General features: G+C 30.7%; 114 protein-coding genes, 14 tRNA genes, 1 other RNA gene and 1 riboswitch (1 of these 130 running past the window's edge). Of the genes, 122 read left to right on the forward strand and 7 right to left on the reverse strand.

The genetic code is table 11. The annotated features are described in order from the left end of the window. Window positions 1-4 precede the first annotated feature (4 nt). The 11 genes from E4100_RS05600 (at window position 5) to E4100_RS05650 (ending at window position 998) form a co-directional block, all read left to right on the forward strand. Window positions 5-90: transfer RNA gene (locus tag E4100_RS05600), tRNA-Tyr, on the forward strand. Between the two features lie 25 nt (window positions 91-115). Continuing rightward, window positions 116-189, forward strand: a tRNA-Gly gene (locus tag E4100_RS05605). Window positions 190-206: 17 nt separating this feature from the next. Then, window positions 207-283 (forward strand) — tRNA-Arg (locus E4100_RS05610). 6 nt (window positions 284-289) lie between these two features. Continuing rightward, window positions 290-367 (forward strand) — tRNA-Gln (locus tag E4100_RS05615). 11 nt (window positions 368-378) lie between these two features. Then, a tRNA-Lys gene (locus tag E4100_RS05620) sits at window positions 379-454 on the forward strand. A 2-nt stretch (window positions 455-456) separates the two neighbouring features. Further along, window positions 457-547, forward strand: a tRNA-Ser gene (locus E4100_RS05625). Window positions 548-550: 3 nt separating this feature from the next. Further along, a tRNA-Ser gene (locus E4100_RS05630) sits at window positions 551-642 on the forward strand. 10 nt (window positions 643-652) lie between these two features. Continuing rightward, window positions 653-729, forward strand: a tRNA-Ile gene (locus tag E4100_RS05635). An 18-nt stretch (window positions 730-747) separates the two neighbouring features. After that, a tRNA-Phe gene (locus E4100_RS05640) sits at window positions 748-823 on the forward strand. A gap of 13 nt (window positions 824-836) precedes the next feature. Then, window positions 837-911, forward strand: a tRNA-Trp gene (locus tag E4100_RS05645). A 10-nt stretch (window positions 912-921) separates the two neighbouring features. Next, window positions 922-998 (forward strand) — tRNA-Ile (locus E4100_RS05650). Between the two features lie 46 nt (window positions 999-1,044). Here E4100_RS05650 and E4100_RS05655 read toward each other — a convergent pair. Both E4100_RS05655 and E4100_RS05660 read right to left on the reverse strand, forming a co-directional pair. After that, a complete protein-coding gene (locus tag E4100_RS05655; protein ID WP_135271062.1) occupies window positions 1,045-2,055 on the reverse strand; it encodes a ribonuclease H-like domain-containing protein in 1,011 nt (336 codons plus the stop codon). A gap of 30 nt (window positions 2,056-2,085) precedes the next feature. Then, window positions 2,086-3,069, reverse strand: a complete 984-nt coding sequence (locus E4100_RS05660) for an asparaginase (RefSeq protein WP_135271063.1) — start codon at window positions 3,067-3,069, stop codon at window positions 2,086-2,088. A 146-nt stretch (window positions 3,070-3,215) separates the two neighbouring features. Between E4100_RS05660 and E4100_RS05665 the strand changes: the two genes are divergently transcribed. From E4100_RS05665 to mltG, 10 genes are all read left to right on the forward strand, one after another. Beyond that, on the forward strand, window positions 3,216-4,370 hold the full coding sequence (locus E4100_RS05665) for a cysteine desulfurase family protein (protein ID WP_135271064.1): 1,155 nt from the start codon (window positions 3,216-3,218) through the stop codon (window positions 4,368-4,370). Between the two features lie 4 nt (window positions 4,371-4,374). After that, complete coding sequence (thiI, locus tag E4100_RS05670) at window positions 4,375-5,541, forward strand: tRNA uracil 4-sulfurtransferase ThiI (RefSeq protein WP_135271065.1); 1,167 nt, start codon at window positions 4,375-4,377, stop codon at window positions 5,539-5,541. A gap of 147 nt (window positions 5,542-5,688) precedes the next feature. Next, window positions 5,689-6,228, forward strand: a complete 540-nt coding sequence (locus E4100_RS05675) for a helix-turn-helix domain-containing protein (protein WP_135271066.1) — start codon at window positions 5,689-5,691, stop codon at window positions 6,226-6,228. Window positions 6,229-6,241: 13 nt separating this feature from the next. Next, complete coding sequence (gene potA / locus E4100_RS05680; protein ID WP_135271067.1) at window positions 6,242-7,285, forward strand: spermidine/putrescine ABC transporter ATP-binding protein; 1,044 nt, start codon at window positions 6,242-6,244, stop codon at window positions 7,283-7,285. After that, window positions 7,286-8,125: an ABC transporter permease gene (locus tag E4100_RS05685; RefSeq protein ID WP_135271068.1), complete on the forward strand. Its 840-nt coding sequence runs from the start codon at window positions 7,286-7,288 to the stop codon at window positions 8,123-8,125. Further along, window positions 8,122-8,907, forward strand: a complete 786-nt coding sequence (locus E4100_RS05690; RefSeq protein ID WP_425596612.1) for an ABC transporter permease — start codon at window positions 8,122-8,124, stop codon at window positions 8,905-8,907. The genes E4100_RS05685 and E4100_RS05690 overlap by 4 nt, the downstream gene beginning before the upstream one ends. A gap of 4 nt (window positions 8,908-8,911) precedes the next feature. Continuing rightward, a complete protein-coding gene (locus tag E4100_RS05695; protein WP_209315293.1) occupies window positions 8,912-9,946 on the forward strand; it encodes an ABC transporter substrate-binding protein in 1,035 nt (344 codons plus the stop codon). A gap of 118 nt (window positions 9,947-10,064) precedes the next feature. Continuing rightward, complete coding sequence (locus tag E4100_RS05700) at window positions 10,065-11,693, forward strand: MBL fold metallo-hydrolase RNA specificity domain-containing protein (RefSeq protein WP_135271071.1); 1,629 nt, start codon at window positions 10,065-10,067, stop codon at window positions 11,691-11,693. A 9-nt stretch (window positions 11,694-11,702) separates the two neighbouring features. Then, window positions 11,703-12,704, forward strand: coding sequence for a lipoate--protein ligase (lplA, locus tag E4100_RS05705; RefSeq protein ID WP_135271072.1), 1,002 nt, complete (start codon window positions 11,703-11,705; stop codon window positions 12,702-12,704). A gap of 2 nt (window positions 12,705-12,706) precedes the next feature. Continuing rightward, complete coding sequence (gene mltG / locus E4100_RS05710) at window positions 12,707-13,711, forward strand: endolytic transglycosylase MltG (RefSeq protein WP_135271073.1); 1,005 nt, start codon at window positions 12,707-12,709, stop codon at window positions 13,709-13,711. A 52-nt stretch (window positions 13,712-13,763) separates the two neighbouring features. On the opposite strand, the gene E4100_RS05715 is transcribed toward mltG, so the two are convergent. Further along, window positions 13,764-13,850, reverse strand: a tRNA-Leu gene (locus E4100_RS05715). Between the two features lie 142 nt (window positions 13,851-13,992). Between E4100_RS05715 and polA the strand changes: the two genes are divergently transcribed. The 34 genes from polA (at window position 13,993) to E4100_RS05885 (ending at window position 43,518) form a co-directional block, all read left to right on the forward strand. Then, window positions 13,993-16,653: a DNA polymerase I gene (gene polA / locus E4100_RS05720; RefSeq protein ID WP_135271074.1), complete on the forward strand. Its 2,661-nt coding sequence runs from the start codon at window positions 13,993-13,995 to the stop codon at window positions 16,651-16,653. Continuing rightward, window positions 16,640-17,263, forward strand: a complete 624-nt coding sequence (gene coaE / locus E4100_RS05725) for a dephospho-CoA kinase (RefSeq protein WP_135271075.1) — start codon at window positions 16,640-16,642, stop codon at window positions 17,261-17,263. Before polA ends, coaE begins: the two co-directional genes overlap by 14 nt. Window position 17,264: 1 nt before the next feature. Beyond that, window positions 17,265-17,888 (forward strand): lytic transglycosylase domain-containing protein, encoded by a 624-nt coding sequence (locus E4100_RS05730; RefSeq protein WP_135271076.1) that lies wholly within the window; start codon window positions 17,265-17,267, stop codon window positions 17,886-17,888. Beyond that, window positions 17,889-19,535: an ABC transporter substrate-binding protein gene (locus tag E4100_RS05735; protein WP_135271077.1), complete on the forward strand. Its 1,647-nt coding sequence runs from the start codon at window positions 17,889-17,891 to the stop codon at window positions 19,533-19,535. It abuts the gene before it with no gap. A 96-nt stretch (window positions 19,536-19,631) separates the two neighbouring features. Next, window positions 19,632-19,718, forward strand: a tRNA-Leu gene (locus E4100_RS05740). 119 nt (window positions 19,719-19,837) lie between these two features. After that, window positions 19,838-21,160, forward strand: coding sequence for an electron transport complex subunit RsxC (rsxC, locus tag E4100_RS05745; RefSeq protein ID WP_135271078.1), 1,323 nt, complete (start codon window positions 19,838-19,840; stop codon window positions 21,158-21,160). 17 nt (window positions 21,161-21,177) lie between these two features. Then, a complete protein-coding gene (locus E4100_RS05750; RefSeq protein WP_135271079.1) occupies window positions 21,178-22,146 on the forward strand; it encodes an RnfABCDGE type electron transport complex subunit D in 969 nt (322 codons plus the stop codon). Further along, window positions 22,147-22,725, forward strand: coding sequence for an RnfABCDGE type electron transport complex subunit G (locus tag E4100_RS05755; protein WP_135271080.1), 579 nt, complete (start codon window positions 22,147-22,149; stop codon window positions 22,723-22,725). A 12-nt stretch (window positions 22,726-22,737) separates the two neighbouring features. Then, window positions 22,738-23,340, forward strand: a complete 603-nt coding sequence (gene rsxE, locus E4100_RS05760; protein ID WP_135271081.1) for an electron transport complex subunit RsxE — start codon at window positions 22,738-22,740, stop codon at window positions 23,338-23,340. A gap of 13 nt (window positions 23,341-23,353) precedes the next feature. Then, window positions 23,354-23,926, forward strand: a complete 573-nt coding sequence (locus E4100_RS05765) for an electron transport complex protein RnfA (RefSeq protein WP_135271082.1) — start codon at window positions 23,354-23,356, stop codon at window positions 23,924-23,926. A gap of 11 nt (window positions 23,927-23,937) precedes the next feature. Further along, window positions 23,938-24,771 carry an RnfABCDGE type electron transport complex subunit B gene (locus tag E4100_RS05770; RefSeq protein ID WP_245196367.1) on the forward strand — a complete coding sequence of 278 codons (834 nt, stop codon included), beginning with the start codon at window positions 23,938-23,940 and terminating at the stop codon, window positions 24,769-24,771. Window positions 24,772-24,908: 137 nt separating this feature from the next. Continuing rightward, window positions 24,909-25,439, forward strand: a complete 531-nt coding sequence (locus E4100_RS05775; RefSeq protein ID WP_135271083.1) for a Gx transporter family protein — start codon at window positions 24,909-24,911, stop codon at window positions 25,437-25,439. Then, window positions 25,436-26,014, forward strand: a complete 579-nt coding sequence (locus E4100_RS05780; protein ID WP_135271084.1) for a Maf family protein — start codon at window positions 25,436-25,438, stop codon at window positions 26,012-26,014. Before E4100_RS05775 ends, E4100_RS05780 begins: the two co-directional genes overlap by 4 nt. Window positions 26,015-26,034: 20 nt before the next feature. Continuing rightward, window positions 26,035-26,742 carry a RadC family protein gene (gene radC, locus E4100_RS05785; RefSeq protein WP_135271085.1) on the forward strand — a complete coding sequence of 236 codons (708 nt, stop codon included), beginning with the start codon at window positions 26,035-26,037 and terminating at the stop codon, window positions 26,740-26,742. 26 nt (window positions 26,743-26,768) lie between these two features. After that, window positions 26,769-27,800, forward strand: a complete 1,032-nt coding sequence (locus E4100_RS05790; protein WP_135271086.1) for a rod shape-determining protein — start codon at window positions 26,769-26,771, stop codon at window positions 27,798-27,800. 8 nt (window positions 27,801-27,808) lie between these two features. Next, on the forward strand, window positions 27,809-28,642 hold the full coding sequence (mreC, locus tag E4100_RS05795) for a rod shape-determining protein MreC (protein ID WP_135271087.1): 834 nt from the start codon (window positions 27,809-27,811) through the stop codon (window positions 28,640-28,642). 9 nt (window positions 28,643-28,651) lie between these two features. Next, window positions 28,652-29,146 (forward strand): rod shape-determining protein MreD, encoded by a 495-nt coding sequence (gene mreD, locus E4100_RS05800; RefSeq protein ID WP_135271088.1) that lies wholly within the window; start codon window positions 28,652-28,654, stop codon window positions 29,144-29,146. Between the two features lie 14 nt (window positions 29,147-29,160). Further along, on the forward strand, window positions 29,161-32,415 hold the full coding sequence (locus tag E4100_RS05805) for a penicillin-binding transpeptidase domain-containing protein (protein ID WP_167792088.1): 3,255 nt from the start codon (window positions 29,161-29,163) through the stop codon (window positions 32,413-32,415). 33 nt (window positions 32,416-32,448) lie between these two features. Continuing rightward, window positions 32,449-33,090: a septum site-determining protein MinC gene (locus tag E4100_RS05810; protein ID WP_135271090.1), complete on the forward strand. Its 642-nt coding sequence runs from the start codon at window positions 32,449-32,451 to the stop codon at window positions 33,088-33,090. A 15-nt stretch (window positions 33,091-33,105) separates the two neighbouring features. Further along, window positions 33,106-33,918: a septum site-determining protein MinD gene (minD, locus tag E4100_RS05815; protein WP_135271091.1), complete on the forward strand. Its 813-nt coding sequence runs from the start codon at window positions 33,106-33,108 to the stop codon at window positions 33,916-33,918. A gap of 11 nt (window positions 33,919-33,929) precedes the next feature. Next, window positions 33,930-34,214, forward strand: coding sequence for a cell division topological specificity factor MinE (gene minE / locus E4100_RS05820; RefSeq protein WP_135271092.1), 285 nt, complete (start codon window positions 33,930-33,932; stop codon window positions 34,212-34,214). 48 nt (window positions 34,215-34,262) lie between these two features. Next, entirely contained in the window at window positions 34,263-36,110 is a 1,848-nt protein-coding gene (locus tag E4100_RS05825) for a TIGR03960 family B12-binding radical SAM protein (RefSeq protein WP_135271093.1), read from the forward strand. Then, entirely contained in the window at window positions 36,107-36,793 is a 687-nt protein-coding gene (locus E4100_RS05830) for a TIGR03936 family radical SAM-associated protein (protein WP_135271094.1), read from the forward strand. Before E4100_RS05825 ends, E4100_RS05830 begins: the two co-directional genes overlap by 4 nt. Before the next feature lies 1 nt (window position 36,794). Further along, window positions 36,795-37,970, forward strand: a complete 1,176-nt coding sequence (locus E4100_RS05835; protein WP_135271095.1) for a ribonuclease E/G — start codon at window positions 36,795-36,797, stop codon at window positions 37,968-37,970. A gap of 155 nt (window positions 37,971-38,125) precedes the next feature. Further along, the gene (gene rplU / locus E4100_RS05840; RefSeq protein WP_135271096.1) at window positions 38,126-38,437 is read left to right on the forward strand and encodes a 50S ribosomal protein L21; all 312 of its coding nucleotides are present in this window, start codon (window positions 38,126-38,128) and stop codon (window positions 38,435-38,437) included. Between the two features lies 1 nt (window position 38,438). Then, complete coding sequence (locus tag E4100_RS05845) at window positions 38,439-38,786, forward strand: ribosomal-processing cysteine protease Prp (protein WP_135271097.1); 348 nt, start codon at window positions 38,439-38,441, stop codon at window positions 38,784-38,786. Then, complete coding sequence (gene rpmA / locus E4100_RS05850) at window positions 38,787-39,077, forward strand: 50S ribosomal protein L27 (RefSeq protein WP_135271098.1); 291 nt, start codon at window positions 38,787-38,789, stop codon at window positions 39,075-39,077. Between the two features lie 63 nt (window positions 39,078-39,140). After that, window positions 39,141-40,412, forward strand: coding sequence for a GTPase ObgE (gene obgE / locus E4100_RS05855; protein WP_135271099.1), 1,272 nt, complete (start codon window positions 39,141-39,143; stop codon window positions 40,410-40,412). Window positions 40,413-40,423: 11 nt separating this feature from the next. Beyond that, a complete protein-coding gene (gene yhbY, locus E4100_RS05860) occupies window positions 40,424-40,714 on the forward strand; it encodes a ribosome assembly RNA-binding protein YhbY (RefSeq protein ID WP_135271100.1) in 291 nt (96 codons plus the stop codon). A gap of 19 nt (window positions 40,715-40,733) precedes the next feature. Then, the gene (gene nadD / locus E4100_RS05865) at window positions 40,734-41,345 is read left to right on the forward strand and encodes a nicotinate-nucleotide adenylyltransferase (RefSeq protein ID WP_167792089.1); all 612 of its coding nucleotides are present in this window, start codon (window positions 40,734-40,736) and stop codon (window positions 41,343-41,345) included. Then, window positions 41,335-41,901 carry a bis(5'-nucleosyl)-tetraphosphatase (symmetrical) YqeK gene (yqeK, locus tag E4100_RS05870; RefSeq protein ID WP_135271102.1) on the forward strand — a complete coding sequence of 189 codons (567 nt, stop codon included), beginning with the start codon at window positions 41,335-41,337 and terminating at the stop codon, window positions 41,899-41,901. The genes nadD and yqeK overlap by 11 nt, the downstream gene beginning before the upstream one ends. After that, window positions 41,901-42,752, forward strand: a complete 852-nt coding sequence (locus tag E4100_RS05875) for an LCP family protein (protein WP_135271103.1) — start codon at window positions 41,901-41,903, stop codon at window positions 42,750-42,752. The genes yqeK and E4100_RS05875 overlap by 1 nt, the downstream gene beginning before the upstream one ends. Window positions 42,753-42,779: 27 nt before the next feature. Continuing rightward, window positions 42,780-43,124, forward strand: coding sequence for a ribosome silencing factor (rsfS, locus tag E4100_RS05880; RefSeq protein ID WP_135271104.1), 345 nt, complete (start codon window positions 42,780-42,782; stop codon window positions 43,122-43,124). Window positions 43,125-43,137: 13 nt separating this feature from the next. Beyond that, window positions 43,138-43,518 carry a RidA family protein gene (locus E4100_RS05885; protein WP_135271105.1) on the forward strand — a complete coding sequence of 127 codons (381 nt, stop codon included), beginning with the start codon at window positions 43,138-43,140 and terminating at the stop codon, window positions 43,516-43,518. A 22-nt stretch (window positions 43,519-43,540) separates the two neighbouring features. Here E4100_RS05885 and E4100_RS05890 read toward each other — a convergent pair whose 3' ends face one another. Then, entirely contained in the window at window positions 43,541-44,860 is a 1,320-nt protein-coding gene (locus E4100_RS05890; protein ID WP_135271106.1) for a D-alanyl-D-alanine carboxypeptidase family protein, read from the reverse strand. A gap of 138 nt (window positions 44,861-44,998) precedes the next feature. Here E4100_RS05890 and E4100_RS05895 point away from each other — a divergent pair, with 138 nt between their 5' ends. From E4100_RS05895 to E4100_RS05920, 6 genes are all read left to right on the forward strand, one after another. Then, window positions 44,999-45,640 carry a helix-hairpin-helix domain-containing protein gene (locus E4100_RS05895; protein WP_135271107.1) on the forward strand — a complete coding sequence of 214 codons (642 nt, stop codon included), beginning with the start codon at window positions 44,999-45,001 and terminating at the stop codon, window positions 45,638-45,640. A gap of 11 nt (window positions 45,641-45,651) precedes the next feature. Continuing rightward, complete coding sequence (selD, locus tag E4100_RS05900; protein ID WP_135271108.1) at window positions 45,652-46,686, forward strand: selenide, water dikinase SelD; 1,035 nt, start codon at window positions 45,652-45,654, stop codon at window positions 46,684-46,686. A 16-nt stretch (window positions 46,687-46,702) separates the two neighbouring features. After that, entirely contained in the window at window positions 46,703-48,109 is a 1,407-nt protein-coding gene (gene selA / locus E4100_RS05905) for an L-seryl-tRNA(Sec) selenium transferase (protein ID WP_245196368.1), read from the forward strand. Window positions 48,110-48,121: 12 nt separating this feature from the next. Continuing rightward, window positions 48,122-50,035 carry a selenocysteine-specific translation elongation factor gene (gene selB / locus E4100_RS05910; protein WP_135271109.1) on the forward strand — a complete coding sequence of 638 codons (1,914 nt, stop codon included), beginning with the start codon at window positions 48,122-48,124 and terminating at the stop codon, window positions 50,033-50,035. 14 nt (window positions 50,036-50,049) lie between these two features. Beyond that, entirely contained in the window at window positions 50,050-50,760 is a 711-nt protein-coding gene (locus E4100_RS05915; RefSeq protein ID WP_135271110.1) for a response regulator transcription factor, read from the forward strand. 104 nt (window positions 50,761-50,864) lie between these two features. Next, window positions 50,865-50,961: transfer RNA gene (locus tag E4100_RS05920), tRNA-Sec, on the forward strand. 46 nt (window positions 50,962-51,007) lie between these two features. Here E4100_RS05920 and E4100_RS05925 read toward each other — a convergent pair. Then, a complete protein-coding gene (locus E4100_RS05925; protein ID WP_135271111.1) occupies window positions 51,008-52,219 on the reverse strand; it encodes an alanyl-tRNA editing protein in 1,212 nt (403 codons plus the stop codon). Between the two features lie 89 nt (window positions 52,220-52,308). Between E4100_RS05925 and E4100_RS05930 the strand changes: the two genes are divergently transcribed. Further along, on the forward strand, window positions 52,309-54,702 hold the full coding sequence (locus E4100_RS05930) for a DNA internalization-related competence protein ComEC/Rec2 (protein ID WP_135271112.1): 2,394 nt from the start codon (window positions 52,309-52,311) through the stop codon (window positions 54,700-54,702). After that, entirely contained in the window at window positions 54,689-55,714 is a 1,026-nt protein-coding gene (gene holA / locus E4100_RS05935) for a DNA polymerase III subunit delta (protein ID WP_135271113.1), read from the forward strand. The genes E4100_RS05930 and holA overlap by 14 nt, the downstream gene beginning before the upstream one ends. A gap of 27 nt (window positions 55,715-55,741) precedes the next feature. Here holA and rpsT read toward each other — a convergent pair whose 3' ends face one another. Beyond that, the gene (rpsT, locus tag E4100_RS05940) at window positions 55,742-56,005 is read right to left on the reverse strand and encodes a 30S ribosomal protein S20 (RefSeq protein WP_135271114.1); all 264 of its coding nucleotides are present in this window, start codon (window positions 56,003-56,005) and stop codon (window positions 55,742-55,744) included. A gap of 223 nt (window positions 56,006-56,228) precedes the next feature. Between rpsT and lepB the strand changes: the two genes are divergently transcribed. The 34 genes from lepB to E4100_RS06110 all read left to right on the forward strand — a co-directional run bounded on the left by lepB (window position 56,229) and on the right by E4100_RS06110 (window position 89,626). Then, on the forward strand, window positions 56,229-56,780 hold the full coding sequence (lepB, locus tag E4100_RS05945) for a signal peptidase I (protein WP_135271115.1): 552 nt from the start codon (window positions 56,229-56,231) through the stop codon (window positions 56,778-56,780). A gap of 46 nt (window positions 56,781-56,826) precedes the next feature. Further along, a complete protein-coding gene (gene lepA, locus E4100_RS05950; RefSeq protein WP_135271116.1) occupies window positions 56,827-58,638 on the forward strand; it encodes a translation elongation factor 4 in 1,812 nt (603 codons plus the stop codon). A 6-nt stretch (window positions 58,639-58,644) separates the two neighbouring features. Continuing rightward, window positions 58,645-59,781, forward strand: coding sequence for a radical SAM family heme chaperone HemW (gene hemW / locus E4100_RS05955; protein WP_135271117.1), 1,137 nt, complete (start codon window positions 58,645-58,647; stop codon window positions 59,779-59,781). Between the two features lie 105 nt (window positions 59,782-59,886). After that, entirely contained in the window at window positions 59,887-60,933 is a 1,047-nt protein-coding gene (gene hrcA, locus E4100_RS05960; protein WP_135271118.1) for a heat-inducible transcriptional repressor HrcA, read from the forward strand. Window positions 60,934-60,935: 2 nt separating this feature from the next. Further along, window positions 60,936-61,502 (forward strand): nucleotide exchange factor GrpE, encoded by a 567-nt coding sequence (gene grpE / locus E4100_RS05965; protein WP_245196369.1) that lies wholly within the window; start codon window positions 60,936-60,938, stop codon window positions 61,500-61,502. A 13-nt stretch (window positions 61,503-61,515) separates the two neighbouring features. Then, a complete protein-coding gene (gene dnaK, locus E4100_RS05970; protein WP_135271119.1) occupies window positions 61,516-63,333 on the forward strand; it encodes a molecular chaperone DnaK in 1,818 nt (605 codons plus the stop codon). Window positions 63,334-63,404: 71 nt separating this feature from the next. Beyond that, window positions 63,405-64,523 (forward strand): molecular chaperone DnaJ, encoded by a 1,119-nt coding sequence (gene dnaJ, locus E4100_RS05975; protein WP_135271120.1) that lies wholly within the window; start codon window positions 63,405-63,407, stop codon window positions 64,521-64,523. Window positions 64,524-64,616: 93 nt separating this feature from the next. After that, window positions 64,617-65,543: a 50S ribosomal protein L11 methyltransferase gene (prmA, locus tag E4100_RS05980; protein ID WP_135271121.1), complete on the forward strand. Its 927-nt coding sequence runs from the start codon at window positions 64,617-64,619 to the stop codon at window positions 65,541-65,543. Then, complete coding sequence (locus E4100_RS05985; protein ID WP_135271122.1) at window positions 65,536-66,288, forward strand: RsmE family RNA methyltransferase; 753 nt, start codon at window positions 65,536-65,538, stop codon at window positions 66,286-66,288. The genes prmA and E4100_RS05985 overlap by 8 nt, the downstream gene beginning before the upstream one ends. After that, window positions 66,276-67,565, forward strand: coding sequence for a tRNA (N(6)-L-threonylcarbamoyladenosine(37)-C(2))-methylthiotransferase MtaB (mtaB, locus tag E4100_RS05990; protein ID WP_135271123.1), 1,290 nt, complete (start codon window positions 66,276-66,278; stop codon window positions 67,563-67,565). The genes E4100_RS05985 and mtaB overlap by 13 nt, the downstream gene beginning before the upstream one ends. Before the next feature lie 20 nt (window positions 67,566-67,585). Continuing rightward, entirely contained in the window at window positions 67,586-67,924 is a 339-nt protein-coding gene (locus tag E4100_RS05995) for a histidine triad nucleotide-binding protein (RefSeq protein WP_135271124.1), read from the forward strand. A 104-nt stretch (window positions 67,925-68,028) separates the two neighbouring features. Continuing rightward, window positions 68,029-68,211, forward strand: coding sequence for a 30S ribosomal protein S21 (rpsU, locus tag E4100_RS06000; protein WP_135271125.1), 183 nt, complete (start codon window positions 68,029-68,031; stop codon window positions 68,209-68,211). Window positions 68,212-68,227: 16 nt separating this feature from the next. Further along, a complete protein-coding gene (locus E4100_RS06005) occupies window positions 68,228-68,671 on the forward strand; it encodes a GatB/YqeY domain-containing protein (RefSeq protein ID WP_135271126.1) in 444 nt (147 codons plus the stop codon). 83 nt (window positions 68,672-68,754) lie between these two features. Beyond that, complete coding sequence (locus tag E4100_RS06010; protein ID WP_135271127.1) at window positions 68,755-70,047, forward strand: NfeD family protein; 1,293 nt, start codon at window positions 68,755-68,757, stop codon at window positions 70,045-70,047. 1 nt (window position 70,048) lies between these two features. Next, window positions 70,049-71,032, forward strand: coding sequence for a flotillin-like protein FloA (gene floA / locus E4100_RS06015; protein WP_135271128.1), 984 nt, complete (start codon window positions 70,049-70,051; stop codon window positions 71,030-71,032). An 11-nt stretch (window positions 71,033-71,043) separates the two neighbouring features. After that, window positions 71,044-71,490 carry a hypothetical protein gene (locus tag E4100_RS06020; RefSeq protein ID WP_135271129.1) on the forward strand — a complete coding sequence of 149 codons (447 nt, stop codon included), beginning with the start codon at window positions 71,044-71,046 and terminating at the stop codon, window positions 71,488-71,490. A 94-nt stretch (window positions 71,491-71,584) separates the two neighbouring features. Beyond that, window positions 71,585-72,553, forward strand: a complete 969-nt coding sequence (locus E4100_RS06025; protein WP_135271130.1) for a PhoH family protein — start codon at window positions 71,585-71,587, stop codon at window positions 72,551-72,553. An 11-nt stretch (window positions 72,554-72,564) separates the two neighbouring features. Beyond that, window positions 72,565-73,989 carry an HD family phosphohydrolase gene (locus tag E4100_RS06030; protein WP_135271131.1) on the forward strand — a complete coding sequence of 475 codons (1,425 nt, stop codon included), beginning with the start codon at window positions 72,565-72,567 and terminating at the stop codon, window positions 73,987-73,989. A gap of 2 nt (window positions 73,990-73,991) precedes the next feature. Further along, window positions 73,992-74,444 (forward strand): rRNA maturation RNase YbeY, encoded by a 453-nt coding sequence (gene ybeY / locus E4100_RS06035; RefSeq protein ID WP_135271132.1) that lies wholly within the window; start codon window positions 73,992-73,994, stop codon window positions 74,442-74,444. Between the two features lie 13 nt (window positions 74,445-74,457). Next, entirely contained in the window at window positions 74,458-75,165 is a 708-nt protein-coding gene (locus E4100_RS06040; protein WP_135271133.1) for a diacylglycerol kinase, read from the forward strand. Between the two features lie 15 nt (window positions 75,166-75,180). Continuing rightward, entirely contained in the window at window positions 75,181-75,591 is a 411-nt protein-coding gene (locus tag E4100_RS06045; protein ID WP_135271134.1) for a cytidine deaminase, read from the forward strand. Beyond that, complete coding sequence (gene era, locus E4100_RS06050) at window positions 75,584-76,474, forward strand: GTPase Era (RefSeq protein ID WP_135271176.1); 891 nt, start codon at window positions 75,584-75,586, stop codon at window positions 76,472-76,474. Before E4100_RS06045 ends, era begins: the two co-directional genes overlap by 8 nt. Window positions 76,475-76,487: 13 nt before the next feature. Then, entirely contained in the window at window positions 76,488-77,246 is a 759-nt protein-coding gene (gene recO / locus E4100_RS06055; protein ID WP_135271135.1) for a DNA repair protein RecO, read from the forward strand. A gap of 266 nt (window positions 77,247-77,512) precedes the next feature. Beyond that, complete coding sequence (glyQ, locus tag E4100_RS06060; RefSeq protein WP_135271136.1) at window positions 77,513-78,400, forward strand: glycine--tRNA ligase subunit alpha; 888 nt, start codon at window positions 77,513-77,515, stop codon at window positions 78,398-78,400. Further along, the gene (glyS, locus tag E4100_RS06065; RefSeq protein WP_135271137.1) at window positions 78,393-80,468 is read left to right on the forward strand and encodes a glycine--tRNA ligase subunit beta; all 2,076 of its coding nucleotides are present in this window, start codon (window positions 78,393-78,395) and stop codon (window positions 80,466-80,468) included. The genes glyQ and glyS overlap by 8 nt, the downstream gene beginning before the upstream one ends. Window positions 80,469-80,596: 128 nt before the next feature. Next, window positions 80,597-81,613 (forward strand): deoxyguanosinetriphosphate triphosphohydrolase, encoded by a 1,017-nt coding sequence (locus E4100_RS06070; RefSeq protein ID WP_135271138.1) that lies wholly within the window; start codon window positions 80,597-80,599, stop codon window positions 81,611-81,613. Window positions 81,614-81,628: 15 nt separating this feature from the next. Beyond that, window positions 81,629-83,422, forward strand: a complete 1,794-nt coding sequence (dnaG, locus tag E4100_RS06075) for a DNA primase (RefSeq protein ID WP_135271139.1) — start codon at window positions 81,629-81,631, stop codon at window positions 83,420-83,422. Next, window positions 83,407-84,561: an RNA polymerase sigma factor RpoD gene (gene rpoD / locus E4100_RS06080; protein WP_135271140.1), complete on the forward strand. Its 1,155-nt coding sequence runs from the start codon at window positions 83,407-83,409 to the stop codon at window positions 84,559-84,561. Before dnaG ends, rpoD begins: the two co-directional genes overlap by 16 nt. Window positions 84,562-84,599: 38 nt before the next feature. After that, entirely contained in the window at window positions 84,600-85,295 is a 696-nt protein-coding gene (locus E4100_RS06085; RefSeq protein WP_135271141.1) for a tRNA (adenine(22)-N(1))-methyltransferase, read from the forward strand. After that, the gene (locus E4100_RS06090; protein ID WP_135271142.1) at window positions 85,286-86,386 is read left to right on the forward strand and encodes a Nif3-like dinuclear metal center hexameric protein; all 1,101 of its coding nucleotides are present in this window, start codon (window positions 85,286-85,288) and stop codon (window positions 86,384-86,386) included. Before E4100_RS06085 ends, E4100_RS06090 begins: the two co-directional genes overlap by 10 nt. Window positions 86,387-86,397: 11 nt before the next feature. Next, window positions 86,398-87,111, forward strand: a complete 714-nt coding sequence (locus E4100_RS06095; RefSeq protein WP_135271143.1) for a zinc ribbon domain-containing protein — start codon at window positions 86,398-86,400, stop codon at window positions 87,109-87,111. A gap of 72 nt (window positions 87,112-87,183) precedes the next feature. Continuing rightward, window positions 87,184-87,517: RNase P RNA component class A (gene rnpB / locus E4100_RS06100), an RNA gene on the forward strand. A gap of 164 nt (window positions 87,518-87,681) precedes the next feature. Further along, complete coding sequence (locus E4100_RS06105; protein WP_135271144.1) at window positions 87,682-88,719, forward strand: C40 family peptidase; 1,038 nt, start codon at window positions 87,682-87,684, stop codon at window positions 88,717-88,719. 49 nt (window positions 88,720-88,768) lie between these two features. Beyond that, window positions 88,769-89,626 (forward strand): bifunctional 5,10-methylenetetrahydrofolate dehydrogenase/5,10-methenyltetrahydrofolate cyclohydrolase, encoded by an 858-nt coding sequence (locus E4100_RS06110; RefSeq protein WP_135271145.1) that lies wholly within the window; start codon window positions 88,769-88,771, stop codon window positions 89,624-89,626. 18 nt (window positions 89,627-89,644) lie between these two features. Here the strand turns inward: E4100_RS06110 and E4100_RS06115 are convergent, their stop codons facing one another. Next, window positions 89,645-92,527 (reverse strand): penicillin-binding protein 1A, encoded by a 2,883-nt coding sequence (locus E4100_RS06115; protein WP_245196370.1) that lies wholly within the window; start codon window positions 92,525-92,527, stop codon window positions 89,645-89,647. 168 nt (window positions 92,528-92,695) lie between these two features. Here E4100_RS06115 and hflX point away from each other — a divergent pair, with 168 nt between their 5' ends. The 25 genes from hflX to E4100_RS06240 form a co-directional block, all read left to right on the forward strand. Then, window positions 92,696-93,796, forward strand: a complete 1,101-nt coding sequence (hflX, locus tag E4100_RS06120; protein WP_135271146.1) for a GTPase HflX — start codon at window positions 92,696-92,698, stop codon at window positions 93,794-93,796. Window positions 93,797-93,829: 33 nt separating this feature from the next. Continuing rightward, on the forward strand, window positions 93,830-94,468 hold the full coding sequence (locus E4100_RS06125) for a YigZ family protein (protein ID WP_135271147.1): 639 nt from the start codon (window positions 93,830-93,832) through the stop codon (window positions 94,466-94,468). A 40-nt stretch (window positions 94,469-94,508) separates the two neighbouring features. After that, the gene (locus E4100_RS06130; RefSeq protein ID WP_135271148.1) at window positions 94,509-94,913 is read left to right on the forward strand and encodes a CoA-binding protein; all 405 of its coding nucleotides are present in this window, start codon (window positions 94,509-94,511) and stop codon (window positions 94,911-94,913) included. A gap of 26 nt (window positions 94,914-94,939) precedes the next feature. After that, window positions 94,940-95,671 carry an NAD(+) synthase gene (gene nadE, locus E4100_RS06135; protein WP_135271149.1) on the forward strand — a complete coding sequence of 244 codons (732 nt, stop codon included), beginning with the start codon at window positions 94,940-94,942 and terminating at the stop codon, window positions 95,669-95,671. A gap of 51 nt (window positions 95,672-95,722) precedes the next feature. Beyond that, window positions 95,723-96,460 (forward strand): YebC/PmpR family DNA-binding transcriptional regulator, encoded by a 738-nt coding sequence (locus E4100_RS06140; RefSeq protein WP_135271150.1) that lies wholly within the window; start codon window positions 95,723-95,725, stop codon window positions 96,458-96,460. 13 nt (window positions 96,461-96,473) lie between these two features. After that, window positions 96,474-97,157, forward strand: a complete 684-nt coding sequence (locus tag E4100_RS06145; protein ID WP_167792090.1) for a TIGR01906 family membrane protein — start codon at window positions 96,474-96,476, stop codon at window positions 97,155-97,157. 15 nt (window positions 97,158-97,172) lie between these two features. Continuing rightward, a riboswitch (THF riboswitch) is annotated at window positions 97,173-97,264 on the forward strand. Window positions 97,265-97,319: 55 nt separating this feature from the next. Then, the gene (locus E4100_RS06150; RefSeq protein ID WP_135271152.1) at window positions 97,320-97,868 is read left to right on the forward strand and encodes a folate family ECF transporter S component; all 549 of its coding nucleotides are present in this window, start codon (window positions 97,320-97,322) and stop codon (window positions 97,866-97,868) included. 60 nt (window positions 97,869-97,928) lie between these two features. Next, entirely contained in the window at window positions 97,929-99,056 is a 1,128-nt protein-coding gene (gene aroC, locus E4100_RS06155; RefSeq protein ID WP_135271153.1) for a chorismate synthase, read from the forward strand. Between the two features lie 4 nt (window positions 99,057-99,060). Then, on the forward strand, window positions 99,061-100,338 hold the full coding sequence (gene aroA / locus E4100_RS06160; protein ID WP_209315292.1) for a 3-phosphoshikimate 1-carboxyvinyltransferase: 1,278 nt from the start codon (window positions 99,061-99,063) through the stop codon (window positions 100,336-100,338). 65 nt (window positions 100,339-100,403) lie between these two features. Continuing rightward, complete coding sequence (gene pduL, locus E4100_RS06165; RefSeq protein WP_135271155.1) at window positions 100,404-100,976, forward strand: phosphate propanoyltransferase; 573 nt, start codon at window positions 100,404-100,406, stop codon at window positions 100,974-100,976. 11 nt (window positions 100,977-100,987) lie between these two features. Continuing rightward, window positions 100,988-101,641, forward strand: coding sequence for a deoxyribose-phosphate aldolase (gene deoC / locus E4100_RS06170; protein ID WP_135271156.1), 654 nt, complete (start codon window positions 100,988-100,990; stop codon window positions 101,639-101,641). A 106-nt stretch (window positions 101,642-101,747) separates the two neighbouring features. Next, window positions 101,748-103,049: an EF-P 5-aminopentanol modification-associated protein YfmF gene (gene yfmF, locus E4100_RS06175; RefSeq protein ID WP_135271157.1), complete on the forward strand. Its 1,302-nt coding sequence runs from the start codon at window positions 101,748-101,750 to the stop codon at window positions 103,047-103,049. Continuing rightward, the gene (gene yfmH / locus E4100_RS06180) at window positions 103,036-104,313 is read left to right on the forward strand and encodes an EF-P 5-aminopentanol modification-associated protein YfmH (protein WP_135271158.1); all 1,278 of its coding nucleotides are present in this window, start codon (window positions 103,036-103,038) and stop codon (window positions 104,311-104,313) included. Before yfmF ends, yfmH begins: the two co-directional genes overlap by 14 nt. A gap of 19 nt (window positions 104,314-104,332) precedes the next feature. Continuing rightward, window positions 104,333-105,064 (forward strand): prolipoprotein diacylglyceryl transferase, encoded by a 732-nt coding sequence (gene lgt, locus E4100_RS06185; RefSeq protein WP_135271159.1) that lies wholly within the window; start codon window positions 104,333-104,335, stop codon window positions 105,062-105,064. Window positions 105,065-105,234: 170 nt separating this feature from the next. Next, window positions 105,235-105,666 (forward strand): division/cell wall cluster transcriptional repressor MraZ, encoded by a 432-nt coding sequence (gene mraZ, locus E4100_RS06190; protein ID WP_135271160.1) that lies wholly within the window; start codon window positions 105,235-105,237, stop codon window positions 105,664-105,666. Window positions 105,667-105,675: 9 nt separating this feature from the next. Further along, a complete protein-coding gene (gene rsmH / locus E4100_RS06195) occupies window positions 105,676-106,608 on the forward strand; it encodes a 16S rRNA (cytosine(1402)-N(4))-methyltransferase RsmH (RefSeq protein ID WP_135271161.1) in 933 nt (310 codons plus the stop codon). A 23-nt stretch (window positions 106,609-106,631) separates the two neighbouring features. Continuing rightward, a complete protein-coding gene (locus tag E4100_RS06200; protein ID WP_167792091.1) occupies window positions 106,632-107,057 on the forward strand; it encodes an FtsB family cell division protein in 426 nt (141 codons plus the stop codon). 12 nt (window positions 107,058-107,069) lie between these two features. Next, window positions 107,070-109,049: a penicillin-binding transpeptidase domain-containing protein gene (locus tag E4100_RS06205; RefSeq protein WP_135271163.1), complete on the forward strand. Its 1,980-nt coding sequence runs from the start codon at window positions 107,070-107,072 to the stop codon at window positions 109,047-109,049. A 91-nt stretch (window positions 109,050-109,140) separates the two neighbouring features. Beyond that, window positions 109,141-110,103 (forward strand): phospho-N-acetylmuramoyl-pentapeptide-transferase, encoded by a 963-nt coding sequence (gene mraY / locus E4100_RS06210; protein ID WP_135271164.1) that lies wholly within the window; start codon window positions 109,141-109,143, stop codon window positions 110,101-110,103. 12 nt (window positions 110,104-110,115) lie between these two features. Next, complete coding sequence (gene murD / locus E4100_RS06215) at window positions 110,116-111,471, forward strand: UDP-N-acetylmuramoyl-L-alanine--D-glutamate ligase (RefSeq protein ID WP_135271165.1); 1,356 nt, start codon at window positions 110,116-110,118, stop codon at window positions 111,469-111,471. A gap of 5 nt (window positions 111,472-111,476) precedes the next feature. Beyond that, a complete protein-coding gene (ftsW, locus tag E4100_RS06220; RefSeq protein WP_135271166.1) occupies window positions 111,477-112,616 on the forward strand; it encodes a putative lipid II flippase FtsW in 1,140 nt (379 codons plus the stop codon). Beyond that, the gene (murG, locus tag E4100_RS06225) at window positions 112,600-113,706 is read left to right on the forward strand and encodes an undecaprenyldiphospho-muramoylpentapeptide beta-N-acetylglucosaminyltransferase (protein ID WP_135271167.1); all 1,107 of its coding nucleotides are present in this window, start codon (window positions 112,600-112,602) and stop codon (window positions 113,704-113,706) included. The genes ftsW and murG overlap by 17 nt, the downstream gene beginning before the upstream one ends. Window positions 113,707-113,716: 10 nt before the next feature. Then, the gene (locus E4100_RS06230; protein ID WP_135271168.1) at window positions 113,717-114,460 is read left to right on the forward strand and encodes a cell division protein FtsQ/DivIB; all 744 of its coding nucleotides are present in this window, start codon (window positions 113,717-113,719) and stop codon (window positions 114,458-114,460) included. A 13-nt stretch (window positions 114,461-114,473) separates the two neighbouring features. Continuing rightward, window positions 114,474-115,196 carry a DUF881 domain-containing protein gene (locus tag E4100_RS06235; RefSeq protein ID WP_135271169.1) on the forward strand — a complete coding sequence of 241 codons (723 nt, stop codon included), beginning with the start codon at window positions 114,474-114,476 and terminating at the stop codon, window positions 115,194-115,196. Between the two features lie 16 nt (window positions 115,197-115,212). Next, a protein-coding gene (locus tag E4100_RS06240) for a DUF881 domain-containing protein (RefSeq protein ID WP_135271170.1) crosses the window boundary here: on the forward strand, window positions 115,213-115,343 show its start. Its footprint extends 586 nt past the window's final position; the window shows 131 of its 717 coding nt (coding positions 1-131); its start codon is at window positions 115,213-115,215; the stop codon falls past the right edge of the window.

The following is a 115,343-nucleotide window of genomic DNA, read 5'->3' on the forward strand; positions in this document are numbered from 1 at the left end:
ATCAGGAGGAGTTCCCGAGTTGGCCAAAGGGGACGGACTGTAAATCCGTTAGCTCAGCTTTCACTGGTTCGAATCCAGTCTCCTCCACCAATAAAAGTAAGTAAATTAATAATATGCGGGTGTAGCTCAGTGGTAGAGCCCCAGCCTTCCAAGCTGGTTGCGAGGGTTCGATTCCCTTCACCCGCTCCATAGAAAATTAATAACGTGCACCTATAGCTCAGTAGGATAGAGCAACGGACTTCTAATCCGTGTGCCGGGGGTTCGAATCCTCCTAGGTGCACCATTATGTTGGGGTGTAGCCAAGCCGGTAAGGCACTAGACTTTGACTCTAGCATTTTCGCAGGTTCGAGTCCTGCCACCCCAGCCACTTTTATATTTGATCCATTAGCTCAGTCGGCAGAGCACCTGACTTTTAATCAGGGTGTCCCGCGTTCGAGTCGCGGATGGATCACCAATGGAGAGGTACCGAAGTGGTCATAACGGGGCGGTCTTGAAAACCGTTTGGGCTTTGCGGCCCACGTGGGTTCGAATCCCACTCTCTCCGCCAAAAGGAGAAGTACTCAAGTGGCTGAAGAGGCTCCCCTGCTAAGGGAGTAGGTCCCGATAAGGGGCGCGAGGGTTCAAATCCCTCCTTCTCCGCCACATTCTTTAAGGGCCTTTAGCTCAGTTGGTTAGAGCGTCCGGCTCATAACCGGCAGGTCCGGGGTTCGAGTCCCTGAAGGCCCACCAATTACATATTTAAATTTTGCCCAGATAGCTCAGTCGGTAGAGCAGTGGACTGAAAATCCACGTGTCGCTGGTTCGATTCCGGCTCTGGGCACCATTTTTATTTAGCTAGGGGTGTAGTTCAGCGGCAGAACGTCGGTCTCCAAAACCGAATGTCGTGGGTTCAAATCCTGCCACCCCTGCCAAATGTTGTTAGGGCCTTTAGCTCAGTTGGTTAGAGCGTCCGGCTCATAACCGGCAGGTCCGGGGTTCGAGTCCCTGAAGGCCCACCATTAGAATAATAAAAAAGAGAATTGTTAATCACAATTCTCTTTTTTATTATTCTAAATCCTTACTTGAGCTGTTACTAAAAACTTTACTTATTGCATAATAGATTATATTTTTAAGTACAATTTTTATGTTTTTTATTATCAATTTTTTATTAATTGATATAACAATGATATTATTACTAGTGAATGAAAGTTTTTCAAAATCTTTATTTTTTAAATATACATCTTCAACATAAAGAAATGTAATGACCTGATTGTTACTATCTAAAGCATTATTAATATAGAAATCAACCTCAAACTTTCCATTCTTATTTAATAGGATAGTGCAGCTTGGCAAATAGAGATTTATTTCTATTTGTATTGCTGGGTTATAATTACCACTAACAACTATTTTATTTTCATAATTATCTATATTTTCCATAACAAATTTATATGCTATTTCATCATAATCAATATCTATCCTTTTTCTATCTTCTAATACGTCGTATATACGCAATATTTGAGGTAAATAATATATATCATCATAGTTATGTTTAAGAATTTTACCTAATAAATCATCAGATTTAGTTATAAGATACTCTTTATAAAATTCTATGCATTCTAATCCAGTGTAAGCATCAGCTCTATTTATACTAAGAAATGTTTCTATTGTTTTGAGCTTATAATTGTCTAAATTTAAGTACATTTTATTCTTTAATATATCCTTATAAATGTCTTTGGTAACTTTAAATTCGAAAGTTATATTATACCTTTGCAACCTTGCTTTTAAAAATGGAATATCAAAAGTATCACCATTGTATGTTATAATGAGAGAATCAGGATCATAGTCATAAACAAATGTTTTTAAAATTTGAATCTCTTCATTTTTACTTTCTGCAAAATATTGAATTAGTTTATAACTGTTGGCTTTGTAATCATAATTTAAAATGCCAATTAAATATACGTACGAATATTTGCTGTTTAATCCTGTTGTTTCAATATCCAAAAAAGATATGTTATTATTAATAGGTTTATCAGCATTAACTTTTGGATAAGAAATATTCTCTTTTATTATTTTCATATATGCTCACCTGATAATCAATCAATTAAATTATAAGTTTATTTCAAATAAATTCTTTATTTCCTCTTTGTCTTGTGTATATCCAAGAATTGCACATAATTTTATCCTCGCTTTTTGGCCAGGTAAATTTCCACCAAAAATTACCCCTAGATTTCTCAAATGCTTTCCGCCACCTTCATACCCATAAGTATAAAGGACTCTACCCGTATTACATCTTGAGACTAAACCAACAATCATGTTATTTGATAGAGCACGTTTTATTCCTGGTACTAGGTTTGGAGGTACATTACCTCTACCCAAGGCTTCTATTATGAGCCCTTTGTAATTGTTATTTATGTAATAGTCCATAATATCTGCATCCATCCCAGCACAACATTTCAATAATCCAACTCTTTTTTCAATTTTATTCGTTTCTATATGCTGTCTTTGAATGATATTTCTGTAATAAAGAGCTTCATCATTGTCAACTATTCCTAAAGGCCCAAATTCCGGAGATTTGAATGTATCCAATGAAAGCGTATTAGTTTTTGTTACTTCACTTGCAGCATTTATTTCATTGTTCATGACAACTAGAACACCTTTGTCTATTGAGTTAGGTGAAAGAGCAGTACATATAGCAGCTGATAGATTGCTTGAACCATCATAGCCTAATTCTGAGAAATTTCTCATAGCACCAACTAGTATAACTGGCTTTTTTGTATTCAACAATAAATCAAGTAAATATGCTGTTTCTTCTAAGGTATCAGTACCATGTGTTATTATTACAGCATCTGTTTTATCGTCTTCAATTTCAGCTTTTACTAATGAATATAGATCCATTAGTATATCAAGATCGATATGTGGACTAGGTAAATTTGAAAAATTGACAACTTTTATTTCTGCCATATCTTGTATATTTTTTACTGTTCCTATAATCTCTTCAGCATTTAAAGCGGGTATTGCTGCATGAATGCTTGGATCAATTTTCATCGCAATGGTTCCACCAGTAAAAATAATTGCAATCCTTTTTTTCATTTAAATACCTCCATTTTGTGATAATGAAATCGTATCACAGTATTTTCTTAAACACAATATCTCATCAAGCAAATATATAAAATGGTTTATAAGTATTCACCACTAAGGTATAATATACTTATGATTTAAATACAAGAGGTGCAGATATGATATATTTAGATAATTGTTCAACAACAAAACCAAGAAAAGAAGTTATTGAAACCATTAGCAATTGTATGTTATATGATTTTGGAAATCCTTCTTCATTGCATAAAATTGGATTAAATGCTGAAAAAATCTTAAACAATGCTAGAGAAAATATTGCAAGTTTTCTTTATTGTAAAGATAATGAAATCTATTTTACATCAGGTGGAACAGAAAGCAATAATATTGCCATCCAGGGAGCGATAAAGGCAAAAAAAAGAAATGGCAAACACATAATAACTACTAAATTAGAACATCCATCAGTAATAAATGTCATAAAAGAATATGAGAAAGAAGGGTATGAAGTAACCTATTTATCAAATGATGAATATGGTAGAATTGATATATCAGAACTTGAAGAGAGTATTAAGGAAGACACAATACTCATAGCCATAATTCATATTAATAATGAGATAGGAGTGATTCAAGATATTAAAAAAATAAGTCAAATTATTAAATCCAAGAATCCTAACATTCACTTTCATGTTGACGGTGTCCAATCATTTGGGAAACTAAATATATCGGTAAATGAACTTGGTGTGGATAGCTTTTCTTTTAGTGCACATAAAATTCATGGGCCAAAAGGTATAGGTGGACTTTATTTAAGAGGAAAGTCAAGAATTGAACCCATTATTTTTGGAGGGAATCAAGAAAAATCACTTAGATCTGGGACTGAAAATATCCCAGCTATTGCTGGATTTTGTAAAGCAGTAGATATAACTAAGGATAATTTATTAAAAGAAAAATCAGAAGTAGAGGCTATAAAAACAAAATTTGCAGATTACTTTATAGAAAATATAAGTGATATAAAAATAAATTCTCCACTTGATGAAACGGGGTCAAGTTATATACTTAGCGTTTCTTTTAAAGATGTAAGAGGAGAAGTTTTACTCCATATGCTAGAAGACAAAGACATATATGTGTCTACTGGGTCAGCTTGCTCTTCAAAATCAAATAAAAAGAGTCATGTTTTAAAAGCCATAGGAATTAATGATAATTTAATAGAAGGTACTATAAGATTTTGTTTTTCTTATGAAAACATAAATGATGATATTGATTTTGTGTTGAATGAAATAAATAAATTTGTAAGCGACATACGAAAAATAACAAGGAGATGAGGCTTTGGATAAAGTAATAAGCATTAGTTTAGGAGAAATTGTTTTAAAGGGTTTGAATAGAAAATACTTCGAAAACAAATTGATAGACAATATTAAAAGAGCTTTAAAGGGATTAGGAGATTATAAAATATATAAGGAACAAGGTAAAATATATATAGAAGGACTTGAAAATGCAGAACAAACAGCGATTAACAGATTAACTAAGATATTTGGAATAATTTATGTAAGCCCTTGTATCAGAACTTCTACTGACTTAGAAGACATAAAAAAAGCAAGTATAACTTTACTAAATGAGAAGATAAAGGAAGAAGGAATAATTACTTTTAAAGTCAATACAACAAGGTCTGATAAGAGATATCCACTGATATCACCTGAAGTTTCCAGAATAGTAGGAGGAGCAATTTTAGATAAAATTGATAACGTAAAAGTAGATGTTATTTCGCCCAAGATAAATCTATATATTGATATAAAGGAGAACGCTTATGTTTATATTGACAAATTTAAATCAAGAGGAGGGCTTCCTATTGGGACAAATGGTAAGGGCTTATTACTCTTGTCTGGTGGAATAGATAGCCCTGTAGCAGGATATATGATGGCAAAACGCGGAGTTGAGATTGACTGTTTACATTTTCACTCATATCCTTTTACTTCTCAAAGAGCAGAGGAAAAAGTTCTTAAATTAGCAGAAGAATTATCTATATACACAGGCCCATTAAAAGTATATAGCATAAATTTATTAAACATTCAAAAGGCAATAAATGAGAATTGCCCTGAAGACCAAATGACTATTCTTTCGAGACGATTTATGATGAGAATAGGAGAAAGAATTGCACAAGATATCAAGTATGATTGTTTGATAACAGGCGAGAACCTAGGACAAGTAGCGAGCCAGACTATCGAAAGCATTAACGTTATAGAAAAAGCAGTGAATATGACAATTCTTAGGCCTTTAATAGGATTTGATAAAACAGATATTGTAAAAATGGCAATTGATATAGAAACTTACGAAACTTCGATTTTACCATTTGAAGATTGCTGTACAGTTTTCTTGCCTAAGCATCCGTTGACAAGACCAAAATTAAAAGAAATTTTGAAGGCTGAAGAAAGTCTAGAAATAGAAAATCTCATAGATGACGCACTTAAAAATAAAATAGTACGCCAAATAAAATAGAACACTTAAGTGTTCTATTTTATTTTAGTTTTAGCAAAAAAATATATAATATATATTGACATGATTGATTTTGTGGCTTATACTGAACTAGTACGTGTTTAGTAAATATAAACTTTTTGTTTAATGCTATAGAATATGGAGGGACTCATGAAGATTGGAGAAAAAATAAAAGAACTCAGAGTTAGGAATAATTTAACACAGGAAGAGCTTGCTGACAGATGTGAACTTACAAAGGGCTTTATTTCACAATTAGAAAGAGATTTAACTTCACCTTCAATATCAACATTAATAGACATACTAGAATCTCTCGGGACTAATTTAAAGGATTTTTTTAGTGATGAAATAGAAGAAAAGATAGTTTTTCATAAAGAAGATGTTTTTGAAACTGAAAACGAAGAACTTAGGTATGTATTAAGCTGGATAGTTCCAAATTCACAAAAAAATCTCATGGAACCAATTAAAGTTGATTTACTCCCAGGCGGAAAAACTAAAGAGGATTATCCTCATGAAGGCGAAGAATTTGGTTATGTTTTGAAAGGAAATATTATTTTATACATTGGCAATGAAAAATATAAAGTAAAGAAAGGCGAAAGCTTTTATTACAAGGCAAATAGATATCATTATATTTCTAATGAGTGTAATAATAGTGCTTCATTTTTGTGGATAAGTACTCCACCTAATTTCTAAGTGAGGTGAAAAAATGGCAAAAGTTCATACAATTGATTTAATTAATTTATCTAAGAAATTTGGAGAAGATTTAGTATTAGATAATATGAATTTATATATAAGACAAAATGAATTCTTAACCCTGCTTGGTCCTAGTGGGTGTGGCAAAACAACTACATTGAGGATAATTGGAGGATTTGAAAATCCCACTGAAGGAAAGGTAGTTTTTGAAGGAAATGACATTACAGGGCTTCCACCATACTTAAGACAGATAAATACTGTTTTTCAGAGATATGCTTTATTTCCACATCTAAATGTATTTGAGAATATTGCTTTTGGCTTAAAAATAAAGAAAAAAAGTAATGAAGAAATTAAAAAAAAAGTAACTCAGATGTTAGAACTTGTTAATCTAGCTGGTTTTGAAAAACGAAATATTGAGTCATTAAGTGGAGGACAGCAACAGAGAATTGCGATTGCAAGGGCTTTGGTTAATGAACCTAAAGTGTTGCTTTTAGATGAACCTTTAGGAGCATTGGATTTAAAACTCAGAAAAGAAATGCAAATTGAATTAAAGAAGATGCAACAAAGCGTAGGGATAACTTTTATATATGTGACTCATGACCAAGAAGAAGCTTTAACAATGTCTGATACAGTTGTTGTAATGGATAAAGGAAAAATTCAACAAATAGGCACACCAATAGATATCTACAATGAACCTCAAAACAGGTTTGTAGCTCAATTTATAGGTGAAAGCAATATATTAGATGGAATAATGGAAAAAGACTTTAAAGTTTGGTTTTTAAGTAAAGAATTTATATGTGTCGATAAAGGTTTTGATAAAGATGAAAAAGTTGATGTAGTAATAAGACCTGAAGATGTAGAAATAGTTGAAGAAGATAAAGCACAATTAATGGGAATTGTTAAAAACGTTTTATTCAAAGGAGTCCACTACGAGATGGAAGTACAAACAAATGATTATACCTGGAAAATACATTCAACAATAATGAAAGATGCTGGTAGCTATGTTGGCTTGAGAATAGTCCCTGATAACATACATGTCATGAGAAAGGAGAAATAAATGAAATTAAGTAAACATGGTTATTTCTATCTAATATGGATGGCTATTTTCATTGCTATTCCGCTGTTTATGGTAGCTTATTTAGCCTTTACTTCTGGAGATAGTCAAAGTATTTCTCTAGCTAATTTTAGTCTAGAGAATTTTAAGAGATTTTTTACCCCGATGTATTTAGAGGTTCTCAAAAAATCTATACAATTAGCATTTATATCAACTATTATTTGTTTCTTACTTGGTTATCCAGTTGCTTACATAATAAGCAAAGCAAAGTTAAAAAATAGAAATATTTTAATATTATTATTTGTTATTCCGATGTGGATGAATTTCCTATTAAGAACTTATGCATGGCTAACACTATTAGGGAAAAACGGTATAATAAATCTACTTATAACTAAATTAGGATTCCAGCCTTTAGATTTGCTTTATAACGATACAGCCGTTTTACTAGGCATGGTTTATAATTTCTTGCCATTCATGGTATTACCTATATTTTCAGTTTTGACTAAAATGGATAATAGCTTAATTGAAGCATCATGGGATTTAGGAGCTAATAAGCTAAAAACTTTCTTAAAAGTTATATTTCCTCTAAGCTTACCTGGAGTTTTATCAGGAGTTACAATGGTTTTTATACCAGCAGTTAGTACATTTGTCATATCAAGTTTATTAGGGGGCAACAAAACTTATTTAATAGGAAATCTCATAGAACAACAATTTAGATATACTGGAGATTGGCATTTTGGGTCAGCAATGTCAATAATATTGATGGTATTTATATTGATATCTATGGCATTGACATCTAAATTTGATAAAGACAAAGAAGGAGATGTTAGCGGATTATGGTGACAAAACATCTAAGTAGAATTTACACAGCGTTAATTTTTGTGTTTTTATATGCTCCCATAGTTGTTTTGATTATTTTCTCCTTCAATGATTCTAAATCTAGAGGAAATTGGAATGGATTTACAATAAAATGGTACATTGAATTATTCAAAAACAAAGAGATATTAAGATCTTTGTATTATACATTAATCATAGCAATTACTTCATCATTGGTTTCAACAATAATGGGAACTTTTGCAGCTATTGGAATATATGACATGAAAGGATTTACGAAAAAATTTGCTTTAAATCTAAACTATTTGCCAGTATTAAATCCTGACATTGTAACAGCTGTATCCTTTATGGTTTTGTTCAAAATGGCAAAGTTAGAACTAGGGATAATTACAATTATATTAGCACATATAACATTCTGTACCCCATATGTAATACTATCAGTATTACCTAAATTAAAGCAAATGAATAAACATCTAGCAGAAGCTGCTCTTGACCTAGGTGCTACTCCTTTTTATGCAATAAGAAAAGTTATAATTCCTCAGATAATGCCAGGGATTGTAACAGGAGCTTTGTTAGCTTTTACTCTATCTATTGATGACTTTGTGATTAGCTTTTTTACCGCAGGAAAAGGAGTTTCAAACTTAAGCATAATGATTTACTCAATGGCTAGAAGAGGAATTAATCCAGTTATTAATGCGTTATCAACGCTTATGTTTTTAACACTAATGGGTTTATTATTAATTATTTATAAAAGAAGTGAAAAAGAGGAGGAAAAGGCAATTGAAAAATAAATGGATAAAAAGAATTTGTTTATTGCTACTTGGGGTACTATCTGTCAGTATAATATCTGGTTGCTCTGATGACAGACCCACTTTAAACATATACAATTGGGGAGATTATATAGATCCAGAGGTTTTGAATATATTTGAAGAGGAATACAATGTTAGAGTAGTATATGATACTTTTGCTACTAATGAAGATTTATATGTTAAAATCAAACAAGGTGGGAGTAGTTACGACGTTATATTCCCATCAGATTATATGATTGAAAGAATGATAAGAGAAGATCTAATACAGAAAATAGATACTACTAAAATAGCAAATATAAACAATGTAGATGAAAAATTCATGAATTTAGATTATGATCCTAACAATCAATATTCTATACCATATATGTGGGGTACTGTTGGAATAATATACAACAAAAATCTAGTCAATAGACCTTTGACAAAATGGGCTGATTTATGGGATGAAGAATTCAGTGGAGAGATAATAATGCTTAATAGCCAAAGAGATACTCTAGCTGTGGCTTTGAAAAAGCTTCACTATTCAATGAATACCAGAAACATCAATGAGCTTGAAGAAGCTAAAAATGAATTAATTAAGCAACGACCTCTAGTCTATGCTTATCAAGGAGATGAAATAAAGGATTCAATTATCAGTGAGGAAGCTGCTATTGGAGTTGTATGGTCTGGAGATGCTGTTGCAATGATGAGAGAGAATCCAAACTTAGTATACGTTTTGCCTGAAGAAGGCACAAATCTGTGGTTTGATGCGATGGTTATACCAAAAGATGCCCAAAATGTTGAGTTAGCACATAAATTTATCGATTTTATGCTTAGACCAGACATAGCTGCTAAAAATGCAGAATATATAGGATATTCTTCGCCTATACCTAAAGCAATTGAATTACTCAGTGATGAATTAAAGAACAATAAAGTGGCATATCCTGACTTTAGTGAATTGGAAAACACTGAAATATTTAAAGACCCTTCGGACTTATTAAAAGAATATGATAGAATATGGACGGAGATTTTTAGCTCTATGTAAAGATTACATTAAATACTTCCTAAACAAAGGTTATATCAGATGACCTGCATTTAGGAAGTATTTTTATGAGTATATTTGGGTATATAATAGAAAACTATTTACATGGGGGTGTGGGATTGTGGAAATAAAATTCTTTGGAGCTACAAAAATAGTGACTGGTTCAAATATATTGATATCAACTGCTAAATATAAGTTGTTGTTAGATTGTGGGATGTTTCAAGGGAATAAAGAGATTGAAAACCTTAATTACTCACCATTTCCTTATGATCCTAAACAGATAGATTATTTAATATTAACTCATGCTCATATAGATCATAGTGGTAGGATACCAAAATTAATTAATGAAGGGTTTAGAGGAAGAATAATTTCTACTAAACCAACTATGCAATTAAGTGAAATAATGCTAAAAGATAGTGCACATATACAGCAATCAGATATTGAATGGGAAAACAATAGAAGGCGTAGAGCAGGGGAAGAATTGAAGAAACCGCTATACACGATAGAAGAAGCACAACATTCTATTTCTTATTTTAATGTATATAACTATGATCAAGAAATAAATCTAAATGATGATATAAAATTGACATTTAGAGATGCAGGACACATATTAGGATCAGCTATTGTTGAACTTTGGATTAGAGAATATAATAATACCATAAAGATTGTATATACAGGCGATTTGGGAATGTCAAAAAGACCTATACTTAGAGATCCCGAATACATCAAAGAGGCAGATTATTTAATAATAGAATCAACTTATGGGAATAGAATACATGAAAACTATTTTGATAGTATGAATGAATTGATTGAGATAATCGAAAATACAGCAAATAGAGGAGGAACTGTACTGATCCCATCTTTTGCTGTTGGTAGAACTCAGGAACTAATTTATCAACTTAATAAGTACTATGAGTATATAAATACTGAAGAATACAAAAAAATACCTATATATATAGATAGTCCAATGGCAATAGAAGCAACCAAGGTATTTCAAGAAAATGCCATTTTCTTTGATGATGAGGCTAAAAAACTGATTTTATCAGGCGATAATCCTTTTGAATTTGAAAATTTAAGATATGTACAGAGTAAGGAAGAATCTATGAATTTAAATAAAGCCCAGTATCCTAAGGTCATTATTTCAGCAAGTGGTATGGCAAATGCAGGAAGAATAAGACACCACTTAAAACATAACTTGTGGAATTCACAAAACAGTTTAGTATTTGTTGGGTACCAGGCTGAAGGAACCTTAGGAAGATTATTACTTGATGGTGTTAAAAAAGTTAAATTATTAGGCGAAGAAATAATCGTTGGGTTGGAAATATATAATTTACAAGGCTTTTCTGCCCATGCAGATATTCTCCATCTTAGGGATTGGCTATCTCATTTTGAGAAAAAGCCGAAAAAAGTTTTCGTAGTCCATGGAGAAGTTGATGCTGCAAATAGTTTGTCAAGAGAACTTCTATATGATTTTGGGATTGAATCTATTATACCAAATTTTGGGGACGGTTTTATAATAAAAGATGGTTTTACTTCTCAAATTAGTGATTTGGGAATAAATATTTTGAATGAAAGAATAGATATTTTGAGCGAAATTAATGTGCTGGAAGATGAAATTAAGAATTTAAAATTTTTATTAGAAGAAGATAAAAATGATAAAATATTAAGAAATAATTATGATATACTTAGAAATAAAGTGTCAGAAATAAGGAACGCTTTATTAGAAATTAATTTACTATTAGGAAAATAAGGAGGAAATATGAAATTTGTAACGAATCTTTCAAACAATCCATATTATAATTTAGCTTTTGAGGAGTATTTATTTAAGAATTTACCAGATGATGAGGAATATGTTTTTTTGTGGATAAATAGTCCAGCAATTATTGTTGGGAAAAACCAAAACACAATTGAAGAAATAAATCAACAGTTTGTTAATGACAAAGACATTAAAGTGGTTAGGAGAGTTACAGGAGGTGGTGCAGTATATCATGATTTTGGAAATTTGAATTTTTCAATAATAAAAAATATAGAAGGCAAAGAGAAAATAGATTTTTCTGTAATTAACATACCTATTTTAAAAGCTTTAGAGAAATTTGGTATAAACGCAGAACTATCAGGCAGGAATGACCTCACAGTAGATGGAAAGAAAATATCGGGAATTGCTCAATCATTGCACAAGAGAAAAGTATTAAACCATGGAACAATACTTTATGACACTGATTTGAGTGTTTTATCCCAAGCTTTAAATGTCAAACAAGATAAAATAGAGTCAAAAGGAGTAAAATCTGTCAAATCAAGAGTCACTAACATCAGACCTTATATGAAAGAAGACATTGATATCATTGAATTCAAAGAAATATTATTAAAGTATATTTTTGAATATCTTGATCAGCCTTTAGAAGAATATAAACTTTCAGATGAACACTTAGAGAATATAGATAAACTGTGTAAGACTAAGTATAACACTTGGGAATGGAATTATGGGCAGTCACCAGATTTTAACTGGAAAAATTATAAGAGATTTCCTTCTGGTTCAATAGACGTTAGACTAGAAATAAAATCTGGAATAATTGATAATATTAAAATATATGGTGATTTTTTTGGGACAAAAGATGTTTCAGAATTAGAAGAATTACTAAAAAATACAAAATATGAAAAAAATGAAATCCTTAATAAGATATCAAAAATTGATATTGTTAATTATCTTGGAAATATAACTCAAGATGACTTTTTGGAACTATTATTCAGTTATGAGGAGTGAATATGAGAAAAAGCATATTAATATTAATTTTAATCGCGTTTATTATATTAATTAGTATTATAACCCTACCGAGATATTTATCAAATACGATTAATAATGAAGAAGTAATAATAGTAGTCGAGCAAGGTGATAATCTTAGAGACATAGCAAATAAATTATATGAATTAAAAGCTATTAGGAGTAAAAATTATTTTTACTACAAGGGAAAATCATTTGGGAAAGATATAAAAACCGGAGAGTATAAAGTGGCTCCGAATACGTCATTTGAGGATATTTATAAAATGTTAACTATAGGTAATGAGAGTGATACCATAAAAGTAACTTTCCCTGAGGGCTTTACATTATATCAGTTTGCTACAAAACTAGAAGATAATGAATTGGTGGATAAAGATGAATTTATAGCTGCAACTGAAAACTATTTTGATGAGAATCTATCTGACAAAGTCGATAATAAAGATATGTATTTTAGTTTGGAAGGCTATCTTTTCCCTGATACTTATTTTTTTAGTAAAAATCAGGATGAAGCAGATATTGTTGCACTATTGGTGCGAACTTTAAATGATAAGTGGACGCAAGAAATGGAAGATCAACTAATAAAAATGAATAGAACTAAACATGAGATATTGACTATAGCATCTTTAATTGAAAGAGAAGCATATAATGATGATGAGAGAGCGACTATAGCTGGAGTTATTTACAATAGACTTGAGGTAGGAATGCCTCTTCAAATTGATGCATCTGTGATATATGGAAAAGGTAAAGGTAAAGAGCACTTAAGCGTACTCACTAAAAATGATTTAATTGAACCAAATCCATATAATACTTATGTAAACAAAGAGCTTCCACCTGGGCCAATTGCTTCTCCTAGTTTAAATTCTATTATTGCAGCGCTTTATCCAGAAGAACATGATTATTTTTATTATGTAATGGGAGAAAACGGGCATGTGTTTGCAAAAACTTATGAAGAACACCTGAAAAATGTAGAAAATTATAGAAACATGAAATAAAAAAATAACCCACGGTCATAAACCACAATTGGTAAATGAGAGTGGGTTTTTTTGGTGCCGAAGGCGGGAGTCGAACCCGCACGGTGTTGCCACCGCTGGATTTTGAGTCCAGTACGTCTGCCAATTCCATCACTTCGGCATGTTTAGCACAAAATTAATAATAGCACATACTAAAATAAAAATCAACTAATATTTTTTTACATCTCATTGGTTTGATATATTGTTTACCTCCATGTATAAATAATGATATACTATAATTATTTGAAAGAGGAGTGATATTGATGCAAGCGAAAACATTAATGGTGATTGATGGTAGCTCATTAGTTCATAGAGCATTCTATGCATTACCTCTATTAAGCAACAAGAGTGGAGTTTATACTAATGGAGTTTACGGATTTTTAACTATGCTCTATAAAGTATTAGATCATTACAAACCTGATTATATATGTGTTGCGTTTGATAGAAAAGGAAAAACATTCAGGCATGAAGCATACGAAAGCTATAAAGGAACGAGAGATAAGACTCCAAATGAGCTTTCAATGCAATTTCCTATATTGAAAGAAATATTGAAGAATATGGGGATAAAGACAATTGACCTAGATATGTACGAAGCTGATGACATTGCAGGGACATTGGCAGAAAAAGCTGAGGATAAAGGACTAAATGTATATTTAGTGACAGGTGATAGAGATTATCTGCAACTTGCTACTGATAAAATTAAAATTATTATGACAAAAAAAGGGATTACAGAAATTGAAGAATATGACAGAAAGAGAATTAATGAAGAATATGGAATTGAACCTAAACAATTTATAGAAGTAAAAGCATTAATGGGTGATAAGTCAGATAACATACCAGGAATTGACGGAATAGGTGAGAAAACTGCCTTAAAACTGGTACAGCAGTATGGTAGTATAGAAAATGTATTTAATAATATTAACGAGATTAAAGGTAAACTCAGAGAAAAGCTATCAGAGGGTAAAAATATAGCTATTGTTAGCAGAAGACTTTCTGAGATAATAACACAAGTACCACTTGACTTTGAAATAGAAGATTTGACATTTGGCAAACAAAACACTACGGAACTTAAAAATTTATTTGAAGATCTAGAATTTAAGAGTTTATTGAATAAACTAGATAGCGGATTTGAGGAAACAAAGCCAATAGAGATATTTCAAATAAATGAAATTAAAAATGATAATGAATTTAATTACTTAATCAATAGAATAAATGAAGCAAAAGAAATCACATTTAAATTTGTTGTAGACGATTATTTACATGATAATGTCATTGGTTTAGGAATAAAAGTTAAAGGAGAAAATGCGTCTTACATTGATTTTACGACTATTGAATCAGAAAGAGCAAAAGCATTAAAGGACATATTTAATAATAAAGATATAATAAAAAACAGCTGGGATTGCAAATCTGATATTGTTAGCATGTTCAAAAAAGGTTGGGATATTTTTGGCTTAGAGTTCGATTCAGCAATAGCTCAGTATCTGATAAATCCAGATCAAATTGATTATGCTATTGATAAGATTGCTAAAGAATATCTTGAAATCAATGGTAATAATATTGATGATTTATTGGGTAAAGGAAAGTCAAAAAAGAATTTCAAGGAAATAGAGAAAAAGGAAATAATGGAATACATAGCTTTTGCATTAAATACTGTTGAGCTATCAAAACCTAAAATGATGGAAATAATTGAGCAAAGGCAGATGGAAGAACTTTTTTTAAATGTTGAAATTCCTTTAGTAGAAGTTCTTGCCAGCATGGAATATTTTGGGATTTTAGTGAATGAGAAAGAACTTGAAGATATTGGAAAGAGCTTTGACGTCGAGGTTGATAATTTGATTAATGACATATATCAATTGGCAGGAGAAGAATTCAATATAAATTCGCCAAAACAATTGGGATATATACTATTTGAAAAATTGAAATTACCAACAATAAAAAAAATAAAAACTGGTTATTCCACTGACATTGAAGTTCTTGAGGAGCTCAAAGATGTTCATCCAATAGCAGAAAAGTTAATAAGATATCGCCAAATAATTAAATTAAAATCAACTTATATTGAAGGCTTGAAGCAGATGATAAACAAAAACACTGGAAGAATTAATTCAAAGTTTAATCAAACTGTTACAAGTACTGGTAGGATCTCAAGCACTGAACCAAATTTACAAAATATACCTATACGATCAGAAGATGGTAAAAAGATTAGAAGAGCATTCGTTGCTCAACAACCAGACTATATATTTTTAGATGCAGACTATTCACAAATAGAACTTAGAATTTTGGCACATCTGTCTGATGATGAAAAGATGATAGAAGCATTTATAAATGATGAGGATATCCATATAAAAACTGCTAGTGAAATATTTGGGGTGGAGTTAAGTGATGTAACTCCTGAATTAAGAGCAAAAGCAAAAACAATAAATTTTAGTATAATATATGGGATATCTGATTACAGTTTATCTAAGGATTTAGAAATAAGCAGAAAAGAAGCACGTAAATATATAGATGAGTATTTTGAAAACTATAGTGGTGTAAAGCGATACATGGAGAACTCAATAAGTAAAGCAAAAGAGCAAGGATATGTAGAAACAATATTAAATAGAAGACGATACATTCCTGATATAAACTCAAATAATTATAACATAAGATCTTTTGGAGAGAGAGTTGCTATGAATATGCCTATACAGGGAAGTGCAGCAGATATTATAAAAATGGCAATGGTTGAAATTTACAAAGACTTAAAACAAAAAAATCTGAAGTCTCATTTAGTTTTAACAATACATGATGAATTGATTATTGAAACATATATTAAAGAAAAGGAATATATTAAGAGTTTGATGAAAGAAAAAATGGAAAATGTGGTAAAGCTAAAAGTTCCATTAAAGGTTGAAATTGCAGAAGGAGTAAGTTGGTATGATACGAAATAGAGCTAAAATAATTGGAATAACTGGGGGTATAGCCACTGGGAAATCCACTGTAGTAGAAATCATAAAATCTAAAGGTTATTTTGTTGTAGATGCAGACGAAATTGCTAAAGATGTAGTAATAAAAGGGTCATTAGGATTAGAAAAGATTAAAGAAAAATTTGGATGTGATATCTTACTAGAAAATGGAGAATTAAACAGAGAAAAATTGGCAGAAATTATATTCAACAATAAAGATAAGAGGGAAGAGTTAAATGAAATTTTGCATCCAGTAATTATTGAAAATATAATGCGGGTAGTTGATAAGCATATTTTGCATGAAGAAGTTATATTCATAGACATACCCCTTCTGTTTGAAACCAGAGAGAGGCTTATTGAACAAGGACTTATATTTGATCAAATATGGCTTGTGTATTGTGAAGAACAAACTCAAGTAGATAGGCTTATGAAAAGAGATAAAATAAGTTACACTTATGCTTTGAATAAAATTAAATCACAATTGGATTTAAATTACAAAAAAGATAATAGCGATGTTATTATATATAATAATGGTAGTTTAAAACAATTAGAAGAGACTGTTGAAGTTTTATTAAGGGATTTAAATCGTGATTAGAATGAGGAAAATTATTAAAATATTAACCATATTTATTATTTTAGTATTTTTAATTAATAGCGTTATATCGATAGTTTATCCAATTAAATATAAAGACATTGTTTACAAGTATTCAAAAGAATATGGTCAAGATCCTTTTTTGGTATTTTCAATAATTAAAGCTGAAAGCAATTTTAATCAAAACGCAATTTCTTCAAAAAATGCTAGAGGGTTAATGCAAATTAGTGAAGTAACAGCAAGATGGGCTGTGGATGAATTGAATATTGAAAATTTTAAATTAGATGATTTATATGATGCTGATTTAAATATCAAGATCGGTACTTGGTATATAAGTAAACTAATTGGTCAGTTTGAAAACCTAGAAGTCGCTTTAGCAGCATATAATGCTGGAAGTGGAAATGTAACAAATTGGCTAAATGATGTGGAATATAGTAACGATTCTACTTCTTTATATAAAATTCCTTTTAAAGAGACTGAGAACTACGTTAATAAAGTATTAAATAGTTTAAAAATTTATACCTTTTTATATGACGAACAAATATTTATTGAGGATAGTTCTGCATTTGAAATTGTATCAGATAAAATTCATTCTTTTATTTTAGATTTAAGAAAGGAGGCTGATTAATTGAAGAAATCTCATAAATTTATAATTTTAGCTATACTATTATCTTTCCTCACAGGATGCGGGGAAATAGATGAAAATAAATCAGATGAAGTCATTAACTCTAGTTTACAGCAAATAATTGTTGAAAATGGGGAGATAGTGTTACCATTAACAAGTTTTAAAACATTAAACCCTATATATACAGATAATCTCTATTACTTTTACTTTAGCAAATTGATTTACGAAGGACTATTTGATTATGACGAAAATCTTCAGTTGGTACCAAAACTTGTGGAGAGTTATACCGTCAGCGGTGATGGGATGAACTTAGAGATTAAACTAAAGGAAAATGTTCTATTCCATGATGGGACAGAACTTACATCAGAGGATGTCGTTTTTACTATTAACATTCTTAAAAATGCAGGAACTGATAGTATTTACAATATTTTGCTCAAAAATGCTTATGGAGAAAACAATAATGGGAGCATTAGTGTAAGTTCAATATCTAAATACTCATTAAGAATTCAACTCAGCAAGCCAACAACATCTTATTTAGACATATTGACATTTCCAATAATTCCAAGTTCCACTGGTGAGTTAGGGATTTCGAAAGATAATTTTACACCAATTGGGACAGGGCCTTATAAGTTTATTGAATATGTGAATAATAAAGAAATTCGCCTTAAAGCAAATGAAGATTATTGGGGTGAAACACCTAAAATCACGAATATCACTGGCAAAGTATTTGAAAATGAACAATTAATATTGACTGCGTTTGAAGCTGGCAAAGTAAATATTGCAAAGAGTCTAGAATATGATTGGGAAAAGTATTCAAGCAATAATAGAGTTTCAATAAAAGAATTTGTATCAGGAGAATACATAGGTATAGCTGTAAATCATGAAAACAAAATTTTTAATAGTCCAATTGGAAGTGATATAAAAAAGAGCATATTGTATGCCTTAAATAGACAAGATATAATCAAAAAAATATACTTATCACATGCTACAGCTGTTGATACGGTAATACATCCTAATTTTTACTTAATGCCAGAATCAGCTTATTACTATGGATATAATGTTGAGAAGGCAAATATGTTATTGGACATGACTGAATATAATATTTTTAATTCTAATAATATTCGTAGAAACGAAAATGGTGAAGTTTTAAACTTTAAACTTTTAGTTGACGGAAACGATAAGACTTCATTAGCCTTAGCAGATACAATAAAATCATATTTGTTAGAAGTAGGAATCAATGTAGAGATTTCAGCAGTCACTGGTTCGGAAAATGACACTAACACATATTATATGAATGATTTAATGAACGGAAATTTTGATTTAGCTATATTTAAATATCAGATTGGGACTTTTCAACGCTATGAATCTCTACTTAAATCTGATTTAATAGGCAATGATAATTATTCAAGGTACAAAAACCCTATTATGGATGTTGCACTTGAAAATATTGACAAATCAATCAACGAAGAAGATAAGAAAAACTCATATGAAGAATTCTCAAAACTATTCATAGATGAATTGCCATATATTTGTTTAATGTATACTAATGATAGTTTAATCATAGATTCTTCTATCAAAGGCGAATTAAAGCCAAATTATTTCAATATATATAATGGACTACAAGACTGCTATTTAGCTTTAGATAAGTAAACGAATATTGTTAAGATATGATATATTTTAGTTGAAATTAGATAAATTTGATTATATAATAATTATAGTGCATTGATTTATGTATCATATCTAATTGCGAGTGTGCTGGAATTGGCAGACAGGCATGTTTGAGGGGCATGTGCTAGCTATAGCGTATGGGTTCAAATCCCATCACTCGCACCATTCTTTTTTTTTTTTTGCAATAAATCCCCATTTTAGTATACATAGATATGTTTTAATGTTATAATATGTTTTGATAGTTTATTTAAAAACTTAATAAATATGCAAAGAGGTGTAGAGTGATGGACTTTGGTAAATTAACATTTAAAGGTGGAGTTACAGTTCCTGAACATAAGGAATTGACATGCAACAATCCTATTGAAGTATTTAAAAGTCCCAAGATAGTTTACATACCCCTACATCAACATACAGGAGCTCCTTGTGAGCCAACAGTAGCTGTTGGTGATGTAGTGAAAATAGGGCAAAAGATAGGAAGTTCAGATGCTTTTGTTTCTGCTTCAATTCATTCAAGTGTATCCGGAATCGTTAAAGAATTATCTACAATTTACGCTCCTAATGGCATTAAAACTAAATGTGTAGTGATTGAAAACGATGGCAAGGATGAAATGCTTGAGGATATAAAAGAAAGAAAACTTGAGAATTTGAATCAAGAAACAATAATTACTCTTTTAAAAGAAATGGGAATTGTAGGAATGGGTGGAGCTTCTTTTCCAACTCATGTAAAATATTCACCACCTAAAGATAAGAAAATTGACGTATTAATTGTCAATGGTGCAGAATGTGAGCCATATATAACAGCTGATCACAGGTTAATGTTGGAATACACTAGTGATATTATTTCCGGGATAAAAGTGGCAATGAAATCATTGAATGTAGAGAAAGCTTATATTGGTATAGAGGACAATAAACAAGACGCAATAGAAGCTTTGAAAAGAGAACTTGGTTCGGAGACTAAAATTGTTGTTGCTTCATTGAAAACTAAGTACCCTCAAGGTGATGAGAAAAGAATAATAAACGCTATAACAGGAAGAAAAGTACCACTTGGTGGACTTCCTATGGATGTCGGATGTGTCGTATCCAATGTAGCTACTATAAAAGCTATAAGTGATGCTGTATTAAAGGGCAAACCATTATATGAGCGAGTAGTTACAGTAACTGGAGCGGTGAACAATCCTAAAAACTTATTAGTTAAAATAGGAACACCAATTGAAAATTTGATTGAAGCTTGTGGAGGATTTAAAGATAAACCTGGCAAGATAATAGTTGGTGGACCAATGATGGGGATTGCACAATTCAGTTTAAAAGCACCTATTGCTAAAGGTTCCAATGCAATAATAGTTAAATCAATAGATGAAATAAAAAATGAAGAAGTTTATCCTTGTATAAAATGTGGTAAATGCATTGATGTATGTCCTTCAAGATTAGAGCCTTTATATTTGTCTAGTTATTCTTTAAAAAATAATTATGGGAAATGTGATGAGCTAAATGCTCTAGCTTGCGTGGAGTGTGGAGCATGTTCATATATTTGTCCAGCAAAACGACCTTTGGCAGAATCCATTAAAAAAGCTAAACGTGAGATAACTGCAAAAAGGAAGAAATCATAAATACGGAGGGTGGAAGAATGGTTGAGAAAACATTAGAAAAAACTAAAGATGGTTCTTATTCTTTAGATGACAAACTCATTGTGTCACAATCTCCACATATGAGATCAGATGAGTCTGTTAGAGGAATTATGGCTGATGTAATAATTGCTTTAATACCTGCTATGATAGCAAGCGTCTATTTTTTCGGTTTAAATGCGATGAAATTGATTCTTATTTCTGTTATTTCTGCTATATGTGCGGAAGCATTTATACAAAAGTTATTTAAAAAACCAATTAGAATCAAAGATTTAAGTGCAGTGGTCACAGGAATTCTATTAGCATTAAACTTACCAGCAGGAGCACCATGGTGGATTGCAGTATTTGGCTCATTTTTTGGCATAATTATAGTGAAAGAATTCTTTGGAGGAATAGGTTCTAATTTTATGAATCCAGCTCTAGGAGCGAGGGCAGCTCTTATGGCATCATGGCCAAATATCATGGCTACATATACTTTTCCTGATGCAGTTAGTACCGCTACACCACTTCAGATACTAAAAGAAGGAAGCGGAAATTTACCTTCAATTCAACAAATGTTTATTGGAAATATCGGAGGAGTTATAGGGGAAACATCTGCAGTTTTACTTTTACTTGGGGGCTTATACCTAGTTATTAGAAAAGTAATAGATTGGAAAGTTCCAACAATATATGTTTTAACTACCGCTATTATGCTGCTGATATTAGGTGTAGATAAAACTGATCTAATTTATCATGTACTTGGTGGGGGACTTCTATTAGGTGCAATTTTTATGGCGACTGATTATTCATCTTCTCCAGTCACTCAAATGGGGAAAATAATATTTGCTGTAGGATGTGGTTTGTTAACGGCTTTATTTAGAGTTCAAGGCAATCTTCCTGAAGGAGTAACATATGCAATTCTAATCATGAATGTAGCATCTCCTTTGATTGAAAGATTCACTAAACCAAAAGTGTTTGGGGAGGTAAAATAGATGAAAGAAACAATAAAACTCGGGTTAATATTGTTTTTAGTTGCAGCAATTTCAGCAGGAGTTTTAGCTTTTGCAAACGAGGTAACTGCACCTATAATTGCTGAAATAGAGAGGCAAGGTAGTTTTGGCGCTATTGCAGAGATGTTCCCTGAAGCTGATGATTTTCAGCCTTTAGAAGAGGACGTATTGAATGAGATAATAGCCAATAACAATTTTGTTCAGGAAGTAACTAAGGCTTTAAAAGGTGAGGAAGTAATAGGGTATGGATTGAAAGTTAAATCAGTTGGTTATGGAGGAGATATAATATCTCTTATTGGTATAAATACTGAAGGAAGAATAGTTGGATTCAATGTATTGCAAATGAGTGAGACAGCTGGACTTGGATCTAGGATTGTAGATGATCCTACATTTGCGGAATCTTTTATTGGTAAATCTGCTACTGAGAAATTAGTACCTGTTGAAGCTCCGTCTGCAGACAACGAATTTCTTGCTTTAAGTGGTGCAACTGTTTCCACAACTGCGGTACAAGCAGCTGTCAATGGGGCGGTAGATGCATATGTAAATTATCTTTCTAAATAGCGGGGTGATTAGATGAAAATCTCAGATATATTTAAAAATGGTATAATAAAACAAAATCCAATTTTTGTACAATTGATAGGTATGTGTTCGGTATTAGCAGTATCGAGTTCTCTAAAAAATAGCGTTACCATGGCGATAGCAGTAATAGGAGTTTTAGTTTTATCAAATATTGTAATTTCTATGATTAGAAAAGTTACACCTGAGAAAATAAGAATTCCAATTTTTATAGTTGTTATTGCAACTTTTGTAACTTTAGTTGAAATGTTAATGAAAGCATTTATGCAATCTATGTATCAAGCTTTGGGGATATTCATTCCTCTTATTGTAGTAAATTGTATTATTTTAGCAAGAGCTGAAGCTTTTGCTTCTAAGAATGGTGTTTTTAAATCAGCAATTGATGGAGTTGCAATGGGATTGGGTTATGGAATTGCTATAACAATTTTAGGGACAATTAGAGAGATAATAGGCTCAGGTAGCATTTGGGGTATTCAGTTATTTGGTGAAGGGTTTAAACCTGCGGCATTGTTTGTTGCACCACCAGGAGCCTTCATTTTATTAGGGATATTAATTGCTATATTTAGGACTGTAGTAGTAAAGAGATTTTCCGAAGAATAAGGAGGGAATATAAATGAATATCGTAAATATAATAATCGCCAATGTTTTTATAAACAATTATGTTTTCTCTAGATTTCTAGGGACATGCCCATTTTTAGGAGTATCAAATAAAATGGAGACAGCTACTGGAATGGGAGTAGCAGTTACTTTTGTAACAACTTTAGCTTCAGTCATAACATTTATAATACAAAAATTAATTTTGGAAACTGCACATATTGAATATTTACAGACCATTGTATTCATATTAGTAATTGCATCTTTAGTTCAATTTGTTGAGTTAGTTTTAAAAAAGACATCACCAGCACTTTATAATGCTATGGGAGTTTATTTACCACTGATTACAACAAATTGCATCGTATTGGGAGTAGCAATATTAAATATCCAAGAAGGATACAACATATTAGAAACTGCTGCAAGCGCATTTAGTGCTGCACTAGGATTTACATTAGCTCTAGTCTTAATGGCTTCTGTTAGAGAAAAGTTAGAAATAGCAGAAATTCATGAATCACTTGAAGGATTTCCTCTAACTTTAATAGCAGCTGGATTGATGTCTATAGCTTTTGCTGGTTTCTCTGGACTTATGTAGGAGGCGATTAGATGGAAATAATGAATATTATAAAACCTGTACTTATTTTAGGTGGGATTGGGCTTTTGTTTGGATCTTTACTTTCAATTGCTTCAAAAATATTTGCTGTTGAACTAAATCAAAATGTGGAAAAACTATTAAGAGTACTTCCGGGAGCAAACTGTGGGGCATGTGGTTATCCTGGATGTGAAGGCTTAGCAAAAGCTCTATCAGAAGGTAAAGCTGAACCAAACTCATGTGTAGTAGGAGGGCAAAAGGTAGCAAATGCTGTTTCAGAAATACTCGGTGTAAATGCAGGAGAGTTTGAAAAAAAAGTGGCAGTTGTTTTATGTCAAGGAGATTGTGAAAAAGCAAAGGAAAAATATATTTATCAAGGGCTAGAAGATTGTCGAGTTCAGACTACTTTAGCAGATGGGAAAAAAGAATGCTCCTTTGGATGTTTAGGGTGTGGTACTTGTTTTGATGTTTGTGCTTTTGATGCCATAACTATTGTAAATGGAATTGCCATTATAGATAGGGAAAAATGTACAGCATGTAAAAAATGTGTTGAAGTTTGTCCAAAACATATTATTGAGTTAGTTCCATACGATAACAAAGCAATAGTTAAGTGCAAGAGCGAAGATCCTGGTAAATTAGTAAGAAGTTATTGCCAAATAGGGTGTATTGGTTGTAAAATATGCGTCAAGAATTGCCCAGAGGATGCATTTACTTTTGAAAATAACTTAGCTAAAATTGATTACGATAAATGCACTAATTGTATGGTATGCGTTGAAAAATGTCCTACTAAATCTATAGTGGATGCTACAAAACAAGATTTAATAGAAAGCAATATAATTGCTAGTTAATAGAGCTTATTACAAGCTCTATTTTTTTATTTAATCTAACTTGTAAATAAAAATTATTAATGATAAACTATAAAGTGTTTATGGTTGTTTTATTAGTGCTTATTTACTTAATAATTTTATGACGAAGAGGGTTTTAGATGAGAAAAACCAATAAACTAATTTTTATTTCCTTGCTAGTTTCAGTAGGTCTTGCCTTAAGCGTTCTTGAATCATCTATACCTATACCAATACCTGTGCCTGGTGCGAAATTAGGACTGTCGAATATAGTTATATTAGTTACTCTAGTAGTCTTTGGATTTAAAGAAGGTATTATCGTATCGATGTTAAAAAGCATTTTACTTATGCTTATTACAGGGAGTGTAACATCTTTTATATATAGTTTTACTGGTGCAGTATTAAGTTGTATAGCAATGTATATATCCCATAGATATTTTTCTAAATTCTTTAGTACGATAGGCACTAGTGTAATTGGTGCAGTATTTCACAATATAGGACAAGTAACAATCGCAGCGATAATATTAAATAATATAATGATTTATACTTATTTACCCTTTTTATTGCTCATGAGCTTATTCACAGGGTTTTTTGTAGGACTGACAGCACATTATATTGTTAAAAACCTAAAAATAAACTTCAACTCCATATTTGAAAGTAGGAATAAGAAATGAAGAATTTTATTTTAGCTTCAGCTTCACCAAGAAGAAAAGAGATTTTTAAGCAAATCGGGATTGACATAAAGGTTGTAGAGAGTTCTATAAATGAGAGCATAAGGACAGATGAAAGGCCAGAACAAATTGCAATGAGTTTAGCTTTTCAAAAAGCAATAGATGTATCAAACAAAGTCGATAATTCAATTATCATCGCTGCAGATACAATTGTTGTCAAAGAAAATGAAATAATTGGAAAACCAAAGAATAAACTCGACGCAAGAAAGACTTTACAATCACTTAGTGGGCAGAAACATAGTGTGATAACTGGATTTGCTTTAATTGACAATAATAGGCTTACAAAGATTGTAGATTATGAGTTGACAGAGGTGTATTTTAAAGATTTAGATACAATTGAAATAGAGGCATATCTAGAAACTTATGAGTATTTAGATAAAGCTGGATCATATGCTATACAAGGTAAAGGTTCTTTGCTAGTTGAGAAAATCAATGGATGTTATTTTAATGTGGTTGGGCTTCCTATTTCTAAAATCAATGATTCACTTAAAAAATATTTTGATATTTCGCTAATATAATGAAGATAATAGGAGATAATATGGGAAAATATTTGTTAGAGGATAAAAAATACACTATTAAGGAAATGCCAATAAACGAAAGACCTAGGGAAAAATTAATCGCATACGGCCCAGAGTCATTATCTAATGCTGAACTCATAGCTGTGATAATAAGAACTGGGCAGGGAAATGCAACAGCGATTGATTTAGCTAACAAAGTTATTGGAATGGATAAAAGAGGAATTGTGCATCTTGCAGATGCTAGTATAGATGATTTAAAACAAATAAATGGCATAGGTGAATGTAAAGCTGCACAGATAATTGCTGCATTAGAATTGGCTAAGAGAATAAAGAAAGTAAATCCATACGAAAACATAAGAATTTCAGAACCCTATCAAATAGCACGAATTTTGATTGATGAGATGAAATTCTTAACTAAAGAGCATTTTAATATTGTTCTATTAGACACTAAAAATCAAGTTATTTCGATTGAAAATATATCTATAGGTAGCCTTAACTCATCAATAGTACACCCTAGAGAAGTATTTAAAGAGGCTATAAAGAAAAGTTCAAACTCAATCATACTTGCACATAATCACCCAAGCGGTGATGTCATACCAAGTGATGAAGATATCTCAATTACGCGTAGATTAATTGAATCTGGCGATATAATTGGCATAAAAGTGATAGATCATATCATAGTTGGAAATGAAAATTACTTAAGTATGAAAGAAAAAAATTATATTTAAAAATCATATTTATATGGAGGAATATTATGGCATTATTTGGAAATGGATCTCGTGATATGGGAATAGATTTAGGTACAGCAAATACTTTAGTATTTATGAAAGGGAAAGGAATCATATTAAGAGAGCCTTCAGTAGTTGCAATTGAAAAAATGAGCAGAAAAGTATTGGCAGTAGGAGAAGAAGCAAAAAAAATGATTGGTAGAACACCTGGAAATATTGTAGCAATCAGACCATTGAAAGATGGTGTAATTGCTGATTTTGATATTACTCAAGAAATGTTAAAGTATTTCATACAAAGAGCAACACAAAAAAAATCAATATTTCAACCAAGGGTAGTTGTATGTATACCTAGTGGAGTCACAGAAGTTGAGAAGAGAGCGGTTGAAGAAGCTACAATACAAGCAGGTGCGAAAGAAGCTTACTTGATAGAAGAACCTATGGCTGCAGCAATAGGCGCAGGGCTACCAGTGCATGAACCAACTGGAAGCATGGTAGTCGATATTGGCGGAGGCACATCTGAAGTAGCTGTGATCTCATTAGGTGGTATTGTTGCTAGCATCTCTATAAGAGTTGGTGGAGATGAACTTGATAATTATATAATAAACTATGTAAAAAAAGAATATAATCTTATGATAGGTGAAAGAACAGCTGAGGAAGTAAAAATCACAATTGGTTCTGCAGTAAAAGATAAGACTTTAGGATCGATGGATATAAGAGGGCGAGATCTTCTCAGTGGACTACCCAGAACAATAAACATCTCATCTGAAGAAATCTATGAGGCTTTAAAAGAACCAGTGACTAGCATAATCGATGCAATCAAAGCCACTTTAGAAAAAACACCCCCTGAGCTAGCCGCAGATGTCATGGAATATGGCATAATGCTGACTGGCGGTGGAGCATTACTTCATGGATTAGACGTATTGACGAACAGAGAAACAGGAATTTTAACAAGAGTTGCAGAAACACCTCTTGATTGTGTAGCTTTGGGAACAGGGAAAGCTTTGGAAAGCATTGAATTACTAAAAAGAACAACTTCAAAATACAATAGAATTGGGTAGTGATGACTATGTATTTTTTTAAAAAATACAAAGAGATGATTTTTGTTATTGTGATTGCTGTTATACTGATAGTTACAATTGGATTGACAAGTAGAAGAAGCGAGCCCATGTCAAAATTTGAAAATTTATTAGGTGGAGTACTAACTCCACTTAATAAAGTCACAAACAGTATAATGCATGGCATAAGTGGAATAATTACTTCTGTTAGTGATACTATAAATGCTAAAGAAGAAAATATAATATTGAAAAAAGAAATAGAAAAACTAGAAAGTGAGAATAGGGATTTAAGAAATATCATAGGCAAATCTGATTATTTGCTTAAAGAACAAAAATTATTAGAAACTACTAAATATAATATAGTAAAAGCAGAAGTTATTGGAAGAGAGCCAGAAAATTGGTTCGATGTATTTACCTTAGATAAAGGTGAAAATGACGGGTTAGAAATCGGTGACACTGTTATTGATGCAGTTGAAATTGATAATAATGTATATCAAGAAGGTTTAGTGGGCAGAATTGTTGACATTGGAGACAACTGGTCAAAAGTAGTATCAATAACAAATGAAAAGAATTCAGTTGCATTTAAGATAATAAGGACACAAGATGGTGGTATTATAGCTGGCAGCAGTGATAATATCATTGAGGGACTTTTGTTCGATTATGAAGCAGATGTTATAATCGGGGATTTGGTATATACTTCTGGTCTTGGGGAGGTATACCAAAAAGATATTTTCATTGGAGAGGTTTCAGACATAATTGATAATCAAGAAGAGCTTACAAAAAAAATAATTATTAAACCTGCTGTAAATTTTAAAAAATTATATAATGTGTATGTTATAAAATAAGAGGTTGAGATGAATATTTTAATTTTATTTTCCGCAGCAATTATTAATTTGATTCTACAAAGCGCTGTATTTTCAAGTATTGAAATATTGGGTGTAGTTCCGAATACGGCATTAGTATTAGTTATTGTAGTAAGCCTTCTTAAGGGAAGGTTTACTGGTTCTATATATGGCGTTTTTGTTGGGCTATTGGCAGATATTTTATATTCGTCAATTATTGGGATAAATTCTTTGATACTGTTTTTTGTGGGCTATTTTATAGGGTTTGCAAAAGATTCTTTTGCCAGAGATAATTTGCTAACCCCTGTAATTTTTACTGGATTGTCAACTATATTTTATCATGCTATATATGTATTGATAATTTATTTTCTGACTGCTGACATTAGTTTAAAGTCTACTCTACAAAATATATTTTCCTTCGAAATAGTTTATAATGCAATATTTGCTATTATGTACTATAAGATTTTTTCCAAAATATTTACACGCCCAAGAATTAAATTCAATTAGAGTAGGTGGTAATTTTGAGCAATAAAAAGAGAGAATTTGATAGATTTGATTTTATAAGATATTCTTTGATTGTTCTTGTAGTAGTCTTATTATTCAAGCTGGCAAGCTTGACTATTGCCTATGGCGATTATTATAGAGATTTAGCAGATAATAAGAGAATAAAAGAAATTTATACATCAGCTCCAAGAGGTGAAATTAGAGATAGATATGGTAGGCTTTTAGCGGGCAATACACCCAGTTTTACTGTACAGCTGTTAAAAGATGAATTAAATAATTTAGATAAAGCAGAAAGAAATGAACATTTATTACAATTAGTTCGCTTTTTAGAAGAAGATGGAGTTTATTATTCTAATGATTATCAAATAGAGTTAAATTCCATTAAATTTAGAGATAACTATGATTATGTTACTAGTGACTTCGAACCGATTGAAGTTTTAATAAATATTCTAATTGAAAACAATTTAATCGATGACCTTCTGAATGCTCAATTTGAACTTCCATATGAAAATCATTATAGATATGATATTTTGAATAATACAAAAGAGATATTATCCAAGACAAATGATGTAAGAGATATTTCAGATAATGAAACAAGACAATCTTATGCTCTGTATTTGTCTCAACTTATAGAAAACAATAAAAGTGATATTAGAAAAATATTAGAACACCCAATAGCAAGACTTATGGCATACGAACTATTAGAAAGTAAAGGATTGCAGCAGAATTTAATTTTAGATGAATTTTCTTCAGTCTATCTTGATGATTATATTCAGAATAAAGCTAGTTTAATGAAAAAATTTGATTATATTACTTTCAGTACAACTGCTGAAGAAGATTTCATTAATTTATTTGTTGAAAACTCATTGAATTCATTTTTGACTAATGTAATCAATGTAAATGATAACGAGAAAATTATCCCAGGCGAAGTCTTGATATCAATGATAAAAGATAGAGGATTAACGAGTCCGGTTGAGATTGTAATAGATGAAGAACAGAACGCAGTTATATATAAATTATCTAACGGGAATGAAACTAAAGATACAGATCCTTTAGAATTACTGATTGAGTTTGCGGTTGAAAATGATATTATTGATGAGTTTATTAAAAGCGACGAGATAAAGTATCACGCTCAATCTAAGCTAATAAGCGATGGAGTAAATCCTAAAATAACAGTTTCAAAGGGAATAGAATATACTTTTACAAATGAACTTAAAACTTGGGAAAAAAAGAACAAACTTAAATTAGGCATGACAGTAGAAGAAGCATTTGAAATGATTAAAGAAAATAATGGAATTAATAAAGAGATTAGCAAGTATGAAGTAAGATCTATTCTAGGACTCTTAAATCAAATAAATTCACAAGGGTATATGGCTTATCAACCAATAAACATTGCATATGGAATAAAGGATAAAACAGTTGCCAAAATCGAAGAAAATTTGTCTTATGTTCCTGGAATATCCATTTCGATAGAACCTGTAAGGTACTATCCAGAAGGCAAGACAGCTGCCCATATACTTGGATATATAGGTAAGATAAGTCAAGATAATGAAATTGAGAAATACATCAATCAAAACGGATACTCACCAAATGCTTTGATAGGGAAAACCGGGATTGAAGAAAGCTATGAATTAGAGTTAAGCGGAACAAATGGCGTCAAAAAGGTTGAAGTTGATGCAGTGGGTAATACAGCTAATATAATTGATGAAAAAAAACCTATTCCAGGTAACAATGTGTACTTGACAATAGATTTAAAACTTCAAAAAGTTGCAGAGCAAGCTTTAGAACAGACATTGAACGAACTCAGCAAAGGTGGGACATTTGAAAGCAAATGGGGAAATTTCAAATACGGTATTAACAGGAGAAAGGGAAGACCATATATTTATGCTAATTCTGGGGCTGTAGTTGTCCTAGATGTAAACACTGGAGAGGTATTAGCTATGGCAAGCTACCCATCTTATGATGTTAACTTATTTGCAACTGGAATTTCAAGTTCTGATTGGGCTAGTTTATTTCCAGAAGATATAGATAATCCGCTTGCTGCTAGACCACTTTACAATATAGCAACACAAACAGCAGTACAACCTGGTTCAACGTATAAGATGGTTACTGCTTTAACTGCTCTTGAAAAAGGCTTAGATCCATTGCTAAAAATTCGAGATATGGGGTATGTACAAGTTGGGGATAAGAAGTTTCATTGTTTAATATACACTAATACTGGCGGAACACATGGATATGAAAATTTATACGACGCAATTGCTGATTCTTGTAACTATTATTTTTACACTTTAGCGTTGGGAAGAAACCAAAGAACTGGAGAAGACATTGGGGTAAAAGTTGAAATTGAGGATCTTGTAGAAATGTCTAAGAAATTGGGACTTAATGATAAAACTGGAATAGAAATCAATGTTCCTGCAGAAGTGTCTGGAGGAGTTCCAGACCCACAAAAGAAAATCATAACTACTAAAGTCTTGTTAAGGAATATGTTAGAAGAGAACTTGAGAAACTATATTTCTGATGGCAAGAGTCTCACTGATGATCAGATAGATGCTGCTATAGAAGAGATAGTAAGTTGGACTGAGCTAGATATGCCGCTTTCAAGGGGAGAAGTTGTAAGCAGACTCACAGAAATGGGATTTGACCCAGAAAAAAGAATAAATTCTGAAAGAGAAGGATTAGCTGACAAGATAAAATACACATATTTAAACCAAGCAGGTTGGACTATAACAGATACTCTAAATGTTGTAATTGGTCAAGGACAAAATGCTTATACGCCTATACAAATGGCAAATTATATATCAACCATCGCAAATGGTGGAAATAAAAATAAAGTAACACTAATCGATAGTATAATGGATTATAATAATTCTAGTGTGCTTTATAAAAGGGAAGTAGAAACTCAAAAAATTGAATTAAATAACTATGAAAATCTTGAACATGTTAAGCAAGGGATGTTAAGAGTAGCTGATGATGGTTCAGCAAGAGCAACATTTCAAAATTTTCCAGTAAAAGTGGGTGTAAAAACAGGTACTGCTGAGAGAAGTGGTAGAAATCCTTACACAAACGAAACCTTTGATGATTTTGCTTGGTTTGTAGGATTTGCACCATATGACAACCCTGAGATAGCGGTTGCTGCCGTGCTTTTTCAAGGAGGATCAGGAGGATATGCAGCACCAATGGTAAGAGAAATAATTGCTGAATATATGGGCTTAAATTCTGAAGGTGTAGAAAACTCTTTACCCTTAGAAAACACAATTTTAAACAATCAATAATGATATTTTACTTTGCCATTATGGAGGTATATAATGAGTAATTCGATGATTTCAATAAAAGGGATAGCAGATGGCGTTTATATAAATGTTGAAGGAAATGATTACAATAAAATAAAAGAATCCTTAGAGATGAAAATAAATGAAAACATAGAGTTTTTCAAAGGAAGTAAACTAATAGATGTTGTAGGAGAAGAATTAACACTTGATATTAAGACTGAAATTATGTTATTGTTGAAATACAAATATGATTTCGTATTAAAAAATGAATATATGATATTAGATAGAGAGATAGAAAAGGAAGATTTAATTAAAAATAATAAAATACCAAATATAGTGGAAGAGGGAATGACTAAATTTGTTCATGGGACATTAAGATCAGGACAAGAAGTGAGCTACAATGGTAATATTGTCGTTATAGGCGATGTTAATCCAGGAGCAGTATTAAGAGCTAAAGGGAATATCATTGTACTCGGATTGTTACGTGGAGTTGCACATGCAGGCATTGGAGGTAATAAAAATGCCATTGTTGCAGCGTATAGTTTATTGCCAACTCAACTAAGGATAGATGACATTATAGTAAGACCTCCTGAAGGGGATTCTTACTATAAGTATCCAGAAATCGCTAGAATTATCGAAGATAAAGTCATAATAGAACCATATCTACCAAACAAATAAAGGGGAGACTTCTGTATGGAAAATGAAAAAAAAGGAACATCAATTGTTGTCACTTCAGGTAAAGGAGGAGTAGGGAAAACTACCACTAGTGCAAATATAGGCACAGGTTTAGCAATGCTAGGGTATTCGGTAGTTGTACTAGATGCTGACATAGGTTTAAGAAATTTAGACGTAGTAATGGGATTAGAGAATAGAATAGTTTATGATATAGTTGATGTAGTTGAAAAAAACTGCAAATTAAAACAAGCGCTCATTAAAGATAAAAGGCATGAAAACTTATATTTACTACCTGCAGCACAAACAAAAGATAAAACGGCTGTTAGCAGTTCTCAAATGGTTGAATTAGTAAATGAACTTAAGGAAAATTATGATTACATAATTATTGATTCACCTGCAGGGATAGAGCAAGGTTTTCAATATTCGATAGCCGGTGCTGATGAAGCAATCATAGTAACTACTCCAGAAGTGTCGGCTGTAAGAGATGCTGATAGAGTCATTGGAATTTTAGAGGCTAATGAAATATATCAACCTAAATTGATTGTAAATAGGATTAGACAAGACATGGTAAAAAGAGGAGACATGATGAATATAGAAGATATATTAGACATTTTAGCCGTAAAATTATTGGGTGTGGTGCCTGATGATGAAAATGTCGTTATTTCAACAAACAGAGGCGAACCTGTGATAATGGATGAGAAAGCATTATCAGGAAAAGCTTATAGGAATATTGTAAGGAGAATAATAGGAGAAGAAGTAGATTTTTTAAATTTAGAAAATACTAATCAAGGGAAACTAAGTAAAATGATGAAGATACTATTTGGCAGATAGGAGGCCTTGGAATGGGAATATTAGAGATTTTTTCTAGGAGACAAGAAAAGAGCAAAGACGTGGCAAAGGAAAGATTAAAGTTAGTATTAGTTCATGATCGTGCAGACCTATCGCCAAGACTATTAGAGCTAATAAAAAACGATATGATAAATGTTATTTCTAATTATGCTGAAATTGATATTTCAGAAATAGATATTAAAATGACAAAAACTACAAAAGATGGGGATAGCAAACCAGTATCGGCTTTGATTGCCAATATACCAATTAAAAAACTTAAAATAAGGGATGACATATAACTCTAACAATCAGTTAGAGTTATTGCAATTAAAAGAAGGGTGAATTGATTGATAAACATAAAAAATTTAGACAAAGCATTAAAAAAAGTTGAAAAACCAGCAAGATATATTGGCTTAGAAGAAAACTCTCACAATAAAGATATTAATCATGCAAAGGTTAAGTTTGCATTTGCATTTCCAGATGTATATGAAGTCGGGATGTCGCATTTAGGATTGCATATATTGTATAATTTAATAAATGATCAACAAGATTTTGTCTGTGAAAGAACTTTTGCACCATGGTTTGACATGGAATATCAGATGAGAGATAAAAACATTGAATTATACACATTAGAAAGCAAAGAAGAAGTAAGAAATTTCGATATAGTGGGCTTTACATTGCAATACGAATTGAGTTATACAAATTTACTGAATATGCTAGACTTAGCAAAAATTCCAATTCTTTCAAAAGACAGAGATGAGACCTTTCCGATAGTAATAGCTGGTGGACCGTGTGCTTTTAATCCTGAACCTTTGGCTGATTTTATTGATCTATTTCTGATTGGGGAAGGAGAAGAGGCAACTCTTGAATTGTTAGAGTTATATAAAAAACACAAAGAAGGAGATTTTAATAAGAAAGAGTTTTTATATGATGCTGCAACAAAAATTGAAGGTATATATGTTCCATCATTTTATGAGATTTTCTATAACAAAGACAATACAATCTCTAAAAGGGTTGTACTGGAATCTAAAGTTCCAGAAATTATAAAAAAGAGAAGAGTAAGAGATTTAGATAAGATGTACTGTCCTGAGAGAATGCTAGTACCTTATATTGAGACTGTGCATGATAGGATATCATTAGAGTTATTCAGAGGCTGTACTCATGGTTGCAGATTTTGTGAAGCTGGATTTATATATAGACCAATTAGAGAAAAATCGGTTGATACTTTATTATGCCAAGCAGAAAAATTAGTGGATTCTACTGGTTATGATACTATTTCTTTATCTTCACTGAGTTCTTGTGATTACACACAATTGGATTTATTAATTCATAGTTTATTAGATAAATTTGAAGATAAAAAGGTAGGGGTATCTTTACCTTCGCTGAGACTTGATTCTATTAGCATCGATATATTAAAAGAGATAGAGAGGGTAAGAAAGACTAGTCTTACTTTTGCTCCAGAGGCAGGTAGTCAAAGATTAAGGGACGTGATAAACAAAGGTGTAAATGAGAGCGATTTAGAAATGGCAGTGAGTTATGCATTCAAAGAAGGATACTCTAAAATTAAATTGTATTTTATGATGGGTCTTCCTACTGAAACCGAGGATGACTTGATTGGAATAAGGGATTTATCGTATAAGGTAAAGGATATGTTTTTCAATAGGCCTAAAGAAGAAAAAGTTGGGAATTTTCAATTGACAACAAGTGTTTCTTGTTTTGTACCAAAACCATTTACTCCTTTCCAATGGCATGGACAAGATAGCATAGAAAAATTTTACGATAAAATAGATTTATTGAAAAAGACTTTTAAGGATCCTAAAATCAAATTCAATTATCACGATCCTAGGGTTAGCTATATGGAAGCTATTATTTCAAGAGGAGATAGAAGAATTTCGAATTTATTATTAAAAGCTTGGGAATATGGATGCAAATTTGATGGATGGAGTAGTGCATTTAATTTCGATATTTGGCAAAAAGCAATTAATGATTCAGGAATAGATCCACATTTTTATGCTAATAGAACCAGAGACTTCGATGAAATTCTCCCTTGGGATTTTATCAATGCAGGGCCAACAAAAAAGACTCTAATAAGAGAATATAATAAAGCACTGGATGGGAATATAACACCTGATTGTAGAGAAGTATGCAATGGGTGTGGTATTGACAATTGCGAAATGAGAGGAGTATTTAATTGAAAATAAGAGCTAAATATACGAAATTAGGATATTTAAAATACTTATCTCACCTTGATTTAGTAAGATTATTCAATCGAAGTTTTATAAGAGCTGATATTCCAGTTAGATATTCTGAAGGGTTCAACCCTCATCCAAAATTATCTTTAGGAAATCCGTTACCTCTTGGAATTGAGAGTGTTTGTGAGTATTTTGATGTAGAGCTAACTGAAAACATAGAACTCAATGAATTTAACAATAGATTAAATGAAGTTTTACCTAAATGGATTAAAATAATCGAATCCAAAGAAATAGATGAGCTTACGCCCTCTATTTCATCTACCATGTGCATTACTGAATATGAAATATCAGCAGATTTAACAAATCCAGAAGAAGAGATCGACTATAGTTGTGAAATTAATAGATTATTAGACTTCAGCAATATTGATATCGAAAAAAAGAAGAAAAAAGGGAAAAACAAAGTGACCATTAAAGTAAACATTAGACCATTTATATTAAAATTGTCTATAAATGGTGTTTATGACGGTTCGATAAAGTTTAAATCAATTGTATTGACGGGTGAAAAAGGAAACGTAAAGCCAAGTGAATTACTTGAAGTAATCAATAAAAATACTAAAATAAAGCTAGATTTAGATAGCATGAATGCAAGGAAAATAGCAAGCTACACAAACGAATTTGAGGAATAAAATGAATAGAATTTATTTTGACATCACATCTGAAAAAAAAACAATATCAATAGTTGAGAATAATAGATTGGTTGAGTATTATGAAGAGAAAAATTTAAGCCAATCTAAAATAGGCAATATTTATCGCGCTAGAGTTGATAGAGTATTACCTAGCTTGAATGCAGCTTTTGTTGACATTGGTGACGAAAAAAATGCATATTTGAGTTTTGAAGAAATACCAAATACGCATATGATTCTTAAAACAAACCCAATAAAATCAGGAGATATTGTTTTAGTACAGGTGGTTAAAGATCAAATGGGGTCAAAAGGGGCTAAAGTTACTATGAAATTGACTTTAGCTGGCAAATACATAATATATAGCCCATATAAAACAGGCATAAAAATGTCTAAAAAGTTGAATGATAATGATAAGCAATATTTAAGAGAGATTGCAGAACAATCATTTTCAGCAAATGATGGCATAATTTTTAGAACTAATGCATCTAATGCAAAAAAAGAATATATTTTGAATGAATATTACGCATTAAAGGGCATATATGATAAGATTTTAAAAGAAGTTAATTATTTGCCAACTCCTAAATTAATTTATCAAGCATCTAGCGTTATAGACAAGATATTAAGAGATTATTTTAAACCAAATGAGAATTTCATAATTGTAAATGATAAAGATTTTTATTATAGTATCATAAATAAACTAGATGATGATAATAATTTAAAAGAAAATATCATCTTAGACTTAGAATTTAGTTCAAGGCTAGATACTTTAATAACTCATGATTTGAGACAGGCCATGTCTAATAAAGTGCCACTTAAGAGTGGAGGATATATTGTTATAGATGAATTAGAAGCATTAACTGCAATAGATGTGAATACAGGTAGCCTAGTAACAGGGAGAAGTTATCAAGAAATTGTGTTAAAAACAAATATAGAAGCTGCAAAAGAAATAGCTATCCAATTAAGGCTTAGAAATATCGGAGGGATAATTATTGTTGACTTTATTGACATGATTTCTTTGGATGATGTAGATATCTTAAAGAAAACCCTAGAGGAAGAATTCAAAAAAGACAAAAATAATCCTACATTAGTAGATATAACAAAGCTAAATTTATATGAAATAGTTAGAGAAAAAAATGTTATTTCTCTAAAGAACAGGGTAATTTCTAAAAATTGCCCATAGAAAATATGATATAATAATTTAGACTGAATCAGTTTAAAATCAAACTTGACATTTAATTCATTTTTTGCTAAACTGACAAAGTGGTAAGCCGCTCAATGTGGGTTTAAAGCATAGTCACCTGACATTGGCGAGTCTGGGTAATAGGAGGTGCACATATGTACGCAATAATAGAAACTGGTGGTAAACAATATAAAGTTGAAGAAGGAGATATTGTTTATGTAGAAAAACTTCATGCAGATGAGGGAGAAACAGTTAGCTTTGATAAAGTTTTGTTGCTATCAAACGAAACAGGTATAACTGCAGGTAAACCTTTTGTAGAAGGAGCTAAAGTTGAAGGAAAGATATTAGATCATGGTAAGCAAAAGAAGATAATTGTTTACAAATACAAAGCTAAAAAGAATGAAAGAAGAAAACATGGTCATAGACAACCATTTACGAAAGTACAAATAGAAAAGATAGTAGGATAATATGACATATGTTACATTATTTAAAAAAAATGATATTATCAGTGGTTATGAAATAAAAGGACATGCAGGATATAGACCTCATGGGGAAGATATTGTGTGTGCAGCTATATCTATTCTAGGATATACTGCGCTAAATTCTCTTATCGAAGTTGCTAATATTGATAAATCATCATTAGTGTATAAAATTATTGATGATGAAGGTTATATGAAGGTTAATTTGAAAGAGGATATTGGGTATGCACAGTCGCAATCTACACAAATCATATTTCAAACACTTATAATTGGGTTAAGACTATTAAACGAAGAATATAAAGAATATATATCCATTGATTTCGAGGAGGTGGATTAAGTGATTAAATTAAATTTACAGTTATTTTCATCAAAAAAAGGTGTTGGTAGTTCAAAAAACGGTAGAGATAGCGAATCTAAAAGACTTGGCGTTAAAAGAGCCGATGGCCAGTTCGTATTAGCAGGAAATATTCTTGTTAGACAAAGAGGTACTAAGATACACCCAGGAAACAATGTTGGAAAAGGTGGAGATGACACTTTATTTGCAACAATAGATGGTGTTGTTAGATTTGAAAGAAAAGGCAGAGATAAGAAACAAGTTAGTGTATATCCTCGTGAAGAACTAGCCTAATTTTAAGCTTACCAGATGGTAAGCTTAAATTTTTAATAAAAATATTTTATGAGGATGATGTGTATGTTTATAGATGTAGCAAAAATATATGTAAAAGCAGGTAAAGGTGGAAACGGAGCAGTTGCGTGGAGAAGAGAGAAATATGAACCTTCTGGCGGCCCATATGGAGGAGATGGAGGAAAAGGCGGATCAGTGATATTAGTTGCTGATGAAGGGATAAGAACATTGATGGATTATCGCTACAAAAGATCTTATTACGGGCAAAATGGAGAAGACGGAAGAACCAAAAAACAATATGGGAAAGATGGAGAAGATATTGTTTTAAAAGTACCAGTAGGTACAATTGTAAAGGATGAAAAAACTGGCAAAGCAATAGCCGACTTAAAAAAACCAGGAGAGAGCTTTGTCATAGCAAAGGGTGGTAGAGGAGGAAGAGGCAATGCGAAATTTGCTACTTCTACAAGACAAGCACCTGGCTTTGCAGAACCGGGAACTCCTGGGGAGGAAAGAAATATTATTTTAGAACTCAAACTATTAGCTGATGTTGGCTTGATAGGCTATCCAAATGTAGGAAAATCAACTTTGTTATCTGTTATATCTCAAGCAAAGCCTAAAATAGCAAATTATCATTTTACTACTTTAAAACCAAATCTTGGGGTAGTTAGAATAGGAGAAGATAAAAGCTTTGTCGTTGCTGATATACCAGGTCTAATTGAGGGAGCTTCGGCAGGCGTTGGATTAGGACATGATTTTTTAAGACATGTTGAAAGGACTCGAGTACTTGTGCATGTTCTTGATGCTTCCGGAAGTGAAGGAAGAAATCCAATAGAAGATTATTATAAGATTAATGAAGAATTATTTCAGTACAGTGATAAACTGAGAGAAAAAGTTCAAATAATTGCAGCTAATAAAACTGATATACCTTCTTCCACAAAATGGATAGAGCAAATAAAAGCTGAATTTGAGCCTCAAGGCATTGAAGTATATGAAATATCTGCTGTGACAAGTAAAGGCATAGATAGATTATTATATGCTATTTGGAATACTCTAAGTATAATACCTGTTAACTACGATACTTTTGATGAAGAGTTCATTGAAGATGAATTAGTTGAAGAGGATAAAGAATTAGTGTACAAAGAAAATGGAAAATTTATAGTAGAAGGTAAGAACATCGAAAGATTAATGCAGTCGACTTATATGGATGACTATGATTCACTCAGATATTTTCAAGACACATTAAAGAAAAAAGGTATTGTAGATAGATTAATAGAATTAGGCATAAAAGAAGGCGACTCTGTATTTATCTGCGGATATGAATTTGAATTTTTTAATTAGGAGTTGATAGTGTGATAACTGGCAAACAAAGAAGCTATCTAAAAAAAATAGCAAATACCACAGAAGCTATTTTTCAAATTGGCAAAAACGGCCTTACTGAAAATTTTATTAAACAAGTTGATGATGCACTTAATGCAAGAGAAATTGTAAAAATAAATGTGTTAAGAAATTCAGAACTAGATATTGATGAAATAGTTGAAACCTTAATAACTCAACTAAATGCTGAGTTTGTACAAAATATTGGAAGAAAGATAACAATATATAGAAAATCTAAAGATAAGATAATCAAATTACCAGACTAAGACATTGGAGATGAGATTTATGCCTATTGGTATTATGGGAGGGACTTTTAATCCTATTCATATAGGACATTTAATAATAGCAGAGTATGTTAGAGAAGAATTTAAACTTGATAGCATAATTTTTATTCCAAATGGCAACCCTCCTCATAAAAGCTATGAAAACCTAATAGATGCTAAATTACGCTTATCACTGATGGAAAAAGCAATTGCAGATAATTGTTTTTTCATTTCAAGCGATATCGAATTAAGATCTGATAAAATAAATTACACAATTGATACATTGCGAAAATTAAAATCTCAATATATTGATGATGAGCTATTCTTTATAGTAGGTGCGGATACTTTATTTGAATTAGATTCATGGAAAGATTTTGCTAATGTTTCGAAATTGACAAATTTTATAGTTTATAAAAGAGCAACATATGTTAGTGAAACAATTGATTTGAAAATCAAAAAACTAAAAAGCACTTACAGTGCGAAAGTATTTGAAAGCAGAGGCCCTTTTATTGATATTTCATCAACACTAATTAGAGATAGGATAGCTAAAGGTCTTTCCATAAAATATCTCGTTCCCGACTCAATAAGACAAGATGTGACAAAAATATATGGAGGCAATTGGTATGAACTATGATGAAATAATTAAAAATACACTCGATGAAAAAAGATATTTGCATACTAAAGGTGTTGTAAATACAGCAATTCAATTGGCAGATAAATACGGTGCGGATAAAGAAAAAGCATCGATAGCAGCCTATTTACATGATTATGCAAAACCGCTCAAATACGACGAGTCATTGATGCTAATTGATAAATTTGGTATAATTCTAGATGAAGAAACTTTAGAAAACAAAGAATTATTACATGCTCCACTTGGAATGATTATTGCCAAATATGAATTTGGCATAAGTGACGAAGAAATATTGGACGCCATCAGATATCATACTACTGGTAAAGAAAATATGCCATTGTTGACAAAAATAATTTATTTAGCTGATTTAATTGAACCTAGTCGAAACTTTGATGGTGTAGATAAGATAAGGGAACTGGCATTCAAAGATCTAGATCAAGCGTTAATTGTTTCTATGAATAATACTATTGTGTACTTAATACAGAAAAATAGTGTAATACATTCTGATACTTATAAAGCCAGAAATTACATCATTAGAAATTGGAACAGGGGGAAATAATGAAATCATTTTTCAAGATTTTTTTTAAATGGCTCATAATTTTTTTTGTTTTATTTTTTGTTATAAATATATTTATTGGGATGTCATTTGATGATTCAGATTTGACTTTTTTACTTATGGGCATAGATGCAAGCAATGTGAAAGAGGCCAAAGGGGTCAGATCTGATACTATAATGCTTTTTAATTTAGATAAAAAAAATGACAAACTATCTATAGTATCCATGCCTAGAGACACAAGAACTTCAATAGACGGTAGAAAATACAAAGAAAAAGTAAATCACTCTTTCGCATATGGAGGAGCAGAGCTTACAACTAGTACTGTATCAAATTTATTAGGAATAGATATTGACTATTATGCAGTAGTTGATTATGATTTAGTTAAAAACTTTATAGATTTAATAGGTGGCATTGAAATTTATGTTCCTGTTGACATGAAATATGAAGATCCAACAGCCAATCCACCATTGCACATTGATTTAAAAGAAGGACAACAAACACTAGATGGTGATAAGGCGCTTCAATATTTGAGATTCAGAAAAGGATATGCAAATGCAGATTTAGGAAGAATAGATGCTCAACAAGAGTTTTTGAAAGTGGTAATCAATGATACTTTAAGTCTTAGAAATATACCTAAGATTCCAAAAATGATTCAACTTTATAAATCAAATGTAGACACTAATATTCCACTTACAATGGTTATGAGATATGGGTTTAGCGCAATAATTAATTCATTAGATATAGAGACATATGTGCTTCCTGGGAGTCCTAAAATGCTTAATGGAGTATCTTATTATATTCATGACGAAGAAGCTACTAAAGAGATAATAAATCAAATATTTTATATTAACTAGTTTTTAGAGGAGGTAAAGAAAGAAAGAATGAATTTAATTGAGGATAAGTTGAACATAATTAGAAAAGCAATTGAAGACAAGAAAGGATTTGACATAGAGGTTCTTGATATCAAAAAAATTAGCTCTATTGCTGATTATTTTGTGATCGCAAGTGGAAATTCAACGTCTCAAGTGTTGTCAATTGTTGACGAAATTGAATATAAGATGACTTCAAACGGATATGAAACAATTGCAGGCAAAGAAGGATATTCTTCTGCTAAATGGATAATTTTAGATTATGACGATGTAGTCGTGCATATATTTAAAAAAGAAGATAGAGAATATTACAATCTTGAAAGATTGTGGAAAGAATATGAGAATATTTTAAAATAGGGGGTATTATTTTATGGAAATAAGCTATATTAGTACAAAAAAAGCACCAGCAGCTATAGGACCATATTCACAAGGGATTGTTGCTGGGAATTTAGTTTTCACATCAGGTCAATTGCCAATAGATCCATCTTCTGGAGATTTAGTTAATGATGATATAAAACTTGCAACTAAGACTTCACTGGAAAATGTCAAATCAATATTAGAAGAAGCTGGTTCAAGCATTGAGAAAGTAATTAAAGTAACAGTATACGTAACCAATATGGATGATTTTTCTAAAATAAACGAGGTATATTCTGAGTATTTTGCAGAACACAAACCTGCAAGAAGTTTAGTTGAGGTATCGAAATTGCCAAAAGGCGGGCTTATAGAAATTGAAGCTGTAGCAACTCTATAAAAAAGGGCTTTTAAGCCCTTTTTTATTTTGATCCATAACTCATATCTAACAATGCTTTTCTTCTTTCTCTTTTCTTTTTTCTCTGATGCTTTTTATATAAGCTATTTATAAAATAGAATATTATGACAAACCAATACCAATTGTGAAGAATATTCGTAGGGAATTTTTTGTTTGGGTTAATACTAACATCTGTAGAAGAAATAATATTAGCTTTTCCTAAAAGCTCTCCATTTAATAAATATTGAATTTCTCCTATAACCTGTCCTTTTGTAATCGGGGCAGTTATATCTTCGTTGAAAATAGTTTTTCTTTCGACATTTTGAACATCTAGCTTTGAAATAAGAAAAGAAATATTATTATCGATGATGCCAGCGACATATGGAACAGATCCATCTTTAATAGGTATGTTGTCGATAAATTGATCTTTATATCCAAACACTACATTTTCAAAATTATCAAAACCATAATTAAGAAGTTCAATTGTATCTTGATAGACTTCATTTCCATTAGCTTTTAAAACTACAGCTAATAACTTTTGATCACCTTTTTCAGCATAAGAAACTAGACAGTTTTTTGCCTCGCTTGTATATCCGGTTTTAACACCTAAAGCATAAGGATATTTAATTGGAATTAATTTGCCATCTATTTCAACTTTTTCTTGACTATATAACAATTTATTTGTCAACTTAAGATACCTTGTTTCGTTTTTAACATTTGTAGGAGGAATTTCATAACTGACCTTAGTTACTATTTCTCTAAATTTATCAAATTGCATTGCGTATTTTCCAATTAAAGCCAAATCATATGCTGAGGATACATGATAATCATCGTGAAGACCGTTTGGATTGACAAAATTAGTATCAATAGCCCCTAACTCTTTCGCTTTTTCGTTCATCATTTTTACAAAATTATCGATGCTACCACCAATATGTTTGGCGATTGCAAGAGCACAATCATTTGCTGAAGCTATAAGCATCGCATTTAATAATTGTTCCAACGTCAATTTTTCACCAAAATCAAGAGCTATATGACTTCCGTAAGTCAATTTAATAATTTCTTCATCTATAGTTACATAATCACTTAAATTTCCATTTTCCAAGGCAAGTATTGCTGTCATCATCTTTGTAGTACTAGCAGGATATAGTTTTTCGTGCATATTTTTTTGATATAGGATATGACCAGTATCATAATCAATCAGTATAGCAGCTTCAGCACCAATATGTAATAGATTGGAATTATTATTCTCTATAATTGTAGATAATGAAGAAGCCGAGGAGAAACTATACTGAGAGAATATTATAATAATCACCAATACACTACTTAAGAGTTTAAATTTTTTCAAATTACCACCACCATTTTTATGTTATTTATATTATATCAAAAAATTAAACTTATACATATATTCTACAGATATAATTATTATTTAATTATATCCTTTTAAATAGTATAATATTAATATAACTTTAGGAGGTTGTATAATATGTATTACTTTAGTAAAAGAGAAAAGATATTAATAGCGATTATTGGAATATTGTTAGTAGTGTCTATAGTTTCTTTAAACTCAGCAAATAGTAGTACTGATGAGAATGAATTAGTGATTACAAATGTTAATGATGTTAATGATGTTAATGACAAAATTGATGTAGAGGAAGATTTAGATTTACCTATGGATATAATGGTTCATATAAGTGGCCAAGTATATCAGCCCGGTATATACAAATTAGTTACTGGAGATAGAGTAATAGATGCAGTTAACTTAGCAGGTGGCTTAACTAAGGACGCTGATATAGATAGAATTAATTTAGCTAAGAAGATAGTTGATGAAGAAAAGATATATATACCTAAAGTTGGAGAAAATTTAGATTCAGGCAATGTAGAAGGCGATATGGCTAACGTGGATATAAATGGAGCTAGTGAAAACTCAAATTCAAATAAAATAAACATAAATACATGTACAAAAGAAGAGTTGATGTCATTGCCAGGCATAGGAGATGTATTATCAGATAGAATTATTGAGTATAGAAAGACGACAAAATTTAATACAATTGAAGATATCAAAAATGTAAGTGGAATTGGAGAAGCAAAATTCAACGATATCAAAGAGTTGATAATTACGAATTAAGAGGTGATATAATGGATAAGAGACTTACAAAATTGACAAAAAGTTCAGGGTGAGCTGCTAAAATCGGACCAGATATATTAGCTCAGGTTCTGAGCAATTTACCAAAGATTTATGATGAAAGATTGTTAGTTGGCATAGATACATCTGATGATGCTGCAGTTTATAAAGTGAATGATGAATTGGCAATAATTCAAACTTTAGATTTTTTTACACCTGTGGTAGACGATCCATATACTTTTGGACAGATCGCTGCGACAAATTCTTTAAGTGATGTTTATGCGATGGGAGGAGAGCCCACATTAGCAATGAATATCGTATGTTTTCCTGATTGCTTAGATCCCCAAATACTCTCAGAGATATTAAGAGGGGGATATGACAAAGTAAAAGAAGCTGGCGCGATATTAGTAGGAGGACATAGTGTTTCAGATGATGAGCCAAAATATGGTTTGTCTGTGACAGGTTTTGTGCACCCTGATAAAGTTAAATCAAATAGCAACGCTAAAGTAGGGGATTATTTGGTGCTTACAAAACCATTGGGTATCGGGATAATTAACACAGCAATAAAAGGTGAAATTGCTAGCGAAAATGCTTATAAGAAATGTGTTGATGTAATGACCAAGTTGAATAAACATGCAAAGAATGCTTGTGAAGACATTGATGGAATCAATAGCATAACTGACATAACTGGATTTGGTTTATTAGGACATGCCCTTGAAATGGCAGAAGCTAGCAATGTGAGCGTTTTTATTTACAGTAGTAATGTATATTATATTGAAGAAGCTAGAGAATATGCTAATATGGGCATAATCCCAGCTGGTGCATATAAAAATCAAAAGCATATTGGGGATAAAGTGGTATTTGAAAAAGAAGTTGATCAATATTTAAAAGATATTATGTATGACCCTCAAACGTCAGGAGGCTTATTAATCTCTGTAAATGAAGAAGATCTAACAAAATTAGAAAATAATTTAAAGTCTCTTAATGTCGATTATAGAGTAATAGGAGAAGTAAAGAATCAAGATGACCACATATTGCATGTTATTTAAAAGAAGGAGTGTTTAAGTGAGCAATAAAAAATATTATCAAATGATTCCAAAAGTAGATGAAATTTTAGCAGACGATAGAATTTTAGATATTTTAAAGACGAGTCCAAGAAAAATTGTGATTGAAGCTATTAATGAAGAAATCGATAAAATTAGATCGTTGATACAAGAAAATGAGGACGAAAACAGGATAATTACTGAGTTAAATGAATTAATTTTAAATATAATTAACAACTGTATTGCAAAGAACAAATTTAGTTTAAGAAGAGTTGTAAATGCAACTGGCGTAATAATTCATACCAATTTAGGCAGATCGCTACTTAATCCTGATATAATTGACAACATAATGCAAATTAGTACAAACTACTCTAATTTAGAATTCGATATAGAAAAAGGTAAGAGAGGTTCAAGATATTCACATTTAGAAAAGATTATCTCTCAAATAACGGGAGGAGAGGCAGCTCTTGTTGTAAATAACAATGCTGCAGCAGTATTATTGGTATTGAGCACTGTTGCTAAAGATAAAAATGTTATAGTTTCAAGGGGAGAATTAATAGAAATTGGTGGTTCTTTTAGAATTCCAGAAGTTATGGAGCAAAGTGGTGCTATTTTAAAGGAAGTAGGCACTACAAATAAAACTCATTTTGAGGATTACCTAAATGCAATAGATGACGAAACTTCATGTATTATGAAAGTTCACACTTCGAACTACAAAATACTTGGATTTACGAGTGATGTGCCAGTTTCTGAACTCAAAAAATTAAAAAGCGACAAAATATTGCTTATTGAAGACTTAGGAAGCGGAGTTCTGATAGATTTGTCTAAATACGGGATAAGTTATGAACCAACCGTATCAGACAGCATTAAAAATGGAGCTGATATAGTAACATTTAGTGGGGATAAATTATTGGGTGGACCACAAGCAGGTATAATTGTAGGAAAGAAAGAATTAATAGATAAGATGAAGAAGAACCCATTGACTAGAGCATTAAGAGTGGATAAATTCACTATATCAGCATTGGAGGCCACTTTTAGGTATTATTTAGATGAAGCCACAGCTTTATCGAATGTTCCAACGTTGAGTATGATTGTAAAGAGTATAGATGATATAGAAAAACAAGTTTTAAGAGTAATAGATATTTTAAAACCAAAGATAAATTCTGAAGAAATTATCTTTGATATAGTTGATGATTTCTCAGAAGTTGGTGGGGGTTCTTTACCATTAGAAAAGATAAATACGAAATGTTTAGCAATAGAGCTACTTAGAGGAAATATTGTAGATTTTGAAAGAAATTTGAGAAATTACGAGATACCAGTTATATCAAGAATCTTTAAGGATAGAGTTCTGTTTGATTTTAGGACGATAAGAGAAGATGAAGAGGAAATAGTTATTGAAGCTATACTTAATGCTTGTAAATATATTTAAGGGGAGTAAAAAATGAATCATATCATTATTGGTACAGCTGGGCATATAGATCATGGTAAGACAACTTTAATAAAAGCACTAACAGGCAGAGAAACAGATAGATTAAAGGAAGAAAAGGAAAGAGGAATTTCTATTGAATTAGGATTCACTTATTTTGATCTTCCAAGTGGACAGAGAGCAGGAATAATAGATGTGCCTGGACATGAAAAATTTATCAGAAACATGTTAGCTGGAGTTGTTGGGATAGACATAATTTTATTTGTAGTAGCTGCTGATGAAGGAGTTATGCCACAAACTATTGAACATTTGGCTATTTTGGATTTAATAGGTGTGAAAAATGGCTTTATTGTAATAACTAAATCAGACTTAGTAGATCAAGATTGGTTAGAATTAGTTAAAGAAGAGATAAAGGAGAGTGTAAAAGGCACTTTCCTTGAAAATTCAAAGATGATTCCGGTTTCTAGCGTAAAGAAAACTGGCATAAATGAAGTAGTAGAAGAAATAGATAGATTATCTACTTTAATTGAGCCAAAAGATACTAATGATCTTCCAAGATTGCCCATTGACAGAGTATTTACTATTCAAGGTTTTGGAACCGTCGTAACTGGAACATTATTGAGTGGGATACTTAAAATAGGTGATGAGATTGAAATATATCCTAAATCAATTATTACAAAGGTTAGAAATTTACAAGTTCATGATAAAGATGTAAAAGAAGCATATGCTGGACAAAGAGTTGCTATAAATCTAGCTAATGTAAAAAAAGATGAGATTAATCGAGGAGATTATATTGCTCCTAAAGGCTCAATGAAAGAGACTATGATGCTAGATGTAAAAGTTAAACTATTAAAAAACTTAGAAAAACCAATTGAAAACAGAACTAGATTAAAACTTTATTTAGGCACTGATGAAATAATGTGCAGGATTATTTTATTAGATAGGGATTTTTTAGAGCCCGGAGAGGAAGCATTTGCACAACTTAGACTTGAAGAAAAAACTGTTGCAAAAGCAAAAGATAGATTTATTTTAAGATTTTATTCACCTATGTTTACAATTGGTGGTGGAGAGGTATTGGTTGCAAATCCTAGTAAAAGAAAAAGATATGATGAAGATATAATAGAAGAATTAGCTTTAAAAGAAGAAGGTTCAATTATTGACCATATTGAAAACATATTAATTAATGAGAATAATATATTCTACAATACAAAAGAAATAGCTATTGAGCTATCTTTATTAGAGACAAGTATAATAAATGAGATTAAAAGATTAGAAGATGACGGAAAGGTTGTCGTCTTTGAATTAAACAAAGAAATATATCCATTACATGTAAAAAAAATAGATGATTTGATAGATTCTATAAAAACTGAATTAGAAGTTTTTCATAAAAAACAGCCTTTGAGATATGGAATTCCTAAAGAGGAAATAAGAACTAAATATCTGGGGAAAAACAAACAGAAGCTAGGTGACATAATTATAGATTATCTTATAAACAGGCAAATAATAAAGCAATCTAGAGATTTACTTTCTCTACCTGACTATGAACCTAGTTTATCCAACTCGGATAATGCTATTAAAGAAAAAATTATTGAGATTTTGGATAAAGAAGGTTTTAATTTAACAAAGACTAATGATATATTAAATCTAGACATTAACTATGATAAAAAGACAATTGAAAACTTGGTTTTTTTTATGATTAGTAAAGGTGATATAATAAAACTAGGTGAAGAATATTTAATAAGCTCTAGTAAATATGAAGCAGCAAAAAACATCTTACGAGATTATTTTAAGACAAATGAGTTTATAACGGCTCCAATTTATAGAGATCTGTTGAAAACAAATAGAAAATTTGCTATAGCATTACTTGAGCATTTTGACCAAATCAAATTAACCAAGAGAGATGATGACAAAAGATATTTAATAGAATAAATTGAGGTGTAAAAATGGGCGATAGAATCTTAGTACTAGATCCTGATACGAATTTTACTAAAACATTAAAATATAGTTTTGAACAGGACAGTTTCCAAATAGATGTTTTTTCTGATTGCGAAAATATAATTGAATTGATAGAAAAGAAACATTATGATATATTGGTAACTGAACTTCAATTATTGAAATCAAATGGTTTAACTATATGTCAAAATGTTCGTAGCTTTTCTAATATTCCAATAATCTTTATTTCTAGGGTTGATGATGATATCAAAAAAATTTTAGCTTTTGAATATGGGGCTGATGACTATCTTGTAAAACCATTTAATATATTAGAATTAAAAGCTCGGATAAAAGCTATACTTAGAAGAACATCTGACATAAAATTTGAATATAATAATGATGTTATAGAAATATCTGACATAAAAATATATACAATTGGTAGAAAAATAACGAAATCAGGACAAGAAATATCATTAACAGGTAAAGAATTTGATTTGATATATGTATTGGCATCTAATCCAGGAAAGATATTTACACGTGAAGAGTTATTAGAGCGTGTCTGGGGTTATGCGTATTATGGTGATTTGAGGACAGTTGATGTACACATTCGAAGAATAAGAGAGAAGATTGAAGATAATTCCAAAGATTCTCAATATATTATGACTAAATGGGGAGTGGGATATTATTTTAAAGAAAATAGTATTTCTAACAATTCATTTTGATTTTATATCTTAAATAATATATCAGATAACTATCTCAAAACAAGATATGAAACACTTGACAAGTAAACGCAATATGTTATACTTATTAAGGTTTTAAAATGCTTGGGAGTAGATGGGTGCTGGTGTGCCCTCTGGTCTTCAAAACCAGCGCGAGGGGTTAGGAGCCTCTTGGGTGGGTTCGATTCCCACATACTCCCGCCATTATATAAGTCACTTATGTGGCTTTTTTATTATTTAAAGCTCAATTCTAATTTTTCTTAGTTAACATGTCAATTATAACTAAAATAGCACTATTCAAAAAATCATCTAAGAATCCACCATCTAAATTTCCTTGGATGATGTCGTTACTGCCACCACCTTTTATCTCATATATTTGTGACAACTCATCAAACACATTTTTCATGTCGATTTTTAGTAGTTTAGGCTTAGAAATTGTAAACAACATGCCATTTGGTGATTCCAATGTATAAATTTGGAAAATGTCGTCATGACTATTGCTTATATTGCGTCTTATACTATCAACGTATATTGAGTCTTCATCACTGAATGATTCAATAATAAATTTATAATTATTTATTTTTTTGACTTTAGAAATCAATTCAAAAGTTTTGAGTTCAACTATTTTATTTTTTAATTTTCTATTATGTTTTTCTAGTGATTTATTATATTCTAGCACCTCATTTACTTTATTTGTTAAATTATATTCATTAGTTGAAAAATTTTTTCTAATATTATTTATTATTGAGTACATCTTTAAATAATGATTTAAAGCTCTTTGGCCAGCAATGAACTTAATTCTAATCATAGATTTATTTTTTTCAAAACCAATTATTTTTACTAATCCTATTTCTCCAGTAGAAGATACATGTGTGCCTGCGCATATTGAATAATCAAGTCCTTCTATCTCAACTATTCTAATATTTTTTTCTATAGGCACATTTTTTCTAATAAGCATATTTTTTACACCATCTTTATCAACTAAATAAAATGAAACTTTAAAATTTGACTGTATTATCTTATTTGCAAGAATCTCAGCTTTTTGAATTTCATTTTCATTTATATCTTTTGCAGATAGATCAATGGTACTATATTCATTGCCCATATGGAAACTTTCTGTCTGCCAGTTGAAGATCTTATAGAAAGCTGCTGAAAGGATATGCTGAGAAGTATGCTGTTGCATATGGTCAAATCTTCTCTCAAAATCAATTGATAATTTTACATCTAAATTGTCTATATTTCTATTTAGGACATGAACTATATCGGTATCATCTTCATACACATCTATTACCTCTATATCGTTTATGTACCCATAATCTCTAGGCTGACCGCCTGAGAAATTTGGATAAAAAATAGTTTTATCTAATTTCAAATAGCACTTCCCATCTTTGAGATATTTTTCAGTAACAGAAGCATCTATATTAGTTAAATAGGGATTTTCCCAATAGATTTTATTTGACATATCATTCAACTCCTTTGTTTAATAATACCATAAATATACTTCTATGATATAATTATACTATTAATTTGATAATTATTGAGGAGAATAAAATGAAAAGACCCTCTTTCTTATTGATATTTGGATTAATATGTGGGATATTGTTTTCTTATTATTTTGAATTGAATTATTCATTAATTGTAGGGTCCATTTTTATTGGTTTATTAATTATGTTTCTTATTGATTACAAAAGAAAACATATATTTGCTTTATTTTTTTCGTTTTTTTTAATTGGGATATTTATTTGTAATATCAATCTAATGAGCAAATTAAATAATTATATCAATGATGCTCACCAGTACATTGGCATTATAGATAAAATCCAAATTGAAGAGAAAAAAATTAAAATGCAAATTGAAATAGTTTCGGTTGACAATGTTACTTGTAGTGAGAGAATATTGCTCACAACGGATAAAGAGAAAGAATTTAGTTTAGGTCAAAAAATTAAGTTTACAGGCATTTTAAAACAAGCTAAAGAGAATACCAACCCCAAAATGTTTAACTATAAAAAATATCTTCTTAGTGAGAAAATCCACTATACTACTTATCAGGATAGTAGAAATATTTATATTTATGATGAAGAGATTCCGTTTAGATATATTGTAAGAACAAAATTTCAAAATTATGTAATTGCGAATTTTAGCAATTTGTCAAAGGATAATCAAAATTTAATGATTAGCACAATACTTGGAGACAGCAGTTATTTAGAAAACAACCAATATGACACATATAAAAATATAGGACTGTTACACTTATTAGCAGTATCGGGATTACATATAAATCTACTTGCTACGTTTATGTCTATGACTTTAGCATATCTTGGAGTAAATAGGAAGATTAATATAGTAATTTCAATTACATTAATATTTATCTACGGTTATTTTATTGGGTTTCCTCCATCGAGTGTTAGAGCTATAATTATGTTCTCGCTTAGTTTATTTGCATCATTACTTCACAAACCATATGATTCATTAAATTCATTGTATATTGCTGCTGTGATAAGTCTACTGTTAAATCCATTTTGGATTTTTAGCATAGGCTTTATATTATCGTACACTGCTAGTTTTTCAATAATTGTATTTTTTAATAAGGTTAAGGGATTATTCTATCCTTTCAAAGGATTTTTAATAGATAATCTATCTCTTATTTTATCTGTAAATCTATGTCTTATTCCATTACAAATTTTCTATTTTAATTCATTTAATTTTATATCAATACTATCAAATTTAATCATTGTTCCTATAGCAAGTATAAATTTGATAATTGGGTTTTTATCCTTATTATTTAGTAAATTAACTTATATTTTAAATATATCTATGGATTTACAAAACATTTTGACAGATGTATTTCAAAAATATACAGCACTTAATTTTAAGTTTAAAACACCTACAATTTTAGATATGACATTTTATTTTCTAATTCTATTGATCATCTATAATAGAGATATTTTATTAAATTTGAAAAAAGAAATAAAGAAAGTTATTTTCTGCTTTATTGTTTTATCTATAGCAGTATATTCTATGGATATGTATAGAAATATAGATGACATAATAGTTGACTTTATAGATGTAGGGCAGGGAGACAGTGCATTACTAAGATACAGAGGAAATAACATTTTAATAGATGCTGGAGGTTCAGCTTTCTCTGATTTTGATGTAGGTGAAAATATAACATTACCTTATCTTATAAAATCAGGAGTAAACAAACTAGATGCTTTGATTATATCGCATTTTCATGATGATCACTACAAAGGGAGTATGGCAATTATGGAGAATTTACGAGTGGATAAAATAATTTCTAATAAATATCCAACAGAAGATGAATTTTTAAAAATTATTGATAAAAACAATATTCCATTATATATAGTAAATAGCAGTAACGATATTTTTTTAGGAGGCATTAACATTGATATTTTGTGGCCGACAAATAACATTGTGTTAGATGACAATGAAAACAACAATTCCCTAGTTTGCTTAGTAAATGCTAATGGTTTTAGATTACTTTTTACAGGGGATATAGAGAAAGAAGTTGAAAAACAATTATTAAAAACAAATTTTGGGAAAGTAGACATATTAAAAGTTGCACACCATGGTAGTAACACATCATCGCTACCTGAATTCATAGATGAATTGGCTCCAAAGATAAGTATAATATCTGTTGGAGAGAATAATTTCTATGGACATCCGTCAAAACAAACTATTCAAACTCTAATAGATGCAAATAGTAGTATTTACAGAACTGATGAAATGGGACTTATTAGTGTTATAATAAAAAAAGATAGAGTTGTAATCAAGCCATATCAAGGACCTTTTTATCAGGAAGATTTAATTAAATTTTTAAATACTAGGCGAAATTATTTTTTAACGTTTATCATTTTCCTATATGTATCTAACATCACTGTCAGAATTTATCTAAATATGGAGGACAAATTACATGAATTACAATGAATTCAAACTTGCAATCAAAAAAAACAACTTTAAAGAAAAATATATATTCATCGGAGAAGAAGTCTATTTAATGGAAGAAGCACTAGAAAAGATTATAAAGGCAAATATACCGAAAGGAACAGAGGGTATGAACCTAACTAAAATAGATTTTAAAGATGCAAATATAGAAGATTTAAGAGATAGCATAGTAACTTTACCTTTTTTAGCACAGAGGAAAATAACCGTTGTTTATAGCCCTGAGGTATTAATTGAAAATTATAGTAATGATATTTATATGGATTTACTGAGTGATTTAGGAGATCACCAAGTACTTATACTGATTGATAATGGCAGAAAGATTAAAACTAACTCAAAATTGATTAAATTTTTTAAAAGCGATGAAATTATTTTGTTTGAGAAATTAAAAGGAAAAGATTTAGTAGCTTGGATTGAAGAAAAATTAAAAGCATTCAATAAAAAGATTGATTCAAAAAATCTAAGTTATTTTATTCAACAAAGTGGTTATTTGAGCAAAAATTTAGAATTGACTCTCAATGATCTAGAAAACGAGATTCTAAAAGTAGTGGCTTATTCTGAGAAAGAAATAATTGACAGGAATACAATTGATAATTCTATGATAAAATTATTAGATAAGAATATATTTGACTTATTAACATCAATAGGTGAGCAAAATGTTGATAGTTCTTTAAAAATATTTTCTGCAATATATTTAATGGATGAGCCTGTGATAAAAATAATTTATATGATAAACAGACAATTGAGATTGCAGCTAGCATATAAGAGCTATAAAAAAGCAAATTACAGTGATGAAGATATTATCGCTAAATTGGAAATAAAACCATACGAATACAATAAAATATCAGCAATAAGCAATAGATACACAATAAATAGATTGACAAAGAGTATTCAAACAGTTATTGAAACTGAAAAAACATTGAAGAGTAAAGCTACAAATGAAAAATATGAGTTGGAAAATTTAATTGTTAGGCTTGTAAGTGCAAATTATAAATAAAGAACTTCGGATTTTCCGAAGTTTTTATTACATTGCTTGATTTAATTTTTTTGTAAGTCTACTAATTTTTCTAGAAGCTTGATTCATGTGAATAACATTTTTATGAGCTGCTCTTTTTAACTTTTTATCTATAGTTTTTAGTAAAGCTCTAGCTTCATCAACTTGGTTTGCTTGCAAAGCAGATTCAAATTTTTTAATGTAAGTTTTTATTTCTGATTTTCTAGCTCTATTTAATGCAGTCTTTTTTTGAGTGACCAATATTCTTTTTTCAGCGGATTTTATATTTGCCATCGTTTCACCTCCTCATAATCTAACAAAAATTATTTTATCATCATTGCTATTATATTGCAAGGAAAATTAACAATTTAGATTAAGTAAAAAAGCTTAGAATATGAATTAATCATTATAAGGTGATTTTAATATTATTGATATATTACTTATTATAATTGATTTGTAGCTACATAGTGGTATAATATCAATAGGTTATTTGAAATGAGAGTAGGAGGAAAATTGATTGGAGCAAAACGATAATAAAAAGAACGCAAAAAGCGAGTTGGTAGAGTGGTTAAAAAGCATAGCAATTGCAATACTTATTGCAGTATTAATAAAGACTTTCGTTTTCAATACGACGTACGTAGTTGGGAATTCAATGTATCCCACATTGTATGAAAGTGATAGATTAGTAGCTTTTAAATTACCGTTGTATTTTACAGATCCAAAACCTGGAGACATAGTAATACTAAATGCACCAGATGTAGAAAATAAAGATTATATTAAGAGAGTGATTGCGGTCGAAGGCGATACTGTACAAATATTAGATGGCAAAGTTTATGTAAATGGCGAACAAATAGAAGAAAGTTATTTAATTGGGGATGAATACACTCATATTTATAGCGAGAACTATTGGATTATACCGGAAGGGGAAGTTTTTGTGTTAGGAGATAACAGAGCTGAAGGAGCCAGTAAAGACAGTAGATACTTTGGCACTGTAAAAATTGAAGAAATAAAAGGTATAGCTAAATTTAGATACTATCCTTTTGATTCAAGATTTGGTAAACTTAATTAGCCTCCCATTTAGGGAGGATTTTCGTATATAGTTTGGAGGTAAATTAATGCACGTTGATAGAGAAAACATAAGAAATTTTTCAATAATAGCCCATATTGATCATGGAAAATCAACTTTAGCAGACAGGCTTATTGAAAAGACAGGGATGATAACACAAAGGGAAATGCAAGATCAAGTTTTAGACAAAATGGATTTAGAAAGAGAGAGAGGAATCACAATTAAATTAAAAGCAGTAAGGCTTAATTATAAGGCTAATAATGGTAAAGATTATGTCTTCAACTTAATAGATACACCTGGACATGTAGATTTTAATTATGAGGTATCTAGATCTTTAGCCGCTTGTGAAGGCGCTATTCTGGTTGTTGATGCAACTCAAGGAGTAGAAGCTCAAACGCTAGCAAATGTTTATTTAGCTATTGATCAAGATTTAGAGATATTTCCAGTAATAAATAAAGTGGATTTACCAAGCGCAAGACCAGAAGAAGTTGCTCAAGAGATAGAGGATATTATTGGAATTGATGCTTCCTATGCACCACATATATCCGCTAAGGAAGGCTTAAATATAGATCAAGTTTTAGAAGGAATAGTTGAGAGAATTCCTGCACCTGTTGGTGATGAAAACAAACCATTAAAAGCTTTGATATTTGACTCTTACTATGATCCATATAAAGGAGTAACTTGCTACATAAGAGTTTTTGATGGCAAAATTTATCCTGGCATGAAAATAAAACTTATGTCAACGGGGAAAGAATTTGAAGTAACAGAGGTTGGAATAAGTACTTCAAAACAAATTCCAGTAGATTTTTTAAGTGCAGGCGAAGTTGGATATGTAGCCGCGAGTATTAAAAATGTTAAAGAAGCTAGGGTTGGCGATACTATAACAGATGCGTATAATTCGACAGATAAACCGTTTCCTGGTTATAAAAAAGTTACTTCTATGGTCTATTGTGGAATTTATCCTGCTGAAGGCGAAGATTTTAATAGTGTGAGAGATGCTTTAGAAAAATTGCAAGTAAATGACGCTAGTTTAGTATTTGAACCAGAAACATCACAAGCATTAGGTTTTGGGTTTAGATGTGGGTTTTTAGGATTACTTCATATGGAAATTATTCAAGAAAGACTTGAAAGAGAGTTTGATTTAAATATAATAACAACAGCACCAAGCGTAATTTACAAAGTTCATAAGACTGATGGTGAAATCATTGATATTCAGAACCCTTCAAATTTACCAAAACCTTCTGAAATTGATTATATAGAAGAGCCAATAGTATCTGCTTCTATTATGACTCCTTCAGAGTATGTAGGTGCAATAATGGAACTTTGTCAGAACAAAAGAGGCACATTTCTAAACATGGAATATTTGGATCAAAAAAGAGTTACTCTGAAATATGAGTTACCGTTAAATGAAGTAATATATGATTTTTTTGATGCATTAAAATCAAAAACCAGAGGATATGCTTCTTTTGATTATGAATTAAAAGGATACAACAGAAGTGAACTAGTAAAATTAGATATATTAATAAATGGAGAATTAGTAGATGCTTTTTCTATGATTGTTCATGAGGAAAAAGCCTATGAAAGGGGTAGAATTATAGCTGAAAAGCTTGTAGATGTAATTCCAAGGCATCAATTTGCAATACCAATTCAGGCGGCAATTGGGTCGAAAATAATTGCAAGAGAAACAATCAGAGCATTGAGAAAAGATGTTTTGGCTAAATGCTATGGTGGCGATATTTCTAGGAAGAAAAAGCTATTAGAAAAGCAAAAAGAGGGCAAGAAGAGAATGAGACAAATAGGTTCAGTTGAAGTCCCACAAGAAGCCTTTTTAAGCGTTTTAAAATATGATGAAAAGAAGTAGATAAGAATGAATGAACTAGGAATTTATATTCATATTCCATTTTGTATCAAAAAATGTGATTATTGCGATTTTATTTCAGTAAAACTAAATGATGGACTAATTGAGGAATACATTAATGATCTTATAAAAGAGATAGAAATTTATAGTAAGCTCATTAGTAAATATGTGATTGATTCAATATTTATTGGTGGTGGTACTCCTTCTAGTATTGACTCAAAATTCATCGGGAAAATATTCGAAAAATTATATAGTTCTTTCAATATTGATTCAAAAGCAGAAATAACAATAGAAGTTAATCCTGGCACTATTAATAAGAAAAAATTGGAGGCGTATAAGGATTTTGGAATCAATAGAATTAGTTTGGGAGCACAATCGCTGAATGATAAAATTCTACAAAATATTGGGAGAATTCACAATGAACAAGATATATTAAATACGATTAAGTTAATAAAATTAGAAGGTTTTGACAATATAAATTCTGATTTAATGATAGGATTACCTGAGCAAACATTACATGATGTCATAAGTAGTTTAGAAAAAATTATTGAGTTAAATTTAACACACATATCTTTATATAGTTTGATAATTGAAGAAGGAACTAAATTATATAAGCTTGAACAAAATGGAAAACTAAATTTACCAAATGAAGATGAAGAGAGGTTAATGTATCATGAAGCAAAGAGATTATTAGAAAAAAATGGTTATAGACAATATGAAATTTCCAATTTTTCTAAACCGGATTTCGAATGCAAACATAATCTGAAATATTGGACATTAAAACCATATGTTGGAATTGGGCTAAATAGCCATTCCAATATATGGGATTATCGATATTGGAATTATTCAAATTTTAAAGAATATCATAATTATTTAATGAAAGGGAAATTACCAATAGAGAATAAAGAATATATAAATACAATTTCAAAAATTACTGAATTTATGATACTTGGGATTAGACTTAATTCAGGTATAAATAGAGAAGAATTTAAAAGAGTATTCGGTACTGACATGGATTATTATTACAAAGATGCCATACAAAAGAATATAAATAACGGTTTAATTTTTGATGATGGGAAGAATATCAAACTAACAAGTAAAGGGCTTGACTTAAGCAATATTGTAGAATTGGATTTCTATATTTAACATAAAAATACTTGACAAAATATGAATTAGATGTTAGTTTATATATAGAATTAGCACTCAATAAGACAGAGTGCTAACAACCATCCAAGGGGTAGAGGTGATCATATGTTGGATGAAAGGAAATTAAAAGTCCTATTAGCAGTTATAGATAGCTATATAGTTACAGGAGAGCCTATTGGATCTAGAACTATTACTAAATTTTATGATTTAGGGGTAAGTTCTGCAACAATAAGAAATGAGATGTCAGATTTAGAAGATCTGGGGTATCTAAACAAGACTCATACTTCTTCTGGAAGAATCCCTTCTGATAAAGCGTATAGGTTTTATGTTGATAATTTTTTTAATAACAGCATAATAGAAATAGATAGGAACAGAAAAGAACAGATAAAGCGATATATAAAGCAAGAGTACAAAGAAATAGATCAGCTTTTAGAAGATTTGGCTAAAATCCTTGCTCATTTAACTAAATATACTGCTGTGGCACTATCACCTCAAATAAAAGAAACCAAGATAAAACATATACAATTGTTACCAATGGAACAAAATCAGATACTCTCAATCATGGTTAATGAAGCAGGACTAATTAAAAAGTCGATAATAAACTTAGAAAATAAAATATCTGAAGATAATCTTATTTATATAAGCAATTATCTTACTAGAAAATTAAAAAACAAGACATTTTCAGAACTAGTAAATGAGATTAGCAATGGGATATTAGACGATTATTTTGAGTATAAAAATGACTTGAAGAGATTAATACCTATACTTTCTGGTTTTATAGAGGACGCAGAAGACATGAAAGTCTATGCCGATGGAATAACAAATATATTGGAATTTCCAGAATATAGGGATATCGATAAAGCAAAAGAGGTCCTTTCAGTTTTGGAAGATAAGGATAAGCTTATTTTTGCACTAACTAACAATAAATTAGAAGAGATAGATGTAAAAATTGGGGAAGAAAATAGTCATGATTGTATGAAAGACTTAAGTATTATTACAGCAACCTATAATTCTGAAGGAGAGATTATTGGCAAAATTGGGATAATAGGTCCTAAAAGGATGAATTATATAGAATTAATTAAGACGATTTGGGTATTTTCAGAAAGTATTACTGACATTTTAAATGATTATTTCAATTGTAATGAGAGGTGAGAATGATGGTTGATGAGGATAAAACAATAAATAATGAAGATCAGAAAACTGACGGAGATAATGTTATCTCTGATAATGAACAAAAAAACGAAGATGATGCTAAGGAGGTAGATGACATTAATCATACAAAAAAGTTATTGGCTGAAAAAGAAGAAGTGATAGAAGATCTAAACAATAAAATAGCTAGATTACAAGCAGATTTTTTGAATTATAAAAAAAGATCAGAGAAAGAAAAAGAAGAATCAGTTAATTTTGGAATACAAGCTGTTATAACCGATTTACTTCCCATAATAGATAACTTCGAAAGGGCACTTGAAGCTGCATCAAATAAAGAAGATAGTTTTTATAAGGGAGTAGATATGATAAAAGATCAGCTTTATAGTTTATTAGAAAAATATAATATTAAAGAAATAAAGGCTTTAGGAGAAAAATTTGATCCGAATATTCATCATGCAATTTCAACGGTGGATACTCAAGAAGAAGCAGGTACTGTTGTAGAAGTATATCAAAAAGGGTATTTGATGGAAGATAAAGTAGTTAGACCATCTATGGTAATCGTATCAAAATAAAGGAGGAGATATTATGAGTAAGATAATAGGAATTGACTTAGGTACAACTAACTCTGCCGTAGCGGTAATGGAAGGTGGAGAACCAATAATAATCCCTAATTCAGAAGGGAACAGGACTACACCATCTGTAGTGGCATTTACAAAAGATGGAGAAAGATTAGTAGGAGAAACTGCTAAAAGACAAGCAATTACAAATCCAGATAGGACAATACAGTCAATAAAAAGACATATGGGAACTGATTATAAAGTTAAGATAGATGCAAAAGAATACACTCCTGAAGAAATTTCAGCTATGATATTACAAAAATTAAAAACTGATGCTGAAAATTATCTTGGAGAAACTATAACAGAAGCAGTTATAACAGTTCCAGCATATTTTACAGATAGTCAAAGGCAAGCAACAAAAGATGCAGGTAAAATAGCTGGATTGAATGTAAAGAGAATAATAAATGAACCTACTGCTGCAGCATTAGCATATGGATTAGATAAGGAACATGGGCAACATAAAATAATGGTATATGACTTAGGTGGAGGAACTTTTGACATATCGATACTTGAAGTAGGCGATGGTGTATTTGAAGTACTAGCTACTAGAGGTAATAATAGATTAGGTGGAGATGATTTTGACAATAGATTAGTAGACTATATTGCTGAGCAATTCAAAAAAGAACATGGTATAGATTTAAGAAAAGACAAGATGGCCTTACAAAGGCTAAAGGAAGCTGCAGAAAAAGCTAAGAAGGAATTGTCTACAACTAAATCAACAAATATAAATCTACCATTCATTACAGCAACTAGTGAAGGGCCACTGCATTTGAACATGGATATTACAAGAGCAAAATTTGAAGAATTAATTGCTGATTTAGTAGAAATGACTATAGGACCTGTACAACAAGCACTTAAAGATGCTGGATTGGAAGCTAGTGAGATAGAAAAAGTTCTTTTGGTTGGTGGTTCGACAAGAGTTCCTGCTGTTCAAGAGGCTGTTAAAAAGATAATTGGAAGAGAACCACAAAAGGATATAAATCCCGATGAATGTGTTGCAATAGGTGCTGCTATTCAGGGTGGTATATTAAGTGGAGAAGTTAAAGATTTACTATTGCTAGATGTTACACCATTGTCATTGGGAATTGAAACATTAGGTGGAGTAACCACAAAATTAATTGAGAGAAATACTACTATACCAACTAGAAAATCTCAAATATTCACAACTGCTTCAGATAATCAAACCTCAGTAGATATTCACGTAGTACAAGGGGAAAGACAAATGGCCAGTGACAATACAACTTTGGGTAGATTTCAATTAACAGGAATCCCACCTGCTCCTAGAGGAGTACCTCAGATAGAAGTTACTTTTGATATAGATGCAAACGGGATAGTAAATGTGAGCGCAAAAGACTTAGGAACAGGCAAAGAACAAAAGATAACAATCACTTCCTCTACAAATTTAAGTGAAGAAGAAATACAAAAGAAAATAAAAGAAGCAGAGAGATTTGCTGAAGAGGATAAAAAGAAAAAAGAGAGAATAGAGATAAGAAATAATGCAGACTCAATGGTTTATCAAACTGAAAAGACATTAAAAGATCTTGAAGGCAAGATATCAGATGATGAAAAGAAAAAAGTATTAGATAAATTGGATTCATTAAAAAAAGCTTTAGAGGGTGATGACATAGAAGATATTAAGAATAAGACAGAAGAATTAACTAATGAATTCCAAGCAATTTCACAAAAATTATATGAAAATGTTCAATATCAACAAAGTGGAAAAAATGAATCTAACAAGTCCGATGATGTTGAAGATGCAGATTATGAAGTCGTTGATGAAGACTAATTAAAATAGAAGAGTCAAAGCTAATACATAAGCTTTGACTCAAAATTTTAAGATTGAATGGGAGCTGGTGTATGACCGTGAGAGATTACTATGAAATATTAGAAGTTACGAAAGAAGCCTCACTGGAAGAAATTAAAAGATCATATAGAAAACTTGCTAAGAAATATCATCCGGATTTAAATCCAAATAATAGCGAGGCCGAAAAAAAATTCAAAGAAATAAATGAAGCTTATGAAGTATTAAGTGATGAAGAGAAAAGGGCTAGATATGATAGATATGGTCATGATGGTGTAAATCAGCAGGGAACAGATTTTGGTGGATTTGGAGATATATTTGACGACTTATTTGATATCTTTGGTGGTGGATTTTCTAGAGGTTTTAATAACAAACAAAGAGGTCCAGAGAGAGGTACAGACTTAAGATACGATTTAAAATTAGAATTTAGAGAAGCTGTTTTTGGTGTACAAAAAGAAATTTCAGTGAAGAGAATGGAAGAATGTAGTGAATGCAAAGGTACTGGCGCAAAGCCAGGGACAAGTAAAACTACATGTAAAAAATGTAAAGGGACAGGTGAATTGAGGTATAATCAACAAACACCATTTGGAAGGTTCGTAAGAGTCATGCCGTGTGACGAATGTAATGGAAGCGGAGAAATAATCGAAGAAAAATGTGAACATTGTCATGGAACTGGGAAAGAGTTAAAGTCAAAGAAGATAAAAATAGACATACCTGCTGGTGTAGATAATGGGAATGTAATTACACTAAGGGGAGAAGGAAATATTGGTGAAAAAGGAGCTCCTAGAGGAGATTTATATATTTATATTTCCGTAAAAGAGGATCCTTTGTTCAAAAGAGAAGGCAATGATTTATTCGTGACGATACCAATTACATTTACAGAAGCTACTTTGGGGGCTGAGATAGAGGTACCTACATTAGATGGCAATGAAAATTATAGTTTACCTGAAGGAACTAAATCTCATTCTATATTTAAATTAAAAAATAAAGGGGTACCTAATGTGAGAGGTACAGGAAGAGGGGATCTTTATTTTACGGTTGAGATTGTAATCCCTACTAACTTAAATGAAAAGCAGAAGAAAATGTTGCTTGAATTATCGAAGGAGTTAGGTGAAAAATACAGTACTCCCACTAAAAAGAAATTTTTTGATAAAGTTAAAGATGCTTTCCATTAACAACCACAAAAGTGGTTGTTGTTTCATATGTAGAAAATTGTAGTTTTTTAGGGTATAATGTATTTAAATAAATAGCTTAGTAGGAGTGTTAGCATGAAGTGGTTTGAATTGTTAGTTGAGACAAATAAAAATAATGAAGATTTAGTTACATATATTTTATATGATATTGGAGCAAAAGGTCTTGAAATTGTAGATGAAAGGGTAATCAATGAAATTATTGAACAAAAAGACAAATGGGATTTTATTGATGAAACTTTACAGGGGATCAACAGTGAAGATATAACTATTAAAGCATATTTTTCAGAGGCAGATGATATAGATTGTATAATAAACACTTTGAATGATAGAGTAGTAAATGAGAAAATTGGCTTATTATCGATTAATGTTGTAGATGAAAGTGAATGGCAAGATAACTGGAAGGCATTTTTTAATACAATGAAAATCGGGGAAAATATTATAATAAAACCAACATGGGAGGATTATTTACCAGAGGTTGATGATATTGTTATAGAGCTAGATCCAGGGATGGCTTTTGGGACAGGTACCCATGAAACAACATATATGTGTGCACAAGCTCTTGAAAAATTTGATGTAAAAGGGAAGAGAGTCTTTGACATAGGTTGTGGCAGTGGAATTTTGAGCATAATTGCAGCAAAACTTGGAGCAGAAGAAGTGATTGGTATAGATTTGGATATGACTAGCGTAGAAGTTGCTAAAAATAATGTATTAAACAACAATGTAGACAATATTGTAGAAATAAGGCATGGTGACTTATTATCGCAGATATCTGACAAAGCTGATGTCATAGTAATGAATATCGTTGCTGAAATAGTAGCGGATATATTAAATGACTTGGACGATTATTTAGTCGATAATGGAACATTTATTTGCTCAGGAATAATTGATAAAAAGAAGGATATTGTAATCGATGCACTGAAAAGAAATCACTTTGACATATTGGAAATTAATAATACTAATGATTGGATTTGCATAGTGGCAAAGAGGAGATATGATGCATAGATTTTTTATTGAAGAGAAACCAGAAGATAATCTTATAACAATAATTGGTAAGGACGCTAAACATATTAGAGATGTATTACGAATGAATTTTGGTGATATGATTGAGATTGTCTATGAAAATATTAAATATATATGTAAAATTAATAGTTTTGATACAAATTCTGTAATACTCGAAATAGTTCAATTTGATAGTATAAGCAATGAGCCAAAATTAAAAATTAATTTATATCAATCGATTCCAAAATCAACTAAAATGGAAGTGATTTTACAAAAATGCACAGAAATTGGGGTGACATCATTTACTCCAGTTATTACTGCTAGAACTATAGTGAAAATAGATGATTTAAATAAGGAACTAAAAAAAATCACACGTTGGCAAAGTATTGTATATGAAGCTTCAAAGCAATCCAAAAGAGATATAGTACCAAAAGTAAATTCGATAATTAGTTTTAAAGATGCCATAAATCAGTTTATGAATCAAACAACTATCGTTCCATATGAAAATGAGCATTATCAAGATTTACATTCTACTAGGGAAAAGTACATTAATTCAGATCAAGTAAATATTTTTATAGGGCCTGAAGGTGGATTCAGTGAGCAGGAAATAGAAGAACTTAGAGAGATTGATTCTATAGTGGTTTCATTAGGCCCAAGAATATTAAGAACAGAAACAGCTGGTATAGTAATTTCGTCTATTATATTACATGAAGCATGTGATTTAGGAGTGATTAAATGGAAAGAGTAACATTTCATACATTGGGATGTAAAGTTAACCAGTATGAAACCGAAGCAATGATAGAATTATTTAAAAACAAAGGATATAAAATTGTAAGTGAAGAAGACTTTGCAGACATCTATGTAATAAATACTTGTACTGTTACAAACATGTCTGATAGAAAATCTAGACAATTTATAAGAAAAGCAAAAAAAATCAACCCTGAATGTTTAGTGGCAGTAGTTGGATGCTATTCTCAAGTATCGCCTGAAGAAGTAGAAAACATTGAAGGCGTAGATGTAATAATAGGTACAAATAACAGAAATATGATAGTTGAACTTTGTGAAGAATCAAGAAACACTGGAGAAAGAATAAATAAAGTTGTCCAATCGAATCAACTAAAATCATTTGAGGAAATAAAAATAAATACAATTGAATCAAAAACAAGAGCTTATTTAAAAGTTCAAGATGGATGTAATCAATATTGTAGTTACTGTATAATACCTTATGCAAGGGGACCGATAAAAAGTAGAGAATACATTGAAATAGAAAATGAAGTAAAGAAGCTTGCTGAAAATGGTTTTAAAGAAATTGTATTAACAGGCATACACATCGCATCATATGGGAAAGATTTAGCAGATATAGACTTAAAAAAACTTATTTATAAATTGAGTTTTATAGATGGCATCAAGAGGATTAGGCTAAGTTCAATTGAACCTAGTATAATAGATGAAGAATTTATGAAAATATCACTTAATACTAAAAAAGTATGTGATCATTTTCATTTATCCCTTCAAAGTGGAAGCGATACTGTATTAAGTAGAATGAATAGAAAATATAATACAAAAGAATATTACGAAAAAGTTAATTTAATAAGAAAGTATTTTCCATATGCTGGAATAACAACTGATGTCATAGTAGGATTTCCAGGAGAAACAGATGAAGAATTTAAAGAGACAGTAGATTTCGTCCAGAAGATTGGTTTTTCGAAAATCCATGTATTTAAATTCTCTCCAAGGAAAGGTACAAAAGCTTACAGCATGAAAGACCAAATACCAAGCAAAATAAAAGAAGAGAGAAGTAAAGTGTTAATTGAAGTAAGTGATAATATGATGTATGATTATCACAAGAAATTGATAGGTAAACAAGCAGATGTATTATTTGAATCTAAATATCAAGAAGATTTCTATGAAGGATATACAACCAACTACATTAGAGTGATTAAACAATTTGAGACAGATATGGTAGGGCAAATTAAGAGAGTAACTCTTAAAGAAATTTTAGATGATAAAATATTAGCTATTTAATTGCGAGGAGGTGAGATAGAGTGGATTGCTTATTTTGTAGTATCATAAATAAAGAAATACCTAGTGATATAATTTATGAAGATGAATTTGTGATAGCAATAAACGATATAAATCCTCAAGCTCCTGTACATTTCCTGATAATACCAAAGAAACACATCAAGTCATTAAATCAATTAGAAGATTCTGATTTAAGATTCATAACACATATTGCTAAACTAATTCCTAAATTAGCTAAAGAATTCGATTTAAATGAAGGTTATAGAGTTGTTAACAATTGTGGGGACTTGGGAGGACAAACTGTTGATCATATTCACTTTCACGTTCTAGGAAAAAGACAAATGTTATGGCCACCAGGTTAAAAACAGTTGAAAATAAGTTATTTATGATGTATAATGAGTTAGTGTGAAATCATAGTTAAATGGTGTTATATCACTCTTGTAGTTAAGAGGGGAGGGAAGGGTCTATGACAGAAATCAAAGTTGGAGAAAATGAATCTCTTGATAATGCTCTTAAAAGATTTAAGAGGCAATGTGCTAGATCAGGCGTCATTGGAGAAGTAAGGAAAAGAGAACATTATGAAAAACCAAGTGTAAAAAGAAAGAAAAAATCTGAAGCAGCAAGAAGAAAGAAAAGCGCTAGATATTAATGAGAAGGTGTAAAGAATGTCTCTAAAAGATAAACTTATGGATGATATGAAAAATTCCATGAAAAATAAAGACACTATCAGGAAAAACACTATTACTATGATTAGAGCTGCAATAAAACAAAAAGAAGTAGACGAAAGAAAAGAACTTAACGATGAAGAGATTTTAGACATTATTTCTAAACAATTAAAAGAAAAGAAAATTGTAATAGAAGATTTTAAAAAAGGGAATAGAGAAGATTTGGTAGAGCTTACAGAAGCAGAAATGAATATCCTTTTGGAATATTTACCAAAGCAATTGTCCTACGAAGAAGTTAAAAATATCGTTAAGGATACTATCGACAATATGGGTGAAGTTACGTCAAAAGACATTGGCAGAATCATGAAAGAAGTTATGCCAAAAGTAAAAGGAAAAGCTGATGGTAGCTTAGTTAATAAAGCTGTGAAAGAGCTATTAGAATAACCTGAGGAAACTCAGGTTATTTTTGTGTAGATAGGAAAATAATGGGTATATTTAAATCAGTTAGTTTAAAAGGAGGTGCTACAATGAGGAAATACAGTAGAATCATTTTGATATTTATTTTAGTGTTAGCAATTGCCCAAACTACATATTCGGAGAATATCAACAGTAAAGGAAATGTTTATGTTGTGCCGATTAAAGGAGAAATCAACAACGCTACATTTAATTTTGTTGATGATCAAATAAAAAAATTGAATGAGGAGAATGCGGCGGCTATAATATTTGAAATTGACACTTATGGAGGACTAGTAGATGCAGCAATAAAGATAAAAGATGCAATAATTGAATCAAATATACCAACTATATCTTTTGTAAAAAACAAGGCTATTTCTGCTGGAGTGCTAGTGACGATAGCTTCTGATCATGTTGTAATGTCTGAATCATCAGTAATTGGGGCTGCAGAAACTATACCTAATGATGAAAAAACTTTATCAATGTGGAGATCTGTATTGAGAGATACTGCACAATTACGTGGAATCGATCCTATAATTATCGAAGCTATGGCAGATAAAGATATTGAAATTCCAGATGTAATAGATAAGGGTAAATTATTAAGTTTAACAGCTACTGAAGCTTATGATTTAAATATTGCTGAATTGATTTCATCTGATTATAATGAGATTTTAGATAAATTTGAGATTAATTACTCAAATGTAACGATGGTTGATGAAAATTTACAGATTCGGTTTTCAAAGATAATATCAAGTCCAATAGTTAGTTCAATTCTACTTACTTTAGGGTTTCTTGGCTTAGTAATTGAAATATTTACTCCTGGTTTTGGTATAGGTGCTGCAATATCATTAATTGGATTTGGATTATATTTTGGAGGAAACATATTGGCTGGAAATTCAGGCTGGACCGAAATAGTTTTATTTATAATAGGACTAATATTATTAGGAATTGAAGCTTTAGCACCAGGTTTTGGATTACCTGGCATATCAGGTATAATAATTATATTAGTTGGCATAGTTTTAGCAATGGATAATATACAATATGCTATAATGTCTTTAAGCATAGCAATTATAGTATCAACATTTTTAGGTATTATACTTGTTAGGAAAGGATATAATACCAAATTGTTTAAAAAAGTAATTTTAAGTAGTAAGTTAATGTCTAATAAAGGCTATATAAGCAGTTCTGATAAATCTAATTTAATTGGGAAAGAGGGGAGGACAGTAACGGATCATAGGCCATCAGGCTTTAGCATAATAGAAAATGAAAAAGTTGATACTATATCAGATGAAGGATTTATATCAAAAGATACAGAAGTAATCGTCAGTAAAGTGGAGGGTTCAAAAATAATTATTAGGAGGAGATAGAATGATAGGGACAATATTATTGGCTGTTGTTATAATAATTTTACTAATTTTGTTTTTTACATTTGTGCCTGTAGGTTTATGGATAACAGCTTTTTTCTCGGGAGTAAAAGTAAGGATAACAACATTAATTGGGATGAGACTTAGAAGGGTTGTACCTAATAGAATAGTAAACCCAATGATAAAAGCTACTAAAGGAGGACTAAATTTAGACATAGATGAGCTAGAAGCTCACTACTTGGCAGGCGGAAATGTCAATACATTGGTAGATGCTTTAATCGCAGCACAAAGAGCTAACATACCATTAGATTTTGAAAGAGCAGCAGCCATTGATTTAGCTGGAAGAAATGTTCTAGAAGCTGTACAAGTAAGCGTTAATCCTAAAGTTATAGAAACCCCTAAAATTGCAGCGGTTGCAAAAGACGGTATTGAAGTTATAGTTATCGCTAGAGTAACAGTAAGAGCAAATATTGAAAGATTGGTTGGTGGCGCTGGAGAAGAAACTATAATAGCAAGAGTCGGAGAAGGTATTGTAACAACCGTAGGTAGTTCAGATACTCATAAAGCAGTGCTCGAAAATCCTGATAGTATATCTTATACAGTTCTACAAAAGGGGTTAGATGCAGGAACTGCATATGAGATACTTTCTATCGATATTGCAGATGTTGATGTAGGTAGAAATATTGGAGCAAAACTTCAAATGGATCAAGCTGAGGCTGATAAGAAAATTGCACAAGCTAAAGCTGAAGAGAGAAGGGCAATGGCTGTAGCTAGAGAGCAAGAAATGAAAGCAGAAGTACAAGCGATGAATGCAAAATTAGTTGAAGCAGAAGCACAAGTTCCTTTAGCAATAGCCCAAGCATTGAGAGAAGGAAATCTTGGAGTAATGGATTATTACAATATGAAAAACTTATTAGCTGATACAGATATGAGATCTTCTATTTCCAAATTAACAGAAGAAAACGAACCTAAGAAAGACAACAAATAGGAAGTGATGATTTGAATTCTTTAATTGAATTAATTATTGTAATAATGATTTTTGTATTTAGCAAAAGTTTATCTGAAAAGAAGAAAATAGAATCAAATAAGAAGAATGCTACTCAGAAATTGGATAAGAGATATTTTGAAAAAGAAAAAAAAGATGCTCCAAAGGATTACAACAAAAATAAAGCTCCTAATTACAAATCAATATCGAGTTTAGAAAATAAAGTTGAGTATGAAGAAGTTGACGATTCCCTTGAAAAAAAATTAATTGAATGGGAGAGTAATCTTTATTCTGAGAGTGAGTACGAAAAAGATGCATATGAAAAAGAAGCTTTTAATTATGATGAAAACAAAAAACCAAAAATTTATTCTGAATTAGATAAAGATATATTAAAAGGAGTTATTTTCTCTGAAATAATAAGCAAACCAAAATGTAAGAAGAACAATAAGAGCTTCATATGAAGCTCTTATTGTTCTATATTCTAAAATAAAATAGAAAACAGCTAATTAATGTGCTATTATGATTATATATACGTAATATATAGGAGGTAAAATATTGTCAAGCAATAAAGAAACACTAAGAATTACAGTAGAAGATGAAAATATTATAAAGAACTTATTTGGTAATTTAGATAAAAACATTGAGCTTGTGCAAAATAAGTTAGATGTTAATATTCATTTATTAAATGATGATATAGTTGTAGAAGGAAATCAAGAAAATGTTATTTTAGCTTATAATTTATTAAATTCTTTAATTGACGTGATAAAAAAACAAAAATATCTATCTTATCAAGACATTGTTTATTCTATTAACATATTAAAAAACACGAATGATTCAAAAAATCTAGATATAATGAATGATGTTATAACTATTAGTGCTCAAGGGAAAAGCATAATGCCAAAAACTATTGGGCAAAAAAGATATGTTGATGCTTTAAGGAAAAATGACATTGTATTTGGAATAGGACCAGCTGGAACGGGGAAAACATATTTAGCAATGGCAATGGCTGTTCAAGCATTTAAAAACAAAGAAGTCAATAAAATTATACTTACAAGACCTGCGGTTGAAGCAGGAGAAAGTCTTGGATTTTTGCCTGGAGATTTACAAGAAAAGGTTGATCCATATTTAAGACCAATATATGATGCACTTTTTGACATTTTGGGTTCGGATAATTTCTTTAAGTTCTTTGAAAAAGGATTAATTGAAGTTGCACCTTTAGCGTATATGAGGGGAAGAACACTGAACTCTTCTTATGTCATATTAGATGAAGCACAAAACACAACTAATGAGCAAATGAAAATGTTTTTAACTCGCCTTGGATTTGGATCAAAAGCTATTATAACGGGAGATGTGACTCAGATAGATTTGGTTAGGGGGAAACAATCTGGTCTAGTTACAGTGTCCAAAATATTAAAGGGCATTTCAGGAATAGAATTCATAAATTTAACTAGCGCAGATATTGTAAGACATCCATTAGTACAAAAGATAATTGAAGCATATGAAAAAGCAGATAATCAAAAATAAAGGTAGATTATATGAACAGAAAAAGGTTAAAATCAAATTCATTGATAAATTATATATACAACAATAAATTAAATACGGTTTTCATACTATTGTTTTTAGTTTCAATGATTGCACTTACTATTAGATATCATAATGTCCAAACAATTAATGAGTTAGATAATATTTTTAAAAATAACATTGTAAATAGAATCGGAATAAGTTTATTGATTTTAATATTAACATTTGTATTCATATATTATTTATATAATCATTCCAAAGAAATAATTTTAAAGAGAAATAATTTAGCATTATTATTTATAATTATTAGTATAAATGTAATTACTAGTTTCTTCCTTAGAGACTATATTTTGTTTGTTGCGACTTTCTCATTTGGTTCGATTTTAATATCTCAATTGTTAGATTATAAAATTGCTGTAGTTACAAACTTTTTTATGTATTTAATATTAGCTGTTTTATTACATGGAAATACTGTAAATTTAATAATATCACTAATTAGTGTTAGTACTGCAATATTGCTAACAAGAGAAACAGTACAACGTAATAAAATAATTTTATGCGGGATACAAATTGGGATATTTAGCATAATTTTGTACACATCATTTATATTAGCTGGTTATTATAGTAAATTAGACTATAGAATCGCTATTATTGAGTTATTTATTGGAGGGTTAGTTTCTTCAATAATAGCTTTAGGTACTTTACCAATGTGGGAGAAATTATTTGGAATTTTAACCTCCTTTAGGTTGATAGAACTTTCAAATCCTAATCAGCCACTACTTAAGAAACTTGCTATCGAAGCCCCAGGAACTTATCAGCATAGTATTTTAGTAGGGAATCTAGCAGAAGCAGCATGCGAAGCAATTGGAGCTAATTCATTGCTTGCAAGAGTTGGATCGTATTATCATGATATAGGTAAAATAAAAAGACCATTAATGTTTAAAGAGAATCAATTTGGAATTGAAAATCCGCATGATAAGCTTGATGTACTGCAGAGCTTAGATATTATTATATCTCATAGGGAGGACGGCATTTACTTAGCTCATGAATATAAATTACCTGATGAATTGATCGACTTTATAGACCAACATCATGGCTCAACTTTAGTGGCTTTTTTTTATAATAAAGCAAAAGAAAATGATTTAGATCTTCCACAAGATAGATTTAGGTACAAGGGGAAAATACCTCAAAGCAAAGAAACTGCTATTGTAATGCTTGCCGATTCTTCTGAAGCAGCTGTTAGAAGTTTAAATGAGTTAGATGAAGAACGAATTACTAAAACAATTAAAAATATCGTTAAATCAAAGCTAGAGGATGAGCAATTGAATGAATCTCATCTTACTATTAGTGACTTGTTTATAATAGAAGAAGTTTTCATTAATTATCTAAAAGGAGTCTACCATCAAAGAATACAGTATCAAACAACATTGGAGGGATAGATGTGAGAGTTTTAATAGATAATAGACAATTAAAAATAAATATTGACGATAAAATTGAATCAGCAATTAATGAAAGCATTAAGATATGCCTTCAAGAAGAAAATAGAGATTTAAATTATGAAGTAAGTGTGTCGTTTGTAGATAATGAGGAGATAAGACAGTTAAATAAAGATTACAGAAATGTTGACAGGCCAACAGATGTGCTTTCATTCCCTTTAGATGAGTATGATTATAATTCTAATTATCATATATTAGGAGATATAATAATTTCAACTGACAAAGTAATTGAACAAGCTACAGAATTTGGGCATAGCATATTAAGGGAGATTATTTATCTCACAGTTCATAGCATGTTTCATTTATTGGGGTATGATCATATGAATGATGATGATAAAAAAATAATGAGAGAAAAAGAGAAATTTGTGCTAAAAGAAATAGGGATATTTAAAACTTAAGAAGGTGGTTAATTTGAATTTAAAAAGGCTTATAAATAGTTTTAACTATGCTGTTAATGGAATTATTTCTACAGTTAAAATGGAACGAAATATGAAATTACATTATGTAATAGCCATCATAGTATTGATTTTGAGTTTAATGTTAAATTTTACTAAGATGGAGTTTTTAATTTTAATTTTTGCCATAACATTAGTTTTAGTATCTGAATTGTTTAATACTGCTATTGAAAAGACTGTTGATATAATAACACCTGAATATCATCCATATGCTAGAGTTATCAAAGACATATCAGCAGGAGCAGTACTCATTGCTAGCATTAATTCAGTAATCGTAGGATACCTCTTATTTTTCAACAGATTAAATCCTTTTAAAGATATTGTGTTGGAGAAAATAAAGAATTCTTCTGTTTATTTAACTTTTATAGCTTTAATCATAGTCGTCTTAATTGTGATTGGGTTAAAGAGTAAATTTTATAAAAAAAAGGGTACTCACTTTCAAGGGGGTGTAGTAAGTGGACATAGCGCCATTGCTTTTCTTATTGCCACAATACTATCAACCCTTATAGATAATTTACTTACCATTACATTATCCTATGGATTGGCTTTTTTAGTAGCAGAAAGTAGAGTTGAAGGGGAGATACATTCTACAAGAGAGGTAGTATTTGGAGCTTTGATAGGGATTTTAGTAGGGATAATAATTTTTCAATTTATATATAAATAATAAGGAGAGAGCAGAATGAACGATATAGAATTAATAAAATTGGCGATAAAAGCTAAAGAAAATGCTTATGTACCATATTCAAAATTTAAGGTTGGTGCAGCTTTAATAACTGAAGATGGTAGTGTATATACTGGCTGCAATATAGAAAATGCATCTTATTCACCTACTATATGTGCTGAGAGAACAGCTATTGCAAAAGCTATCTCTGAAGGGCATAGAAAGATAATTAAGATAGCTATTGTTGGAGATTCAAAATATACATATCCGTGTGGAGTATGTAGACAAGTTATCAGAGAATTTGGGAAGGATTCTCAAGTGATAATTGCTAATTCCGAAGAAGACTTTAAAAAATACAATCTAGCTGAATTGTTGCCTAATAGTTTTGGGCCTGAGGATTTAATTAAAGAGGTAAAAGATGATGTATAAGTCAGGATTTGTAACAGTTATCGGGAGACCAAATGTTGGAAAATCAACATTGCTAAATCAAATCATTGGAGAAAAGATATCTATAATTTCTGATAAACCTCAAACAACTAGAAATAAAATACAATTGGTATACACTGAAGAAAATATTCAAATTGTTTTCCTAGATACTCCTGGGATACAGACGCCCAAAAATGTTCTAGGAGAATACATGCTAAAAGTCTCAAAATCAACATTAAATGAAGTTGATGTTATTACATTTATGGTTGACAATAGCTTGGAAATAGGGAAACAAGACAAAGGAATTATTGAACAATTAATGGAAGTTAAAACTCCAAAAATTTTATTGATTAATAAGATAGATCAGCTGACAAAAGAAGAGATTGATTATTTAATCAATAAATATAAAGCTATGAACATGTTTGAATATATTATACCAATTTCTGCTATACAAAATAAAAATATAGATTTATTTATAAGTGCATTGAAAAAGATGTTACCAGAAGGGCCTCAATATTATCCGGACGATATGATTACTGATCAACCAGAAAGAATGATTATTTCAGAAATAGTTAGAGAGAAGGCACTTAATAATCTGCAAGAGGAAATTCCTCATGGAATATATGTTGAAGTTCAAGAAATCAAAGAAAGAGAAGATAAAAACTTATTAGATGTGCATGTTAATTTGTACTGTGAGAAAGAATCTCATAAAGGCATGATAATAGGTAAAAATGGGAAAATGCTTAAAAAAATAGGCACTGAAGCAAGGAATGATATTGAAAAGTTAATGGATACAAAAGTCAATCTAAAAATTTGGGTTAAAGTTGAAAAAAATTGGAGAGACAAAGTAGATAAAGTGAAGTATTTTGGCTATAAACTAAGTTAAAAGAAGGATTCATATGGATAATACTATAAAAACTCAGGGGATAGTGATTAAATCATCCAAATTTAAAGAGAACAGTAAAATATTGACAGTTTTTACACAAGAACTGGGTAAAATAAGCATAATGGCTCAAGGAGCAATGAAAGCAAATTCTAAAGCACTTGTATACTCTGAGGCTTTTTCGACAAGCGAATTTATTTTAAAGAAAGGCAGAAATTTTTATTATATCATAAGTGTTGATTTGATTGACTCTCACTACTATTTAAGAGAATCTATCGATGTTATGGCTGTTGGTTTTTATTTTCTTGATTTGGTTGACAAGTCCATTCCAGAAGCAGAAAAAAACGAGAAAATTTATAACATGATCATAGTAGCACTTGAAAATTTAGGAAATAATATTATAAATCGCTTAGACTTAGTTCTAGGGTATGAACTCAAACTAATCAGTTTAATTGGTTATAAACCGTACTTATTGAACTGCATAGATTGTCATACATCAAATTCTATCCATTGGTATTTCGACAATGAAAAAGGCGGTATATTGTGTTCGAATTGTAAGACAAGAGATAGCCAATATATTGATTCATTGTATATAAAGCAAATGATGAACTATATTAGCCTACCATTCAATAAATTATCTAATGACATAATGAACTTCGATGATAAATTAAAGCTGAACGTTCTAATTTATAAGTATATTCTAGATAAACTAGATATAAAAGAGTTAAAATCATGGAATATGCTAAAAGATGTTTTTGAGAATTCTATAACTTGACATATAAATGAAAATTTGGTAGATTAAAATAAGTTATGAATATAGATATACGATGATAAAGAAGGTCTTATAATCTGATTTATAGAGAGCTTAGGTTGGTGGAAACTAAGCATGAGGGTTATGAGATTGGAGCTTTTGAGTGTATGAACTACAAGTGGGTGCTTTTGCATCAACTAGGGTGGAACCGCGGAAGTAACCTTTCGTCCCTATAGGGATAGGAAGGTTATTATTATTTCATAATAAAATTAAATATTAGGGGGACTAATATGAATTTCCAAGAGCTTATGTTAAAACTTTTGAATTTTTGGGGAGAAAAAGGTTGCTTGATAATGGAACCGTATGACATTGAAAAAGGTGCAGGGACAATGAATCCACATACTTTTTTGCGAGCTCTAGGGCCAGAACCATGGAAGGTAGTATATGTTGAACCTTCTAGAAGACCTGCTGATGCGAGATATGGAGAAAATCCAAACAGAGTATATCAGCATCATCAACTGCAAGTAATATTAAAACCGAGCCCTGATAATATACAAGATTTATATCTTGAGAGCTTAAAAACAATAGGAATTGATCCAGTCAAACATGATATCAGATTTGTTGAAGACAATTGGGAAGCACCAACTTTAGGAGCATGGGGTTTGGGATGGGAAGTATGGCTTGATGGTATGGAAATAACACAATTTACTTATTTTCAACAAGTTGGAGGAATAAATTGTGATTTAGAATCAGGGGAAATAACTTACGGACTAGAGAGAATTGCCATGTATTTGCAAGATGTTGATAATGTATTTGACATCAAATGGAATGATAACATTACTTATAGAGATATATTTGCCAGGGCGGAGTATGAACATTCAGTTTACAGCTTCGAAAAAGCTGATATTAATGTATTAAATAATCTTTTTAATGTTTATGAAAATGAAGCAAATAAGATAATAGAACAGGGATTAGTTCTGCCAGCTTATGACTATGTATTAAAATGTTCGCATACTTTTAATGTGTTAGATGCTAGAGGAGCAATATCTGTATCTGAAAGAACTAATTTTATAGCAAGAGTACGCAATTTAGCTAAAAATATTGCATCTATGTATATAAAACAACGAGAAGAAATGCTATTTCCACTTTTACAAAAGGCTGGTGATATGAATGACTAGAAGATATTTTCTAGAAATAGGCGTAGAAGAGCTTCCTGCTAGATTTATTGATGATGCCCTTATTCAACTAAAAAATAATTTTGAAAACACTTTAAACGACAATAGAATTAAATATAACACCATAGTAACATTTCAATCGCCCAGAAGACTTGCAATTGACGTCATAGGGCTTGAATCACGAGGCGAAAGTGAAGAAGTAATAATAAAAGGTCCTGCAAAGCGTATAGCATTTGATGAAGACAATAATCCTACTAAAGCATTAGAAGGATTTATAAAAGCTCAAAATGTCAAATTAGAAGACATCTATTTTGAAACAATAAATAATGAAGAATACATTTTTACCAAGAAAATTAATGAAGGTAAACAATTAGAAGATGTATTACGAGAAAACATAGCTAGCAATATTAAAAGCATATCTTTTCCCAAAGCTATGAGGTGGGGAGGAAAAAATATAAAATTTGCAAGACCAATAAGATGGATTGTATCTTTGCTTGATGATGAAATCATGGAATTTGATTTTGAAGGGATACCTGTTTCTAATATAACAAGAGGCCATAGATTTTTAGGTAGTCAAAACATAGTGATAAAAGAAATTGAACAATACAAAGAACTCATGAGAAAGAACTATGTGATAGTAGATCCTCAAGAAAGGAAAGATATAATTAAGTATAATTCCCAAAAAATAGCGAGAGAGAAAGGCGGAAATGTTTTAAAAGACGATGATTTGTTAAATGAAGTCACGAATTTAGTAGAGTATCCAACTCCAATTATGGGAAGAATAAAGGAAGAATATTTAAATCTTCCATTCGATGTAATTGTCACACCTATGAGAGACCACTTAAGATTTTTCCCTTGTATTGATGATAAAAATAGACTATTACCATATTTTATAACTATTCGCAATGGCGATGATAAATTTATTGATACAGTTATCAAGGGAAATGAGAAAGTACTTGGGGCTAGGTTAGAAGATGCAAAGTTTTTCTATAATGAAGATATTAAATATCCTTTAGAGACATATGTCGAAAAACTCAAAAGATTAACTTTTCAAGAGAAATTAGGGACTATGTATGATAAAACCACAAGGCTTCAGAGACTTTCGGGGAAAATAGCAGATTACCTAGAAGTTGGGGATGAAACCAAGAAAAATATTTTGCGAGCTAGTTATCTTTCTAAAGCGGATTTGGTTACTAAAATTGTCACAGAATTTACTGAACTACAAGGTAAGATGGGAATGGAATATGCTGAAAAATCTGGAGAAAACAAGATCGTCAGTCAAGCAATTTATGAACAATATTTACCACGATTTTCACAAGATAATTTGCCTAAAACGACAGCTGGTGCAGTTTTATCTATAACTGATAAATTGGATTCTATATGCGGCTTATTCGCAATAGGAATTCAACCTACTGGTTCTCAAGATCCTTTTGCGTTAAGAAGAGGAGCATTGGGTATAATAAATATAGTTATAGATAAGAAATTAAATGTATCTTTAAAAGATCTGATTGATTTCTCACTTTATATTTATATAGAGGAGAATAATTTGGCATGTGATTTTAATAAAGTTAGAAGTGAGATATTTGATTTCTTTATGGCAAGAGCAAAGAATATGTTAACAGAGCAAAAAATTAGACATGATGTTGTAGATTCTATAATTAGTACCGGAACAGACAATATTTATGACATAGTTATTCGGGCAGATAAAATCACTAATTGGCTAAAATATGAAGGGGCACAAAAAACCATAGTATCTTTTGATAGATTGACTGCTCTAGCTGATAAGGCTATTTCTTCTAATGTTGTCAGAAATTTATTATCTGTAGATGAGCTAGAATTATATGATGCTTTTAATAAAATTGAGGATAAAGTCAGCACTTATATTAACAAAAAAGAGTATGATAAAGCACTTAATGAGTTGGGATATTTAGCAGATCCAATAAATAAATACCTAGATAATGTCATGGTAATGGTAGATGATGATAGTATCAGAAACAATAGATTGGCATTGATTAAATTAATCAGAGATAAATCATTAAACATCTGTGATTTATCACTTATACAAGTATAAAAACATGGGTTTAGACTAGAGTGTTCAACGAGGAGCACTCTTTTTCTTACAAAATAAACAAGGTATTAGTGATTTTGAATAGAATATAATATATACTCTATTGAGATAATTTGAAGGGAGATAATGATATGAATATTAGGCAAATATCTGAAGAAGAAGAAAAAATAAGACTATCTCCTTATGCCAAATTGAGTAGTGATACAAAAGGCAGACAGAAAGAAGAAATAAAATGTGAAATTCGTACAGAATTTCAAAGAGACCGTGATAGGATTATTCACTCTAAAGCATTTCGCAGGTTAAAGCATAAAACTCAAGTATTTATTGCTCCAGAAGGTGATCACTATAGAACTAGATTGACACATACACTTGAAGTCTCACAAATTGCAAGAACTATCGCTAGAGCCCTGAAATTAAATGAGGATTTGGTAGAAGCAATTTCCTTAGCACATGATCTAGGTCATACTCCGTTCGGACATACAGGCGAAAAGATATTGAATGAATTACATCCAAATGGTTTTAAGCACAATTTACAAAGCATAAGGGTTGTAGACTTGCTAGAATTCCATGAGAATAGACCAGGACTTAATTTGACTTTTGAAGTTAGAGAAGGTATAATAAATCATTCTGGAGATAATTTATCAAACACGTTAGAAGGACAATTAGTAAAATATGCAGACAGAATTGCATATATCAATCATGACATTGATGATGCAATAAGAGCAGAGGTAATTAGTGAGGATATGCTCCCTAAAGATTGCTTAAGTATATTAGGTGAAACTCACAGTAAGAGGATAAATACTTTGATAACCGATATAATTGAAAACAGTATAAACCAAGATGTAATAACGATGAGTGAAGCTATAAGAGTTCAAATGGAAGACTTAAGACAATTCATGTTTGAAAATGTGTATTTTAATAAAAAAGCAAAAAAAGAAGATGATAAGGCTGAATATATAGTCGAACAAGTATATAATTATTTTTTAACTCATTTTGACAAGTTACCAGACAATACTAAGAAAATTTATGTTGATATTTCTGCCACAAAAGAGGACATCATTTGTGATTATATAGCAGGTATGACAGATAGATTTATGTTGAATACTTTTATGGATTTATTTGTTCCAAAAGCATGGGACAGAATGTAAAGATGGTGAAAAGAAATGACTCAACTAGGAGATAATTTTGTCGATAAAATCAAAGAAGAAGTAGATATTGTAGAATTAATTGGTAATTATGTTCAACTTAAAAAAACTGGTATTAATTATGTTGGATTATGCCCTTTTCATAGTGAGAAGACTCCTTCTTTTACTGTTTCACCAACAAAGAAGCTCTATCATTGCTTTGGCTGTGGAGAAGGCGGAGATATTATTGGGTTTATAATGAAACAAGAGAATCTTGATTTCATCGAAGCTATAAAGTTCATTGCTGATAGATACAACATAAATATAGATTTTAAAGAGAGTAATATAGATAATAGCTTAAAAAATAGAATATTTGATATAAATAAATTAAGTAGTGAATACTATCATAAAAATCTATTTACAAATAAAACTGCTTTAGAATACCTATCTAAAAGAAAAATTAATTCAAAAATAGCAAAAGAATTTCATATTGGGTTTGCCAATGATTCATGGGATGGATTGGTGAATTTTCTTAAAAATCATGGGATAGCAGAAGAGGATATTGTAAGAGCTGGGTTAGCTAGCAGAAAGAAGAATGGCAATGGATATGTTGATAGATTCAGAAATCGGATTATATTTCCAATCTATGATATAAAATCAAGGGTTATTGGATTCGGTGGAAGGGTTTTAGATGACTCATTGCCTAAATATTTAAATTCACCTGATACATTAGTTTTTAGCAAGGGAAACCATTTATATGGATTAAATAACTATCTAAAATCATCTAACCAAGAAAGAATAATTTTGGTCGAAGGGTATATGGATGTAATATCCCTTTACAGATCAGGAATAACATGTGCTGTTGCAAGCTTAGGCACAGCACTAACTATTAATCAAGTAAAGCTTTTAAAGCAATATAGTTCTAACATATATGTGTGTTATGACTCTGATGAAGCTGGTCAAAGGGCCACTTTAAAAGCAATTGACATCTTGACACGATCTGGTGTAGAGCCTAAAGTAATAATTTTGCCAAATGGAAACGATCCTGATGATTTTATAAAGGAAAACGGGATTGAAGAATTTGAAAAAATCATTGAAAAAGCTTTATCTTACATTGAATTCAAGGTATATTTAATGGAAAGAAAGTACGATATAACCAAAGAAAGTCAAAAAATAGATTTTTTACGAGAAATGGCAAAAATATTATCGGGGATAAAATCTTCTGTTGCAAGAGAGATATATTTACAAAAATATTCTGACAAATACAATGTTTCTAAAGAAGCAATATTAGCAGAAATGGGTATAAATAATAAAAGAGAATTAAAGCTAATAAAAAAACTCACCGAAAATAATAAAACATCACATCCAAAAGCTGAATTAGAAGCAATATCATTAATTTTACTAGATAACGAGGAATCTAGAAAGCTAGCAGAGAGACTTGAAGAGGAGTATTTTCAAGATTTTTATTGCAGACTTTGTTTTTCAACAATAAAAAACAGAATTATAGAGGGAAAAGCAATTTCACCACAAGCTATTTTAGAAGATCTTATTGATTACTCTGAATTTAGGCCGCAGATAGAAAATATACTTTTTAGAGAGCTTGAATATGATTTGAACAATTTAAATGAGTTTATAAATGATATAATAAAAAACTTAGAATTAAATATTATTATTAATCAACGTGATAATTTAATAAGTAAAATAAAGGGAATTGAAAATGACGTGCAATATAAAGAAGAGGTTATTAAACTTACAATAGAAGTAGCTAAACTTAATAAGAAAATAGCTCTTATTAACACTAGTGGGGAGGAAGTAAGTTGGACGAAAAAGTAAAAAATAACAATAATAATTTAACGAACAAACAAATAGCTGAAAAAAACTTGATTCAAAAAGGCAAGAAAAAAGGTGTGCTTACGCATAAAGAAATATTAGATACTCTTGAAACCGTAGAGCTTGAGCCTGAAGAAATCGATGAGTTTTACCAGAAATTAGAAGACTTAAACATTGACATAATTGGTGACAAAGAAGAAATAGAAGAGATAGAGGTCATTGAAGATCCAGATGAGTTGATAACTGATGTTGATGATACGGATATTGAAGTAGATGAGGAATCAAAGGGAGATATATCATTACCTAAAGGCGTAAGTGTAGATGATCCAGTTAGAATGTATCTAAAAGAAATAGGGAAAATTCCATTGTTAACAACAGAAGAGGAAATAGAACTCGCTAAAAGAATGGAAAACGGAGATGAGGAAGCAAAAAGGAAACTTGCAGAAGCAAATCTTAGACTAGTGGTTAGTATTGCTAAAAAATACGTAGGCAGGGGAATGTTATTCTTAGACTTAATTCAAGAGGGAAACCTTGGGTTAATGAAAGCTGTTGAAAAATTCGAATATAAGAAAGGGTTTAAATTTAGCACATATGCAACATGGTGGATTAGACAAGCTATTACTAGAGCTATAGCAGATCAAGCAAGAACTATAAGAATACCAGTACACATGGTAGAGACCATCAACAAATTAGTAAGAGTTCAAAGGCAATTAGTTATGGAGTTAGGAAGAGATCCTACTCCTGAAGAAATAGCTGCAGAAATGGAAATGGAAGTTGATAAAGTTAGAGAGATCATGAAGATTGCGCAAGAGCCAGTTTCTTTAGAAACTCCTATTGGGGAAGAAGAAGATAGTCACTTAGGCGATTTCATTCCAGACGAAGAAATTCTTGCACCCGCAGATGCGGCTACATTTACAATGTTAAAGGAACAATTAATAGAGGTTCTAGATAGTTTGACACCCAGGGAGCAAAAAGTATTGAAACTTCGATTTGGGTTAGAAGATGGAAGAGCTAGAACATTAGAAGAAGTCGGAAAAGAATTTGATGTGACGAGAGAACGAATTAGACAAATTGAAGCAAAAGCATTGAGAAAATTGAGGCACCCAAGTAGAAGTAAAAAGTTAAAAGATTTTTTAGAATAAGATTCGTAAAACGAATCTTATTTTTGAAAGGAGTAATTATGAGGTTATCAAAAAGGCTTCAATCAATTGTTAGCTTAGTACCAGATAATTCAATTGTTGCAGATATTGGCACTGATCATGGTTATGTACCATTCAAACTAATAGAGAGTGGGAAATCAAAAAGGATCATTGCTACAGACATTAGCAATGAATCCCTTAACAAAACAATATCTTATATTAAACAAGATTTATTGATTGACGGAAAAATAGTTACAAGAGTAGGAAATGGATTGGTCCCAATTAAGCCGTTTGAAGTAGACACTGTAATAATAGCTGGAATGGGTGGTATTCTTATATCAGATATATTAAAAGAAGATATAAAGAAAACTGATAGCTTTGTCAACTTTATCTTACAGCCAATGGTTGCATCAACCGAGTTGAGAGTGTTTCTAAATAAAAATGGTTTTGAAATAATTGACGAGGATCTAGTAGCAGAAGATGGATTTATTTATGAAGTAATTTATGCAAAAAGAGGACTTGAGTTGATAGCGGATGAAATATATTTTGAAATTGGGAGAAAATTAATACAAAAAAGACATCCATTATTAAATGAATTCATTTCTAAAAAAATAGAAGAGGCTCTTTTCATTATCTCAGAGTTAGACAAACATCTTTATTCACCAAAAGCTCAAGAAAAGAGACAAGATTTAGAGAAGAAAATAGCAAAGTATAAGGAGGTGTTACAATGCTTGTAGGAGATATTACAAAAGTAATTGAGAATTTTGCTCCTTTGTATTTAGCAGAAGAATGGGATAACTCAGGATTACAAGTCGGAAACTTAAAAAATGAGGTAAATAGGGTATTATTATCCTTAGATGCATCAGAGAGAGCAATTGAGAAAGCAATTGAGAATAAATGTGAATTGATCGTAACACATCATCCCTTTTTATTTAATCCAGTATCTTCAATAGATTTATCAAGTACTAAAGGTAAATCTATTGAGAAATTGATTAAATCTAATATAAATGTCTACTCTGCACATACTAATCTAGATGTGACGAATGAAGGAGTAAATGACATTCTAGCAAACATTATTGGAATAAAAAACAAAAAAGTTTTAAAATCAACAATATACGATTATTTATATAAAATTGTAGTATATGTTCCAAAAACTCATGAACATAATATACTGAAAGCTTTGTCTACTTCTGGTGCTGGATTTATAGGCGATTATAGTGACTGTAGTTTTTCTTCAATTGGAATTGGCAGATTTAAACCCCTTGAAGGCAGCAATCCATTTATAGGACAATTAAATGAAGTTGAAGAAGTAGAAGAAGTCAGAATAGAAGCAATTGTAACAAAGAAAATTTTACATAAAACAATATATGAAGTTAAAAAAGCACATCCTTATGAAGAAGTAGCTTTAGACATTATAAAATTGGAAAACTTAAATGAACAATACGGTTATGGCAGAGTTGGAGATATTGATCCTATTTCATTAAACGAAGCATTTGATATGATAAAATCAAGATTAGGGACTCAAAATTTAATTGTGTATGGGGAAAAAAACATTCAAATTAGAAGAATTGCTGTATGCGGTGGTAGTGGGAGTGATTTTATAGTTGATGCAAAAAAAGAAAATGCTGATTTATATTTAACATCAGATGTAAAATATCATGATGCTCAATTAGCTAAAGAATTGGATCTGGTTTTAATAGATGCTGGACATTTTTACACAGAAAAACCAGTACTGAATAAATTAAAAGAGTTTTTGAACAAGGAATTAGAAAATCATGTCGAGTGCATTATATTTGAAGATCCATCATATTGTTATGACATTCTATAGGAGGAAATAATATGAGGGATATAGATTTAATATACCAACTTGATATTTTATACCATGAATTAGATTCGAAAGAAAAAGAATTACAACACATAAAAGAAAGAGTTGAAATAATTAAGAGAAATGAAGAAAAACTAAGGTATCAATTAGAGCTGGACAATTTATATAAAATTATTGGGAAAAAGCACCTTGAACAGAGGAAAAAAGAGGCACAATTAAATGATCTAAAATATAAACTTGTTAATCTAAAAGATAGCTATGAAAAAGCTATAATAAAAGATAATAAGCAATACGAGCATTTCATAAGTTCTATTGAAGATTTAGAAGAAAAAATAGATACTACAGAATTAGAAATTATCGACTTTATGGTGAATCAAGATAAAGTGAACAATTTAATAGATAAAACCAAAAGTAAAATTGATGAAATTTCTCGAGAAATTTCTGATCTTATGAAAAATTACGATTCAAAAACAATAAATTTAGAAAAGGAAATTGATGAGTTAATCAATTCAATATTGATGCAAAGAAATAACATTTCTGTTGAAAAGTTAAACAAATATGAAAGAATTAGAAATAAAAAGAAAAAAGCTGTTGCAATTGTTAGCAATAGAGCGTGTTCTTCATGTGGGATGATATTGCCTACATCTTATTATGATTTATTACAAAAAAATGATGATATAATATTATGTGAAAATTGTGGGTGTATTTTATATTACAAAAAAGAATAAAATTATGTAATGATGAAATAGGTTAAGTCTAAACTATTTAATTAAACATAAATATATGATATAATATTATTAAGAGTAAGTTGTATGGTCGCATGCTGGGCATGAGGAAAGTCCGTGCTCCATAGAGCAAGATGCTGGGTAATACCCAGTGGGGGTGACCCTAAGGAAAGTGCAACAGAAATAAACCGCCATCTTATGGCAAGGGTGGAAAGGCGAGGTAAGAGCTCACCAGCATTTAGGTGACTAAATGGCTATGTAAACCCCATCTGGAGCAAGACCAAGTAGGAACATAAAAAGATAGTTGCTCGCTATCGTTCCAAAGGTAGGTCGCTTGAGCACATTGGCGACAATGTGCCTAGATAGATGATCATATAAACAGAACACGGCTTACAGACTTACTCGTTACATGAACTGATTATGGGAATACCATAATCAGTTCTTTTTTCTAAATTTATTGTTAAAAAATAGATTTATTTTTGTAATCATTTTGTAATATTTGTATTGTATAATTCGACATAGTAAACTATAATAACTTTATAGGTTAATTAAGAAGACAAAGGGGTGTAGATTTTGAGGAACAGAATATATAACACAGTTATGGTAGCTCTACTTATTGTTATTGTCGGGATAGGATTCAAAGATGCGGGGATTTTTGTTACAAACTACACTGTTAAAGAAGAAGAAAAAGCTATAGAAACATTTAAAGATGGCGAAGAAGTAGAATTGATTAAAGAAAACAAAGATACTTATCAAATAAACAAAAATGGATCATCATATTTGATTCCAAAAAACGTCATGATTCGAACAACAAGAGGAACAAATGAGTATGAAAGTCTTTCTGACACAAAAGTTTATTCAGAAGCTTCTAATGATTCTGAAGTTATAGATACTATTAAAAAGGGAACTATTGTTACTTTAAATAAGACTAATAATAATTTTGGTTTTTTTACATATTCTGATGGTAAAAAGTCTGGTTATATTGAATTTGACTCTTTAAAGCGTATTGAGAAACAAAATATAAGTTATGGGTATGCAAAAGCAGATAAAGTAGTGCAACGTGATGGAAAATATCTAGCACTGATAAAAAACGAAAGCGTACCTATCGTAGGCTATGAAGAAGGGAAATATAAAGTTTCTGATAAGAAGGGAAATGTTTTTATCGTTGGTAAATCATTAATTGATTTATATAAAACCTCTGAAGAAACTAGTAGAGGATCGTCTAGGTCTGTAAGTGAAAATGTGACAAGTGTTATAACAAAAGCATATAGTTTGATTGGAAAGCCATATGTATATGCTGCAGCTGGTCCCAATAGCTTTGATTGCTCTGGACTTACTTATCATATATATAAAAACGAATTAAATATTCTGTTACCTAGATCTTCAAGAAATCAAGCATCTGCAGGAATTAAAATTAATAAATCTGAATTAAGACCTGGAGATTTAGTATTTTTTAATACTGTGGGAAGCAATATTTCACATGTAGGGCTATATATTGGAGAAGGTAATATGATACATGCTTCTTCTGGAAAAGGTAGAGTCAGAATAGACACTATTTTATCTGGATGGTACAGTAGCAGATATGTAACAGCTAGGAGAATTATAAAATAAGTGCTTTATAAAAAAGCACTTATTTTATAAAATAAAAGAGGGTGAAAATGTGGGATTAACAATAGATGGTAAGTTTATAGCTAATAACATCAAAAAAGATATAATTAAAAAGGTTGAATATTTAAGGGAAAAAGGTAATATTCCTACACTTGCAATTGTTAGATTAGGAGATAATCCAGGAGACATTTCATATGAGAAAAGCATCATAAAATTATGTTCAGATGTAAATATAGATACAAAAAAATTTGTGTTTGATAATGACATCAGTACAAAGGAATTGCAACAAATATTGGGTCAATTAAATGAAGATACTTCCATATCTGGAATTCTTTTATTTAGGCCTCTTCCAGAACATATAGATGAGAACTTAATTCGAAATTCAATAAATCTAAATAAAGATGTTGATTGCATGCATCCCCTTAACTTAGAAAAGATATTTGAAGGAGATTATAGCGGATTTACACCATGCACATCTAAAGCAGCACTGTTAGCTATACTAAACAGTGGGATTGAATTAGATGGCAAGACAGTTGCTGTAATAAATAGATCTATGGTTGTAGGGAAGCCTTTGGCCATGATGCTATTGTCTAACAATGCCACTGTGACAATTTGTCACTCAAAGACTCATGATTTAAGGAAAATAACTAAAAGCTCAGACATCGTAGTAACAGCATTGGGAAGGGCAAAATACTTTAATAAAGACTATTTTACGAACGAATCAATAGTAATTGACGTCGGTGTGAGTCAAGATAAAAATGGGAAATTATCAGGAGATGTTGATTTTGAAGATGTTGTAAATAATGTTAGAATGATAACACCAGTGCCAGGTGGAGTTGGAAGTATAACAACTTGTGTTCTGTTAGAAAATGTAGTAAAAGCATGTATGAAAGAAGCTGTCTTGATTTAAATCAAGACAGCTTCTTTTTTAAGGATTATTTTCACCTTCAGGAGGTAATTCTCCATTACTATTGTCATTGTTTTCATTCCCATTTCCGTTTCCGTTACCATTGTCATTACCATTGTCAATTGGATTTTCTGGTTCAGTAGGCTCTTCAGGATTTTGAGGTTCTTCTATAGGAGGAACAACAACGGTTGATTCATTATGATCCGTACAAATTTCTGTAGGAGCCTCATATTGATAATCGCTTGGCACTATACCCCCGTTCTCAGATGGAATGTATGGTGGATTTCTTTTAATAAATACTCTTGTTTCTACATTTTCAATTGGACAAAATTCATTTGCTATTTTACCGTTAGTTACATCGATCATTACTTCTACATGAGTAGTGCACGTAGTAGTAGGTTCTGTTCCACTTACGAAATATTCATCCCTAATTGTTCCTCTTGGATCTCTCGAACAAAGTTCACTAGGCAATAACCCAGATTGAGTGCAAATAGTTTTTGTGACTATACCATCAGGCTTAGGAAAACTCATCTTACTTTCTAAACCATCGTGAATTACAGTATTTATATGTTTCCAAAGCATTGCTGCGGTGCTACTATTTTTAGAAAGAGTAATTTTTGGCATATCATTTCCAATCCAAGTTCCAGTCACATAATATGGAGTATAACCAACAAACCATATATCAGCTTGATTCTGTGTAGTACCTGTTTTACCAGCCACTGCCATATTAGGCAATTTCGCCCTTGTGGCAATACCATTAGTAACAGTTGTTCTTAATATGTCTCCCATTATATAAGCAACTTGTTCTGAAGTAACTCTATTTTCATCAGGAGTGTTATCAATCAAAACATTTCCATTTTTATCTAAGACTTTAGTAAAAGATATTGGTTCAACGTAAACACCTTTATTCGCTATAGCACCATATGCTGCAGTGATTTCCAACGGAGTTAGTCCGTCAGTCATTCCGCCTAATCCCAAAGCAGATAGGTTTTCATCATTATTTTTAGGATTTTCATTTGCTGTCACAATACTTTCATTGATACCTAATTTATTTAAAAATTCAATAGAAGTATCTATTCCAATATCTTGCAGAACTTTTACTGAATTTACATTAACTGATTGTTCAACACTTTTTCTTAGAGTGTGAAGACCTCTATATCCTGAATACCAGTTCTTAGGCCAAAGTTCTCCGCTTGAATTATAAAAAGGAACATCATCTATTACACTAGCAGCTGTATAATCAGAATTAAGTGCAGGCCAGTATACAGCTATTGGTTTAATAGCAGATCCAGGTTGCCTTTGAGAATCAATAGCTCTGTTTAAAATTCGAGATCCTTCAACATCTCTTCCCCCTACTACAGCTTTTATATAGCCAGTTCTATAATCGATAGTTACTGTAGCTGATTGTGGTTGTACTATTCCGTCTTTTTGAACATAATAATATTCATTATTTAATATCAAATTCCCATCAATTATTTCAAAGAAGTTCTGATTTGAATCTAAAAATGATTTATCAATAACCACTTTGCCATCATCTATTTTATATACACTTTCATCTAGCATGACAGATCCAACAGCATGGGTTATTAAATTTTTCTTTTCATCAACTGTATAAAAATCCGCTATGTCAAAATGTTTTTCATAAGGTGTTATTTTTTTGCTGTTTATTATTAAGTTGCCATTATCAAACGAATATTCTTTTGAATTCAATATTAAATTCAAGTTATCAGTCATTAAATTACTTTGTTTATAAAATATAATATTTCCATTTGAATCAACTATATCTCCTGAACTGTTACTAGACCAATCTATTAATACTGGATTTCTATACCCAGAAGTATCTCCAAGTAAAATTTCTAAGAAATTATCATAGATATCTTCTAATTGTCTTTGCATTTTTAAATCTATTGTTGAATATATGCTCAACCCACCCGTATAAAGAAGATCTTGAGCTTGCTCTAAAGTATACCCTTTGATTTCCATAAGTTTGTCTACCACATCATTTTTTACCATATCTGTAAAATACGAAGTTATGTCTGTTATTTTTTTCTGCTCTGGTTTAAGGCTTGTTTTCATATCTTGCTTAATGGCTTCATCATATTGGTCCTGCGTTATTTTACCTAATTCCAACATCTTTTGTAAAACGACTTTTTGCCTGCTTACAGATTTTTCGTTGAACACACATATATATTTTTCACCTAAAACTTCTATTTCCCCTACTTTGAAGTCTTTCGAAGGATCAAATTCATCTGGCTTAACTCTGTAATATGGCTGATAATTACTTGTACTCTTAACAATTCCTGCAAGCATTGCTGATTCTGCTAGGGTTAAGTCTTCAACATCTTTAGAGAAATAAGTCCTTGCAGCTTCTTGTACACCATAAGCATTTTGACCAAAATAATTTCGATTTAAATACGCCTCAAGAATTTGGTCTTTAGTCAATACTTTTTCTACTTGCAATGCTAAATAAGCTTCTTTAACTTTCCTAGTGATTGACACATCATTAGTTAGATAGACATTTTTGACTAATTGCTGTGTTATTGTGCTTCCTCCGCGTAGGCTTCCACTTCTGATGTTGTCAATCATTGCAGCTCCAATCCCTCTTATGTCAACACCAGGATGTTCATAAAACCTTTCATCTTCAATTGCAACGAAAGCATCTAATAAATGTTTAGGCATTTTGTTTATACTCACTACAGTTCTTAATTCTTCTGCTTGAATTTTTTCTACTAAATTTCCTTCTAAATCATAAATTGTTGAAGTTTGATTTAAAGAAGAAGTTATAGTAGTTGGATCTATTTCTGGAGCTTCTTTAATTATTCCAACTACACCAATACCCATGATGCCTGAGAATAATATTCCTATAAATAGTAATGATAATAATATTATTTTAAGAGTTTTCAAATTATAGCCCTCACTTTCTAAAATAAAAAAGTTATACTAATAAAATAGTAATTTACTCCGATAATTATAACATAATAATTCGATCTGTAAAAGTATTGCATATAAGCTTAATAAATATAGTATAATATATATATCAATGCTATAATATTGTTGAAAAGTGGTGTTTATATGGAAAATATAGAAAAGACTTTAATAGTAGGTGTAGAGTTACCTGGAGAAGAAAGTGAAGAATCTCTTGACGAATTGAAAGAATTAGTAAAGGCTGCAGGTGGACAAGTTTTAGCAAGTTCAATTCAGAAAAGAGAAAGAATAGATTCTAAGTATTACATTGGAAAAGGGAAAGTTGATGAAATAAAGGACATATCTGATAAAATGGATATTGACTTGGTTGTATTTAATAATGAACTTTCTCCGGGACAGTTAAGAAACCTTGAAGATGTTATAAATAAGAAAATAATAGACAGAACTACTTTAATTTTAGACATTTTTTCAAGAAGAGCTACATCTAAGGAAGGTAAGCTTCAAGTTGAATTAGCCCAACTTAAATATTTTATGCCAAGGTTGACTGGTATGAGAGATTATCTTTCAAGAGAAGGAGGAGGAATAGGAACCAGAGGGCCTGGAGAACAAAAGTTAGAAACAGACAGAAGACATATCCAAAAAAAGATAAATAATATAGAACTTAAATTAAAACAAATCGAACGCGAAAGAGAATTAAAAAGGAAAAAAAGAACATCTTCCAATATACCTATAGTTGCATTAGTCGGATATACAAATGCAGGAAAATCAACCATACTAAACAAAATAATAAGTAAGCATTCTGCATCTGATAAGCAGGTTTATTCTGAAGACATGTTATTCGCTACATTGGATACAGCCCATAGAAAGGCAAAATTGCTAAATGGAAAGGAAGTTATTTTTGTTGACACTGTCGGTTTTGTTTCAAAACTCCCTACGAAATTGGTAGAAGCTTTTAAGAGCACTCTTGAAGAAATAAAATATGCTGATTTAATTGTTCATGTAATTGACTCATCAAATAAAAATATTGATCTTCAAATAAAAACTACTTTAGGAATAATAAAGGATTTAGGTGCTAATCAAATTCCTATGATAAATGTTTTTAATAAAATAGATAAGATATCAAAGGATGAATTGATTTTTGATATGGATGATATTGATACTAGAATATTTATTTCTGCATTAGATGATAATGATATAGATAATTTATTGAAAAAAATTGAAGAGATATTAATATCTAGTAAAAAATAAATATTGTATAAAATTAAAATTAAAGGATGATTTATGGAGAATTTAGTTTATAAAACACTTTATAAAAATGGGAAAATTGAGCTAGAGATAAATAAATCTAAATTCATTGCTTCATCGTTTCCGATACAAAATCAAGATCAAGCTATAGATTTAATAGAGGAAATTTCAAATCAATATAAAGATGCGACACATAATTGCTATGCATATGTGATTTCTAACGATATCCTCGTAGAAAAATTCAGTGATGATGGAGAGCCTTCTGGAACTGCTGGACTTCCAATATTACAAACCATTAAAAATAAAGAATTAATTAACACTCTAATAATTGTAACACGCTATTTTGGTGGTATTAAACTAGGTAAAGGAGGATTGGTGAGAGCTTACACAAAAGCTGCATTAGGGGCTATTTTAGATGCTAAAATAGCCATTATGAAAAAGCATTTTATTTACAAATTGACTATTGATTATAGCCATAAAAAAAATTTGGATAAAGTAATTAAAGAACAAAACTTGTCAATAGAAAACTTAAGCTATTTAGATAAAATAACTATGGAAATTGCGATCGAAATTGACAAGGAAGATGAAATTTTACGAAAACTTATCGATGCAACTAAAGGCGAAATAAATATTGAAAAAATATATGATTTATACAAACCATTTTTAGTTGAGTAATTACTATAAAATGGGTATATACTAATGCGAGGTGATTAGAATGAGAGGTTATGAAAGCTTAAAGGATCAAATGTTAAACCTTAAGAATTGGGCAGTAATAGGTGTAACTTCTAAGAAAGACAGATATGGATATAAGATATGGAAAACATTAAAGGAACACGGATACAATGCATATGGAGTTAGTCCAAACTATGATGAAATTGAAGGTGAGAAAATATACCATTCTATTGAAGACATCACCGATACTATTGAGGTTGTAGATATGGTAGTAGCACCTAAAATTAGTTTAAATGTGCTAGATGAAATAAAAAACAAGGGTATTGAATTTGTTTTTTTTCAACCTGGATCATACAATGAAGAAGTTCTAGAGAAAGCAGATGAATTAGGATTATCCTATATAATAGAGGATTGCATATATGCAACTCTAAAAGCGATGGAAAATTAAATTTATTGATATAAGGGAGTGAAACGATGAAGGACCCAAATAAAGAAATAGAATCAATTGTTCAATGGCTTAAAGAAAAAGTATCATCAGCTGGTGCAAAAGGTTTAGTTTTTGGATTAAGCGGTGGCATAGATTCTGCTGTAATTGCGGGAATAAGCAAATTAGCATTTCCTAATGAGTCGCTTGGGGTAATTATGCCTATAAATAGCAATGTACAAGATGAAAGTGATGCTTTGTTAGTTGCCAAGACACTAGATTTAGATACTATAAACATAGATTTAAGTGGAATTTATCAAAGTTTTCTAAAATCTCTACCTTTTGAAGGAGAGAACCCTATGGCAAAAGCAAATTTGAAGCCAAGACTTAGGATGATGACATTATACTTTTTTGCGCAAGAAATGAATTATCTTGTTTGTGGTTCTAGCAATAAGTCTGAGCTTGAAATTGGATATTTTACTAAATATGGTGATAGCGGAGTTGACTTATTGCCGCTTGCAGATTTTGTCAAGTCAGAAGTTAGACAATTAGCCGAAGAATTGAAAGTACCTAGAGATATAATAATAAAACCACCAACAGCTGGTCTATGGGAAGGTCAAACTGATGAGAAAGAATTAGGTTTTAGTTATGATGTTTTAGATAAATACATTAAAACTGGAGAAGGACCAGAAGACGTCGTAGAAAGGATCAAAGAATTGCACGAAAAATCAAAACATAAACGAGAATTCCCTCCTATTTATAAAAAAATTAGTGAAAATTAATCTCTCTTATGCTAAAATGAATGAGTTAGTTAATAAAAGGAGAGGTGTTTTATGTCAGGGCATTCAAAGTGGAACAATATAAAGAATAAAAAAGGTAAAGAAGATGCTAGGAAGGGAAAAGTATTTACAAAACTAGCAAGATATATTATGGTCGCAGCTAAAGAAGGTGGAGCCGATCCGGATTACAATCCATCTCTTAAAGCTGCAATTGAGAAAGCAAAAGCTGAAAACATGCCTAATGATAACATTGAGAGAGCTATAAAAAAAGGTACAGGTGAACTTGGGGGCCAAACTTTTGAAGAGATAATGTATGAAGGGTATGGGCCATCTGGAATAGCTATAATGGTAAATTGTTTAACCGACAACAGAAATAGAACGGCTTCAGATGTAAGACATGCATTCGACAAATTCGGAGGTAATTTAGGACAAAGTGGTTCTGTCTCATTTTTATTTGAAAAAAAAGGAATTTTAGCTATTGAGAAAAATGATGAAATAGATGAAGAAGAGCTAACACTTTTAGCTATCGATCTTGGAGCTGAAGACATATATATTGAAGAAGATGGTTATCAAATAATAACTGACCCTAAAGATTTTTCCAAAGTTGAAGATGGGTTAAAAGAAGCGGGATATAATTTTATAATGGCTGAAATTTCATATATTCCTCAGACGACTGTGACATTGACAGATGAGAAAGATATTAAGAATATGAACCGATTATTAGAATTATTGGAAGACAATGATGACGTTCAAGAAGTTTATCATAATTGGGAGATGCCTGAAGAAGAATAAGGGGGATCTTCTATTGAAAAAATTTGATTATTTTTTACTTATATTATTGATAATTAACGTTTCTGTATTTTCACTAATAATGGCAATAGAAAGAAGTGCTTATGACTTAGATTATTACATGGATTCTTATGAGAAAAACGATGTATTTGAAGTAACAAATAAGTCATATGAAGAGCTTGAAAAAATTTCAAAAGAAATAATAGGAGTGTTAAAAGGAAATTCAGATGTATCTGATCTAAACCCTTATTTCAGTTCAAAAGAGATATCTCATATGAGAGATGTTCAGAATCTATTTAGTTTTGCTAAGATATTAAAATTCATATCAGCTGTTTCGGGTTTAATAATAATATTTAGCTATTTAAGGAAAGATAAATCCAAGATCATGGGGAAATGGCTAGGGATTGGGCTATCATTTAACTATCTTTTATTAATCATAATAGCAATATTAGTCAGAACTAATTTTAACAAATATTTCATTATTTTCCATGAATTGTTTTTTAATAATGAGTTATGGTTATTAGATCCAAATACTGATTTGCTAATTCAAATTATGCCAGAAGCATTTTTTATTGATATTATTACTATAATATTATTGAGATTTGTATTTTATATTTTTTTTGGACAACTGGTGGGATATATTTTCTATAAGAAAGGAAAATACAATATTCCGCATTATGTTAATCCAAAAAAATATTAAAATAAAATTAAATTTGACAGAGTAGGTATAGAGCGTTAAGTGCTTGAAGATGGGAAGTTGCTTCAAGACGAAAGATTATTCTGCGATTCTACACCGCATCCGCTGTCGATTAAAGACTTTCTTTAGTCGACATGCACTGTCAACTAAAGAAAGGGGATTTATATGGATAAAAAAAAGGTAAACATTAGTTCGAGAAATATGGTTATGGCAGGATTTTTAGTTGCAATTTCAATTGTCATGACAAGGTTTGTTTATGTAATGCTTCCAATTGCGGGAGTTGGAGCTTTGAGGATTAGTTTTGGCGAGGTACCTCTTATGATATCAGGTATAATGTTCGGACCATTGCTAGGAGCGCTAGCAGGTGTTGCAGCAGATATAGTTGGATTTTTGATAAATCCACAAGGACCTTATTATCCTGGTTTTACTTTAAGTTCAGCTCTATGGGGAGTTATTCCTGGGTTGTTTATTATTTACTTTAGAAAAAACAAAACAAGCAAAAACATATTTTCATATAAAAATATGTTGATAACATCAATATTTACAACAGTTGTAGTATCAATATTGTTGAACACTTTATGGAATTCACAATTATATGGTGTAGGATTTTTCATATTGCTCCCTGCAAGATTAATTGTAAGTTTGATTAGCATACCAATTTATGCTTTTATAATTTCATATTTGATGAAATTTATAAAGCAATATATAAACTGAAATTGTATGTGCATAGGCTTCCTTTTGGGAGCCTATATTGTTTAAATAGAGGTGATTAGAATGATAAGATTCTTAACAGCTGGCGAATCTCACGGTGATAAATTAATCGGGATATTAGAAGGTATACCTGCAAATTTAAAGATTGATAAAGGGTATATAAATTACGAATTATCTAGGAGACAAAAGGGTTACGGTAGATCAGAAAGAATGAGTATTGAATCTGATAAAGTACAAATAACTTCTGGTATAGAAGACAATATAACAACTGGAGCACCAATATCCTTAGTTATTGATAATTTAGCAAAAGAAATTAAAAGCAATGAATTTCTACAACCTAGACCAGGGCATGCTGATTTAGCTGGTTTAATCAAATATAACCAGAAAAATGCTAAAAATATTCTAGAAAGAGCATCTGCAAGAGAAACAGCAATGAGAACAGCTATCGGAGCAATTTGTAAAATATTTCTTTCTAATTTTGGAATCAAGATATTTAGCCATGTAATTTCCATATCAGATGTAGAATCAAATTATAATTACTATGAAAGCGAATCAGAGCTTGACTTTGCTTTAGCAGAAAATTCTATTTTGAGAATGATCGATTCTAATGCTGAACAGATAGCTAAAGAAAGGATTGACTTTGGATTCGAAGAGGGCTTTACTTTAGGAGGTAAAGTAGAATTAATAATAAAGAATGTTCCTGTTGGTATAGGTTCTCATATACAATGGGATAGACGCTTAGATGGGAAAATCGCACAAGCAATGATGAGCATTCCCGGAGTAAAATCCGTAGAAATTGGTCTGGGAGAAAAGATTAAGAATTATCATGGAAATTTTTCTAATGATGAGATTTATTACAGTGAAAACAGAGGCTATTATAGAAAAACTAATTTTGCAGGAGGAATTGAGGGAGGGATAAGTAATGGTGAGGATATAGTTATAAGAATAACCATGAAACCTATACCCACTCAAAAAAAACCACTTAAAACTGTAAATATTGTTACAAAAGAAGATACAATAGCATTTGCTCAAAGATCTGATGTTTGTGCTATAGTTCCTTTGTCAATTGTAGCAGAAGCAATGGCTGCAATAGTTATATCAGAATCATTTATAGATAAGTTTTCGGGAGATTCAATGGAAGAGATTAAGAGTAATTTTATTAATTATCAAAATTATGTTGATAAGAGATGATATTATGATTGTTAAACCTATAAAGACAATTAAAGGAGAAATAATTGCGCCCCCTGATAAATCTATTTCGCATAGGGCAGTAATTTTGTCAGCGATAGCGAGTGGTAAAACTACTATATCAAATTTCTTATTTTCGGATGATACATTTAGAACGTTATCAGCAATAAGAAAATTAGGAGTATCTATAGATATAGATGAAAATTCATCTGGTTTATTAGTAGAAGGAAAAGGCTTAGATGGATTAACAGCTACAGATGAGATAAACTGTGGAAACTCAGGAACGACAATGAGATTACTAACAGGTTTATTATGTGGGCAAAAATTTAATTCATATCTTTATGGAGACGAATCTTTAAACAAGAGACCTATGAAGAGAATACAGGAGCCTTTAAGTTATATGGGTGCCAAGATTAAATTGGAAAAGGGACATGCACCGATCATCATCGAACCTTCTAAGCTAAACCCGATAAAATATACTATGAACATAGCAAGTGCTCAAGTTAAATCATCTATATTACTTGCATCATTATATACATCTGGTGTTACAGAAATTGAGGAGCTTTTACCAACAAGAAATCACACAGAAGTTATGCTCAAACACTTCAATTGTAATATTGAATATGAAGATAATTTTGTTAGGATAATTAACCCTAATAAGCTTATAGCTAAAGATATTTTTGTACCTGGAGATATTTCATCAGCTACCTACTTTATAGCATTGGCTCTCATAACTGAAAATAGCAACTTAATTATTAGAGATGTAGGTGTTAATAAAAGCAGAACTCATATTCTCCGTTTATGGCAGAAAATGGGAGGGGATATAAGGATTTTCAATGAAAGAATTTTAAATAGTGAAGATATAGCTGATATAGAGGTAAAATCAAGTGATTTGACTGGTATAGTTATAGATAAAAAAGATGTTTCACAATGTATTGATGAAATTCCCATTCTAGCAGTAACTGCCGCTTATGCTAAAGGGGAAACGCTCATTTCAGGGGCTGAAGAGTTAAAAGTAAAGGAATCTGATAGACTTCATTATATTTATATGAATTTAAAAAACATGAAATCAGATGTAAAATTAGGTGATAATTCAATATACATTAACGGTAAAGAAAACTTAGTTGGTTCTCATATTGATACTGCAAATGACCATAGGATTGCAATGGCCTTTACAGTGGCTGGACTTAAAGCATCAGGAGAGACTAATATTTCAAATCATGAATGTGTTAGGATTAGTTATCCTGACTTTTACAAGGATTTATATAAAATTATTAAACATTGACTTTAAATAAATATAATAAACCTGTATAATATTTATATGATAGACAAATTATAGGAGGTTACTAAATGAAAACTAAATTACCAATAGCTTTATCAAATAGACATATTCATTTAAGCAAGGAAGATCTTTACAAATTGTTTGGGGAAGGGTATATATTGACAAAGACAAAAGATTTATCCCAACCAGGACAATTTGCATGTGAAGAAAAAGTAGAAGTTAAAGGACCTAAAGGATCAATAAAAAATGTGAGAATTTTAGGACCAGTTAGAGCAAAAACCCAAGTTGAAATATCAATTTCTGATGCATTTGCTCTCGGAGTAGAACCAATCATAAGAAATTCAGGAGATGTTTCTAATACACCTGGCGCCAAAATAATCGGGCCTAAAGGAGAAATTGATATTAAAGAAGGAATAATAGTAGCAGCTAGACATATTCATATGCATACATCCGATGGAGAGGAGTTTGGAGTTAAAGATAAAGACATTGTAAAAGTTAGAACTAATGGACCAAGAAGTGTAGTATTTGAAAATGTATTAGTAAGAGTTCATCCAGAATACGCTTTAGAGATGCATGTAGACATTGAAGAAGGGAATGCAGCTGGAGTAAAAAATGGTGAAACAGTTGAAATAATAAAATAGGAGTGAATAAGATGGAGCTAAATAAATATATAGATCATACTTTGCTTAAACCGGAAGCAACTAGAGATGATATAATTAAATTATGTGAGGAAGCTAAGCAATATAAATTTAAAGCAGTGTGTATAAATCCTTCTTATGTCAGTTTATGCAAAGAGCATCTTTTAAATTCGGATGTTAAAATTGCAACTGTAATAGGATTTCCGTTAGGAGCAAATACGATTGAGACAAAAGTATATGAAACTGAAAATGCATTGGTTAATGGTGCTGAAGAAATAGATATGGTAATAAATATTGGGAAATTAAAGAGCAAGGATTTTGACTATGTATATAATGAAATTAGAGAAGTTGTAAATAAAGCTAATGAAAGAAAAGCAATAGTAAAAGTTATAATTGAAACTTGTCTATTAACAGATGATGAAAAAATTAAAGCTTGTGAGTTAGCTAAGAAAGCTAATGCAAAATTCGTAAAAACATCTACAGGATTTAGCACTGGTGGAGCTACAGTAGAAGATGTAAGGTTGATGAAAAAGGTAGTTGGTGATGATTTAGAAGTAAAAGCTTCTGGAGGGATTAGAGATTTAGAAACTTTCAGAAAAATGATTGAAGCAGGTGCTACTAGAATTGGTACAAGTTCTGGAATTAAGATAATAAATGAGTTAAAATAAGGGGAAACCCCCTTATTTTTTATTAAAGAGATATTTTAGAGAATAATAATTTGGGTATTTATAATAAATATTCTTTAAATAAGAAATAACAATAATCTAAGGAGGAGTGATAAATTTGCTAGAAATTCCAATAAGCGAAAAAATAGGCAATGGTATAAACATTACCTCTATATATACGAATAAGTTTAAATCAAACTATTTAAGCTTTTATTTTATAAGGCCATTGGGAAGAGAAGAAGTTACTTTAAATGCACTATTGCCAATGGTGCTGAATAGAGGGAGTCAAACGTACAATGATTTTCTTGCGATTGAAAGAGAACTAGAGTTACTTTATGGAGCAAACTTTGACTATGATGTATATAAAAGTGGGGAAAAACAAATAATAAAGTTCTCAATAGAATGGGCAGATTCTAAATATATTAATGACAACTCAGTTGATAAAAAAGTAATGGAGATTTTTTTTGACATAATATTTCATCCTGCATATGATAATGGGATCTTTATAAAAGACTATGTTGAGCAAGAGAAACAAAATCTTAAAAATAAAATAAAAAGTAGAATTAACGACAAGAGGAGCTATGCAATTTCTCGATGTATTGAAGAAATGTGTAAAACAGAAAGTTTTGGGATTTATAGTTTGGGATATGTTGAGGATTTAGATAGTATAGATAGTGAAAATTTAACAAAACACTATAAAAAAATGATTTCTGAGACTCCGATTGAAGTAATATATGTTGGGGATGAGAAAGAAATTGACATTACTAAATACATTCCACATAATATCATGAATAGACAATTTATAATAAATATTCCAAGAGAAACAGTGCTTGAGAAATCTCAACATAGAAATCACATAGAGGAAAGAATGCAAGTAAATCAAGGTAAGTTGGTGCTTGGTTTACTCTCAGGGATACCCTACGAAAATGAGTTATTTGAAGCATTGACTGTAGGAAACGTTATTTTAGGAGGCAGTTCAAGTTCAAAATTATTCAGAGAAGTTCGGGAAAAGAATAGCTTAGCATATTATGTTAATTCAATATTATTTAAACATAAATCTATAATCCTTATAGACTCTGGAGTTGATTTTAAAAACATGCAAAGAGCCTTAGAATTGATTAATGAACAGATAAGGAAAATAAAAGAAGCTGATTTCACAGATAACGAGCTACAGCTAGCAAAAAAAGAAATTACAACTTCATTAAAAGAAATAGTCGACTCAAATCATTCTATTGCAAGTTATATATTAGATAATATATTAACTAAAAAATCAGAGAATATTGAGGATAGAATTAATAAGATTAATGCTGTATCCAAAGAAGAAGTTGTGAAAGCATTTAATGGTGTGAATTTAGACACTATATACGTATTAACAAGAGAAGGTGAGGGTGATATTGATGTTAAAGATTAAAAATGAAAAGATAAATGAAGAAGTATATTTTGAAACCCTCGGAAACGGTCTGAAAGTTTATTATTATCCTAAAATAGGGTTTTCAAAGAAATTTGCTGTTTTTTCTACAGGGAATGGTTCATGTAACAATAGATTTAAAATCGAAGGAAATGAAGGGATAGTAACATTACCAGATGGGATTGCTCACTTTTTAGAACATAAACTCTTTGAAGATCCTGAAAAAGATTTATTTGAAAAATTTTCTAGTTTGGGAGCAGATGTGAATGCATTTACAAGTTTTAATCAAACTTCATATCTGTTTAGCACAACTGAAAATTTTGTTGAATGTTTGTTAGAACTTGTTAACTTAGTTATGGAACCATTTTTTACAGATGAAAATGTAGAAAAAGAAAAAGGAATAATTGCGCAAGAGATTCAGATGTACAAGGATAGCCCAAACTGGAAAGTTTTTTTTAATTTATTAGATGGATTGTATGTAAGCCATCCAATAAAGATAGATATCGCTGGAAGTGTAGACAGCATATCTAATATAAATAAAGACAATTTATATCTGGCATATAAGTTGTTTTACAATCCTGAATCAATGCTACTTGTTTTAGTAGGTGATATAGAATTTAAGGAAGTTATAGACAAATTAAATAAAGAGTTTTCTAAATACGATACTGAGAAATTAATGGGGATAAAAATAAATGGAAACGAGCCTGCAACAATTAACAGAAATAGAATTGAGGAAAAGATGTCTACGTCAATTCCAATTTTTAATTTGGGAATTAAAGATATAAATTTAGGATTAACAGGTAAAGATCAAGTAATAAAAGATGTAACTACAAATTTGATACTAGAAATTTTATTTTCTAGGAGTTCTGAATTTTATCAAGAGTTATATACAGAAGGATTAATAGATGATCAATTTGGAGCATATTACAGTGGTAAGACAGATTATGGTTATTCAATTATATCTGGCACAAGCGAAAAACCAAATGAGGTATATGATAAAATAATAGGATTATTTGAAAATCCTCATAAATATCTTACTGAAGATGGATTTGAAAGAATTAAGAAGAAACAAATAGGGCAATATCTAATGGGACTAAATTCGATAGAATATATTGCACATGCATTTACTGATTTATATTTTCAAGATTTTTTATTGATTGATTATCTTGACTTATATGAAGAAATAAATTTTAAAATGATTAAAGATAGATTTAATGAACATTTCAATTCAGATAGGATCTGTTTATCATTAATTGTCCCAGAATAAATATAGTGGAGGGGAAAAAATGTATTCTGTTGCATTTACTATTTTTGGCATAGAAATAAAATGGTACGGTATAATAATTGCTACTGCTGTACTAATTGGAGTATTACTTGCGCTGAAAGCTGCTAGAAATAAAGGAATTAAAGAAGATGATATATTAGATTTTGCTTTATTTCTTTTACCCAGTGCAATTATTGGTGCTAGAATTTATTATGTTGTATTTGAATGGGATTATTATTCTCAAAACCTATCTCAGATATTTAATATAAGAGCGGGGGGATTAGCTATACACGGAGCTATAATAGCGGGAATAATTGTAGGAATTATATTCTCGAAAATAAAGAAAATAAATTTCTGGAAACTTGCTGATGTTGTGGCTCCAAGCTTGATACTTGGTCAAGCTATTGGAAGGTGGGGTAACTATGCAAATAAAGAAGCTTATGGAGGACCAACGAATTTACCTTGGGGTATAATGATAGAAGGGCAAAAAGTACACCCTACATTTTTATATGAATCAGTGTGGAACTTGATAGGATTTGGGTTACTTCTGTATTATCAAAAAAACAAAGCAAAAAATGATGGTGAAGTTTTTGGGTTATATATGATATTTTATTCAGTTGGACGATTCTTCATAGAGGGGTTAAGAACGGATAGTTTGATGTTAGGGAATTTTAGAGTTGCTCAACTAATAAGTTTGTTATTTATAATTATTGGATTTTTTATATTAAGAAAGAAAAGACAAAAAAATATATAAAAAATAGAAAACAAAAATGTTCCTAATTTACTAGGAACATTTTTTTATGGGACATTTGTCCTTTTTTTATCTTTAGCGTATTAAATAGTAGAAAACTTTGAACAATTGGTATACACTATACCTATAGTGGTACAAAGTGGGGGAAAGTGGTTTGATAGGGTGGTGTTAAAATGTTAATTGGTGAATATTTTCATACTCTTGATGATAAAGGCAGACTTACAATACCATCCAAATTTAGGGAACCTTTAGGTTATGAGTTTGTTTTAACCAAAGGCTTAGATAATTGTCTTTTCGTTTACGCTAAAACTGAATGGGATTTATTAGAACAAAAATTAAAGACCTTACCATTAACAAACAAAGATGCTAGAGCATTTGTTAGGTTCTTCTTTTCTGGGGCTACGGAATGTAGCTTAGATAAGCAAGGGCGAATTTTAATACCCTCCAATTTACGCGAGCATTCTCAATTAGAAAAAGATGCAGTTATAATTGGAGTATCCACAAGGCTAGAAATATGGAGTAAGAAATTATGGGAAGAATATAATAGCGATGATAATTTAAGTTATGAAAGCATCGCAGAAAAAATGTCACAATTAGGTATATAGGGGTTAATTATGGAATTTAAACATATACCAGTAATGCTCAATGAAGTTATAAATGGTTTAAACATAAAAGAAAATGGAATATATGTCGATGCGACAATTGGAGGAGCTGGTCATTCCATTGAAATTGTTAGGAAACTAAAAAGTGGGATATTAATTGGCATAGACCAAGATATAAATGCAATTAATAGATCCTCGACAATATTAGAGGAATACAAAGAAAAAGTCATACTAGTACATAGAAATTACAGTGAAATAAAATCTGTGCTAGCTGGGTTAGGGTTTACTAAGGTAGACGGTATACTGCTAGATTTAGGTGTTTCATCTCATCAACTAGATACTGCGCAAAGAGGTTTTTCATATAATTTAGATGCTCCACTAGATATGAGAATGGATACATCAAGAGACTTTTCAGCACGGAATGTTGTCAATCAATATAGTTTAGAAGAATTAACGAATATATTTTATAAATATGGCGAGGAAAAATGGGCGAAGAGAATAGCTGAATTTATTGTTCAAGAAAGAAAAGTAAAGCCAATTGAAACCACTTTTGAATTAGTAAGTGTAATCAAGAAAGCCATCCCTAAGAAGGTCAGACAAACAGGACATCATCCTGCAAAAAAAGTTTTTCAAGCTATAAGGATTGAGGTAAATAATGAACTTGAAGTGCTAGAAAATACTATTGAAGATATGGTAGATGTCTTGAATATCGGAGGAAGGTTAGCAATTATAACATTCCATTCACTTGAGGATAGATTGGTAAAAGATAAATTTAGAGAGTTAAATACTTCATGTATATGCCCTAAAGAATTACCTGTTTGTGTATGTAATCATGTTAAGAAAATAGAGATTATAACTAAAAAACCTATACAACCAACTTCTGATGAAATAAATGAGAATCCTCGATCTCATTCAGCAAAGCTAAGGATAGCTGAAAGAATATAGTTGTAATAATGGGAGGTATTATAATGATAGCAGAAAAAATTGACTACGAACTCATAAAAGAACCAATTGAACAAAAAAATGTGAAAATAGTGCACAAGAAAACTGCTATAAGCAAAACTTCCTACATACTTATTTCTGTTTGCTTTTTAATATCATCTGTATTTTTATTGCAACGCTATTCAGATATCCAATCGTTGCGATTAGAAATAAACCAATTGCAAAAGCAAAAACAAGAATTAAGTAGAATTAAAGATGACTTATCTGTGGAACTGGAAGGGCTTAAAAACAATCAAGAAATAGAAAAACAAGCAGAAGACCTTTTAGGCATGAGCTATCCAAAGGAAGATCAAGTAGTATATATTGCAGTTGAAGATACAAATAATACAATTCAGTTTAGTTTTATTGATAAAATTAAAAACGCTTTAAGCTTTTTTTCTAGTCTGTATTAGAGGTGGTATATAATGAGAAGACCAACTAGAACTAATTTCGTACGATTGAAGATAGCTATTTTAATAGTGTCTTTAGTCGTGTTTTTTTTATTTTATAGATTAGTCAAAATTCAAATAGTAGAAGCAAATGATCTAAAGAAACAAGCTTTAAGACAATGGACGAAATCAGTAGAGATAGAACCTTCAAGAGGAATCATATATGATAGAAATGGTAGGAAACTAGCCATAAATTCTCCATCTTATACTGTTTGGGCATATGTTTCTGAAATTGAGAACCCTGAAGAAGTTGCTAAGAAAATTTCACCAATTATTGAAGAACCAGAAGAAGAGTTAGTTGATTTAATTAAGAATGGCACAAATATGAAAAAATTAAAGCAATCAATAAACAGAGAAAAAGCTGAAGAAATAAAAAATCTAAATATTGATGGAATATCAATCACAGAAGGCAATAAACGATATTACCCACTTAATAATTTTGCACCTTATATCATTGGTTTTACTGATGTTGATAATAATGGACAATATGGGGTTGAGAAGGCTTTTGACTCATATTTGAAAGGGTCACCAGGACTTTTGATAAAATCAACAGATGCTGCTAATAGGCAACTTCCTTATGATGGGGAAATCATAATCGAGCCGCAGAATGGATATAACTTATTTTTAACAATTGATGAAAATATTCAGAGATTTGCAGAAGAAGCAGCATCTAAAGCGCTAATAGACAATAAAGCTAAAAGTGTGAATATAATTGTCATGGATCCAATGACTGGGGAGATTTTAGCTTTAGCAAACAAACCTGATTATGATCCCAATTCTCCTAGAGAGCCTATAGATGAAAAAGCTAGGGCTGAGTGGTCAAATTTAAGTGAAGAAGAACTCCAAAATGAATGGTTTAAATTATGGAGAAATTACTCAATAAATGATTTATATGAACCTGGTTCTACATTTAAGATTATTACAGCAGCTGCTGCTATAGAAGAAGGAGTTGTCAATAAAAATACTCATTTTTATTGTGATGGTTTTTATAAGTCAATTCCTGGAGTAACTTTAAGATGTGCAAAGTGGTATGACCCCCATGGAGATCAAGATTTATATGAAGCTTTTGCTAATTCATGTAATATTGCTTTCATAAATATGGCAAATAGTGTAGGTAAAGAGAAAATGTTTGAATATATAAAGGCATTTGGTTTTGGAGAATTGACAGGCATAGATTTACCTGGAGAACAAAAAGGTATAATTCCTAAAAGGTTAGAGGATATAAGTGATGTTAATTTGGCCACTATGTCATATGGACACAGTGTTGCTGTTACTCCAATTCAAATGATAAATGCTATATCAGCAGTAGCAAACGGAGGTAACTTAATGACACCACGCATTGTCAAAGCAATTACTGATGATGATGGAAATTTAGTTAAAGATTACAAACCAGAGATTCGAAGACAAGTGATTTCAGAAAGTACAAGTAAAACAATTTTGGAGATGCTAGAGAAAACAGTGACCGAAGGTACTGGAACAAAGTCCTTTATTCCAGGATATAGAGTAGGAGGGAAAACCGGTACTGCTGAAAAAGTAATTGACGGTAAATATGTATCCGGGAAATATATATCATCATTTGGAGGGGTTGCACCAGTAGATGATCCAAGGATTGCAATTTTAGTCATAGTTGATGAACCTACAGGCATTTATTATGGAGGAACAGTAGCTGGACCATATGCAAAAATGGTCATTGAAAACACATTAGAATATTTATCGGTTCCTAAAGAAATTACTGATGAAGAAAAGAGCGAAGACATAGAAACTGTAACCATGCCAGATCTTGTTGGATTGACATTAGTAGATGCAACGAAAATTCTCAAAGAAATGGGTTTGAGATTTGTAATTGATTATGAAGAGATTTCAGAGACTAGCAAAGTTGTTGAGCAAAAGCCGCTGGCTGGTGAAGAGATAGAGATAAATTCTTTAGTCGATTTATATTTTGAAAAAGAAAATTAAAATAAAATACAATTAATTATAATCCTACTAGTAATACAGTTGTTTTTTTTATATAATATTAAAGTAAACTACAATACAAGGAGAGACAATAATGAATTTTCAACTGAAGTTGTTTTTGAGCTTAGCAGCTGGTCTAATAATAAGTGTATTGATAGGGCCAAAGGTTATAAAAATTTTGACTGAGATGGAGGCAAAACAAAGTATCAGAGATGAAGGACCAATTTCTCACATGGTAAAATCTGGGACTCCAACTATGGGTGGCATAATATTTTTAGTTGCATTACTGTTTTCATACATCATTTTTGGATCTAAGACTAGAGATGGCTTAGTCATTATATTAATTACTTTAGGGTTTGGTTTAGTAGGATTTTTAGATGACTTTTTAAAAGTTAAACTCAAGAGAAATCTTGGCTTAACAGCAATTCAAAAGATCATTGGTCAACTTTTTTTAACTTGCATATTGTTATTATATTATATGATTAATATCCAAAATGCTTCTGAATTTTGGATTCCATTTACTGCAGAAGAATACATTAATTTGGGTGTGTTTACAATACCATTCCTCCTGATTGTTATTTTAGGGACTGTGAACTCAGTTAATTTGACTGATGGTCTAGATGGATTAGCAAGTGGTACGTCAGCAATATTTTTCTCAGCATTTGCCTACATATGTCATAGGGCTGGATTTAATGATATTTCGATAATTTGCATTTCATTGGTAGGTGGGTTATTGGGATTCTTATATTTTAACCACTATCCAGCTAGGATATTTATGGGAGATACAGGATCATTAGCTTTAGGTGGCGCAGTTGCATCAATAGCGTTATTATCTGGCAATGTATTTTTAATCCCTGTTGTAGGAGCTGTTTTCTTCATTGAAGCACTTTCGGTTATCATACAAGTGCTGAGCTTTAAATTGACAGGCAAAAGAGTTTTCAAGATGGCTCCAATTCATCATCATTTTGAGCAATTAGGATGGAAAGAAGTAAATGTGGTAATTATGTTTTGGTTTGTGAGTTTTATATTCGCACTAATTGGCATATTTAGTTTATAGGGTGGTGTAGAAATGATAGTAGACAATAAAAATGTGCTTGTACTAGGTGTAGGAATGACAGGAATTTCTGTATTAAATTTTTTAAAATCCAAGACAAATAATATTTATGTCTATGATGATTTGCCATACCCTGATATTGTAAGAAAACTTAATAATGCTGGAATCTATGATGTAGTTATTGTAGATTCAAAAAGTAAATTAATTAGTAATATGGATATAATAATAACAAGTCCAGGTTTTCCACCTTATCACGAAGTTATAGTGAAAGCAAAATCTTCATTAATACCAATAATATCTGACATAGAATTGGCTTATCATTACAGAAAGAGTTCTAACATATATGGTATAACTGGGACAAATGGAAAGACAACATCAACAGTTTTATTAACTGAAATTCTTAAAAAAGATGGATTTAAAGTTGAAGCGTTAGGTAATATTGGGATGCCAACGATAGAAAGACTTACAAATTGCTCTTTTGATGATAATTTTGTCATTGAGCTGAGTAGTTTCCAATTAGAATATACTAACGATTTTAGACCAAAAGCTGCACTGATACTAAATATTACAGAGGACCATTTGAATTGGCATGGTTCTATGGACAGCTACATCGCAGCAAAACTTAAAATATTTGCTAATCAAAAAGAAGATGATTTACTTGTTCTAAATTATGATGATGAAATATTGAGAAAGATAAATGTAAACAATAAACCAAAACTTATGTATTTCAGTGTAAAAAATCCTTTGAATGAAGGTATTTTTATCAAGGATGGGAAGATAGTATTTAAAACTGAAAATTTGCAAGAAGAAATAATCAATATAGAAAAAATCAAATTACCAGGGAAGCACAATTTGGAAAATATATGCGGAGTACTAGCTATATGTAAGCATTTAGGAGTATCTAAGGATTCGATAGAAAGCGTACTTAGTTCTTTTAGAGGGGTCGCTCATAGGATAGAATTTGTTGCTACGAAGAATGATGTCGAATATTATAATGATTCAAAGGGAACAAATGTAGATTCTAGCATAAAGGCCATAGAAGCTCTTAAGGGACCTATTATTTTGATTGCTGGTGGTTATGACAAGAATGCTGATTACACTAGACTGATAGAAGCACTCAAAGATAAGTGTAAGGCATTGATTGTACTTGGACAAACAAAAGAAAAGATCAAAGATACTGCATATAGTAATAATTTTTTAAATGTTTATATAGCTAATGATATGAGAGAAGCTGTTGATATAGCAACTAATCTGAGTTCTCCTAATGATCAAGTGCTTTTATCTCCAGCATGTGCTAGTTGGGATATGTATAATAACTATGAAGAAAGAGGAGACCATTTTAAGAAAATTGTAAATGACATTATGGAGTGAGTTTTATGAAAAGTAAATTGCTAAAACACGAACCAGATTTCTATATTCTTATTTCAACCATAATGTTAGTTTTCATTGGTGTAATAATGGTATATAGTGCAAGTTCTCCTAAGGCTTTACAAGAATTCGGAGACCCATTATTTTTTTTTAAAAGACAAATAGTTTGGGCAGCTTTAGGTTTGTTTATTATGATAATACTTATGAATATTGATTATCACATATGGAAAAAACACGCAACAGCCATATACATAATTACAATTATACTGGGATTACTGATATTTACTCCTTTAGGAATGGAATTAAAAGGTGCAAGACGTTGGATAAACCTAGGTTTTACGACTTTTATGCCATCAGATGCAATAAAGCTTGGAAGTATTATATTCTATGCGGCATTTTTGGAAAATAAAAAAGATAAAGTTTCAAAGCTTAAAGATGGATTAATTCCAGCATTTATACTAATTGGCATATCCACCGGATTAGTGTACTTGCAAAAGGATTTAAGCACATCTATAACTGTAGCAGGCACAATGCTAAGCATGTATTTTATTGCTGGGATGCCATATTATGTTTTAATAGCATCTGCTGGATTAACGGCTATTTTATTTAAAGTAGCTGTATATTCAGAAGGGAACGAATATAGATTAGATAGGATAAAATCTTTTAGAGATCCATTTGCGGATAAATTAGGAGATGGATATCAGATAGTACAGTCGTTGTATGCATTAGGATCAGGGGGATTATTTGGAGTAGGGCTTGGAAAGAGCAAGCAAAAGTTTTTTTACATACCAGAGGCTTATAATGACTTTATTTTTTCTATAATTGGAGAGGAATTAGGTCTTGTTGGAACTACATTTATACTCTCACTTTATGTAATAATTATTTTTAGAGCATTTCATGTAGCAAGAAATTCTAATGATAAATTTGCTCTTTTTCTAGCAAGTGGTATTGCCTCATTAATAGCCATACAGTCATTAATGAATATAGCTGTTGTAACTTCAAGCATACCACCAACAGGGATTAATTTACCATTTGTAAGTTCTGGTGGTACTTCTTTAATATTTTATTTAGCAAGTATTGGAATTTTATTAAATATATCAAGATATACAAAAACAGATGGGAGTAAAAAGAATGAACATAATAGTTAGTGGTGGCGGTACAGGAGGACATATTTACCCAGCTTTAGCTATTGCAAAAGAAATTAAAGAAATATATAAAGACAAAGTAAATATATATTATGTTGGGACACCTGATGGGATGGAAAAAGAGTTAGCAATAAGAGAAGGATACACATACAGACAAGTAAGAGTCATGGGCATGCCTAGAAACTTTAGCAAAGAATCAATTAAATCGGCAAAAGAACTTTTAGTTGGTTTAAACGATTCAAGAAAGATAATAAATGAATTAAATCCCAAGTTAATTATAGCTACTGGAGGGTATGTTTGCTTTCCCATATCGTATGTAGGGAAGCTAAAAAAAATTCCAATATGTATTCATGAACAAAATGCTTTTCCAGGCATCACAAATAAAATTCTATCTAGATATGCAAGCAAAGTTTTTATAACATTTGATGAATCAAAAAAATATTTTAAATATCCAGAAAGAACTATATTGACAGGAAATCCTATTAGAAAAGAATTGTTTCTTGTGGATAAAGTTGCTGTTTATAAAGCTTTTGATCTTAATAGTGATAAACCAATTATAGTATCTTTTGGTGGTAGTGGAGGTCAAAACAGTCTTAATGATGCGATGTTGTCTTTTATAGATAGTATATCAGAACTAAGCGATATTCAGTTAATTCATATAACTGGAAAATCACATTATGATAGTTTTAAAGAATCATTAGAAAAAAAAGGTGTAGATTTGCATGAGAATATCAAAATATTTCCATATTTATATGACTTACCAAAAGTGCTGAATATTGCAACACTAGCTATCGCAAGTGCTGGTGCAATAACTTTGGCTGAAATAAGTGCTCTGGGAATACCCAGTATTTTGATACCAAAAGCATATACTGCAGAAAATCATCAAGAGTATAATGCGCAAGTTTTTGAACAAGCAGGGGCAAGTATGGTAATTAAAGAAAAGGATCTTAATGGGGAAGTATTAACTAAAACTATATATGAATTAATAAATGATAAGAAAAAGCTTTTAGAAATGGGACATAATGCAAAAAAAATCATGAATACAAATGCCACAGAAATAATAGTAGATGAGCTTAAACAATATCTAAGATAGTAGGGATCTTATGAATAAACTGACTAGAGTGGAAAGAAAGAGAAGAAGAAAGAGATTTTTTAGAAGAATTTTTCTTCTTTTTATAGTCATAGTTATAATATACAATGCAATTATAAGGATTGATTTATTCAATGTAGGGAAAATAGAAATATCTGGGAACAATATTACAACCGAGGCGCAGATAATTGAGAAAGCAGATATAAAAAAAGGTGACAATTTGTTTAGGATTAACAGATTTACTTTAGCTGATAGATTAAGAGAAATAGGATATATCGAAGAAATAGATATTGATAAAGTTTTTCCAAGTACTATTAGAATAAAGATTGATGAGAGAATACCATATGTTGAGGTTATATTCAATGAGAAATACTATGTATTTGACATTAATGGCATATTACTAGAAAAAAGAACAGAACCATTAGGAGAATTGACTTTGATAAGCAACCTTAAAATCCAGGATATAAAAGAAGGGCAAAAATTAGATATTAATAGCGAATTTATTGATATATTTAACGACGAGAAAGTCATCGAAGTAGTCAGTAAGATAAAGTCGTTTGACTTCACTGATGAAAATAATATTAAAATTATTTTAGATGAGGATATACCAGTAGAGTTTGGTTCGTTATATAATATAAAATATAAATTATTAGAACTTGGTGAAATAATTAATGACATTGAAAAAAAGAACATCCCTACCAAAATGATAATTATGAACAAAGGGGAGTATCCAATCTTAGTAAGAGATGATGAATAAGGAGCAATATAAAATGAACAAAAAAAAAGAAAAACTAGCAATTATTGGAGTTTCGTTGGTACTTGGGCTCATATTGTCTGTTCAATTTAAAACTATAAATGAAACTGTTGGAAATGGAGTTTTGCCAACTCAGAGAGCTCAAGAATTAGCTAATGAAGTGGCTAAATTAAAGAGTGAAAAAGATTTATTGACTAAACAACTTGAAGAATTAGAAAATAAAGTTGAGCAATATGAAAAAGAAGGAATTTCTCATGATACTTACGCTGAGAATTTATATAAAGATGCCATGAAATACAGGATGTTAGCAGGATACACTGATGTACATGGACCTGGGATTATTTTGGAAATCAATGATCCACCAATAGATCCGCAAATTTCAGACAGTTATGGTATTGTTGATGAATTGGATTTGTTGCTACAAGTTATTAGTATTTTAAATGCTGCTGATGCAGAGGCGATTAGCATTAATGATCAGAGATATACATCATTTACTGAGATAGTTAGGGCTGGAAACCATATTGAAATTAACGGAGTTTCAACAGGTGCGCCAATTGTAATAAAGGCAATTGGAGATCCAGACACATTGGAATCAGCATTAAACATCAAATGGGGAATAGTATGGCAATTAAGAAATTACGATTATGTAGTAAATTTGACACAAAATCAAGATATAAAGATAGAAAGATACAGAAAGGCTAAAGAATTCATATATGCAAAGCCAGTAGAAGAAGAATAAGTAATGGGGAGATAATATGAAAGAATTTAACCCAAAATTGACAATAGGAATATTTAGTGCTTTAGTAGGGATATTATTTGCCTCTCAAGTTAAAATGAACATTCAAATGGTTACGCCTGTTACTATTAGTTCAATTCAGAGACTCGA

The sequence above is a fragment of the Soehngenia longivitae genome (assembly GCF_004684055.1).
GTDB classification, from domain to species: Bacteria; Bacillota; Clostridia; order Tissierellales; family Tissierellaceae; genus Soehngenia; species Soehngenia longivitae.

Excerpts from the sequence above, each read along its gene's own strand:
- E4100_RS05655 (WP_135271062.1), bottom strand. The coding sequence starts at position 2,055 with ATGAAAATAATAAAAGAGAATATTTCTTATCCAAAAGTTAATGCTGAT.
- E4100_RS05660 (WP_135271063.1), bottom strand. The coding sequence starts at position 3,069 with ATGAAAAAAAGGATTGCAATTATTTTTACTGGTGGAACCATTGCGATG.
- E4100_RS05665 (WP_135271064.1), top strand. The coding sequence starts at position 3,216 with ATGATATATTTAGATAATTGTTCAACAACAAAACCAAGAAAAGAAGTT.
- E4100_RS05675 (WP_135271066.1), top strand. The coding sequence starts at position 5,689 with ATGAAGATTGGAGAAAAAATAAAAGAACTCAGAGTTAGGAATAATTTA.
- potA (WP_135271067.1), top strand. The coding sequence starts at position 6,242 with ATGGCAAAAGTTCATACAATTGATTTAATTAATTTATCTAAGAAATTT.
- E4100_RS05685 (WP_135271068.1), top strand. The coding sequence starts at position 7,286 with ATGAAATTAAGTAAACATGGTTATTTCTATCTAATATGGATGGCTATT.
- lplA (WP_135271072.1), top strand. The coding sequence starts at position 11,703 with ATGAAATTTGTAACGAATCTTTCAAACAATCCATATTATAATTTAGCT.
- mltG (WP_135271073.1), top strand. The coding sequence starts at position 12,707 with ATGAGAAAAAGCATATTAATATTAATTTTAATCGCGTTTATTATATTA.
- polA (WP_135271074.1), top strand. The coding sequence starts at position 13,993 with ATGCAAGCGAAAACATTAATGGTGATTGATGGTAGCTCATTAGTTCAT.
- coaE (WP_135271075.1), top strand. The coding sequence starts at position 16,640 with ATGATACGAAATAGAGCTAAAATAATTGGAATAACTGGGGGTATAGCC.
- E4100_RS05730 (WP_135271076.1), top strand. The coding sequence starts at position 17,265 with ATGAGGAAAATTATTAAAATATTAACCATATTTATTATTTTAGTATTT.
- rsxC (WP_135271078.1), top strand. The coding sequence starts at position 19,838 with ATGGACTTTGGTAAATTAACATTTAAAGGTGGAGTTACAGTTCCTGAA.
- E4100_RS05750 (WP_135271079.1), top strand. The coding sequence starts at position 21,178 with ATGGTTGAGAAAACATTAGAAAAAACTAAAGATGGTTCTTATTCTTTA.
- E4100_RS05755 (WP_135271080.1), top strand. The coding sequence starts at position 22,147 with ATGAAAGAAACAATAAAACTCGGGTTAATATTGTTTTTAGTTGCAGCA.
- rsxE (WP_135271081.1), top strand. The coding sequence starts at position 22,738 with ATGAAAATCTCAGATATATTTAAAAATGGTATAATAAAACAAAATCCA.
- E4100_RS05765 (WP_135271082.1), top strand. The coding sequence starts at position 23,354 with ATGAATATCGTAAATATAATAATCGCCAATGTTTTTATAAACAATTAT.
- E4100_RS05770 (WP_245196367.1), top strand. The coding sequence starts at position 23,938 with ATGGAAATAATGAATATTATAAAACCTGTACTTATTTTAGGTGGGATT.
- E4100_RS05775 (WP_135271083.1), top strand. The coding sequence starts at position 24,909 with ATGAGAAAAACCAATAAACTAATTTTTATTTCCTTGCTAGTTTCAGTA.
- E4100_RS05780 (WP_135271084.1), top strand. The coding sequence starts at position 25,436 with ATGAAGAATTTTATTTTAGCTTCAGCTTCACCAAGAAGAAAAGAGATT.
- radC (WP_135271085.1), top strand. The coding sequence starts at position 26,035 with ATGGGAAAATATTTGTTAGAGGATAAAAAATACACTATTAAGGAAATG.
- E4100_RS05790 (WP_135271086.1), top strand. The coding sequence starts at position 26,769 with ATGGCATTATTTGGAAATGGATCTCGTGATATGGGAATAGATTTAGGT.
- mreC (WP_135271087.1), top strand. The coding sequence starts at position 27,809 with ATGTATTTTTTTAAAAAATACAAAGAGATGATTTTTGTTATTGTGATT.
- mreD (WP_135271088.1), top strand. The coding sequence starts at position 28,652 with ATGAATATTTTAATTTTATTTTCCGCAGCAATTATTAATTTGATTCTA.
- E4100_RS05810 (WP_135271090.1), top strand. The coding sequence starts at position 32,449 with ATGAGTAATTCGATGATTTCAATAAAAGGGATAGCAGATGGCGTTTAT.
- minD (WP_135271091.1), top strand. The coding sequence starts at position 33,106 with ATGGAAAATGAAAAAAAAGGAACATCAATTGTTGTCACTTCAGGTAAA.
- minE (WP_135271092.1), top strand. The coding sequence starts at position 33,930 with ATGGGAATATTAGAGATTTTTTCTAGGAGACAAGAAAAGAGCAAAGAC.
- E4100_RS05835 (WP_135271095.1), top strand. The coding sequence starts at position 36,795 with ATGAATAGAATTTATTTTGACATCACATCTGAAAAAAAAACAATATCA.
- rplU (WP_135271096.1), top strand. The coding sequence starts at position 38,126 with ATGTACGCAATAATAGAAACTGGTGGTAAACAATATAAAGTTGAAGAA.
- E4100_RS05845 (WP_135271097.1), top strand. The coding sequence starts at position 38,439 with ATGACATATGTTACATTATTTAAAAAAAATGATATTATCAGTGGTTAT.
- obgE (WP_135271099.1), top strand. The coding sequence starts at position 39,141 with ATGTTTATAGATGTAGCAAAAATATATGTAAAAGCAGGTAAAGGTGGA.
- nadD (WP_167792089.1), top strand. The coding sequence starts at position 40,734 with ATGCCTATTGGTATTATGGGAGGGACTTTTAATCCTATTCATATAGGA.
- yqeK (WP_135271102.1), top strand. The coding sequence starts at position 41,335 with ATGAACTATGATGAAATAATTAAAAATACACTCGATGAAAAAAGATAT.
- E4100_RS05875 (WP_135271103.1), top strand. The coding sequence starts at position 41,901 with ATGAAATCATTTTTCAAGATTTTTTTTAAATGGCTCATAATTTTTTTT.
- rsfS (WP_135271104.1), top strand. The coding sequence starts at position 42,780 with ATGAATTTAATTGAGGATAAGTTGAACATAATTAGAAAAGCAATTGAA.
- E4100_RS05885 (WP_135271105.1), top strand. The coding sequence starts at position 43,138 with ATGGAAATAAGCTATATTAGTACAAAAAAAGCACCAGCAGCTATAGGA.
- E4100_RS05895 (WP_135271107.1), top strand. The coding sequence starts at position 44,999 with ATGTATTACTTTAGTAAAAGAGAAAAGATATTAATAGCGATTATTGGA.
- selB (WP_135271109.1), top strand. The coding sequence starts at position 48,122 with ATGAATCATATCATTATTGGTACAGCTGGGCATATAGATCATGGTAAG.
- E4100_RS05915 (WP_135271110.1), top strand. The coding sequence starts at position 50,050 with ATGGGCGATAGAATCTTAGTACTAGATCCTGATACGAATTTTACTAAA.
- E4100_RS05925 (WP_135271111.1), bottom strand. The coding sequence starts at position 52,219 with ATGTCAAATAAAATCTATTGGGAAAATCCCTATTTAACTAATATAGAT.
- E4100_RS05930 (WP_135271112.1), top strand. The coding sequence starts at position 52,309 with ATGAAAAGACCCTCTTTCTTATTGATATTTGGATTAATATGTGGGATA.
- holA (WP_135271113.1), top strand. The coding sequence starts at position 54,689 with ATGAATTACAATGAATTCAAACTTGCAATCAAAAAAAACAACTTTAAA.
- rpsT (WP_135271114.1), bottom strand. The coding sequence starts at position 56,005 with ATGGCAAATATAAAATCCGCTGAAAAAAGAATATTGGTCACTCAAAAA.
- lepA (WP_135271116.1), top strand. The coding sequence starts at position 56,827 with ATGCACGTTGATAGAGAAAACATAAGAAATTTTTCAATAATAGCCCAT.
- hemW (WP_135271117.1), top strand. The coding sequence starts at position 58,645 with ATGAATGAACTAGGAATTTATATTCATATTCCATTTTGTATCAAAAAA.
- hrcA (WP_135271118.1), top strand. The coding sequence starts at position 59,887 with ATGTTGGATGAAAGGAAATTAAAAGTCCTATTAGCAGTTATAGATAGC.
- grpE (WP_245196369.1), top strand. The coding sequence starts at position 60,936 with ATGATGGTTGATGAGGATAAAACAATAAATAATGAAGATCAGAAAACT.
- dnaK (WP_135271119.1), top strand. The coding sequence starts at position 61,516 with ATGAGTAAGATAATAGGAATTGACTTAGGTACAACTAACTCTGCCGTA.
- dnaJ (WP_135271120.1), top strand. The coding sequence starts at position 63,405 with ATGACCGTGAGAGATTACTATGAAATATTAGAAGTTACGAAAGAAGCC.
- prmA (WP_135271121.1), top strand. The coding sequence starts at position 64,617 with ATGAAGTGGTTTGAATTGTTAGTTGAGACAAATAAAAATAATGAAGAT.
- E4100_RS05985 (WP_135271122.1), top strand. The coding sequence starts at position 65,536 with ATGCATAGATTTTTTATTGAAGAGAAACCAGAAGATAATCTTATAACA.
- mtaB (WP_135271123.1), top strand. The coding sequence starts at position 66,276 with ATGGAAAGAGTAACATTTCATACATTGGGATGTAAAGTTAACCAGTAT.
- rpsU (WP_135271125.1), top strand. The coding sequence starts at position 68,029 with ATGACAGAAATCAAAGTTGGAGAAAATGAATCTCTTGATAATGCTCTT.
- E4100_RS06005 (WP_135271126.1), top strand. The coding sequence starts at position 68,228 with ATGTCTCTAAAAGATAAACTTATGGATGATATGAAAAATTCCATGAAA.
- E4100_RS06010 (WP_135271127.1), top strand. The coding sequence starts at position 68,755 with ATGAGGAAATACAGTAGAATCATTTTGATATTTATTTTAGTGTTAGCA.
- floA (WP_135271128.1), top strand. The coding sequence starts at position 70,049 with ATGATAGGGACAATATTATTGGCTGTTGTTATAATAATTTTACTAATT.
- E4100_RS06030 (WP_135271131.1), top strand. The coding sequence starts at position 72,565 with ATGAACAGAAAAAGGTTAAAATCAAATTCATTGATAAATTATATATAC.
- E4100_RS06045 (WP_135271134.1), top strand. The coding sequence starts at position 75,181 with ATGAACGATATAGAATTAATAAAATTGGCGATAAAAGCTAAAGAAAAT.
- era (WP_135271176.1), top strand. The coding sequence starts at position 75,584 with ATGTATAAGTCAGGATTTGTAACAGTTATCGGGAGACCAAATGTTGGA.
- recO (WP_135271135.1), top strand. The coding sequence starts at position 76,488 with ATGGATAATACTATAAAAACTCAGGGGATAGTGATTAAATCATCCAAA.
- glyQ (WP_135271136.1), top strand. The coding sequence starts at position 77,513 with ATGAATTTCCAAGAGCTTATGTTAAAACTTTTGAATTTTTGGGGAGAA.
- glyS (WP_135271137.1), top strand. The coding sequence starts at position 78,393 with ATGACTAGAAGATATTTTCTAGAAATAGGCGTAGAAGAGCTTCCTGCT.
- E4100_RS06070 (WP_135271138.1), top strand. The coding sequence starts at position 80,597 with ATGAATATTAGGCAAATATCTGAAGAAGAAGAAAAAATAAGACTATCT.
- dnaG (WP_135271139.1), top strand. The coding sequence starts at position 81,629 with ATGACTCAACTAGGAGATAATTTTGTCGATAAAATCAAAGAAGAAGTA.
- E4100_RS06085 (WP_135271141.1), top strand. The coding sequence starts at position 84,600 with ATGAGGTTATCAAAAAGGCTTCAATCAATTGTTAGCTTAGTACCAGAT.
- E4100_RS06090 (WP_135271142.1), top strand. The coding sequence starts at position 85,286 with ATGCTTGTAGGAGATATTACAAAAGTAATTGAGAATTTTGCTCCTTTG.
- E4100_RS06095 (WP_135271143.1), top strand. The coding sequence starts at position 86,398 with ATGAGGGATATAGATTTAATATACCAACTTGATATTTTATACCATGAA.
- hflX (WP_135271146.1), top strand. The coding sequence starts at position 92,696 with ATGGAAAATATAGAAAAGACTTTAATAGTAGGTGTAGAGTTACCTGGA.
- E4100_RS06125 (WP_135271147.1), top strand. The coding sequence starts at position 93,830 with ATGGAGAATTTAGTTTATAAAACACTTTATAAAAATGGGAAAATTGAG.
- E4100_RS06130 (WP_135271148.1), top strand. The coding sequence starts at position 94,509 with ATGAGAGGTTATGAAAGCTTAAAGGATCAAATGTTAAACCTTAAGAAT.
- nadE (WP_135271149.1), top strand. The coding sequence starts at position 94,940 with ATGAAGGACCCAAATAAAGAAATAGAATCAATTGTTCAATGGCTTAAA.
- E4100_RS06140 (WP_135271150.1), top strand. The coding sequence starts at position 95,723 with ATGTCAGGGCATTCAAAGTGGAACAATATAAAGAATAAAAAAGGTAAA.
- E4100_RS06150 (WP_135271152.1), top strand. The coding sequence starts at position 97,320 with ATGGATAAAAAAAAGGTAAACATTAGTTCGAGAAATATGGTTATGGCA.
- aroC (WP_135271153.1), top strand. The coding sequence starts at position 97,929 with ATGATAAGATTCTTAACAGCTGGCGAATCTCACGGTGATAAATTAATC.
- aroA (WP_209315292.1), top strand. The coding sequence starts at position 99,061 with ATGATTGTTAAACCTATAAAGACAATTAAAGGAGAAATAATTGCGCCC.
- pduL (WP_135271155.1), top strand. The coding sequence starts at position 100,404 with ATGAAAACTAAATTACCAATAGCTTTATCAAATAGACATATTCATTTA.
- deoC (WP_135271156.1), top strand. The coding sequence starts at position 100,988 with ATGGAGCTAAATAAATATATAGATCATACTTTGCTTAAACCGGAAGCA.
- yfmH (WP_135271158.1), top strand. The coding sequence starts at position 103,036 with ATGTTAAAGATTAAAAATGAAAAGATAAATGAAGAAGTATATTTTGAA.
- lgt (WP_135271159.1), top strand. The coding sequence starts at position 104,333 with ATGTATTCTGTTGCATTTACTATTTTTGGCATAGAAATAAAATGGTAC.
- mraZ (WP_135271160.1), top strand. The coding sequence starts at position 105,235 with ATGTTAATTGGTGAATATTTTCATACTCTTGATGATAAAGGCAGACTT.
- rsmH (WP_135271161.1), top strand. The coding sequence starts at position 105,676 with ATGGAATTTAAACATATACCAGTAATGCTCAATGAAGTTATAAATGGT.
- E4100_RS06200 (WP_167792091.1), top strand. The coding sequence starts at position 106,632 with ATGATAGCAGAAAAAATTGACTACGAACTCATAAAAGAACCAATTGAA.
- E4100_RS06205 (WP_135271163.1), top strand. The coding sequence starts at position 107,070 with ATGAGAAGACCAACTAGAACTAATTTCGTACGATTGAAGATAGCTATT.
- mraY (WP_135271164.1), top strand. The coding sequence starts at position 109,141 with ATGAATTTTCAACTGAAGTTGTTTTTGAGCTTAGCAGCTGGTCTAATA.
- murD (WP_135271165.1), top strand. The coding sequence starts at position 110,116 with ATGATAGTAGACAATAAAAATGTGCTTGTACTAGGTGTAGGAATGACA.
- ftsW (WP_135271166.1), top strand. The coding sequence starts at position 111,477 with ATGAAAAGTAAATTGCTAAAACACGAACCAGATTTCTATATTCTTATT.
- murG (WP_135271167.1), top strand. The coding sequence starts at position 112,600 with ATGAACATAATAGTTAGTGGTGGCGGTACAGGAGGACATATTTACCCA.
- E4100_RS06230 (WP_135271168.1), top strand. The coding sequence starts at position 113,717 with ATGAATAAACTGACTAGAGTGGAAAGAAAGAGAAGAAGAAAGAGATTT.
- E4100_RS06235 (WP_135271169.1), top strand. The coding sequence starts at position 114,474 with ATGAACAAAAAAAAAGAAAAACTAGCAATTATTGGAGTTTCGTTGGTA.